This is a genomic window from Persicirhabdus sediminis (assembly GCF_016595495.1).
In the GTDB taxonomy this organism is placed as follows: domain Bacteria; phylum Verrucomicrobiota; class Verrucomicrobiia; order Verrucomicrobiales; family Akkermansiaceae; genus Persicirhabdus; species Persicirhabdus sediminis.
The window spans coordinates 57,672-173,014 of record NZ_JAENIM010000009.1; the positions used below are offsets into that span (position 1 = coordinate 57,672).

A 115,343-nucleotide genomic window follows, 5' to 3' on the forward strand; every position below is an offset into this window, starting at 1 on the left:
CTACGATCTGTGCCTCGCCCGCAAATGCCTTTTCAAAATCAGGCACCTCAGCCGCTGAAGCTGCAAGCATCAGTGAACAATAGGCAAAATCATAGCGAGTTTTTTCATCATTAGATGAACCTATCCACAGTCATTTCACAACACAAGAAATAGTTAGAAACAAACGCAACAGCCGGCACCTCTTCTCCTGCTAATGAAATATGCCAAGCAATGACTATTGGCGTGAGCGAAAAGCTGTGCTAGGAAACACTTATGAGAACTCTGATCAAAAATGCGCTGAAAAGCGAAACCGCTAGCGATAGCCTCACCATAAAAGGATGGGTGCGCACTCGCCGTGATTCCAAAGCATTTTCATTTTTAGAAATCAACGACGGCAGCTGCATGGCTAACATGCAAGTCGTCGCCGACGCCGGCATCCCCGGCTATGATCAAGTCAGCCAAATGACCACTGGCGCAGCAGTGGGCGTCACTGGTCAGCTGATAGAGTCTCCAGGCAAAGGTCAAAAATGGGAACTACACGCCAGCTCCATCCAGCTGATAGGTGAAGCACCCGCTGATTTCCCACTGCAGAAAAAAGGCCACAGCCCTGAGTTCCTACGCTCTATCGCCCACTTGCGCCCGCGCACCAACCTCTACGGCGCCACCTTCAGAATGCGTAGCCGACTCGCTCGCGCCATCCATAGATTCTTCGACGAGCGCGACTTTACCTACGTGCACACACCTATCATCACAGCCTCAGATTGCGAGGGAGCTGGCGAGATGTTCCGCGTCACCACACTGGATCCAGCCAAAGCCGAAGCGCAAAAATTTGAAAACGACTTCTTCCAGAAATCTAGCTACCTCACCGTGAGCGGCCAGCTAGAAGGTGAAACATTCGCCACCGCTCTCTCCAACATCTACACTTTTGGCCCAACCTTCAGAGCGGAAAACTCAAACACATCGCGCCACGCCGCTGAGTTCTGGATGGTGGAACCCGAGATCGCGTTTGCCGACCTCAATGATGATATGGACCTAGCTGAAGAATTTGTCCAATACCTCGTTAAAGACGCGTTAGAAAATAACGAAGGCGACCTCGAGATCTTTGCCAAGTTTGTCGACAAAGGACTCATCGAACGACTTGAATTTGTCGCCAACAAACCATTTGTCCGCTGCAGCTACACCGAGGCTGTGGACATCTTGTTAGCCAGCGAAGAAAAATTCGACTACCCAGTAGAATGGGGCGTCAACCTGCAGAGCGAACACGAACGCTACCTCACAGAAGTTCATTTCAAATCTCCGGTCACCGTGTACAACTATCCAAAAGACGTGAAGCCATTTTACATGCGCCTCAACGACGACGGCAAAACAGTAACCGCCATGGACCTGCTCGTCCCAGGCATTGGAGAGATCATCGGCGGTGCCCAGCGTGAAGAACGCTACGACCAACTGCTAGCTAACATGAAAGCGCACGATCTCAACATCGACGACTACAACTGGTACCTCGAGCTGAGAAAATATGGCAGCTGCCCACACGCTGGATTTGGCCTCGGATTCGAGCGCATGCTCATGTTTATCACCGGCATGAAAAACATCCGCGACGTCATTCCATTTGCTAGAACACCCGGGAACTGCGAGTTCTAGACCAACAAGCAATCAGCTCACCACGTCCACATCCTAGGTTGGTTGATTTTGAACAACTTGCCATCGCGCATCTCTAACTTATAGCTAGAATATTCAATCTCATCAGGCGAAATGGTCGACATGGGATCATAGGGCGGGAATACCACTTCATTGCCGCGCAGTTCGTACTTATCTCCAAAGACGGACTTAAGGTCAGCTAAGGTCATCTCTGGATGGAACCAGCCAAGACGATGCTTGTGACCTACTTCTTCTACCAAAAACTTGCGCCAGCTAGATTCTTCACGCTGCGATGGCTGCTGCAGGTTCAGTGACATGCCCAGTTGGCGGTAGCTTTCGTATGGCAAGAGCCCATAGACGAAGGCTTTGATAGATAGGCGGGCTTCATCGTTAAAGCTCATAAACCCACGTAGCTGGGCCGCAGAAGAATGAATGCCATAAACCTTCAGTTGATGATCAGCAAATAGGTACACCTGCCGCCAAATCCCTCCGCAGCAAAAACCATCATTCTCATATAAGCTAAAGCCCTTACTGTACACCACCTCGGCTAACACATGGCGCCCCCCGTAAACAATATAATAGGTTTCGCTAGGCTCTAACTTCTCGTGATTACTGCAAGAATAATAATCCTCCCACCCCCTGCCATCAAGATCACTATCCTCTTGGTAGAGCCCAAATGGATCTTCAGCCAAAACTAACTCTCCCTTCTGCACCTCCAACAATGGATGATCAGGTACAGAGAACGATACCAAATCGTCAGTATATTTTTTCCAAGGCCCAAGGTGGAATTTTTGAATTGTCGATATATCAGAGTCGTTGAGTTTCATCTCCTCTCTCAATCGCTCTAGTCTGCACATGATACTATTAGACACGTCTAACGTGTTAAAATCCATGGAACGCAAGTGCATATCTACTCTTGCCGTAAGGTCCTTCTGATACTCTGTACTTGTGGAATCATAGCTTTTGTTAGCTGGCGCACTATTCTCCCCACTCACAGCTTCAGCCACGGAGATCTGAGCGAAAGTAAAATACGCCATAGCACTTACAAAGACATATCGGCACAGGAAATTCATAACTGGCAAGTTAGCAAACCCCTGTTTCAAACCAAGAACTAAAGTAAGCTTCACCTTGCATTACGCGACTCCCCTACCTCAAAAGCATCAGCTCAAGATAGGCGAAAAAATAGCGCTCACACATCAACCTACCAGAACATAAGTGCTAGGTAGTAAACTAGATGAGAAATCAATGATGCAAGATCATCACTTTTGCACCCATGCCCGTCGACAATTAGCCAAATTTGCAAAAATCGAAAATGTGACACAAAAACACTAACGAAATCACCCGAAAAAACGAACGACCAACATTCAAACAATCTTGTAACGCCTCCACTCAACTGAGGAAAAACAAACCAAACGCTATTGATGAACAGACAAACAACCTAATACACTCATCGATAGATCATTAGAAACCAACACTAACGGTAAATCATTAGATTATTATAACGATCAATTAAATATAGTTCAAATCAATACTCAAAAGCTAATCAATACGTCATACAAACGACGTTTTCACAGCTGTCCGGCTTATAGAATTTTGATGCTTGCTTGGCCTCGAACTAATTGATGAATATCGATCATCAACTTGCAAAAAACCGGTTTACCGAACGGTTTACCAGCTACCTCCTCACCCCCATTTTAGAGAGAAATCTAAACCATTCTCACTAAATACACACAGCCCCAACAAAGCAATCCAATGAAGTCTAACTCATCAATGGCTCCGCCAAACGCCAGTCCAAATATATCCGCGCCGAAAGAGAATAAATACAGTAAGCTCATTCTAGGCATTGGCTCGTTCATTGTCATCATGACAGCGGTTTTAATCGCTAACATCATTCTTTCCAACAAGTTAGTAGAATACTCAGCCGACGTTAACCTTGCTGGTCGCCAGCGGATGTTGACACAGCGAACAGCTAAACTGGTGAACATGATTCAAGCCAGCACGCAGACACAAAATGACACTGCCACTCTTGCTGCCCAGAACGAGTTAAGACTGACTTATAAACTTTTTGACCAAACTCTATCAGCATTTACAAACGGTGGTGACACCATCGGTGCTGATGGCGAATCCGTCATCACACTGAGACAGGTGAGCACGCCAGAACTCGCCGCACAGCTAAAAGAAGCCAATGACATTTGGGGTCGATTTGGACGCAACGTGCAGAACCTTGCATTCACTCCACCAAGCAGACTCGACCCGATAGACATCGACGAGTCGGTGGAGATGGCTGCAAGCTACAACTTGCAGCTGCTAGCATTGATGAACAAGCTCACACAGGGATTGGATGATCAAGCTCAGGAGACAGCTGGTACCCTAAAAATGCTCCAGGCCGGCGCGCTTGCGGCAATTCTAGCTAACTTTGTTTGGATTATTACTTCAGCCTTCGGCTCACTTCGTCGTACAGATGCTCAGCTCATCCAGTACTCCGAAACACTAAAGACACACAACGAAAGCTTGGAAGCGACTAACACCGACCTCGCAGCCACCCAAACAGAGCTTAACAACTCAAACGAAAACCTTCAGTCAGCATACGATTCACTTAAGAAATACTCAAGTGAGGCGGAACAACGAGCCAACGAGTTAGAAAAACTCAGCCGCGACTTGAACCGACTCAAGGAAGAGTCTGACACCATTTTCACCTCAGTTGACCACGGTCTATTCCTCATCGATAAGAAGGCCATCATTGGTCGCCAAGTAAGTTCATCAACCTACGACATTTTTGAAACTGAAAACCTATCAGACCGTTCATTAATCGACTTGCTTCGCCCACTGATCACAGAGAAAGATACGCGTACTCTGGAGAGCTTCCTACAGTTGCAGTTCAATCCAAAGACCAGCTCCAAGCAGCTGATCAAATTCAATCCATTGAAGAAGATTGAGATTACCCTTAACTGGGACGGTCAAGGGTTCATCAATAAGCACCTCGGTTTCAACTTTGAGCGTATTGTTGATAACGGTGAAATCGTTGCCATTCTCGTAACTGTTACTGACGTTACCGAAACCGTAGCTCTAGAAAACCAGCTGAAGCAGGCTAACCAAGATCAAGAGCGCAAGACAGGTCTCATCCTTGATATCATTCGTTCTGATAGCCAAGAGTTAGAAATCTTCCTCGCCCAGACAGATAAAGCGCTGAATAAGATCAATGATACCCTTAAGGAAGAAGGTGTCGGCGATAAAGCCACTGACGAGGTCAACAATAACAGCCACCTCATTGAGACCATTTACCGCACAGTTCACAACATTAAGGGCAACGCATCCATGCTCAAACTTAACAGCATTGTGGAAACCGCTCACCAAGTTGAAGACAAGCTCAGCATGCTGCGCAAGAAACAACATGTTACCGGCGACGAGTTCCTTGGCGCCCTGGTAGAACTCGCCTACATGCGCGAGCTTCTCAATGATTACGAAGAGCTCACCCAGTCACTGCTTCGCGACTTTGTACAACCAGCACCTAGCGCGTCAGCCGCCCCTCTAACTACCTCAGAAAAACTCAACAATGAGTTAGTGAAGTTCACTAACGATATTTCTGCTGAACTCGCTAAGCCAGTACAGCTGCAAGCAGATCTGAATGTAGATTCATTAGGTGATAACGAGCTCGCAGTGAACAAGGACATCATCATCCAGCTGATTAGAAACTCACTAAGCCACGGCTTCGAAGATGCTGATACTCGTAAGCAGCTAGGAAAATGGGAACGTGGATCTATCTTGCTCTCAAACTCTATCGATAACAGCAGCGACAATGCACTTGGCCAGCCGGCTCACGTATTCAAATACCGTGACGATGGCGCCGGTCTTGATCCAGCTAAGCTTGCAGAATCAGCTGTTGCCAAAGGTCTCATCACAGCTGAACAAGCAGCAAGCCTGAAAGACAATGAAACTATCAGCCTGATCTTCCAGCCAGGTTTCTCCACTGCCTCATCCGCAGACCAACATGCTGGTAGAGGTGTTGGTATGGACATCATTAGAAACCATATCGTGAAGCAACTCGGCGGCAAACTGCGCATGAGCTACAAAACTGGCCAGTACCTAGAACTCAGCTGGTATTACCCTGTAGCAAAAAATAGCCCGTCAGTGCCTGCTCCGCAAATGGCTCAAGCATAATTTAACCTCCAACTAACAAACTATCATGAAACTGCTTATTGTAGATGACTCCGCGATGATTCGCAGAGCTATTGCCTCAGCCTACCAAGGGACAACATTCACGGACATTCAAACCGCATCTGACGGATTACTAGCTGTTACTATCTTCAAGACCTTCCTGCCTGACGTTGTCACGCTGGATATCACCATGCCTCACATGGATGGTTTAGCTGCGCTCACACAGATGCTTGAAATCAAACCAAATACTAATGTGTTGGTGATTTCAGCCCTAGCAGATCACCACACCGCCATTGAGTCCCTCTCCAGAGGTGCCAATCAGTTTATTTGTAAACCGTTCACACCTGAAGACCTCAAAGAGGCCCTAGACGACCTCACCTTGGGATCTCCAAATAAGCTGAATAACTCAACCAGCCGCCAAGAAGAACAAAGCATCAAGCTACAAACTTCTGCGATCCTAGAAAAAAAAATGCCAACGCCACCCGAGGGACTAACTGATAGCGCAACTCCAAAAGCCGACGATTACCCGTCTGGTTATGTTACTCCACCAAATGTGAAACCACAGGTTAGTCTCACAGAACACGAAAAATCAGTTAAACCCTAATACCCAAATATCAGTATAATATGAGCGAAAACGATAATAATGTTGGCAAGATCGATGAAGATATTGTCCGCTTTTTCATCTGGGCTGTGTGGAATTTTTTCCAAAAGCAGTCGCCGATAGAGCCAACGGTTGATCCACCTTACCTGTTTGATCGTTTCAAGCACGACGAGTATACAGGCATCATTGGGGTATCCGGCTCTCAGAAGGGCGCTGTTTACTTCACCATGGGGAAAGACATGCTAGATCATATTATTAATACCAACTACGGTAAAAATATTGATCCTAACACGACCGAAGAGGATCGCGAACACCTACGTACCGACTTTGCTGGTGAAATGGCTAACACAGTTTCAGGTAACGTCAGAAACTATCTTGGGGAAGATTTCCTAATTAGTGTTCCTGTTGTAGTGAAAGCAGGCAAGACACCTCTCATCCTACCCAATAAAGTGACAGGTATTGTATTCCCAATCGAATGGGACGGTCACCGCAGCCACCTCGTCGTTGCCTTAGAAAACAGCCAACTGCCAGATAATGATGAGTTCATTATGAGCTAAATAAGCATAAACCTCACCCCCAAACCTAAAATCAAACAATGAATGACTCCGATCTACCAGTAATTTTCAAACGCTACCAAACAGCTGTAGACCTCGAGAATGGAAATCATCAACTACCTCCCATCATTTGGAAGGTACTGAAGCTGTTGGCCCAACCAATGGACAGATTTTGTCTGTCCAAAAAGCTATCCACAAGTTCCTCGGAAACACTTGAATTGATCGAGTTTGCTCTGAAAAACGAACTGATCGAAGTCATCGAGGCCAATACAGTTAGCTACGAAGAATACCTGAGCACATACTCACAGGCATCCCTGCCAGCTGCTGTGGATTACAATATCGAAGAACCATTTGTTATCTTGCCGTCAGAGAATACTCCTAACGCATCGAACAATCAACCAGCCGCTAAACAAAATGGCTCAGTGCAATGCGCATCTATCGCTAGTGCGGCTGGTCACGTTAGCCAAGACATCGACCTAGATTCAGGCAATGACCTGCCAACAATCAAACAAGTCAGTCTTGCGGACCTACGTGATGATGACTCTGTGATCGTTAGCAATAATGACCATGACGCAGCCAAAGATCAGGCGGTCACATTAGAGATCGCCACCTAGCGGGTTTTCCTAATAATTGCGAGATGACTTGTCTCGCCTAAATAAAATTGGCTGCACAGAGTGATCTGTGCAGCCAATTCGTTTAAACTAATCGCTAAATTGCCTTTAGCTTAACGAAGCGCTAAGGCACCTTGAGTCTGAGCAATGCGAATATCGAGCTGGCTCACTGAATCTAATTTCTCAACTTCGAGAATAGCTGGATGGAAGCCAGCTAGAGAAAGGTCGGTATTATTTTCCAAGATTTCAGCCAGAGCATCCTGCTGCACTTCACCGTCAACAGTGATAGCCTCCAGTTGCTCAGGAGTCAGCTGGGCGGTTCGCCCCTTAGGCAAATAAATCGCCCCTGTGCTGAAATCCACAGCAAAAGCAACAACGCCTGGAATGAAAAAGAACAATAGTCCTACGGCGTCGAGAGCGACGACGGCAGGATCCAGCTGACCAGATTTCTGGCCTCGGCGTTCTGGGTGAATAATAGTACCGCAGGAAACCGCTTGGAGTGCGACTGCAGCTGTGAGAATGGGGGCCAGATGACGGGTCAATCGGCTTTGGTTTAACATAACGTAGCCTATACACCAGAGCCCCCAGCTGATGACAAGGCCTTATCAATCATTTAAAACCAACGATTTACACAAACCTAACGTTGCACCACATATATGCAGTAAGCCAGATAGCCAGCTAACAAAAATGCCCCCTCCAGACGAGACAAATGGCGGCGTGTCACCATAAACGGTAAAATCAACACACTAACGCCGACCATCGTAGCCATATCCGCCCAGTTGATTTCGTGAGCCTTAATGGCACTGATAGAACCTGTGATGCCAACTACTGCCAATAAGTTGAAAATACATGAACCAATCGCGTTACCCGTGATCAGATCACCTTGGTTGCGAATGGATGCGACAACGGAAGTTGCCAGCTCAGGTAACGAAGTACCAAAAGCGATCATCGTGAGAGCAATCACAGAAGCTGGCACACCTAATACGATGGCAATCTTCTGGCCGTTTTCAACCAATAAGTTAGCGCCAAAAACCAGCGCAACGAGCCCCATGACAATGAAAATAACATTACGTTTAAGGCGCCCCTTTTCACCAGCATGTTTTACAGCCTCAGCCAGCTCGTCAATATCCTCAGTATCCGAACTCTCAGGCTCGTGTCTAGCAAAGTAGATGCTAGCAACTACATAAATAACAATCATGGCCGCTAGGATAAAACCTTCCCAACGCTGAAGCACACCATCCCACAGCATCGCCGCAAAAATCAAACTACTAACAATAAGGATAGGCATCTCACGGCGGATGATTTGTAACTTAATCGTGATTGGTTTGATCAAGGCGCCCACGCCAAGTATCAGCGCAATGTTACAAATGTTGGAGCCAATCACATTGCCTAGTGCCATATCTGGCTGGCCAGCTCGGTTAGCATTTACGCTTACTAATAACTCAGGAGCACTAGTACCAAAGGCCACAACAGTAAGGCCTACTACCAGAGGTGAAATCCCTAACCTTAAGGCAATTTCTGAGCTACCGGCGACTAACCACTCAGCTCCGTAGTAAAGCAAGGCCAAGCCGACGATTAAAAGCAATACGCTAACGAACATTTCCATAACGCAAACTGCACTTGGCAAGCCGGAAAAGTAAAGCGAGATCTCGGCGATTCTGGCCCATTTGGACCAGTCAGATCCTTGCTATCTTTGTGCAAATCTTATGTGTGCATATTTTGCGGATTTTCTAATTCAATTCCTTTACTCTTGTTCCTCCCAGCAACACCAACTAAAACGCCACACAAGCCTAAACCCTGAAGGATAGACAGTTACACCAACAACCCATTGATAGAGTCAAATTTAAACCGATGCAATTACGCATATTTTGCTCTAAAATCGCGCAAAATGCGCACGACTCACAGTAAGAAATGCACAGCACGAAATTGACATTTAATCTATAAATTTTTAGACAAATCCAGCAACCCGCTGCTCACCCTATGCTCGTCCTCGCCCTAACTATTTTAATCAGCACTCTGCTTGCAGGCATATTTGTCGCCTGCTTTTTCATGGAGTGGAAAAACGTGCGCGAGAGAAGTATCGAGCAAGATTCCTTGCTCCCCTTGGACGACGACACCCCACCAGCATCACCCATTTCTAGAAAATAAACTATGAAGACACAAACCGGTAATACCGTAACCATTGAGTACGACGATTCCATCGTGCGGCTATTCCTACTCGCTTCTCTAATCACCTCTGTGGTGGCTATGTTAGTAGGCGTGATTATTTCATCTCAGCTGCATACCTGGCAGATGAATGGATTGGGCACAGCTGGACTAGAATGGATCACTTTTGGTCGCTTGCGCCCACTTCACACAAATGCTGCCATCTTTGCCTTTGTTGGTAATATGATGTTTGCTGGTGTGTATTATTCCACCCAGCGCTTGTGCAAAGCCCGTATGGCTAACGATGTGCTTTCGCGGATTAACTTCTGGGGCTGGCAGACCGTCATTCTCGGTGCCATTATCACACTCCCTCTCGGTCTAACTCGTGGCAAAGAATACGCTGAGCTGATTTGGCCTATCAACATCCTCGTGGTTTTGGTTTGGGTTGTATTTGCCGTCAACTTCTTCTGGACACTTCATAAACGAAATGAACCGCACCTCTATGTGGCGCTGTGGTTCTACATCGCTACCATTATTACCGTGGCGATGCTTTACATCGTTAACCACCTATCACTCCCTACCAGCCTAACTCACTCCTACCCAATCTTTGGCGGGGTACAAGATGCGCTAGTTCAATGGTGGTATGGTCACAACGCCGTGGCCTTCTTCCTAACGACGCCGATCCTCGGCATCATGTACTATTTCATGCCTAAGGCAGCTGGACGTCCAGTCTACTCCTACCGTCTTTCTATCATCCACTTCTGGGCGCTAGTATTTATCTACATCTGGGCAGGTCCTCACCACCTTCTCAACACAGCTCTGCCACAGTGGTTGCAGATGCTCGGCATGCTTTTCTCACTCATGCTTTGGGCTCCATCATGGGGCGGCATGCTCAACGGCCTGCTCACTCTGCGCGGTGCCTGGGACAAACTACGTACCGACCCGGTCATTAAGTTCTTTGCCGCAGGTGTTACCTTCTACGGCATGGCGACATTCGAAGGCCCGCTGATGGCTATCAGAAGCGTTAACGAAATCTCACACTATACTGACTGGACAATTGGACACGTTCACTCAGGTACACTCGGCTGGAACGGATTCATGGCTGCCGGCATGTTCTACTGGATGGCTCCGCGCCTCTGGGGCAAAAAAGACGGCTCTCCTAGCAAACTGTGGAGCACAGCCATGGCCAATACTCACTTCTGGCTCGGCACCGTAGGCATCCTACTTTACATCGGCTCAATGTGGGCATCTGGTATTCTCCAGGCTCTCATGCTCAGCGCGACTAACGAAGCTGGCACACAGCTGAAATACACTGATTTCCTCGAAACCGTGCAGTCCATTCTACCAATGCTGTGGTTCCGTACAGCTGGCGGCCTGCTCTACCTAACTGGATTCATTCTCTGCGCCATCAACATCTTCATGACCATCAAAAATGGTAAAGCTGTGAATGGCACCAAAGAAGTGGTGCTTCCTGAAGCTGACGAGATGGATACTAAAGCTGGCTGGAAAGCTGTCTTCCGTAACGACCCAGTTACTTATTCATTCTGGGTGATCGTATTCCTAACTCTATGGATCTTCTTACCATCCTACGCTGACGTAGCCGCTCTCGCGATCGCACTTGGCCTCGCAGCTCAGGCATGCTGGTTATTTAAAAAGCGTCACCAAGAGTGGAGCAACCTCTACGAAACTCTGGAGAAAAACTGGGTTCCATTCACCCTGCTCGTTGTTGTTGCAGCTGGTCTTGGAGGGGCGATTCAGATCATCCCAACAGTGCTTGCTAACAAAGGCGCTACCGTAGAAGAGCGTGTGCAGAAACTATACACACCTCTGGAGCTAGCTGGTCGTGATATCTACATCACGGAAGGTTGTTATAACTGTCACTCACAAATGATTCGTACGCTGGAGACAGACGTGCGCCGCTACGGTGACTGGAGCCGCATTGGTGAATCTATCTACAACCACCCATTCCAGTGGGGATCTAAGCGTACTGGTCCAGATCTCGCTCGTGAAGGTGGCCTACGTCCTGACAAATGGCACTACGATCACATGTTAGATCCACGTGCAATTTCCGAAGGATCTATCATGCCAGCATACCCATGGTTGCTTAAAAAGGAGACTGACATCGACGCACTTCCTAGCAAAATCGGTGCTCTAAGAGACTTAGGTGTTCCATACCCAGCTCTTAACAAACACGAAATCCTTGATAGCGCTCAGCACCAAGCACTGAAGATCGCTAAAGGTCTCGTAGCAAGCAACATCACCCTTCCTGAGGACCTAGACGAGTCATTCACAGCTGGATCTATCAGCGAGAACGAACTCGTTCAAAAACTCGCCCAGCGTGAAATCATTGCGCTGATCGCTTACTTGCAGAAAATCGGTGCGCACATCGACCTCGAAGTCGACGAATCAGCTGCTCCGAAATTGCTTAACCCTGACACCAAGCAGCAACCACGTGTAGCTAACCAATAGAACCAACAACGACTATGTTCAAAAGAATCATCATCGAAGATTGGAATCAGATCGGAGGACTCATCTCCTTCATCCTGACATTTGGCATCTTTGCCAGCATCATGCTGCGCGCTTGGAGAATGAAACCTAGCGAAGCCGAGCACATGGCCTCACTCGCCCTAGAAGAAGACCTCAAACAAAAAGAATCTAACCAGTAGACCCATGACTGATCCACGTACAAACAAAGACATCAATAAAGGTCCAGTTCTGCGCGAGCATACATTCGACGGCATTGAAGAGTACGACCAGAAATTACCTAACTGGTGGTTATTCACCTTCTACATCGCCATCGTTCTCTACATCGTCTACTGGCTGCTGATGTACAGCACAGGGCTCATCAAACCTGATTCTCAGGTCATTGATGAGCACATGGCTAAAATTGAGCAGGTGCAAAAAGCCGAACTCGAAGCCATGTTAGCTAACCTTGATGACCAAACACTCATCACCTGGAGCCAAAATGGCGGCATCCTAGCTGAAGGCGAAGAGATCTACAAAGCTAACTGCCTCGCCTGCCACGGAGCAGGCTTGGAAGGTGGCATCGGTCGCCCACTCAATGCTGACAAACTCCACTACGGTAATAAACCTATGGAGCTTTTCAACATCGTGCTCAACGGTTCACCGGCTGACGCAGTTGGCTATAATGGCCAAAAAATGCAGGCATGGAAGCAGCTTGGCCCAGACAAGGTCGCCAAGGTCGTTGCTTTCGTAGCTAGCAAAAACGACAATATCAAAGAGTAAATTACTCTCTATCAAGCTGGGCTGAACGCTCCCTCAGCCCAGCTTATCTCCCCCGCCCCTATCACCCTAGCTTAGCCTAGCAGCTAAGTTAATTTCTCCAAAACAGACACATCATGTCCACGGGCAGCAAAAAACCTAACCTGGCCTCCGTCACCACGGTCAACAAAGACGGATCTCACTATCGGCTCCACCCAGCTGATGTCAAAGGGCGCTTCACACTCGCCCGCAGGCTCGTTGCCGCACTTTGCCTCATTGTATACGTAGCCCTGCCATGGATCAAAATTAACGGCTATCCAGCTGTCTTTTTAGATACCGCCATGCGCCGCTTCCACATCTTTGGCGTCACCCTCGCCATTCAGGATATGTGGGTTCTCTTTTTTGTCATTACGGGTTTAGGCTTCACGCTGTTCTTCATCACCTCTCTAATGGGCCGCATCTGGTGTGGCTGGACATGCCCATACACCGTATTTCTTGAGCACGTGTATCGCCGCATTGAGCGCTGGATAGACGGTGATGCCACCGCGCGCAGAAAACTCGACGCAGAACCGTGGTCGGGCACAAAGATCGCCAAAAGAATTCTCAAACACGGGCTTTTTCTAATCATTAGCTGTCTCATTGCTCATGTGTTAGTTTCGTACTTCATGTCATTAGAGGGTTTGTACGCAGCCATTCAAACAGGCCCAGGCGACCATATCTTCTCATTTGGCGTCATTATCTTTTTCACCGTCGTTTTGTACGGCTGCTTCGCCTTTTTCCGCGAACAATTTTGCATCATGATGTGCCCATACGGTCGTCTACAATCTGCGCTCAGTGATGATGACACCATGATCATTGGTTACGACTTCCAGCGCGGTGACCCTCCCGGCAAACCTAAAGATCCTGATGCAGGTGATTGTATTGATTGTCGCCGTTGTGTGCAGGTTTGCCCAACTGGCATCGACATCAGAAATGGCCTCCAGCTAGAGTGCATCGGCTGCGCTAACTGTATTGATGCCTGTGATGACATCATGAAAAAACTGCAGCGCCCAACAGGACTGGTCCGCTATGACTCATACAACGGTCTGCATGGTAAAAGGAATCGCATTCTGCGCCCACGGCTATTCATGTATTTTGCCCTCATGCTAGTTGGCCTATCAGTGCTCACCTTCACCGTTTCGAAAAAAGCTAGACCATTTACAGCACAGATCACCAAGATGAAAGGCATCGCCTATCAGCAGGATGATACTGGCATCCGCAACGTGCTGAGAATCTACCTATTTAATAAGCGAGCAGTGGATGCTAGCTATAGCTTTAGAGTAGAAAATGCTCCTGAATGGCTCAAAGTAAGCGGCTCGACCGACGACTTAAAACTAAAGCCACTTGGTGAAACAACCTACACACTCGTCGTCATTGCACCTGAAGAAAACTACGATGGCCCATTTGATTTCACTCTAATCGTCGAAGATCAGGGAGGCGCGACCGTTCAGCAACAGGTTAACTTCCTGGGACCTAACCCAAGACTCTATCGCAAGCGATTAGATGAAGCCAAAGCAACAGGGACCAACAACTAATCCCTAATTTACCATCTCAATGATAGAACTTCCTAAAAAATACGCCTGGATGCTGATCATCCTACTATTTGCACTCAGTCTCTCAGCTTGGATAATCTTTTACAAGGTAGCCGATAAGCTCGAGGTGAAACGCATCGATACTGATTTACCAACTGAAGAACAAGTAGACGTAGCTGACAGGCCCAACAACTAACCTAATCAAACATGCTAGAAACCGTCAACACTCCAGCTATCGCCTTTTTATTTGGCTTAGTAACTAGCCTACACTGCGTTGGTATGTGTGGGCCAATCGCCTGCTCGCTTAGCACACTCAAAGGCGGTGAAACTCAGCAAATGACTTCAGCTGTTTGTTACCATGGCGGTCGTCTATTGTCCTACTCCCTCATTGGGGCAACCTTTGGCGCCATAGGCATGAAACCTCTACAGTGGTTTTTCAACTCTCCCGCTGTCTTACTGCCATGGGCTCTGGTGATCATGTTCTTTCTCATCGCTCTCGGGCTGGAGAAAAAAATTCCTCGACCAGCATTCTTCAATCGCTTTGTTGCTAGAGCTAGATTTAAAGCTGCAAAAACCAGCGTCACCCGCGGATCACTAGCTATGGGCCTATTTACCCCGTTGTTGCCATGCGGCCCGCTGTACATGCTATTTGGCTTTTCCTTACTAACTGGCTCAGCCATTCGCGGTGCAGAATTCGCTCTAGCATTTGGCCTCGGAACTGTCCCTCTGCTCTGGTTAGCGCAGCACGCATTCCACAAGATTCAGGCGCAGGTAAAAGCCGCCACCATGCCGCTCATTCGTCGCGGGCTAGCACTTGTGACTGCCATTCTTATGTCTATGCGCCTGGCTGACACACTTCCGTGGAACCAAGCTCAGGCTGAAAATGCACCTAGCAGCCAGCTAGAAAATGCCTTACCGCCAGCTGAAAATGATCAGTCTAATGGCGAAAATTCTGCGGCTGAAAAAGCTGAAGAAGTTAAACAAGCACTACCATCTTGCTGCCACTAACTATTTTTCTTTTTCCATCTCGCCAAGGCGCGATCATAGCTGCGGGTATCCAACCATTTTGGTTTCCCCTGCACCACATAAGATCCAGTCAATCTATCGTGGATCGTACGACGTCGCGCTGAATACATAGACAGCCCATCTATAAGCACCAGCACGGGAATAGCTGGGAATAAACACATTCTCAGGAATTCACGCAAAATAGACTTTCTGCGAGACAAGAGCTCACCACTTCGCTGGACGATGCGAATATTCATCGCCCGCTTTCCAATAGAAATGCCCGAATCAACAAGCATAAACCAGTTGAAAACGAGGTAACAAATAAATGCGGCTATAACAAATAATGCGTGATCAAGCCATTCTTGCTGAGTAGATAAATTGACATCATTTGCCTCAGCTAACATGAGAACAAGATGAGCAGGTAGAGACGCTACCAGCACATCTATAAAGTAAGCTGCACCACGCTCGAGTATCCCAGCCTTGAGATCGATGATTCCAACTGGCCCCTGTTTCCTATCGGCGTCTTCACGGACCGGTGTTTGATATGGGTTCACTTCCTCACTCACGTACTAACATTAACACTAACGAAGGTAAGATGCGAAAACAAAAAAATGCGCCGTGAAACCCACGGCGCATTAAGAATTAATTAAGCTGGCTGATTATTCTGCAGCTTTACGTTCATTAATGTGGCCGCCTTTGAGCTTATCAATCAAAGCCTGAAGGATGTAGTAGAGCATTGGTACCACAATCAAACTTAGTGCGGTAGCTGCACACATGCCGCCAAATACCACGGTGCCAAGAACCTTACGTGATTCTGACCCGGCGCCAGTAGCTACCAGCAACGGTAACACACCCAAGATAAACGAGAACGCAGTCATCAATACCGCACGGAAACGCAACTTGAGCGCATCCAAAGCTGCGTCAAATGGGCTCGCTCCAGCTTCGTATTTTTCTTTAGCGAACTCGACGATCAAAATCGCACTCTTCGTTGCTAGACCGATCAACAAAACAACACCAACCTGAGTATACACGTTGTTATCCATGCCACGCGCAATCACTGCTAGAACCGCCCCCAAGAGAGCTGTAGGCACTGACATACAAACTGAAACAGGAACTGACCAGCTCTCGTACTGAGCAGCTAGAATCAGATAGACGAGAACAATAGCCAACATGAAGATCACCGTCGTTGAGCCCGATGCCTGCTTTTCCTGATAGGACAAGTCGGTCCAAGCCAATGAGGCAAAGTTAGGTAACTTTTCAGCCGCCATATTTTCCACAATGGCCATCGCTTGACCTGAGCTGAAGCCCGGTGCTGCACCGCCGCGGACCGTAACCGATGGATACATGTTGAAGCGGGTGATCTGCTGTGGACCATAACTATTCTCTACGGAAGCAACCGCTCCCAGAGGAACCATTTTGCCGTCATCAGCACGAATCTCCAAGTGGTTAATATCCACTGGCTGGGCACGTGCATCGGATCTAGCCTGAGCCTTCACCTTAAAGTTACGGTTCATGTACACGAAGTCGTTAATGTATGCTGAACCTAGGAAATTCTGCATCGCTTCAAAAACTGACGCTAGCGACAGTCCACGAGTTAGAACTTGGTCACGGTCAATGTCCACGTAGAGCTGAGGCACATTGGCCCGGAAGGTACTATTCACACCAGCTAGGCCAGTCTGAGTATTTCCTTCTTCAACAAAACCGTCCGCGACTTGAGCAAGAGACCCAATGCCTGCACCGCCGGTATCTTGAACCATCGCAGTAAAACCACCAGTTAGACCGACACCTGGAAGTGAAGGAACAGGGAAGCTCATACACAAACCTTCTTGCAGCTGAGCGAACTGAGCATTCATTTTCTGGATCAATACATTCTGATGCTGCTCGGGAGGTCTCTCAGACCAGTCTTTGAATACTGCAATTGCGAAACCTGAGTTAGAAGCAGCTACGCCATCTAGCAATGAATAACCAGTAACAGATAGGTAGTTATCTACCCCCTCAGTACCAGCGATAATATCATTTACCTGACCGATGAAATCCACCGTTCTCTCCTGAGAAGAACCATCTGGCAGCTGAATGTTGATCATGCAATAACCTTCATCCTCTTGCGGCACAAAACCTGATGGCAATCCAGAGAAGCCGTATAGAGCTAGCGCAGTCATGCCAACAAACAAGAGAAGACCAAGTGCTGCCTTGCGCATCACGGCTCTGGTTAGCCCAGAGTATACGTTGATGGTCTTATCCAAACCTGAGTTGAAGAGCTTAAATGGCTTCGCCAACTTATCTTCATCAACGCGTTTGAGCAACATTCCGCAGAGAGCGGGACTGAGAGTCAGAGCATTGATAGAACTGAAAATCGTTGCCACGGAAATGGTAATCGCAAACTGTTGGAAAAGCGTGCCTGTGATACCTGGCATGAAAGCAACTGGTACGAATACTGATAACAACACCAGAGTCGTGGCAATAACAGGTCCAGTGATTTCGTTCATCGCCCGCTTAGTCGCTTCCTTGGAAGAGATCGTTTTATCCTGCTGAAGGTGACGAGTAACGTTCTCGACAACCACAATGGCGTCATCAACTACAATACCAATAACCAGCACCAAACCAAACAAGGTGAACTGGTTGATAGTGAAGCCAATCGCAGCCATCACAGCGAAGGTACCAATCAAAGAAACTGGAATCGATGCAGAAGGCACCAGTGTTGCGCGGAAGTTCTGTAGGAAAACAAAAACCGTAATAACAACAAGGATCAGCGTCGCAAACAAGGTGACAACCACCTCATTCATAGATGCTTTAATAATGTCGGTATTATCGTAAGCAATTTTGTAATCGACACCTTGAGGAAAGCGCTTTTTCAGCTCCTCTAACTTAGCACTTACCCCTTCAGAAACCTCAATAGCATTTGCCCCAGGAATCTGATAGACAGCCATGGTGGCTGATTCTTGCCCCATGAAAGTAGAAGTAAATCCATAGTTTTCAGATCCCAACTCCACATCGGCAACATCTCTAACGCGCACGACGCGACCATCGTCACCAGTCTTAACAACAATATCACCGAACTCTTGGGCGTTCACTAGACGACCTTTCAAGTTAACGGTGTATTCGTACATCTGACCAGCTCTGGCGGGAGGCTCACCAATTTTACCACCAGCTACCTGAACACTCTGGTTAGATACGGCATTGATAACATCAGCCGAAGTTAGGCGACGAGCGTGCAAACGATCTGGATCTAACCACAAGCGCATACTGTAGTCACCAGTACCGTAGGTATTAACCTTACCGACACCGTTAACTCGAGCAATCTCATCCTTGAGATTCAGCTTCATGTAGTTAGACAAGAATAGACCGTCTTTACTTTGATCTGGTGAAAACAGAGCAATGAACAAGTTAGTATCCTGACTCTGTTTGTCAGTCTTCACGCCCATTCGTTGGACTTCCTGAGGCAAGTTAGACATCGCCGCAGAAACACGGTTCTGCGTCATCACGTTAGCCATATCCAGATCGGTGCCCGGCGCGAAGGTAATGGTGATATTTAGCGAACCATCATTACCACAAACACTACGCATATAGAGCATGTGCTCTACACCGTTGATTTGCTCCTCTAGCGGGCCAGCAACTGTATCAGATACAGTCTGGGCATCAGCACCAGGATAGCTCGCACTTACCGTCACGGATGGTGGTGCAATTGTTGGATACCTCTCAATGGGCAAATCCAACATAGCAACACCGCCCATAATGATAATGACAATGGAAATCACCATCGCCAAAACTGGGCGGTTAATAAATGTATGGGTGAACATAATTCAAGTTAGGTTAGCGCTAGATTACTTATCAGCTTTATCAGCGGCCTCATTTTCAGCAGCTGGTTTTTGCTCAGCGGCTTTATCAGTTGGCTCGGCTTTAGAGTCTTCAGGACCACGCTCATCAAGAGTTTCTGTGCTTTCGATTAGCTCAGGAGCCACTGTAGCTCCAGGACGTGCGCGCTGGAGACCTTTTGTGATCACCTTGTCGTCAACAGTAAGTCCCTCGAAAACGATACGTCTAAGACCAGAGATCTCGCCGGGCTTAACCATCTTGCGCACAACTTCATTTTTCTCATTCACGGTCATCACATAATACCCTTCCATATCACGCTGAATCGCATGAGTAGGCACGGTGATTACATTCTCGTAGACGTGAGGAATAAGCATTCTAGCAAACTGGCCTGGACGCAAAAGGCGTTCTTTATTTTCAAATAAAGCACGCACTCGCAGGGTACCTGTAGATTTATCAATGGTATTTTCGATGTAATCGAATTTACCTGTCTCATTAAAAATAGATCCATCAGTTAGCTTGAGCTGTAGATCAAGATCAGTGGGCTTCTTATTTTCTTCTTTTTCCAATTTCTGGAAAGAGAGCATGACACGCTCATCGATATTGAAATAGACGTGTAGTGGTTGTAGAGAAACAACAGAGGTTAGATCAGCTGCACCACTTACACCTACCATATTACCTGTACTCACCAATCGGTCAGCAACCACACCATCAATTGGAGAGATCACTTCAGTATAGGATAATTGCAGTTCTGCGGATTTCAGCTGGGCCTCGGCTGATAGTAAGGTCGCCTTGGCGCCTTGCTGCTGAGCTTCTGACTCAAGCACAGCAATTTCTGAAACCGATTGGTTAGCAAACGCCTCCTGCATTCGTTTATAGGAAGCATTAGCTAGATCGAGTTCAGCTTTGGCTTTCGCCACCATAGCGTCTGCATTATCGCGAGCGGCGATGTATTCGCCCTGCTCTATCAAAAACAATCGCTGGCCAGCTTTCACATCTTGACCATCTCTGAACTCAATTTTTTCAAGGAAACCAGGCACACGTGCCTGAATAACAACATCCTCAATCGCCTGCACCTGTGCAGGGAACTTGGCAAATACAGTAACGTCATTTGTCGTCGGGTTCTGCACACTCACCTTGGGTGCAGGCGGAGCGACATAATTGTTTGTTTCCTTACAGGAGTTTAGTGTTAGAAGGCTACCGCCAGCCGCAATGAGAGCCACGGCTGGAAGTTTCGTAATCTTGATAGAGGACTTCATGGTTTGCGTTTTTTAATGTTTAAAATTATTTCTGAGCGTTTGACTGCCAGCCACCGCCCATAGCTCTGTAGAGTTGGACGTGAGCAATTGACACAGCCCCTTGGCTTTGCGCCAATTCATCTTGCTGAACCGTAAGTGAACGCTCCATATCGAGAACGTTCTGGAAGTTCGTTAGACCGGTAGTGTAGAGAGTTTTCACTTGCTCAACAGAAGCCTCAGCAGCAACAACCGCACGCTTGAGAGCGAGGACACGTTTGCTTTGCTCGCGGATTTCAACCAGAGCATTTTCAACGTCTTCCAAACCACCTAACACAGTATTTTTATATGTCAGCTCAGCTCTTTCAGCACGAACTTCTTCTGCGTAGATTTCAGCTCTAACGCGGCCACCAGTAAATAGGTTCCAAGTGAACTGAGGTCCGATTCCGTAGGTGAGTCCGCTACCGAGGTTACCACCGTCAAGAGCTTGCAGGGAGATTGTACCAGGCAGAGTGAATGTTGGGTAAAGCTCAGCTTCTTTAACACCAATGAGGGCAGTTTGCGCAGCGAGGCGTCTTTCAGCAGCACGAATATCTGGGCGCTGACGCATGATGTCTGCAGGAATCCCCATTGAGGCTTTCTTGCTAGCGTTAGGAATAGACTTACGCGTTTTTAAGCTGGCTGCTAGTGAGTTAGGTGACTTACCGGAAAGAACACCCAAGCGGTGAATTGACTGCATCAGCGCGCTGCGCAGTACTGGTAGAGCGGCTTCGGTAGAGGCTAAGTTAAGCTCGGCCTGTCTAACGTCTAGGTCGGGAGCAAGTCCGGTCTCCTTGCGGTTTTCGGTAAGCTTGAGCGTTTCGCGCTGGGTTTCAATGTTATCCTCAGCATATGAGATTCGCTGCTGAATGGAACGCAGGTTGATATAGTTGCTGGCAATTTCAGAATAGAGAAGAACCAAAGTATCGCGGTAATCTTCCTCACTCGCTAAGAGTTCGGCATCAGAAGCTTCAACGCTGCGGCGCACACGCCCCCATACGTCTAACTCCCAACCTGCACCAACACCAAGGTCGTAGAGCTGGCGATCGTCGCCGCCTCCAACTGATGACTCAGAACTGTTGCGGAATGCTGTGGCTGAACCAAACCCCTGTACCGTTGGGTAAAGCGCAGATGTGGTCGCTCCACGCAGGGCTCTCGCTTCTTCGATGCGCGTAACGGCAATTTTCAAATCTAAGTTATCGCGACCAGCGTCGTCGATGAGCTTGTTCAGCGTAGAATCATTAAATACGCTCCACCAACCCGCTAACTGAGGTGTCGCCTTGCTGAAGTCTTTATTTAATTCAGCACTCCAGGTATCGGGAACACGCACCTCGGGACGCTGATAATCAGGTCCCACCATGCACGATGAAAGCATTACTGTTGTGGTTAATAAACAGGCTCCTGCTAACTTCACTTTCGTTGGTGATTTCATACAATGTTTCTCAATAAAAAATTTAGCTAAATGCAAGCAGATGAATGATCCACCCGCCCTAGACATAGAATCATAAGAACACCATATGTCGAGACATTATACCCGCATACATGAGGCTAACACGCTCTAGCTATACGAGCGTGTGTAGCACTACTTTCAGGCAACTTTTTGTTACTGCGGCTCAGTTAGCTGAAATCAACGACATGCTGATTAGAAAACTCTAACTTTGAAGAAGTCCCACAAAACCTGGCGATAGACTTTGCGTTTAAATTCAGGTAATGATTTGATAGGAAAGTCTTTGGGTTTGATCCACTTATAATCGCTAAATTCTGGTGGCGATTGGTTCACATCGATTTCTACCTGATTGGACTTCTTAAGTTTGCAGAGAAAATAAACCTGCTCTTGGCCATCATAGAGCACCCCCTTTTTGATCACAGGTTTAGAATAATGATAGCGGTAGCCCATTTTCAAATCCTTCACTTTGTATGATGACTTAGGCAAACCAATCTCCTCTTTGATCTCTCGAACTAATGCAGTTAGGAAGGTTTCTCCGTGATCTACGCCTCCTTGAGGAAACTGCCACGCACCAGCGTTGCCGAAGCGCTCACAGATGAGCAACTTCCCTTTGCGGTTCATGATTAATGCTGCAACATTAGGGCGATAGTGAGGCATAGATAGATTATTGCCAGCATCATCAGCCAAACGCAATACGACTTTTTATGAAACTTTTCCCCCGTTCAAAGGTATCATCTGGAGCCTGACTAGCGTGTGAAATATCGGCTCGCCATACTCGCATACGCTTATCCATTAGACATTAGCCTAAAAAGCAGCTAATGACTGTGACTACAAATTTTAGAATACGACATAATGAAAAGACTAACTACGATACTACTCAGTTCACTGGCTTTCACATTGCTAGCCACAGCTCAGGACAAACCTAGCGCCGAAGAAAGTAGCGGCAACCGTCGACTCTGGCAGGCCAATATCAACGACGGATCATACGTCGTAGTGCTCGATCGCATCTCATCTATCAGCAAACACGAGTATATCCTAGAAGGCACTCCTCTGAAGGTCACCGAGGTAAACATCGAAACCATGGGCTCAGCCCTAGCGCGCTTTTATTACATTGCACCGGTGACTGATGACGCGGGTTCTAACGTTGGCAGTCATCTATCAGAGCGCAGTCGCGAACTACTCAGTGAAGCAGGATCACGCGCAGGTGCCGATACAGAAACCATCGTCGCCAAACAATATCCAACAACTACACACGCAAAAACCATCGAATACCGCATTGCCGACATCGATGATTTAGACAAACTTTTTGAAAGCCTGCGCAAAGCGGTAAGCACTGGCCGCGGCAGCAAGTTCACTATCCAATAGTAGCGACAGCCAACGGACATTCGTTGCTCATCATTTTCGCAAGCCAGCTAGCTACATCTAGCTGGCTTTCTTTTTTGTATTGAATACAGAAAAACCCCTGAATCACAGCTACAAAAAAGCTAGCTAGCTAACATTGCCGCTAGATTCTTTAGCTTTAAGCTCTCCCCTAACTAACTGAGTGCCGACAACGGAAGTATCCCCCTGCATTTGCTCTATCAATAGCTCAGCAGCTCTTGCCCCTAACTGCTCAAGTGGCTGGACAACAGAGGTCAAAGCTGGCGTCACTTCTCCAGCCATGTAGGAACCATCCACACCAGCCACACTAATATCTTTTCCTGGCACCAAGCCCAGCTCCTTAATCATGTCCATGGCGCCGAGGGCGCTGAGATCATTCGCCGCAATCAAAGCTGTCGGCCTATCATCTAACGACAGAATTTGTTTCGCCGCCAATCGCCCGATAGAGTAATGAAACCCACCGTTAGCGATATACTCTGGTGGCAGCTCCAGCCCATGTTTTTTGATTGCGTCTATAAATGCGCGCCCACGAGTCACCGCGTCACTGACCTGCTCTGGGCCAGCAATATAAGCAATTTTCTGATGTCCTAGTGAGACCATATGATCAACCAGGCATTCTATCGCATGCACGTTATCCATATCCGCCCAGCTGATAGATGAATGACTTGGCTGAGCGCCCACCACCACCATAGGAGCCTCTTCGAATGTCTGATTCACAATCAACTCATCTTGCTCAAGGGGAGCTAAAATCATCACCCCATCGACACGCCGCTGGGCGACTAAAGACATTAAATTTTCACCATTTTGGTATTCCCGCGATGAGGTATCTAAGGGAATCAATCGCAGATCTTCCTTAGCTAGCCGGTTTTGCGCCCCACGATAGATACCGGCAAAATACTCACTGCCCAACAATCCATCAAAGCGCACACCAAAACCAATCAGCTGAGTTTTACCACGAGAGAAATTTCCAGCCAGCGCATTGTAAACATAACCAAGGCGGTCAGCTTCTTCGATGACACGCTCGCGTGTTTCTTTACGAACGGATCCAGTTCCTGAAAAAACACGCGAAATTGTCATCTTGGACAAGCCAGTCGCTGCCGCAATGTCCTCCATCGTTGCGCCTTCTGTTCCTCGCTTTCGTTTTATTTTTTCCATGGTTTTAGGGTTACTGGGAATTAGAGAAAATCCTCATCTGCGCAACTGGCCATTTTAGCGGGGTCACGAAGATTCGTTTTTCTTGATTCTGCTTACTAAAAACCAGAAATGTGCTCGGTAACAAGCATAAACGAATTGCGCCTAATGAAATGCCAATTTGAACAGAGCACAATCGCGCTCAGTGAGGCCAATGACAAATAAGCTCAGAGAAAAAATGGAAGTAAATAATCGCTAAGGCCGACAATACCAGCCCACTAAACAACACTAGCTGAGAACCTTATGGCATAAGGAAAATTGAGACGCCAATTTTTACCAAACCATCACAATTGTGAAATTTTACGGCTTTTCCCCACCTCATGAGACATCAAATTGGTGCAGAAAACCAATTTTAAACTGTAGTTTCAAACTAAATAGATTAAGTTAATCTAATGCCACAATTTCTGCAGCTGCCCGAAAATCCAAGCCATTAAAAAAATCATGAACATTATGCGCCTTATTTTAGTACTGACATGCCTACTTCCATTAGCAGGCCTGGCTAAACGCCAACCACCCAACATTATTCTTATCTGCGCAGATGATCTAGGTTACGGAGATGTCAGTTACCACCACGGTCACGCTGAAGACATCATTACACCAAATATCGAGCGCTTAGCCCGCAATGGCGTATGGTTCTCACAAGCCTACAGTGCCTCCACACTTGGCGCCCCAGCCCGCTCCGGCATGATGACCGGACGCTATCCCCAGCGCTATGGATACGAAGACAATCCTGGGCCATTTCGACAGTCTGAAGACGTCACCATCGGCACACCTGATAGCGAAACCACTCTAGCTGAAAAATTTGGCGAACTCGGCTACACCACAGCACTGATAGGTAAATACGAAGATAGCTACAACCAGCTGAAGCACCCAAATCGACGTGGCTACGACTACTTTTACGGCTTCACCGGATCTATCATCGACTACTACGTCAAAGCGCGTTCAAAAAGGCAGATCTACAGAAATAACAAACTCGTGATCGAACAACGCTATCTCACAGACGTTTTTGGAGAAGAAGCTGAGAAGTTCATCATTGAAAATAAAGACGATCCTTTTTTCCTCCACCTTTCCTTTAATGCTGTCTCAGGACCTATCGTAGCGCCACCTGAGGTGGTGGAAAAGTTCGCACACATTCAAGGCGAGCGCAGACGCAAATTTGTCACCATGCTCTACATCATGGATAAAAATATTGGCAACCTATTGAATACCTTGAACAAGCATGGGCTGAAGGAAAATACCATGGTGATCCTGACTAGCGACACAGGCAGCAAACCTAGAGCAACTCATGCGAGCAACGGCAATCTCAATGGCGAGCGCGGCACTTTTTTCGAAGGCGGCATCCGCGTCCCCTTAATCATCTCGTGGCCAAGCAAATTGCCAAAAGACTTTGAGCACACACAAATGGTCAGCACCTTGGATATCTACCCAACCATCTTTAGCGCCTGCAAAGCGAGAAAACCATGGTCGGAAAATGAGCTCGATGGCAAAGACATCTACAGCCAGATCAGCGGCATGGAAGACGCCAGCTCTCACGAGTATTTATACTGGAGAGCCAATGCCAAGTGGGCAGTCAGGGACAATCATTGGAAGTTAGTCTTCGCCGATAATAAATCTCCCGTTGCTTTGTATAAAATTATTAATGACGAGAGAGAGCAGAAAAACGTCATCAATGATTATCCAGCTGAGGTGGAGCGCCTCAACAATGCCTTTGTTAACTGGTCAAAGACATTGAAAGCACCACAATGGGGGTGGCAGCCACAGTACTGCGGGGAAACTAAAATGGATTTTAAAAACCCAAACCCGCAAGCACTGAGCATCGCTGATTAACTTAGCGCGCTTGGCTGCATGCCGCTTCAGCGCACTTTAATCCATCCAGCGCGGCGGACACAATGCCACCAGCGTAACCAGCTCCTTCAGCACATGGATAGAGCGATTTTACTTCTGGGTGCTGCAGTGAATTTTCATCACGAGGAATCCTAACTGGGCTACTGGTTCTCGTTTCAAATCCTATCAGATTAGCTTCTTCAGTGATGTAGCCGTGCATGCCTTTGCCAAACTTTCGCAAACCAGTTTGCATGCGTTTGACGATGAATGACGGCATCACTTCATCCAGCCGCGAGCTGGTGATACCAGGGAAGTAACTTGTCTTTGGCAAGCTAGCGGAAAGTTTTCCAGCTAGGAAATCTGGCACTCGCTGAGCTGGTGCTTTTTGCATACCACCGCCAAATTGAGACGCGGCAATTTCTAGCTGCTTTTGGAAAGCGATGCCAGCTAACACGCCGTGTTGTTGCTGAAATTTCTGCGTATCCTCAGGTTCAACGGTGACCACCATGCCGCTGTTAGCAAATGGTGAATCGCGCCTTGCTAGAGACATGCCATTGACTACGACCTCGTCATTTTCCGTGGCAGCTGGCACGATGAAGCCACCTGGGCACATGCAAAATGAATGCACGCCACGACCGTCGATCTTACATGCTAACGAATACGATGCCGCTGGCAGCTTTTGGTGTCTCGGCTCACCTGGTTTTTGATGGTACTGGATAGAATCAATCAGCGGTTGCGGGTGCTCGATACGCACGCCTACAGCAAATGCCTTTTGCTCTAGCCGCACACCATCGCGGTGAAGCAGTTCGTAAATATCACGCGCCGAATGGCCTGTAGCAAGAATCACAGACTCACCAGAAAACTCACGTCCATCAGCCGTGCGCACGGCTTTCATTTCTCCTCCAGCGATAACAAACTCGTTCACCTTGGCATTGAAATGCACTTCCCCGCCAGCTGATAGAATGCTCTCACGCATCGCCATCACAACTTTCGGCAGCAAGTTAGATCCAATGTGTGGATGGGCGTCAGTGAGAATTCTAGCTGGCGCGCCGTGGGCCACGAAGGTTTCATAAACGGTGCGAACTGGTCCACGCTTGGTGGCACGAGTATAAAGTTTGCCGTCAGAGAAAGTACCTGCACCACCTTCGCCAAAGCAGTAGTTAGAATCTTCTATCACCGTTCCCTTACGCATGATAGGCGCGAGGTCATAACGGCGAGCTGAGGCGTCTTTACCGCGCTCAAGAACGATTGGTTTCACGCCGAGCTCGATACAGCGCAAGGCCGCAAACATACCAGCAGGCCCGCAGCCAACAATGACTACTTGTTTTGCGCCAGCTGGAACTTGCGAGTAATCAGCATGCGGAAGTGGTACCTCTGGAAGTTTCCCGCCAAGAGCCACTTCGAGACGCAGCTGGACTTTCACTGGAGCGCGGCGCGCGTCATATGACTGCTTAACCAGCCGGATATCAGAAATCTGTTTGGGATGAACTTTGAGCTTTCTAGCTGCTGATTTTTTCCAAGCCTCTGGCTGATCACTGCGATCTACGGAAGTAATTATGTCGACGACAACTGGCTGACTCATGGGTATAGTTAGTTTGTAATTGGCTGCTTCACTCCGTCTTCATCCACGTTTACATAGCTTACCATCGTGGTAAAAATCGGCTCACTAGCTGGTTGTTTTCCACGGCAAACCTCTACTCGATAGCTGACTGAGGTAGCGCCAACACGCACTTGATTGCACCGAATGGTCAAGATAATTCCCTCCCGCACAGAGTGGCGAAAACTCACCTCGTCCATGCCTACGGTAACAAACCGGCAATCGGCAAAATCTAGGCTAGCGGCAATCCAGCTGGCTTCGTCAACCCACTGGAGCAAGCGCCCACCAAAAAGAAATCCATATTGGTTCAAATCCTCAGGCAATACTAAGCGGTGGGTTTCCATAATGAAAATCGTTAGCTGCGCTGAATGATGACTCTTTTATATCTAGCGGCTCCGTCAGGTGAGCTGGTCTTCACCTTCTCATCTTCCACCAAAGCATTGTGCACAAGTCGACGGTAGAAGGCATTCAGCGGCTTCATTTTTCTGGCTTTGCCATCTTCGTGAACTTTTTGTGCTAGCTCGCGCGCCGTCTGGATAATTTTTTCCTCATAGCGATCACGGTAGTGGTCGCAGTCAACACGGATGCGTTTGGCGTCTGGGAAATGTTTGCTGAGGATGCGGTTTACCAAATATTGAAAATCTTCCAATCGGTCACCATTGGCACCGATCAGATACTTGCCTTCCTCAGTACGAATTTGCAAACACACAGATCCATCGTGCTCTAGCTCATCGATTCTCGCCTCAAAGCCAAGGTGATCGAGCATCGTCTGCAATATCTTTTTGGCTGCCTCCACTTCTGTCATAAGCAAATGCTAAATAAACCAATCCAAAAGGTCAACTTTTCAGAGTTATCAGAGACGAATTAAATCTCCCGCTGGATAACTCCGCCGGCAAATGCCATAGATAAAAAAATGCACCCACAGCCAGCTGGCGGTGAGTGCATCAGAAATATATCTTTGGTGAAAATTACACCACACTAAGCGGAGAAGGAACCGTGATCACTTCCATCCCTGCAGCTAGCGCCGCTTCTATGCCAGCTGGTGCATCTTCAAAAACCAAACAACGCTCAGGTTTCACCCCAAGGCGCTCCGCCACATCAAAATAGATATCTGGATTTGGTTTCCCTTTTTTCACGTCATTTGCAGTGACCACTTCATCAAACAGATCGCTGATATTCACTTGCTTGAGTGTTTTTTCAGCCACATTACGAGATCCACCAGTAGCTACCGCCATTGGCAGCTTGCCGCGAACGTGTTTGGCAAACTCAATCACCTCAGTAATTGGCTTGATTCTGTCCAAATTTCCCATGAATGCCTTGCGTTTTGCGGCTCCCACAGCTTCGGCGTCTAGGTGAACATCACACTCACCATTGAGATCTCTAACGATATCGCGAGTTGGGCGTCCACCCATCGCGTAAAAGACATCTTCAGCAAATACGTTGTACGCGCCAAAGCTATCCAGCGCGACACACCATGCCTCAAAATGAGCTGGCATGGAATCTACCAGAGTTCCATCCAAATCGAAAATGACGGCATCATAATCCGCCAAGGAAATGTCGAACAAGTTTTCCTTAAACATACGCGCACTGATATGAACAATCCCAAGACATATTCAAGCTGCCATTTTCAACAAAATCGACAGATTGAAATGAATATTTCATTAGCCTAATTCAACCGCTTCATCGCAATAAGCGCCAGCGGCAACCCATTGTGGTTCGGTGGATTTGTTGACAAAACTAACGGTTCCCTCAATCACCACACCATCACAGAATCTTACTGGACCTTCGATGCTCAGCTTATCGGCTTTCACCAATGACGGAACGCCCAGCCCTTGCAGGCTGTCTACCAGTTTATATTCATCAGAAAGTGAGATCACTGGTGGCTTACCATCGCGTTCGGCAGCCAGAGCAATGCGACCATCAACTGAGCGCACGTAAGCATCTGAACGCAGAGCAAATAAATCCGCAGTGGATTTCACCGGAGCAAAACGTGAGCGCGGCACACAAACCGCACCAGATCCTTTGAAGCATTCGATCGCCGCACCCATTGCCGTTTCCAGCTGATACACTGGAGTTGATTCTTTATCGCGCGGGTCTACCGTCTTGCGGTTTTGAATCATTGGCAGCGGAAGAATTCCGTTCTGCGCTTTCAGTTCGTCACGTAGTGATTGCAGATCAAGCCACAGGTTATTGGTATTAAAGTAGCGGTGAATGTTGATGTCCTGGAACATGTGAAGATCTTCATCCGGACACTGGGCTACTTCGCGCAGAAGCAGCTGGCCGTCAGATTTTCTCAGCGCCAGATGGCCACCTTTTTTATCCGCTTCCGTCCGGCGAGTCGCCTCCATCATGAATGGCATGCCAGAAGTTGCAAAATGTTTGAGCAAACATGGATCCAGCACAGCACCTAGGTTGTCCGAGTTAGAAACAAAGGCGTAACGTACACCATCAGCTAACAATTTATCCAACCAACCACTGCCAACCAGCGCTGGGTAGAGATCACCGTGTCCTGGAGGACACCATTCTAACTCTGGATTTGCCGGCCAGCTCACTGGGCCGAGCACATCTTCATCACTAGCATCTACCTTAGGTGATGAGTTTTGCATCATCTCAATGTCTTTGCCAGTCTCGGCAAATCCATCAACGATGTAGCTATCCAAATGCTCAAGTGTATCCGCAGAAGTGCTGAAGCTATTCATCAGCAAGAACTTCACCGGCGCGCCAGTAGACTCGCGTAAATATTCAATCTGCTCGATAATGATATCCAAAAACGTCAGCTCGTCCTTCACCGGAAGCAAGCTTTTGGCTTTCTGCAATCCCATGCTGGTTCCTAACCCGCCGTTGAGTTTGATCACTACTGTTTTGGACAGCAGATCTTGGTCGAATTCTTGGCAGGTAAAACCGAGATCAGCTAAATTAGCAAAACCATCTGCTCGATCGATGTCTCGCTCAGCTAGATGGCCAGAGCTCTCCTCAAGCAGCTTTTTATAATTATGCTGAAAAGCCAAAATGGCCGACTCATTGACGCCTGCACTTTCCATCTTTTCACGGAAAGCTGCAAATTTTTGTAATGGATCCATAGTTACCACAAAAAACGTGGTAGAACATTTATCCGCACATGGCCATGCGAAATCTCAAAAAAATGCCCGCTGACCTAGCAAATCATGACACTAGTCCATTTCTGTTACTAAACCGAAAACAATAAGTAAGACACAAGCGTTTAATCAGAAGACCTGTAATACCTTCTGTAAACAGAAGGAGTCATGTGCATGATTCGTTCAAATGAACGCGTGAAGCTCGCATGTTCCTGAAAGCCAGTTTGTAGTGAAATTTCGCCAATATTCAGCTGACTGTTAGCCAATAAATCACAGGCCGCAGCAATGCGAGCTTGTTGGATAAAACCTCTCGGCGTCGTGCCGAGGTGCTTATGAAATCTCCGCTCTAGAGTACTGATAGACATACCGCTATGTGCAGCTAGAGAAGAGACGGATAGAGACTCGCCCACATTCTGGTGAATGTATTCCACGAGCTGGCCAATCGCGCGGTAATCTGACGGCAGCGGATGCACTTGGTCAATCTTGCGAGAAATGCCCGCCGTGCCCATAATCTTATCATCGCGATCATAGATGGGAATCTTGGTCGTACTGCGCCATTCGATCGCTCCCGTGCGCATGGTCACAAGCTCCATTTTATGCCGAATCGACTCGCCAGTTTCTACAATTTTCTTTTCATCGGCGCGATAAACCTTCGCCAATTCCGGGGTATGTATATCTTCGTCAGTCATGCCAATTTCCGCACCACGACTGAATGCCTCATAATAGGCATGATTAAGAAAAACAAATCGTCCATCACGGTCTTTGATCCAAAAACCTATATCTGGGATCTCATTCAGTAGCTCCAACGCAACCTGACCCGGCTTCATATTCTGCGTAAACTCATCGACAGTTAAACCACCATTGAATTTCTTCATGTCTATACAACTATTCATATTCCTAATACTGGTCAAATACTTTCACTCTCTCAAATGACGAAAAATGACAAATCTATGATGACTCCAATCATTGTATTTTTACAGATTTAATATATTCTCAATACATCTACCCCCGACGCAACTATTAAACTTTAAACTCATGTCTAACCATTTCCCAACGATCAATAAAATCCAGTACGAAGGACCAAAAACTCGCAATCCACTCGCATTTCGTCACTACAATCCAGATGAAGTTGTTGGAGAAAAAACCATGCGTGAACACCTCCGCTTTGGCGCCGCATACTGGCACGTGATGCGCAACGAACTATCAGATCCATTTGGCGCAGGCACTTCAGTCACTCCATGGGATGACAAAAGCGAATCTCTGAAAAATGCACTCAATCGCATTCCCGTTTTCTTTGAGTTCCTCGAAAAATGCCAGATCGACTACTACTGTTTCCACGACCGTGACATCTCACCTGAAGGTGCCACCCTGCAGGAAACTCACGATAACCTAGCCTGCATCACCGACGAGCTCGCCAAATATCAAAATCAGACAGGTAAAAAACTCCTCTGGGGCACAGCCTGCCTATTCAGCCATCCACGTTACGCACAGGGCGCAGCTACTTCACCTAACGCTGATGTTTTTGCCTACAGCGCAAGCATGATCAAACACGCGCTGGAAGCCACTCACAAACTCGGTGGTGAAGGATACACATTCTGGGGGGGCCGCGAAGGCTACGGCAGCCTGATCAATACCGATATGAAGCGCGAACTCGACCACCTCGCTGCCATGCTTCACCTCGCCGTGGATCATGCTAAAAAAATCGGCTTCACTGGACAATTCTACATCGAACCAAAACCACGTGAACCGTCTACTCACCAGTACGACTCAGATGCCGCAGCTTGCCTCAACTTCCTGCGTGAATACAAGCTGCTAGACCACTTTAAGCTCAACCTAGAAACCAACCACGCAACACTGGCTGGCCATACGATGGAGCACGAAATGGAAGTTGCGATCAATTCTAACGCGCTAGGATCTATCGACGCTAACCGCGGTGACGAACTCCTCGGCTGGGACACCGACCAATTCCCGACTAACATCTACGGTTGTACTCAAGTCATGCTTCGCCTGCTGAAAATGGGCGGATTCACCACTGGCGGACTGAACTTCGATGCCAAGCGTCGTCGTGAATCACACCAACCAGATGACCTATTCCACGCCCACGTCGGCGGCATGGACGCCTTCGCTCGCGCACTCAAGATTTCCCACGCGATCATCGCAGACGGCCGCATGGATGAATTTGTTTCATCCCGCTACAGCAGCTTCGATCAGGGTATTGGTTCAGATATCGAATCTGGCAAAGTCGACTTGGAAAAACTCAATGACTACGCGCTCGGCATTGATGCGCCAATTCTTAACAGCGGTCGCCAAGAGATGCTAGAAAACTTGCTCAACGATTACATCGTCTAATTTTAGACCATTACCAAGCCTACTTATCCAGCTGGATGGGTAGGCTTTTTTGTAAATTTAATAACAATACCATCAGCCATGATCACACTAGGATTAGACGCCTCCACTCAGAGCCTATCAGCTCTCATCATCGACACCTCAAAGGGAACTATTATAGCTGATCACAGCGTGTCATTTGGCCGCGATCTAGCAAAATACAAATCCCCAGCTGGTTTCATCCCCGGCGGCAAAGATGGCGAGATCCACGCCGACCCACGCATGTGGTTAGATGCCCTCGACATGCTCATGGCTAAACTCCAATCCTCAGGCATTGATGTCAGCACCATCGATGCCGTTAGTGGCTCAGGCCAACAACACGCAACCGTCTATCTCGCTGAAAAATTCCACCAAACAATCAGCCAGCTAGATAGCTCACAAAACCTATCCAGCCAACTGGACGACTGCTTCTCCCGCCAAACATCCCCTATCTGGATGGACAACTCGACCGCCAAAGAGTGCGCCGAGATGGCCGACGCTATCGGTAGCCAACAAGAAGTGTGCAAACGCACCGGCTCTATCATGATCGAGCGATTTTCAGCGGCTCAGATTCGCCGCTTTGCCAAGCTCGACCCCGCTGGCTGGCAAAATACCAACACCGTGCACCTTTGTAGTTCATTCCTAGCTTCCGTGATTAGCGGAAAATCAGTTGCCATTGACCACGGCGACGGCGCAGGAATGAACCTGATGAACCTGCAATCACTCAGCTGGGATGACAAAGTTGTTAGCGCCTGTGCTCCCGAGCTAGCAGAGAAGCTGCCATCACTAGCACCGTCAGCTACAGTGGCTGGCAACATCGCCCCGTACTTTGTTGAAAAGTATGGTTTCAAGGCGGAATGCAAAAGTATCTTATGGACTGGCGATAACCCTAGCAGCCTCGTCGGCATGGGCGCGGCTGGTGCTGGAAAAATGGTCATCTCGCTAGGCACTAGCGATACCCTATTCGCAGCTATGCCCGAGCCAGTCACCGATCCAGATGGCTATGGTCACGTATTTGGTAACCCGCTCGGTGGCTACATGAGCCTGATCTGCTTCCGCAATGGATCACTTGCTAGAGAGGCGCTCAAAGAGCTACTCGCCGCCAGCTGGGAAGATTTTGCAGCCGCAGGAAAAGCTGAACGCATGGGCCCAGATGGATTCTCTGCGCCATTTTTCATGGAGGAAATCACCCCGCTAACACGCGCTCCACACACTCAATGTTACGGCAATGTGGATGAGGAAAAACTAAGTAAGTTAGAAAAAATACGCTTCCTGCTCGACGGCCAGTTCATAAATATGAAATATCGAGCAGCTTGGCTCGGTATTGATCCGGATGAAATCTATCTTACAGGTGGCGCCGCACAAAACGACGGCATCGCCCAAACTGTAGCGGACATCTTCCAAATCCAATCCAGCCGACTACAGGTAAATAACTCAGCCGCGCTGGGAGCTAGCCTCAGAGCAGCTCACGCCTGTGGGATTTCTATCCAATCATTAGAAAGTGATTTCTGTAAATCCTCAGCTGGCAGCGAACGCTCACCGCAAACAATTTCACCTGAGTCACAGCTAAAATCAAAACAACTCTACCAATCCCTAATCAACAACATCAAACAAGACTAACTCATGGCAAGAAAACTAACACTATTCACTGGGCAATGGGCAGACCTGCCAATTGCTGAGCTGCTCCCAAAAATTAAAGAAATGGGTTACGACGGTGTCGAACTCGCCTGTTGGGGCGACCACTTCGATGTCCAACGCGCACTTACAGAAGACGACTACTGCAGTAATCTCTGGCAACTCATCGAGCAAAATGGCCTCGATTGTTTTGCCATCTCAGCACACCTCGTTGGCCAAGCCGTGTGCGACCTCATTGACGAAAGGCATCAAGCAATTTTGCCTGACCACGTATGGGGTGATGGTGAGCCTGAAGGTGTTCGCCAGCGCGCCGCCGAAGAAATTAAAGATACCGCCAGAGCTGCTAGAAAGTTTTTTGATGCCGCCCCGTTCACCCCAAAAGGAGGTCGCCCGCCAGCGGTTGTCAATGGTTTCACTGGTTCATCTATCTGGCACGCTCTCTACGCGTTCCCACCTACCAGCCAGGAATTTTTGCAAAAGGGATTTGATGATTTTGCCGCCCGCTTCCTGCCTATCCTCGATGTTTTCGAAGAACTGGATGTCAACTTTGCCTTAGAAGTTCACCCAACAGAAATCGCTTTCGACATCGCTTCAGCTCAACGATCGTTAGAAGCTGTTAACTTCCACAAACGCTTCGGCTTCAACTACGACCCGAGCCACCTCGGCTACCAAGGCGTCGACTACGTGAAGTTCATCCACCAATTCTCAGATCGACTCTATCACGCTCACATGAAAGATGCGTGGTGGGGCCACGGAGACGGCACCGTTGGTGTCTTTGGTGGACATACCGACTTTGCTGATAGCCGCCGTTTCTGGGATTTCCGCTCAGTTGGACGTGGTGACGTCAACTTTGAAGAAATCATCGTCGCCCTCAATGACGTCGGCTACGAAGGCCCTCTATCAGTCGAATGGGAAGACGCACGCATGGACCGTGTACACGGCGCTACCGAGAGTGCTGCATTCGTCAGAAAGTTAGACTTTCCGCGCAATACTGACGCCAGCTTCGACGCAGCCTTTGACAACGACAATCAATAATAACATGAGCTCAAATAGAAAAATTCGCATGGGCATGGTTGGCGGTGGCCAAGGTGCATTCATCGGTGCCGTCCACCGAATCGCTGCAGCCATCGACCAACAGATTGAACTTGTCTGCGGTGCTTTCAGCTCAGACGCTGAGCGCTCGCTAGCTTCAGGCCTTGAGTTCTTCCTGCCAGCTGAACGTTGCTACGCCAGCTACCAGGAAATGATGGAAAAAGAAGCCGCGCTACCAGCTGACCAGCGCATGGACTTTGTAGCTATCGTCACACCTAACCACGTTCATTTTCCAGCTGCCAAATCCGCCCTCGAAGCTGGTTTTCATGTGCTATCAGACAAGCCTGCAACCCTCGATCTAGCGGAAGCAAAAGAGCTCAGTAAGATAGTAGAAAAAACCGGTCTACTCTACGGGCTAACACATAATTACACCGGCTACCCGATGGTCAAACAGGCCAAAGAAATGGTCGCGGCTGGTGAGTTAGGCAAAATCCGCAAGATCGTTGTTGAATACCCACAGGGGTGGTTAGCGACTAAGTTAGAAGACAGCGGACAAAAACAAGCCGCCTGGCGAACCGACCCGAAACGCTCAGGTGCAGCTGGCTGTATTGGAGACATTGGCACTCATGCCGAGAACCTAGCAGAATACATCTCAGGACTGAAAATCTCCGAACTAGCAGCTGACCTAAGCTCATTTGTTGACGGCCGCTTACTTGATGACGACGGCAATATTTTGCTTCGTTTTGACAATGGAGCCAAGGGAGTACTGCATGCTTCACAGATCTCAGTAGGCGAGGAAAACAACCTCAACATCAGAGTTTACGGTGAAAAAGGCGGGCTCGAATGGCACCAATACGAGCCCAATACATTGCTCGTCAAATGGCTCGATCAGCCGACGCAGGTATACCGCACAGGTAATGCTTATCTCGGCGAAGCCGCCCAACTTAACAGCCGCACACCATCCTCACATCCAGAGGGCTACCTCGAAGCATTTGCTAATGTGTATCGTAACTTTGCCGATCACATCCGCTGTCTGCTAGATGGCTCGCAGCCTAGCGCTCATGTGCTAGACTACCCTAGCATCGCCGACGGCGTGCGCGGCATGGCATTTATCGAAGCCACTGTAGCTAGCTCAAAAAATAACGCAGCCTGGACTGAGCTGGACATCTAGCAAAATATAAACAGCCGTATCTATCGAAAACACCTTTCTGTAGAACTGCATTTTGATCTTAATTCACACTGTGCTAGTATGCTTTTGATAAGTAACTAGCACAGTTTTTTTTATGCCTACAGAGAAAGAGAAGATGATTGCAGGTGAGCTCTATCATGGGTTCACAGACGAGCTAAATGCTGACCGTCTACGTGCTCGCGAACTGATGCACGACTACAATACCAGCCCCTACGGTGACACCACTCGCAAACAAGAAATTCTCAGCGACCTGCTAGCTAGCAGTAACAATGCTCATGTCGAAGCGCCGTTCCGTTGTGATTACGGCTATAACATTGAGCTCGGAAAAAATGTCTACATGAACTTCAACTGCGTCATTCTAGACGTCTGCAAAGTTACCATTGGCGACAATGTCATGTTTGCCCCCAATGTGCAGATTTACACTGCAGCCCATCCATTAGATGCAGAAACTCGTATCAGCGGGCTCGAATTTGGCACCCCTATCAGCATTGGTGATGATACATGGATTGGCGGCAACTCCGTTGTTTGTCCAGGCGTCAATATCGGCAAACGCTGCGTCATTGGAGCTGGCAGCGTGGTTACCAAAGACATTCCAGACGACTCACTTGCCGTTGGTAATCCAGCTCGTGTGATTCGCCAAATCGATAATTCAGAAAGGCTACGGAAAATTAACGCATGCATGGATCCGCTGCATTAGAACTTGAAAGCGAGGGCCATTAATCGCATCTTTGCCTCATGCGCAAAGCCTTGCTTATTTTTTCACTCATTCCATCACTAGCATTTTCTAGTGGTCAGAAGGCGCCACCGGCGTCGATTTCCTTCCACCTCGAATCCGGCGAAGGTGCCGGAGCTAAGATGGTGCGCGAGGTTGAGACCGTTGTCGGCAAAAAGTGGTTCAGCAACTCACCATTTGTCAGCAATGGTAACGTCGCTTCGTTTGCCCCATTTCCAGCCAAAGATGGTACCAGCTTTGGTGTTGTCTTTCAGGTGGATGGCCTCACTGCCAAACGATTAGAAGCGCTTACCGGCACCAATATCAACAAGTTGGTCATGCCTGTTGTCAACGGTCAGCCAACTCACGTTTTCCGTATTGATGAAAGCATCAAGGACGGTCAACTCGTCGTCTGGAGCGGGGTGACTGAGCGGGAAATCAAAGCCTACGACTTCCATTTCCCTCGCATTGGCCAGTCCAAAGAAGAATGGGAAAAGAACGTCAAAAAGCTCAAAAAAGAACTCAAGGAAGCCGAAAAACAACGCAAAAGGCTTGAAAAAGACTAACCATTAAGGCTCATGAAATCTCTCACCCTATTGGCTGCAGCAGCACTGCTCGCCCTAACTCCAACTAGCCAAGCTGGCCCATCTCAGCTGCAACTCCCTACAGCTAACGACGCCATCTTCAGCAGCAATCCTGAGGACTTCTACATGTACTGCGATCGCTCATTCGAGGGCGTGCAGTCAAAACCCTGGACAGCGGGCAAATATGGGTTCGTTAGAAACATGCGCCGCACCGCAGAAGGTGTGATCGGCACACGCTTTCACGAAGGCATTGATATCAAACCTCTCAAGCGAGATAGCAATGGCGTTCCGCTAGATATTATCCACCCAATAGACAGCGGCAAAGTCGTGCACGTCAATGCCGTTTCCAGCCGCAGCAACTACGGAAAATATATTGTTGTAGAACACCGCTGGCCGTCTGGCACCTACTACAGCCTCTACGCCCACCTTAATCGCATCGACTGTCAGGTCGGCCAAAAAGTAGACCACAAGTCATCCTTAGGAACATTGGGCTACACTGGCGTGGGCATTAACAAAACTCGCGCTCACCTGCACCTCGAGCTTTGTGTCATGAGTTCACCTCGCTTTGAGACATGGTACGGGCGTCATTACACTAGCCCTAACCACCACAGCATTTATAGCGGGCTCAACTTAGTTGGCATGGACATTGCCGAGCTATACAAACTTCAGCGTAAGCACAGCCAGATAAGCATCCCAGATCTAGTCAGCCGCGAGACGATTTACTATAAAATTACCGTCCCTCGTAAAGGTCAGCTAGATATCGTCAAACGCTACCCGTGGTTAGTTAGAGGAAATCATCGCTCCGCTTCAGCCTCATGGGAAATCTCATTTACTGACTCTGGATTCCCGCTAGCAGTCGAGCCATCTAGCAAGAAAGTCGGAGGCCCTGTGGTGAGCTATGTGCGCCCATCCAAAACTCACCATTCATACCAGACCAAAAAATACCTAAGCGGATCAGGTTCATCTGCATCAGTTAGCTCGTCTGGCTCACGCTACATCCAGCTGATTACTGGAGCATTCTAGCAGCGAGAAAGAATTCACCTATCCCAGCTGGAAATATTCAGCTGGGATTTTTTGTGCCATGCTAAAGACCAAAGGATCTCTACTGAGCTGCTGACTTCCGCATCTCTCTCAATTCTCTAGCATTGCGTAGCCGCCGCTTTTGAATCACATATTTAGACCGTCCATTAGTGACAATGGCTTCTTGAGCGGCGATCAATTCTTTACGCCGTCTATTGGCCTCTTCCTGCGTCTTGGAGGAACCATTATAATGAGTCGCTTGCAGCGTTTTGTAATCAGCTAGATAATTCCTAGCTAGCCCTTTATAGATGACTAACTGGCGGCTATCACTTAAATCAGACTGAACTACCTTCCGCATCAACTTAGCAGACTCATCTAGCAAACCTTGCTCCCAGTATTTCAGCCCCAAGGTGAAATTTGATAGAACCTGCACGGTCATATCAGAACTATCAGCTAGCTTGACCGGCGGTAGAACGGTCAAGGCCTTGACCAGATTCTCAAGCTCAGGTGAATGAGCGCCACCGTCGATTTCCCAGAGTGACTGCAGCTTGTATGCACTTGCTTCGGCATCTGCTGATCGACCATCTAAATAAGCCGATAGACAGGCACCAATTCCAGCCCAACTGCGGCTCGGCTCCATCACTGCCTCATCCGCAAGCAACTGATTAAAAGCTGCCTCGGCATTAGCAAAATGTCGGTTTTTTAAGCTAGAATAGGCTTTCTGATAGGCTGCTACAATTCTCTTCGCCTCCTCTTCAGTATTCCCCTCGCCTTCCAGCGCGTTTTCTAACTCGTCAAAGTCAATGGCTTCTTCTACTGCCTCAGCATCACTTGCGTCATCGTCACTATCGACTAATTGTGAAATGACAAATACAAGCGCCGCTGCACCTAACAAAGCTCCTCCAGCCAGCTGGATTTTTGGCTGCTTCCACCAGCTATTCGCTTGCCGTCTTCGTCCGCGACCGCGCTTGCGTTTGGGCTTTGAACTAGCAGCGTCTCTGTCGTCAGCAAAGGCTTCAGCTAACAACTCCTCCATCTCTGCGTAACTAGCAAATCGATCATTAGGATCCATTTCCATAGCTGTATCAATCAGCTCACAGCATGGTTCACTGAGCCAAGGTGCCACTTCAGCAATTGGCTTGATCGTTTTCTTTGCTTCTAAAACTTCTCTTGTCGATTGCGAGTTTGTGCTGATAGGTGGATCACCGGTCAGCGCATGATACAAGCTGGCTCCCAGCGCGTAGATGTCGCTACGAAAATCTTCCTCGCCTTTGACGAGCGCTTCTGGAGGCACGTAATATGGAGTCGCCCAGATTTCCTCGGCAGTTGCCTTGCCGCCTTGGGTGACCAATGCCAAACCAAAATCCACGATCTTGACCTGATCGTTAGCGTCAAAGAGTATATTACCCGGCTTAATATCTCGGTGAATCAACCCCGACTCACGTGCAGCTCGCAGACCCGCAATGGTCTCGCCAGCGACCTGCAGCACCTCGTGCTCAGGCAGTGCGCCATGCGCAGTCATGCGCTGTTCTAAGCTACCGTTAGGCACCAGCTCCATAGCGATGTAAAAATGCCGCCACGCCATGCCCACGGTGTAAACACGAACCACGTTAGGATGGCTAATCGCAGCCGTAATCAAAGCCTCGCGCTCAAACTCCTCCATGCGCTTCTCGTCTTTAGAGAGCTCTAGATTGAGCAACTTAATCGCCACCTCACGCTCCAGCTTGGTATCCCAGGCAGAAAACACCTCGCTCATCCCGCCAATGCCCGAGCGCTTGGTCAGCTCGTAGTGGCCCAGCTGGCATTTCACCCGTGTATGCTCCGAGCAATGCGGACAAATTACATTGGTAAATGGCACCATTTCGGTGACATCCATTTCTGCTCCACAGCCAATACAGTTATCAATGTCGCGCTCAGAATCACTCATCTTTACCTATTTCATAAGCAGCTCAGCCAGCCGATGCAACGCATAAAAGAAAATGCTTAGATATCCATACTATAAGTCAATGCTATGTTTTTCATCCTAGGCCCCCTATAGCCTACACGAATATCGCTGGTAATTTCATCAAAACGTGCTACCAGATCCGCGTGAGCAGCACCGTCAAACCATCACTTCTGGCCCAAACTAAGCAAGATCTCGAGACTATCATCGATGAGCTCGGCGAACGCCCGTATCGCGTCAAACAAATCCTCGACTGGATTTACACAAAACGCGTCGACAAAATTGAAAACATGTCAGACGTGCCAGCAAAGCTCCGTGAAAAGCTCGCTGAAGAATATACTCTGCACACACTGGAACACATCAGTGTCAACGGCGCCAAAGACACCACTCAGAAATTCCTTCTTAAGTTAGACGACGGACGCTACGTGGAAACGGTGCTCATTCCAGCTAACATTGGCGACGGCGGCATTCAGGCTGAACGCCGCACACTTTGTGTATCCTCACAAGTTGGCTGCGCCTACGGCTGTAAATTCTGTGCCTCTGGACTCGCTGGATTCACCCGCAACCTACGCCCCGAAGAAATCATTGGCCAAATCCTAACGGTGGAAAAAATTTCCGGCGAAAAGATCAACAACATCGTCTTTATGGGCATGGGTGAGCCAATGGCCAATTACAAGAATCTCGATAAAGCACTCGATATCATCACCGGCCAATGGGGCGTGAACATCGGTGCTCGCCGTATCAATGTCTCCACTTCTGGCCTCGCGCCGCAAATCAAACTTCTAGCTGATAGAGGTCAACAAATCCGTCTAGCCATTTCGCTTCACGGAGCTACTGATGAAGTGCGTGAGCGCATCATGCCGGTGAACAAAAAGTACCCGCTCAAAGAACTCATCGACGCACTGCGTTACTGGAAAACCCACAGCAAACAGAAATTTACTTTTGAGTTCATTCTCATCAAAGGAGTCAATGATTCCTTCGACCAAGCGCGCCAGCTGGCAAAACTAGCCAAATCGCTACACGCCAAAGTCAACCTAATCCCATACAACACGGTTGAAGGTTTAGAGTGGGAGCGACCAGCTCTGCAGCACTGCAAAGACTTCGCCGCCATCGTTCATAAAGCGGGAGTAACCACCACGCTACGTAACGAAAAAGGCCACGACATCGCCGCCGCATGTGGTCAGTTGCGCCTCAAACAAGAAACTGCTGAAGGCATCATCGAAGCCCCAGTGAAAACTAAGAAGTAGCGCCGCTGCCCTATCAGCTAGATCATTCCTTGCTCTAGCTATTTATCCCGTCACTCACGGGATAGCCTCTGACTTGTTATGCAATTTAGACTAGCTTTCTATGCTTTCTTAACCGGCATCAATAATTAGTCGGACATATAGTTCAATCAAAACCTAATAGCGCTAATTGAGTTCATTTACTTGGAGCGCATTGATTGCTAATCGATTTGATTCCAGCTATTTCCCGCAGCTGCCGATGCAGCAAGATGCTCAAAACGAGCTATCACTCTAATCAGCAGAATTAGTGATTTTTGATACATTAGATGAGACAAATGATATCTAGATCAACTAGCTGAAAATGATTAACACTTAAAGACAACCCAACAACTTATTCATGATGAGCAACTTAGATTAAACCTTTTAAAGGCATGAAACGCTCGATTAAATCAATGGATTAGTTTAACGTGGCGACCACCTGAATCATCAGTTAGATTACACAGGCAAACAATAATTCCAATGATGAATCTACAAAAAATCTCTCTAATGGCTGCAGCCATACTAGCTGTGACTACAGCCTCCCAGGCATCTACAGTAATTGTTAGCTATACAACAGGCGCTGGATCTAACGTAAACGAAATCATCACTGCTGATAAAGCGTTCAACTCATCCACTGCTATTATAAACAATGGTGATTCAGGATATAGCGGTCCTAATACTTACGGTGGCTTCTATCTGCATGGATACACCAATGCAGATAGCCAAGTTAAGGTAGCTGACCACAATGCCAACGGCTGGACTGTTAGAAATAAGGTTGTTGGTGAAACTGTCACTGGCATCATCGGGTTTAGCACTGGCGGAGTCGATGCTGGAGCTAATGCCTCCCTATCTTCCACTGCTAGCCTCAGTACCCCTGGCTTATTTAACTTCCATTACTTCATCGAAAACGATGGCAACTTCTACATCAGTGATGCGGTAAACAGTAACAACGAGGGTGGAACTTTTAATTACACCTTGGGTGATCTCAGTTGGAATAACTACGACCCTGAGTCTTCGGCTGCTGGAATCGCTTTTGCTGGAGATCCTGTGGCGGATCCTGATTTTGCCAACATTGGATTTGTAGGTGTTGTCATGAGTGGTAACAGGACCGTTGATAGTAGTAGCAGTTCCTTCGACATGCGTTTGCCAGAATTTCAATTTGCCATCGTACCTGAGCCTAGCTCAACCACATTGCTAGCTCTAGCTATGGGTCTAGGCATCACTCGTAGACGCCGATAGATCAAACTCTATATTCCATCCGCCACGTAGCACTCCTACGTGGCGGATTTTTTTGTTAATTTGATATAGCTGCCCCGCTCATACTAGAGGACAGTCAAAATAAACAAACTAAACGAGCTGGCGATAGAACCGGAAACCAGTGAATGCCAAGATACCAAACGTGGCGAAAAATATCCACACCATCATAGTCTCAGAATTACCAACCAAACGCGAAGATCCTTTTTCTCCGACTAAGTATTCAACCTTAACGTTTTTACCTTTGAATGGCCAGTCGGTAGCTACCGTATCGCTCTCACTGTGGGGATATCCTTCCTCATCGTAAAAGACATAGTTCACTTTCAACTTCGTGCTTTTCATAAACCTGCGCCTTGAAGACGTGGTCTTGTAAATATCACTGATCCGCGCATCCACAGTCTCGCCACTGGTTTTATACTTCAGCTCCTTACATGAACTAAAGGCCGACACGACGAATAACAGAAAGACAATGAGTAACCATTTGTATTGTTTTAGCTCTTCCATAAATATATTTGTTAGTTTTGGCAAATGCTGGCCGAAAATAACTAACACCTGCGAGAAGTGCGCAATATTTGCAAAACTAACGTATGTCAAGGCGGTGTCTGTCAAACTAACTAGATAATTGATTAGAAGCATTTCCATATCAAAAACCACAAGCTAGCTAACTGATATTAAACCACTTGAAACTAATTACAGCCTGAAAAACAGATCACACAAACCGAAAGCAAAAGACTGATAGGTAACACCTAAGATCCTATCAGCAATCGTCCAAAGGACATTATACGCCGGCAAATCGGTAAATAGACCAATTTAAACAATTAAAATACTGCTAGATTGAAACACACTGAGCAATCTGTACGTTGTCTATTGCGTATGAAGCTTTTCAGTCCAAAGATCATTTTACCACTGGCTATCACAGCCATCAGCTCAGCGGCACTTGCCCAAAGACCTAATATTGTGCTCATCTTCGCTGATGACATGGGGCACGGTGATATCAGTTGCCAAAACCCAAACGGCAAAATTCCAACACCTAACCTCGACAAACTAGCGAGCCAAGGCATGCGCTTCACCGATGGCCACAGTTCATCAGGTATCTGTACTCCTAGCCGCTTCGCTCTTCTAACTGGCCAGCACCATTGGCGTAAATTCCACGGTATCGTTGGATCATTTGGCGAATCTGTTTTTGAACCCGATGATTTCACCATCGCTAAAATGCTCAGTGAGAGCGGCTATAATACCGCCGCCATTGGTAAGTGGCACCTCGGCTGGAACTGGAAGAGCCTAGAGACTGGCAAAAATGATGCCCCTGAAGGAGCCAAGAATGCCCAAGGACCAGCAGCTTACGACTGGAGCAAACCTATCCCAATGGGTCCGCTAGACCAAGGCTTCGACTATTACTTTGGTGACGGCACTATCAACTTCCCACCGTATTGTTGGATCGAAAACGATAAAGTGGTTGAGCCTCCAACAGTGATGATGGACACAGATACCTTCAAACCAATCCCTGAAGGTCGTTGGGAATTCCGCCCAGGACCAATGCTCGACGGTTGGGATCCATATAAAGTCCTTCCAACACTAACTGATAAAGCAGTCGAGTGGATCGGCAAACAAACTGCCGAAAAACCATTCTTCCTCTACTTTGCACTACCGTCACCACACGCGCCAATCATCCCTAACGATGAATACGTCGGCAAGTCACAGGCTGGCCCTTACGGTGATTTTGTTTATGAATCTGACGCCATGGCTGGACGTATCATCAAAGCCATCGAAGACAAAGGCTTTGCTGATAATACCATCGTTATCTTCTCTGCCGACAATGGCCCCGAAGGTTACGCATACGACCGCCTTAAAAAGACTAACCACAATAGTTCAGGTGAACTGCGTGGCCTCAAACGTGATCTCTATGAAGGTGGCCACCGCGTGCCATTCATCATCAGTTGGCCAGGAAAAACGAAAGCTGGTAGTGTGAGCAACCAAACAATCAGTCAGGTTGACCTCGCAGCAACATTTGCAGCCGCCGCTGGCACCACGATACCTAACGATAAAGCAATCGACTCACACGATCTGACTCCACTGCTTGCTGGTGAAGACAAACCAATTCGCAAGTCTACAGTACAAAATACCAAACCTAAAGCATTTGCTCTACGATCAGGTGACTGGCTTTATATGAATACCAATTCAGGTTTCACACGTCGTCCCGATGCGACAAAAAACGGTGAAGACTACAAAACCAAAGGGCTGTTATTTAACCTTAAAGACGACCTCGGTCAGCAAAACAACCTGTTCGATAGCGAGCCTGAGCGCGTTGAAAGAATGGACAAAGAGCTCAACGAATACATCGACGGAAAGCGCACTGCGCCAACTCGTCCATAACAAATCTAATTAAGAATTCTATTCTCAGGCCGAAGCTAACGCTTCGGCCTGTTTTGTTATATAGGAAAAGATACGCCACAAAATAGAAGTTGCAGCTAGCACTCAGAAAGCGCATGCTTAACTTATGGATAACATCCGCGCGAGCATCATTGAGATTCTTAAAGAGCCTAATTATCGTGGGCTGAATAAAATCGACCTATCGAAAAAACTCGAACTCGGACCGCGCGATCGATCTAACTTTCGTACCCAACTCGCCAAGCTCGAGCGAGCAGGCATCATCATCCGCGCGAGCAAAGGCAAATACTACCTGCGTGGTGGCGACGACAAACCAATACTCATCGGCCAAATTCGCTTTTCACAGAAAGGTCACGGTACCTTTTTCCCCGACCTCAACGACAAACAGAATCTTTCATTAGATATCGAACTGGAAAAATGCCGCCGCATTCACATCCCCCATACCAAGGGAGGTGTGGCTCTAGATGGAGACATTGTCACCGTACAGATAGACCGCTGGGGAGAAGAACGCAAAGCCCGTGGAGGCAAACAACGACGAGGCGCTGAAAAAGGACGCCGGCGTGGTGATAAACGCCAGCCAAAGCCAGTAGAACTTTCCAACAACGATCCTGTTGGTCGTGTCGTCGACATTATCAAAAGACGTAACAAGTATGTTGTTGGCACCTATTTCCAGCGCGGTAAATTCAGCTATTTTCAGCCAGAAGATCATACCTTGCCCGAAAGCTTCGACATCATCGAGCCTAGCAAAGCCAAATCCGGTCAGATGGTAGCGGTGGAAATTGTAAAATGGACAAGTCCGTTTGAGATTCCACAAGCACGCGTCAACGAAATCCTCGGCTGGCCAGGAGATGTTGGCATCGACATGCTCAGCATCGTTTTCAAAAATGGCATCAAAACCGACTTTCCACCGCAGGTAAGCGCAGATGCGGATGCGGTGCCTCATACCATCGATGAGGACGAAGTGGCGCGGCGCGACGATTGGCGCGAGCGCCTGATCATCACCATCGACCCTGCTGACGCCAAAGACTACGACGATGCTATTGCGGTAGAAAAGGCTGACAACGGCAACTGGCTATTAGCCGTTCACATTGCTGATGTTTCTCACTATGTAAAGCCTGGCAGCCCGCTAGACGAAGAAGCTAGATACCGCGGCAACAGCACTTATCTAGCTGACAGAGTTATCCCTATGCTGCCTCCAGTACTATCAGATAACATGTGCAGCCTGCGCGGTGGTGTTGACCGCCTAACCAAGTGCTGCGTGATGGAAATCTCACCAACTGGAGACTTACTGAAATCAACCTTCAGCGATGCCATTATTCACAGCAAAGCACGCATGAGCTACGAAGAAGCTCAGGTGATGCTAGAGGGCGATACTGGCGAAGAAATTGGCGACATGGTTCGCGATGCCTGGCAGTTAGCTTCCATGCTGCGTAAAAATCGATTCGTCAAAGGTGCTCTGGACTTAGACTTCCCGGAAGTTAGGGTGAAGTTAGACGAAAAAGGTGTCCCCGTCGACATCATCAAAAGTGAGCACAATGAAAGCCACAAGCTGATTGAGGAGTTCATGCTGCTAGCTAATGAGGCGACCGCTAGACTTCTTAAAGGTAGAGCCACAGGAACCATTTACCGCATTCACGAAGATCCAGATGCCGACAAACTGATGGAGTTTAGCCAAACGGCAGCAACACTCGGGTTTAGGTCTGGAGACCTCACTAACCGCAAGCACATCCAAAGCCTGCTCAAGCAAGCTAAAGGAACTATGGAAGAGCACGCCATCAAACTCGGCCTGCTGAAAAGCCTCAAACGCGCTGCCTACGGCAAAGAACCACTGGGCCACTACGGACTCAATAAAGGCGATTACTGTCATTTTACCAGCCCTATCAGACGCTACGCTGACCTCATTGTGCATCGATCATTAGAACGCCATCTGAGCAACCCACCTGCTCAGATAGATCCAATTCTAAAGTCAGCTGAGCTCGACAAGATAGGCGAGCACATTTCTAACACCGAGCGTACTAGTGCGGCAGCTGAAAACGAAAGTCAGAAGCTCAAGATGATGGAATACCTCTATCTCTGCACACAAAAAGAAGAGCCTCCGATCTTCAAATGCGTGGTGATAGAAGCACGCCGCATGGGCATCTTTGTTGAAGCTATCGACATCATGACTAAAGGACTCATCCGCGTCGACCACTTCCCCGCTGGTGATTGGTTGTTTGATTCCGAGCTACAAAAATACACTAACCACGACGGCATGAAGGGCAGCTTGAAAGAAATCAAAGTTGGCCAAAAAATCGACGCTCACGTCGCTAGAGTGGATATTGAAGCCAAGATGATCGACTTCAAATTCGTGCAAGCTGCAGCAAAAAGATCACGCAAAAAGTAGATTCATACGTTCTATTCTTGTCGATAATCAAACCAGTGCTAACTTTATAATTAGCCTGCAAGGTTCACATTATCATGGAATTAGAACTCAACCGCATTTGGACGATCGTCGTTGCCCTCGCTTGTATCGAGCTGGGCAAGCGACTTAACAGAAAGTTCAGCTGGCTAGAAAAAGGCAACATCCCGCCATCTGTCTCAGCTGGCCTCGTCGTCTCCCTTTTGCTCGCGCTGGTACGTGAATTTGGCTGGCTGGATGTTAGCCTAGATCCAGTACCGCGAGACTCTCTCTTGTTAGTCTTTTTCGCCTCATTAGGTTTTGGCGCCCATCTTGGCAAACTCGCATCAGCAGGCAAAGGCACGCTGATGGTTTGCATCGCCATCGTTGTTCTCATCTTCACCCAGAACATCATCGGCATGGGCGTGGCAAAAGCTTTTGGCCAGCCGGCTGAACTGGGGCTCTTTTGTGGTAGTATCGCCTTTCTCGGTGGCCACGGAACCGCAGTAGCTTGGTCAAATACAGAGATGGCGCACTCTATCAACGGCGCATTCGAGTTAGGCGTAGGCAGTGCCACTTTGGGCTTAGTTTTGGGTGGCTTAGTTGCCGGCCCCGTAGCCATGTTTTTATCGCGGCGAAATACTGAGGAAATCAAACACTCTACCTTGTTTGAGAAAGACGTTGTTGTCGAAGTTGAACGCGATCACGTATTCTCATCAGATCGCTGGATCATCTCTCTGTTATTTATCTTAGCCTGTGTCGCCATCGGTATCCCCATGCGTGAGTGGCTGGTAAGCCAAGGCAAATCTATCCCGCCATTTCTGGCCGTAATGTTAGTCGCAGTGGCTCTCACTAACATTGCTGACCTGGTTAACAAACCAATGGACAAGGAAGTCTCAGATCTGGTTGGTACAGTATCACTACGCATCTTTCTAGCAATGGCGATGCTCTCATTAGATTGGGGCGAGCTGGCAGAATACCTACCGCTGTTGATCACGGCGTCTATCTTGCAGGTTGTTGGCATACTCATTATCACCTATTTCCTCGTCTATCTATCATTCGGAAAAGGTAATGAAGGATCCAGCGCAGCTGGTGGGTTCATTGGTTTTGGCTTAGGAGCCATGCCTGTTGGCTTAGCCGTGATTCGTCGACTAACTGATACTTTTGGCGACTGCCCTCGAGCCATCCTATCCCTAACTCTAGCAGCTTCATTATTCTGTGACACAGCCAATGCCGTGCTCATTTCTGCACTTTTCAAATGGCTTGGATAGCCAGCACATTTACAAACAACCATTTTAATCTGGACTTAAATCATTCATAACGATTAGTTTAGCAGATGCATATTGCTCAGAAATGCTAACTAACAATGAAAAGTCTAATCACCACCATAGGAATAGGCATTGGCCTATCAATAAGCCTAGCAGCCGACGAACTGCCAACTAAGGAAGCGTTAAAAAAAGCTGCTGAAGAAGCGCACGCGAAATTCAAAGACGAGAAAGAAGGCAAAAATGCCGACTACATTCCCGCTCTAGCAAAAGTCCCTAGCGAACTTTTTGGTATCGCCATCGTCACCGCTGACGGCGAGGTCATAGAAGTTGGCGACGTCGACTACAGCTTCTCAATGCAGTCCTGTTCTAAGGTTTTCACGATGTGCATGGTGATGGAAGAATCTGGAGCTGAGGCTATTTTTGAAAAAATCAACGTCGAGCCCACAGGCATGCCATTTAACTCTATCAAAGCGATAGAACATGGCGACGGGCGAGCTGACAACCCACTGGTTAATGCGGGCGCCATTGCCACGGTGAGCATGATTAAAGCCGACTCACCCGAGCAGCGATGGAAAAAAATCAGCGATTATTATAACCTGCTAGCGGGCGAGGAACTCAAGGTGCTAGAGGACGTCTACGTCTCTGAAGCTGAGACAAACTTCCGCAACCGTGGCATCGCCAACGTTCTATTTAATTCCGGCAACTTATTCTGCGACCCGCTAGAAGCCACTGACGTTTACACCCGCCAGTGCTCTGTCGGAGTGACTACCGCGCAGCTGGCGATGATGGCGAGCCCACTGGCTAACGATGGTGTCCATCCAGTTAGCAAAAAAACATTTCTCAAAGAAGACGAGGTGCCAAAAGTGCTCTCTATCATGACCATGGCAGGCTTCTACGACGGCGCAGGACAATGGGCATGGAAGACTGGCTTACCTGCTAAGACGGGTGTGGGCGGAGGTATCTTTGCCATCGTGCCAGGCAAAATGGTTATCGTCGCCTTCTCACCACCAGTCGACCAATACGGCAATAGCGTGCGCGCGCAAAAAGCCATCCAGTACATTGCCGATAAGTTTGAGTATAACATCTTTGACGAAGACTAACATTAAGCAGCTGAAATTATGAATACGATACCGCAACTTAGAAAAGGCCTATGCCTGCTAACGATAGGATTACTCGCCTACCCTCAGCTGGCTGCAGCGGCAACCACTGAGGAAGAGCTTGCTGAGCTGAAAGCCACCGCGGCTGAGATGCAAAAAACTATCCAGCTGATGAATGCTCGCATCCAGGATCTAGAGAAAAAAAATGCAGCGATGGCAAGTAGCAAGCCAGCACCAGCACCAGCTAGAGCGAGCCAGCCAGCGGCGCCTAAACAAAGCACTCCACAGCTAGCTAACAAAACAGAGGATCTCGACCTCTATCAACGGTCACCATCGTACCTCAGCTTAGAGACGATAGCCGATGGTGGTGAGCTAGGGCACAAAAGTCCCGTGCGCTATCGTCATACCATGAACGATAGGCAAATAGCCGCATCTCGACCAGAAGACTATACTCTTGATCCCAAGTACCGTGGATTCATCCCCGTGCCTAACACACCAGTTCTGATCAAGTTTAATGCCAAGCCAAGGTTAGACTTTACCTACGATAACAATCTAGCTGGCAGCAATACACGTTTTGTTCCTTCTAAATTTCCGCTAGAAGGAAGTGCTGATTACGGTGGTAATGGACAAGCAAACCTCAATGCTAACGGCACCCAGCTGAGTGTCGACGTGCGAGCTCCTGAGCGCCCCGGCAATGTTCGCTTTTACTACCAGAACGACTTCTTTGGCGATGAGAATGCTAACATGCGCTACCGTCTGCAGCACCTTTACGGCCAGTATTACGGGCTGAAAGTTGGCTTCACCTACAGTGCTTGGGAAAACCCGGACGTCTGGCCAGATACGGTCGACTACGAAGGCCCTAACTCGGTGATTTTTGCCCGCCGACCACTAGTGCAATATACCCACGCATTCAACGAATGTTGGAACTCCACCATTGGCATGGAGCAGCCAGACTTTTACGTCGATGCGCCTAAGAAGTTAGCGCGCATGCCCGACTTCGCCGTCAATACCCGCTGGGAAAATGAGAACTTTGGCCACGTCCAGCTCAGCGGCATCATCCGCGATATCGGTGCGCGTGACGTCAACGGAGACGACTTCCACGAGCTCGGCTGGGGCATTAACCTCGGTACTAACATCAACCTCACAGAGTGCGACTCCTTGCAGTTCCTCGGCGTCTATGGTGAAGGCATTGGCGGCATGGGCAATGATACCAGCTTCCTCAATAGTGATGCTGGATTCACCGCTGACGGTGACCTCGAAGCGCTAGCCTACTGGAGTGTGATGGCTGGCCTAACACACCGTTGGAGCGATCGCTTCCGCTCAACGGTGACCTACGGTTACGCCCATCTCGACCCAGCCTCCGGCCAGGACGAGCAGTTCTATAACTTCAGCCACTACGCATCCGCTAACTTGATCTGGCAGATCAAACCACGTTGGTCGCTCGGCGCAGAAGGCCTCTACGGTTATAAAGAAGCTCAGAACGGCGATAGCAGTGACGACCACTTCCGCTTCCAGCTCGGCATGGTCTATTCCCTATTTGATTAATTCCATTGAGATAGCACAGTAATAGCACGAGGTGATGGGGAAACCCATCACCTCTTTTGTTACACCACACAGCTCACTGAATTACAAAAAGGTTGTCAGTGACGGTCAGCATTTTCATCGTCAAGCTAGCTGGCATTTGCTAGAAGACGATATTCGCCATATGAAACGTCGTCACGAACTGTCACTAATTCTGGGCTGTATAGCTATCCTAGCACTTATATTTGCCAGCTGGATATTCACAGCTTCGTCTAGCCCTGACTCTGACAATCTGGATTCAGCTAATATAGACATTTCAGCTAGATTAAAATCTATCTACAAACAGCATCCAAATCTTCGCCCAGCAGATATTGAAAGAAACAGCAAACAAGAGCACCAGCTGAATGAACTGCTAACAGGCGAAAATCTCATAAAGCTGAAGATGCAGATAGAACCATTTGAACAAGCTATCCAAAGCAATAAAAAAATCACCCTAGAGCAAGCCGAGACTTATTTAGCCGAACACGAAGTTCTGATCCAACAACTCATCGAACTAGGCCCAATAAATGCCCCCCTGCTGCAGACCGATGCTGGAGGAAACGATGCACAGCTTCATGGGCTAGCCAATTTCAACCTGCACAAAACTCTCACCGATATGCTTGGCGTTAGCCTTGTCTGCTATGCAAAAACTCAGCAGCTCGAGCGAGCCGAATTAGTCGCCGATGCCTTGCACAGCCACGCCCTGATGAAATCGCAAAACCTACAGGAGGCAACTGTGATCAGCCTAATAAGGAGCATGACACTTGATTATTATCTATATGCAGCTGGAATCAATTCACTAACAACAGACTTCAGCTCGCAGCTAAGATATCCAGATATCAAATTAAGCGACCTCCTCAGGGGCGAAAGCCAATACGCGATGACTATGCTCTATTCAGAAACCAAAATCACAGCTGATGGAAAACTCATCATTCCAGCTAACGTTTTTCAGGAAGAATCATTTGAGTTAGAGCCAGACAACAAAAATCTTATCCAAGAGCTTACTAATAACGTCAAAAAGAACCTCAACAAGAACGAGCCACAACATATCGAGCTAGACGAGTTAGAAGCTGGCTTCCTTCAAATGCTGAACAAACTTCAATCAGATATTAGAGCCCACGAAAGCCGCTCTGACAAAGCTCTTGATAAACCTTTCTTCAAAGCTCAGCAGAGCCATCTAGCTGGATTGAGTCCCGTAGCAAATGAGCTCTGTACATTCTATTTCATTGGCTTGGAGGAATACAGTAAAGGTTTACAATACGCAAAAATCTCAGATGAAATGAAGCAAACAGCCCTCGAGATTTGCCACGCACGCCAGCACGATTTCCCCTATACTAAGAAACTACCAAGCAATCCGGAGACTGGCGCGTCTATCCTCTGGGATAAACAAGCAATGCTGCTGGTAACAGAGATCTTTGATGAGAAAATTGAAGTCCAGATTCCCATTTCCAACTAGCTAACATGTGAAACAAACAAAAAACCTGTCAGGGTGACCTGACAGGTTTGAGATTTTCTAGCTGGGCATGTTAGCTTTGGCTGAACTATTCAGCCAGCTGGCTAACAAGCTATGCTTAGCTTCTGTTTTTCAGCTGTGGGAAGAGGACAACGTCGCGGATAGTAGGTGCGCCGGTGAGCATCATGACGAGGCGGTCGATGCCGATGCCGATGCCGCCAGCAGGAGGCATGCCGCTTTCCAGAGTTTCCACGAAGTCGTGGTCGATGAGCTGAGTTTCTTCACCTGCTTGGTCAGCAAATCGCTGAGCCTGCTCTTGTGAATCGTTAAGCTCTGAGTAACCCGGTGAGATTTCTTGGCCGTTGATGATGAGCTCGTAGACGTCTACCACATTGCCATTTTCTTTGTTCACTTTGGCTAGAGGAACGAGCTCCTTAGATACGTGAGTAACAAAACATGGATCGAATGTGTGCTCTTCTACCAGTTTCTCAAATACCTGCTGAGTCACCTCGTAGTCTTCCATGGCTGGTGAGATTTCTACGCCCAGCTCGCCACATTTTTCACGGCGCTGCTCAGGTGTGAGGTCAAACCAATCGTCGCCAGCGACACCTTTGATGAGGTCGTGGTACGGCAGACGCTTCCATGGGCGCTGCAGGTTGATAGTGCGGATGACTTCGCCTTCTTCGTTTTTGTGTTCGATGTTGAGTCCGCCGCAGTATTTCTCTGCTAGATGGCAGGTCATTTCTTCTACCAGGTCAGCCATTTGCTCGAAGTCTGAGAATGCCCAGTAGGCTTCTAGCATGGTGAACTCTGGGTTGTGACGACGGGAGATCCCCTCGTTACGGAAGTTGCGGTTGAGTTCGAAAATTTTGGTAAATCCACCTACTAACAAGCGCTTGAGGTGGAGCTCAGGAGCGATGCGCATGGTGAGCGGCATGTCGAGAGCATTGTGGTGAGTCTCGAATGGACGGGCAGCGGCGCCGCCAGCAACACCGTGCAGCATTGGAGTTTCCACTTCGAGGAATCCACGGTCGTGAAGGAACGAGCGGATTTCAGCAATCATCTGTGAGCGCTTGATGAAAATATCAGCGCTAGACTGGTTGCTCATGAGGTCGAGGTGACGCTTGCGGTATTTGGTCTCGCGGTCAGAAACGCCGTGCCATTTGTCAGGCATTGGGCGCAGTGCTTTAGACAGCACCGTTAGGCTGTTCACCTTTACAGATGGCTCGCCTTTGCCGGTGGTGAATGTTTCACCATCGATGCCAATCCAGTCACCCATGTCGAGCAGCTTGTAGGCAGCCCAATCGGTTTCTGAAACTCCTTTTTTGTTGAGATATCCTTGAATGCGGCCGTGTACATCGCCGATAGAGAAGAATACGCTCTTGCCCATATCGCGGATGGCGAGAAGACGCCCAGCCAGCTTGACCTGTTTCTCGTCAGAAAAATCGGCCTTCAGCTCACCTGGAGTGGTGGTGGTTTCAAACTTACTGCCGTAGGGGTCGATGCCTAGCTCACGGAGCTTGGCTAACTTCTCCTTACGCACGGCGATCAATTCTGCTTCTGTAGATTGTGGCTGTTCGCTCATTACGAGGCAGGGCATAGACGGCGAGCCAGCAGAATTCAAGCCTAGAGTTATGCCCAGCTAGAAAAGAAAATCAGCCAGCTAGAAAATCCAGCTGGCTGACCATTAAAATAAAATATTCTGAGCTCCTCTAGCCTTTATCTTTAGCGGCGTCGGACTTGTATGAGGCGCTGCGGTAGTCTGTTTCATAGAACCCGCTACCTTTGAAAATCACCCCGCCGCCAGCACCCAGCAGGCGCTTGACTTCACCATCACAATCCGGCTGCGGACAAGCGGTGAGCTTATCGTCGCTCATCTTCTGAAATACCTCAAAGACGTGGTCACACTGCTGGCATTTGTAGTCGTAGTTTGGCATAAATTGATAAAGAATTTTGACTTCGCCGCACTCAGTAGCGCATCAAACGTAAAAATCAACCACGGAAATAAGCCTCGACCATCCTTGACTCGACACCAAACTAAGTTGATAGTCTCTGCGCCCCTGATAATTCAGAGTCACTTATGAAGTTCCTTTCTCTCATCACCATCTCCTCGCTCGCAGTCGTTCTATGTCAATGCACACCCTATGCAGATGACTCTAGCTACTCGTGGGAATCCGGCACCCGTTATCTAGCCGGCTATGGTCCAGTCGGTGGTGATAGCTTTGGAAATAAGAAACCAGCTCGCGATGGTCAGAACCCTAACGACGGTGGTTATTGGGACGGCGACAGCGCCTCTGGCCCAGCCAAGATCCGCATCAACCGCGCCGAACAAAAAGCCTACTTTTATAAAGGCTCACAGCTCGTTGGCGTGACCCCTATTTCTTCAGGCGACTACAAACACACCACGCCAGCTGGCAGCTACAAAATCAGCCAGAAAAGCATCGACCACAAATCCTCACTCTATGGATCTATCGTCAATGCTAGCAATGGCTCCGTAGTTAATGGCAATGCAGACGTGCGTAAAGATCGCCCAGGACCAGGTGAAATCTACAAACCGGCACCAATGCCGTATTTCCTCAGATTCAACAGCGCCATTGGCATGCACGCTGGTTACCTGCCAGGCTACGCTGCCTCACACGGCTGCGTTAGAATGCCCGAGCACATGGCGGAAAAATTCTTCCATCACGCCAGCATCGGCACGCCGGTGATTGTGGAATAATTAGTAGAAAGTTTTCAGTTTTCAGTTTTCAGACTGGCTAGGTCAGTGACCTTAGCAGTTCTGGCGAAGCCTTTTGGAGTGCGGAGATCCTTCTCCGCTTTGCTAGCGAGATGACATCGCCACAGACCTAAGCTTCAGCCAATCAGCTCACATTCACAGGCGCCATCTACCAGCTAGAAATCACCCACTCTAGCCCCAAGCCCACACCAGCTAGAAACACCCAATCTAGCGACTAGCCCACACAAGCTAGTCCAGCTACGTTAGCAGTTCTGGCGAAGCCTTTTGGAGTGCGGAGATCCTTCTCCGCTTTGCTAGCGAGATGGCATCGCCACAGACCTAAGCTCCAGCCAATCAGCTCACATTCACAGGCTCCATCTACCAGCTAGAAATCACCCACTCTAGCCCCAAGCTCACACCAGCTAGAAATTTACCCACTCTAGCCACTAGCTAACGCTAGCTAGTCCAGCGGCGTTAGCAGTTCTGGCGAAGCCTTTTGGAGTGCGGAGATCCTTCTCCGCTTTGCTAGCGAGATGACATCGCCACAGACCTAAGCTCCAGCCAATCAGCTCACATTCACAGGCTCCATCTACCAGCTAGAAATCACCCAATCTATCGACTAGCCCACACCAGCTAGAAATTTACCCACTCTAGCGACTAACTATCGCTAGCTAGTCCAGCGGCGTTAGCAGTTCTGGCGAAGCCTTTTGGAGTGCGGAGATCCTTCTCCGCTTTGCTAGCGAGATGACATCGCCACAGACCTAAGCTCCAGCCAATCAGCTCACATTCACAGGCGCCATCTACCAGCTAGAAATCACCCAATCTAGCCACTAGCTCTCGATAGCTAAACCAGCTAGAAATCACCCACTCTAGCCCCAAGCCCACACCAGCTAGAAGTTTACCCATTCCCCCATACGCAAAAAAGCCAGCTGGGTGGACCAGCTGGCTTTGATTAGAAATCGTTATTTCCCAACAGAATAAGGTGGCTGATGTGGCCACGGGCGCACCTGCTTGAGGATATGGCCACCGCGCATGTACCAGCTGCCGTCGTCGCGCATCATCTGCACCATCCACAAGTCGTAGTTATCAGAAACCTGCCAGCGGCTGATTTTACGTCTACCCAGCTGCAGGCTGTTGGAAATCCCCTGGTCACCAGCAAAGTGCAAGCGCTCAGCATCAAAACCTAACTTCGCCAAAATATCAGCTGGTTCGTCATCTGGAAATTCTTCGCAGAGCGGGTGGATTTTCTCATCCGCAGCTAGAGCTTCATCATCGGTATACAGTTTGATATCCGTGCGCGGCTCAGGCAGCAGATCATCACGTCGCTGACCTTCTGGAATCCATCGTTTCTCCCACTCAGCTTCTAGGCCAGCTAGACGCAGTGCTGGCTCATGGCCAGTTAGTCGGTCACGGCTAACATCAAAGAAGTTGCTATCGCCCCAGATCATCCATGCTTCTTTACTGCGGTTGAAGGCGACGTGGTTCACACACTCAAATGAGATATTGCCATCCACATCGTAGGCTTTACTGCCCTCATCAAAAAACACAGCTCTAGCAGCTGGCCAGTGATGAGTTGGCGCTTTGTGAATAGAATGCAGCACATTGTTATGAATCACAGTGCCGCGCTGGTAACCGAGCGTATAAATGGCGCCGCCGTCTTGCACTTCGCGCTGACCATCGTAAATATGGTTAGCGATCACGCGGAAATTTTCAATGCCTGTTGGAGTATCATCCCATCTCCAGCCGATGCTGATGCCGCTGTAGGGCATGTGAGCGATGGTATTGTGCTCGATGGTAGTATCTTTAGCAAAGATGCCATAAACACCAACTGCACCAAAGAACGTCACGCCACAGTCGTGGATGTAGCAGTTAGCCACGCGGTTGCCCACTGGCATTAGATCATTATCTTTTCTAATTCCAACAGTCACAGCATTGCCGCCAACGTCATGGAAATGGCTACCAACCACTTCGTTATCATTACTACCTTCTAGCACGTCTAAGGCACTTGCTCCCAGCTGGGAGAATTCACACCCTAACACACGGCTATTTTTCACATGGCGAAACTCCATAGCCGCTGGATAGCGAACGCGATCAAATCCTTTGCCATCAGATTCTCTTTTAATAATCAGCACATTACATGCCTGGCCACCTTCATAACCTTCAGGGTCGTAGGTGAATTTAGAATGGGCAAAACGAATATTTTCAAACCCCAAACCTACTACAGGAGCCTCCTCAGTACCGTCCAACCTAACGAGCTGCGGCAACATTGGAATCACCACATCAGCCTCAGCCATATTGACTCCTTCGTGCGGCCAGACTGTTAGCGTGCCAGTAGCTGGATCATAAAACCACTCACCTGCTTCATCTAAGAAACCGAGATCATTTTCAAAAAAGTAAACATCCCCCGGACGCATCTGTAAGTGACGCGTCACTGGCGCGTGTGGAGGTTTCAAAGTAACCACACTAGTCTCTGCATCCACCGAGGAAATCTGCTTGTGGCTCGTCGACCACACTTTAGAAGCACGCACACGGACGTGGTCTAAGTTTTCTAACTTCAACAGCGGAGCCACATCTTCTAGGGTCACCGTGTAAGTTTCAAAATCAGGTGATAGACCGCCCGCTTTGATATCGCGGTAGCGTTTATCCCCTTCTGATAAATTCGGCCAGCGCGCAATCGTCTGACGTTTACCATCCACCCACAGCGCGTTGCATTGGCCGTCAAGTGTCTCACGAATATCTTCTGGCAAAGTAGCCTGCCATGTTGGTGAATTCTCTACCTGCTTCCAGCCAGTAACCTGATAACCACCGCTCCACTCAGCCAGTCCACCAGCTGGGCCAGCGAAGCTCACACGGACATTTTCTCCACCGCTGTCTTGCGCATCAAAACTCAGTACCTCATCGAGCTGGTAGCGACCTTCGGCAAAATTGACCCGCAAGTGCAGATGTTCGTCTGCGCCAGCTTCGGCGACCAATGCACGAACGCGTTTGCGAGCTTCTGCCACACTGGCTAGTGGTGACGCTTGGCTGCCGTCAGCGGCATCGTTGCCAGTTGGCGATAGATAAATCGCCTGCTTCTGGTCCGCGGCTATCGCCATGCCGGCATAACCCATCGCACTGATTATAAATAAACTCGTGACTCGTTTCATAGTTGTATGGTGGAAACCCAAAGCTGTAACATAAACCCATTTACCGCTAGCGCAAAAATCCAACAACTTGCAGGAAAAATGAACGCTCAGAAGAAACGATCAACTAACGCCATTCGTGGCGTGGGTAGCGTCCAGCGAGGTCTTTTTTCATCTGCGGGTAGCCGGTTTTCCAGAAACCAGCTAGGTCTTTGGTGATCTGCCACGGTCGCTGGTTTGGCGCTAAAATATGCACCAATAAATCAACATTGCCGCCGGCAATCTGCGGCAAGCTGTCCACATCGTAGAGGTGCTGAAGGCGCAGCGCAATCCACGGTTCTTTACCCTCGGCATAATAAACTTTAGCTTTGCGGCCATTGGCTAGAACAACTTGCTCAGGAGCATAGGCAGCTAACACCTCGTGCTGAGCTGGCGACAGCCATTGGCGCAAAACCGGCATCACCTTGCGGCTCTTGATTTCTTTGTACGACTTAGCTCCCAAACAAAGCTCGGTAAATAGCACCTCTCTATCAGCTGAGGAAAACCCGGGCATTTCTAACTCAGGCATCCACTCACTCAAGTTCACCACACGCGCAATCCAGCGGTCGACGTCGCGATCCCAAAACTTGAGCACAAGTTCACCAGAAGCCACGCGCTCAGCTAACAACTCAGCAGCACGCTCAGCATCAGGTTCCCCGCCCACCTTTGAATCAATCACAATATCTCGCCAGCGCAGCTCATGGCGCTGCACCACGCGGCGCACTTGTTCATCGTAAATAGCTTCATTTAGCTCGCTGAGATGCACCTGATCAGCCCTGCCTATCAGCTCTTGTTTGTCTATCACCGTACAGCGTTTGAGATGTACCGTGATATCTTTGCCGCCAACTTCGGTTACTTCGGCAGCCACAAATAACTCACCGCCGCGAGCCACACTTTGTTTGTCTAGCTGGCCACGGCGCCCGCCTACCAATCGGCAAGCCAATGTTGAGCTGCCCATTTTTTGTCCCAGCCTATCAGCAAAGGGAACAAACATCGCGCTGGCTAGAGAGAATTGGTTCTCGTCAAAATTCACCTTCTTCCACGGCAAATTCAGCCGTCTGCACATCTGCTCAAGCTGGCGGAACGATTGGCCTAACTCACGTGCGCCACGAGCTGATAGACCTTTATTTCTGCAAGCTGATGGGTTCAGTCGGTTTTGGTTTTGCGTCCACTGGAAGGCGCGCCAGTAGGCGGCAAAATCACTAACATCACCGTCGTAAGTAAAGCTCTCCAAGGCATCGCCCTGCGGTAAAAATAAGCTCTCAGCTTGCTCAGCGGCAGCAACAAATGCAGCCTCTGCCACACAGCCATGCTGCGCGGCTGATAGAATCAGACAAGCATAACGTGGATGAATCGGCATGCGCATCATCCAGCTACCATCTTCGGTGAGCATTTCTAGCTCGTCGATGGCCCCTAGCTGGTGCAGCAGAGCCAATGACTTGCTGACAGTTTCCTCCTTCGGCGCGTCTAACCATCGGTAATCTGCAATTTCATCCACCCCCTGAGATTTCAGCCCAAGCAGAGCCTCGGTGATGTCCATGCGCTGGACTTCTGGGCTATCAAAATCGTCGCGCTTGGCATGTTCAGCTTGCGACCACAAACGCACACACAAACCTGGAGCGGTTCGCCCAGCGCGACCAGCACGTTGGTCAGCAGACGCTTTGGAAATCTTCCTAATTAACAAACTATCGAGTCCACGCGTCGAATCGTAAACGGCAATGCGCGCGAGCCCAGAATCTATCACCGCCGTAATGCCCTCGATGGTCAGTGAAGTCTCCGCCACGTTGGTTGAAACAATGATCTTTTTGCCGCTACCGTGAATCGCCAATTCTTGTTGGTCGATGGGTAAGTTAGAATACAGCGGGTAAACATGATAGCCTTTCGCCCAGCTAGCATTTTCTAGCAAGGTGATGGTTTTGCGAATCTCATAACCACCGGGCATAAATACCAACAAGTGGCCGTCAGTTTGCGCCACCAGCTCTTTGGCTGCATCGGCAGCTTGCTCCCAGACGGGTTTATTTCTGGCCACCTCGCGGGCGCCGCCAGCTGGCTGATAGGCAGCGCTGCGGTAGTGAATATCCACTGGGTAGCTACGCCCCATTGCCTCTAGCGATGCACATGGTGATAGATATTGCGCCAGCCCAGATTGCTCCAGCGTCGCCGACATCACTACCAGCTTCAGATGATTATTGCCGCCATCTTGTAAATCTAAACAACGCGCCAAACAAAGGTCGCTAGCCAGCCGACGTTCATGAAATTCATCAAATACCACACAGGCCACTCCAGCTAGATCTGGGTCGTCTTGAAGCATACGCTGCAGCAGACCATCAGTTAGAAATAATATCTTTGTCTGTTTATTGTACTTGGAATCAAAGCGCACCGCGTAGCCAACTTCCTCGCCAAGTTTGACACCTCGCAGTTTGGCCACCCAGGTGGCTAACATGCGCGCTGCAATCCGTCGTGGCTGGACAACCAAAATCATGCCCTCAGCCAGCTGGCTATCGAGAATCATCTGCGGCACACAGGTCGACTTACCCGAGCCCGTTGGGGCCTTGAGCAAGACACGGTTGCCACTGCGCAACGAGCTTTCCAGCTCAGATTTGATTTCTAGTACCGGTAAATCCACCGCCACATCACATCTGGCGCAGCTCACAACTGCAAGCCAATCTTTGCACGACGAACTAACACACCATGCAAATTTCTCCTAGCTGGAGAAATAATGTTCTAATGACTCGATGGCGCCACGGCTAGCTGGCTGGCTGGCAGTGTACCCCCCTAGTTTGTCGACCACTTGTTTGATTTCCTCAGCGGCATTGCTAGGGCATGCTAACATGCCGGCGACATTGAGATCCATCATGCCAAAATCATTATGGCCATCGCCAATGGTGAAGCGGTTTTGCGCCTCCACGCCTAACATCCCGCCCACCTCAGCTAGCGAGCTGCCTTTATTATAATGTTTATGGCTAAATCTCAGGTAGATGGAATTGCGTTCGTAGCTGAGATTCGGGTGGCGGTTAGCCTGGCGCGCGATCTGCTCGACGATGCGATCCATTTCCTCATGTGAGCTAGCCACCACTCCGGCTGGTTCTTCTTTGTCGGCAGCCCACTCGGCCTCGGTATTCTCTTTGACCCAGCGCTGCATTTCTTTGAGCAATCGGCGCGATCGCCAGAATAACCAGCGGTGATCGCGGTCGCATTTGCGGTTCCATTTCTTAGCTGGCTGCCAGCGACCAATGCCAGCTGGCATGAAAATCTCGCGCTCGCGGGCGATGACAAAATCGGGCAGAAATGGGAATTTGCCTTCATTAAACCCCTGCACCATCTGAAAAAGTGACCGCCCAGTATTGATTCCCCACAGTGCTCCGCGCTCGCTACGCAGCGACTCTATCAGCTCAAAAAATGCGGGTTCCACGGCGGGATTACTAGCTGGATCATGCAGCGTGCCGTCAAAATCAAAAGAAAGGAGGTAGCGTGCTTGTCCTGGCTGCGGTAATGAATTTCTCATAGTCTGCGAAAATCTAATGGCTGACGCGACGAGACTAGCCCAGCTCAGCGGTCACGCAAGGATCGATACAGCCAGCTGGCAAGATGGCTAAAAAATTGCTGTTCATCTCGCCAAGATGGTCTATTTTGCCGCCAAATGAGCGAAAAATCGACAAAGCAACAAGAGAACCCATTGGCCAACATCATGTGGAATGTGCTCATTCCCGTCGTCGCGCTAAGTTTTCTAAGCAAAGGCGACAATAACCCGCTCGAGCAAGCCGCCAACGAGAAGCTGTGGCACATTGGTCCCGTATGGGGCATGATCCTCGCCGTCAGCCTACCAGTGATCTACGGCATCCACTTTTTCATCAAAAACAAAAAGGCCAACTTCTTCTCCATCCTCGGCATCATCAGCATCCTGCTCACTGGTGGCATCGCCCTGATGACTTTCCAGAAAGATGGCACCGTGCAGGATCACGCACCATTCTGGTTTGCCCTCAAGGAGGCCGCCGTGCCAATGATCTTTGGCATCACCATTCTGGTTTCGCATTGGACCAAAACACCGCTAGTTCGAGTCTTCCTCTACAACCCTGATTTTTTCAACATCCCGAAGATCGAAAAAACCGTGCGCGCTAAAGGAGCTGACAGCGAATATAACAAACTCATCTTCACTGGCACCCTGCTGCTTTCCGGCTCATTTTTCATCAGCTCAGCGATGAACTACTTCCTCGCCATGTACCTGCTCAACGGCAATACCGGCAGCCAGGAAGTCTTCAACGAAGCCGTTGGCAAACTCACCGCTTGGGGATTTGCCGTGATTGGTCTGCCAATGATGGTCATCCTCATGATCACCATGTGGAAGCTCGTTTCTGGCCTGCAGCGTATGACTGGCATGGATAACGAAGAAATCCTCCTGCCACGCTAATTCACACCCGTGAATTCATTTTCAAGCACTTAAAATCTGCCCGTCAGCTCGTATTTCTAGCTGGCCAGATGCCAACAGGCGGCAGAGTTTTAGCAGAAATATATGATTGCCCCAGCAGCCTCGCCGGCTAGTGTGAGCTAATCTTTATTTATCTTTATGAAAATAAACGCATACACACCATCAAAGTCGGCACGCGGATTCACCCTCATGGAGATCATGGTTGTCATCGCCATCATCTTAGCTCTAGCAGCCCTCGGCGTCGGTGGCTTCACCGCCGTGAATGAAAAAGTTCGCCGCGATAGCGCAAAGCTGCAGATCCGCTCCATGTCAGCAGCTCTAGAAACCTACAAAAATGAACAAGGTGACTACCCAATAGGCAACGGCAACGCCGGCAGCTCCAGCGAAGTCTACTCCGCTCTATTTGGTGACTACAACTTCGACGGTACCACCGACGATGGCGAAGTCGTTTACCTCGCCACTCTCGACCCTAACGCCGCGCTGAAAAGCCGTATCGCATTCTCATCTAGCAACTCATACATCCTCGTCGATCCATGGAGAGACGTTTCTGAGCCTAGTAAAAACGAATACCGCTACTACCGCAGCGAGCAAGAAAGCGATCCTAGCCAAATGAACCCAGACTTCGACCTCTGGTCAAATGGCCCTGACGGTGAAGGTGGCCCTAACGGCACCGAAGCACAGCGCCGCGACGATATCACTAACTGGGACTACTAATACTCAGCTTACCCATTTTCCCAACCTGCTCCAGCTCACTGGCGCAGGTTTTTTTATGCCTGCGAAATGCCAGCTAGCTGGAGGTCTGCATCTAGCAGTCTATCGAAAAATGCTTTTTAAGTTTCTTCACCGTGTGAGCCCAGCGTGCCGCAGTCGGTTTACACACTGTGTTTTGGTTGCCAAAAAATCCAGTTTCTCGGTAAGCTTCATGGTTAGGAACCGTCATTAGCCAGTTCACCGCCACAAAGTACTCAGCCTTTTTGGCGTCATCGTCATATTCGCGGTGATAGTCACCTTTGCTCAGAAAACTACGCTGTCCAAACTCGCTAGCGACGACTGCGGGTGCTGTCACCTCGCCCACGCCAACAAATCCACATTTAGGAATATTCACCCAGATGCGATCCCCTGCTGCGAGTTGTTTCAAAGTTTTTGAATACCAATCACCGCCGCCAGCGCTGACAAATCCATATTCAACTGCCTCCGCCCAGCTGCGTCGATCACTCTCGCCAAAGGAAACATAATATTCCCCATTCCATGGTTCACGCGCCCCACTAGTTGCATTTTTGGCGTTGATGCTTGTTTCCACAGGATCAGCCAGCCAAGTACGACTGAGCAGTCGCTCATTCCGGTGCTGGAATACCTCAAAAAATAAGACGTTGATGGCGACGTCCAGCTCGTTGAGGTAATTGACTATTCGCTCGGTACTAGCATCGAGCTTCGAGGCAACGACTACTATCTGATGGCTACTATTCAGATCTTCTTCATTCAGCTTGCCGCCAAAGAAATTCTCGAAGCAGAGGTCGAGGCTCTCAGCTGAGTGATTCAGCCTTTCTCTACAGTGATCATAAATCTCGGCAATGTCATTAGATTCAAGTGTCTTGATCCATGACGCGTAGTCCAATGCCTGAGCAACGACATCGCGTGGTGTCTTGTCCTTTTTTAGCTCAATCACCACAAGATTGCCCTCAGCATCAATCGCCAGCAGATCGATAAATCCCCCATGTGTCGTTTGCACTTGCTGACCAATCAGCAACCAGTGATCAGAGAGAATCGACGGCTCCTGCACAATCATTCCCTCCAGCTGCGCCTCTGAATCCAGCGCTGTTGATTGAAGACGCTTGGGCTGCTCAGAGACATTCCAGAGAGTATTGGTGATAGGCATATGATCGTTAATTAGCTAGAAGTTATCAGTAGCTGCTTGGAGCGTTAAGAAAGGTATTAAGAAAACGAAATATAAATAATCCTGTTTACAATTCGGGGTTTTGGGTACAAGTTCCTATTAATGCCGCAAGGCAGATCTTCCTAGCCTTATGGCTCAGGATTCGGTTTTTTCCTCGTTCGCCCGATAAGTAACGGGGATTTTTTGTGCCTATAAGTAATGGTGCCATCACGTATTTGACCAAATTTTCTTTGCATTTTTGAGATAATGCGAGAGCTGCTGCCGGCTGACGCAGTAAGCGGTGGAAAATTTGAACCCTCCACTTCTTAAAGGTTCCAGCCAAATAATATAGCCTTGCGCCCATGATACATATGCTCGCTTCCCGGGAAAAGGGCGACTGCCTTCTTCGGGCACGCGGAGAGGAACTTCCCAGCATTCGGTTTTCAGCCCTCTGCCCTCTATAATAATTTTGATCCAATCGATTCGCTCGACACGCTTGCGGTCGACTTTATTTTTACTGAATTCAGAACGCTTTCTATCCTTTGATGTATTGAAGGCATGATGGTACCGATCTTCAAAAAAACGCACGGATAAGCCGTCATGAGAAGTAATGTCACCTGACCGCCGGCCTGACTCAAGGTAATCTTCTTTATAGATCCGCAGCCCCTCATCATAGACCTGCTCATCAGAGTAAGCTGAAAAGTCGAAGATTCCATGAGCTTTCAAAGATACGCTGCCTTGCTTCATCTCAACTGGATCTTGAAAAGATTTAATTTTGAAAGCGCTGGTGAGCTATCAGTACTAGTGAGGCTGTAGCCACGTTTCTCTTCGATGTATTGAATTAGGTCAGCTTTGGGTGAGTCTGACTGGACGCCTGACCATTTGGCAGCCGTTGCCCCAGTAAGAAGGTCTGCAATTTGGGCTAGCGGGCTGTCCTGCGAGTTAATTACATTCAGGCTTTTGAGCTTAGATCCATGTGCAAGTTTGGCGTCGATACAGCGCTTCAGAACCTTGTATCGATCAAACACCTTGTTTTTTTTGAAATCCAGTAACACGGAATGCTCGCCAGGCAGCTCCAACCACTTGATCAACATCTCGTAATAGAATTTATAAAAACCAAGCTCATCATCGCCACCTTGAAACTCGTCGTATTTGATTTGCTTCTTATCGATAATGATGCAACGAAAATGGATTGGATTTTCGAAGTAGTAATCGATCAATGCCTTATAAGAGCCTAGCATCAACCTACTGGTCTTTGACCATTTAACCTCCGCCCCTATTGAATGTTCAGAGTAGAGGGCTCTGAGGCCTTTTAGGAGTTTACTTTTCTGGGCTGTAGGTACCCAGATACCGCCGATTGTCATATAACCATCAGATGAACCGCTGTCATGACGGCTCTCATCGCAGTAGATAGTGTAGTTCAAAGGTGTGGCCATGATAGATCAGATGGTAGCTTTCTCGACGATGGTGTCGGTGAGGGTTCCTTGGGTGGTTTGGGCGGATTGCAGTTTGGCTTTGAGGCTGTCGCAGAGAGTAATAGGCTAGTCACCTTGTCTAAACGCTGCACTATTGGCGCTCAGAGGATTTAATTACCATTCGGTTACGTGTTGTAAATGTGACTTCACGGCGAATTTGCGTCATCTCATCCCAAGCAGCGTCGAGAATTGCAGGGGTGATAAATTTAGCGTCAATGTCTGACTCACTGAGTTCTAACTTATCTTTCTTGTCCATTATTGAGAGTTTCTGGGAGTTCACTGTTTTCAGCTAACACCGATAAAGCATTACTAATGAAAATCGATAGTAAAATAAGGAAATCTAATGAAATCACAGAGCTAGCAGGCTAACTAGCTAGACACAAAAAATGGCAGCCCACACACACGGGCTGCCATTTTATAATCTTCATGAAGGCTTCGGTTTATAACATACACACATACATACCGATCGTTACCAGTCGCCTTCATGAAAGAAATCAACTTTCAACGAGCTAAGCGGATCACGATCCGAGGCTCTTGAGCGCGTATTTGAATACGTCGCGCACATCGGCGTGGAGTTTTTCTAACTCGCTGGTAGAAACATTGCCGTCGCTCTTGGCGCCTTTTTCTTTGCCTTCTAATGAATCGAGCTTGCGACGTAGGCTAGATGACTGTCCTGCGCTGAGCTTGTTGGTATCAACGCCAAGGCGGTTGAGCTCTTCTAGGCGTGATTGCATTCTGTTGAGACGTGGTGTTAGCATCTCGGCGGCGACGTCATTTTTACGAGCCTTTTTGATTTTCCCTCTGAGGTCTGAGATATTGCCGCTAACGGTATCTACTTGGTCTGCGCTGAGAGCAGCGGCGCCACCACGCATTTCTTTGGCATTTTCGCCGATAGCTAACAACTCGGCTACAAACTCGCGACCTTCTTCCTCGGTAATGCGATCGTCAGCTAGTGATCGCTGAATGCTCTCGTAGGTTTCTTTGTGCTGGAATCTGATGTTTTTGTTAGCATCGACATAGTAGCGCATGCCGCCAGCAGTCTGTTTTTGATAAGCGGCAAATTGATCACGCAGGGCGCCTAGCTCATCAGGGTTCATGCCAGCAATGCTTTTGCCTGGTCCATCGCCGCGGCCTTTAGGTCCGTGAGGTCCGCGCTTGCCTTTGGCATCAAGATCGCCAATTCCAACAACAGCCACTGCGACTGCTAGTGAAAGGTTACGAGTGAGTTGTATCCATGGTTTTGTATTTTTCATTGTTTGCATATTGTTTGATTTTGTACATTGGATGCAACACGGCGAGTTTGCATGAGTTGTAAAAAATCTCTCCGCAATAGCCAATCCAGCTAACAAACTGGCATACAGATTCGGCTGCAAATCCCTGCAAATAAAACGATCGCGGCGGTTGACGAAAATTGAAAAATAATTTCGAAAAAACTCATCAGCGAGCATTCTAGCAGGCAAAAAAACACATGCATGAGGCGGCTGAAAAATGCTGATATCAAGTTGCCATGCAGTGAGATCTGACTATCTTGCAGCCAGTATATTTATTATGGCCAAAGAATACGCCGTTGAGATCCGCAATTTGATCAAAGAATTTCCATCGCCCTTCCGCCGCAAGAAACATCGCGCTGTGGACCAGGTCTCGCTGACTATTGAGCCGGGAGAAGTCTATGGGCTGATTGGTCCCAATGGATCGGGTAAGTCGACGACGATGAAGGCATTGCTTGGCCTGCTCGCACCTACTGAGGGTGAATGTTTCATCTACGGGCGCAATTCGCTGAAGGTTGATTCCCGGCAAAACATCGGGTTTCTACCAGAAAATCCATATTTCTACAAACACCTCAGCGGTGAGGAAACGCTAGATTTCTATGGCAAACTGTGTGGCATGAGAGGAAAAATGCTGCGCAATCGTGTCGCTGAGTTGCTAGAACTAGTCTCACTAACCGACGCCAAAGACCGCCAGCTAGGCGGCTACTCCAAGGGCATGCTACAGCGCATTGGTCTGGCACAAGCGATGATCCAGCATCCAAAACTGCTCGTGCTCGATGAACCAACAGCTGGCGTGGATCCGATTGGTTCACGGCAAATCCGCGACTTAATTCTCCAGCTCAAACAACAAGGCATCACGGTATTTCTTTGCTCACACTTGCTAGAGCAGGTGCAAGATGTCTGTGATAAGGTGGGCATTATTTTCCAAGGGAAAATGATCCGCGATGGTAGGCTGGACGAGCTGATCAGCATGAAAGGGCAAAAAGAACTCATCATGTCTGGCGTGTCTGATGAACTGCTAGAACGCATAGAAAAAATGATAGCTGATGACCCACAAGCCAAGCTGCTGCAAGCTGGCAGCCCACGCACCACTCTCGAAAGACTATTCCTCAGTGAAGTAGAAAAAGCGACTGACTAAGATGTTTACTAACTATTTTTTCTCCTCAGCTAGAATTGGCATCATCGCCAAGCATACGTTCACGCAGCTCTCGCGCATGAAGGTATTTTATTTTCTAGTAGCCTTTGCCCTGCTTATTGTTGGGGCTAGTTTTTTTGAAATGCCGGGTGGCCGCATCGCCTCAGATTCAGCCGAGCAAGACTTGCGCATGGTGAAGAGCACGGCGATGGGAGCTATGAGTTTGTTCTCGGTGATCTTTGCCATCGCGGCTACGGCTCTGCTGCTGCCTAAAGACGTCGAAGACCGCACGCTGTATACTATTCTTTGCAAACCAGTACCGCGCATCGACTACCTGCTAGGAAAACTGCTAGGTGTGCTGGCGCTGATTTTTCTCTCCATTGCGCTGATGGATATTTTGCTCACGGGGATTTTGTATTTCCGCACCGAGTCTATCATCAGCTCGGAGCTCGCTAATGCGGCGGCAGCTGGATTTTCTAGCGAACAAGTTGCCTATTACGAAAGCATCATCCGCCAGCAAGGTCCGACTTGGGATTTGCAATTTGGCGTTCTAGCTATCTTTCTGAAAGCAGCTGTGATTGCTTCTATCGCCTTGTTAGTATCCTCCTTTTCCACCTCCACACTATTCACCATCGCCATCTCGGTACTGGTTTACTTTATTGGCCACTTCACCGCTGATGCTCGGGATTACTGGCTGTACATGATGGGTGATGATTTCAGCATGATGAGCAAGTGGATGAGCCAGCTAGCGGTGCTCATTTTTCCAGACTTCCAGCTATACAACATCATCGACCACAGCATTGAGGGGAAAAATATCCCCGCTAATGTGATTGGTAGACTGTCATTGCTCACGGTATTTTATTGCGGTATCTACAGCATCTTAGCGTGGTTCTGCTTCCGCAAAAAAGAATTCTAAGGCTCAGAGCATGCTTAAAAACTTCATCATCTGCCTAACGATCCTGTTGCTCTTTGGTTTTGCCAGAGTGCCATTTGAGGCGTCCCTAACTGAGGATATGCGTGAGCAGAATATCCTCCCCGAAAAAGTGGACCAGCTAACACGCGAGAAACTTGGCCAAACTGGCGCCGCCGTCACTCTGGGTGGCATGCGTTCGTTAGTAGCCAGCTTGCTCAACCTGCGTGCCTTTGTGGAAGGTGAAAAAGCTGAGTGGCAAAAGCTAGAAGACACCTACGAGCTGGTGACCACCTTGCAGCCACATACGATCATTTACTGGGACCTCGGCGGCTGGCAACTCGCCTACAATGCTGCGGCCAATGTGTCGCTGAATGCCGAGCTACCAGAATTTGAGAGAGAGAGACAAGCAAACCTCTACATCGAAAAAGGAGACGCCTTTTTGCGAAAAGGCTCCAAGCTCAACCCCGATGACTGGAAACTCGATAGAGAACTCGCTCGTCTTTGGTCGAACCCGTACAAAAAACCTGACCCTCGCCGAGCAATAAAACATTTAGACGACGCAATCGACTCTCCGGAGATCATTAAAAACGATAGAGACATCCTGCGACGGGCAAAATTTCGCGAATTGGCCAAGCAACCACTGCAGGCCAGAGCGGCATTTGATTTTGGCCGCGAGCTGTTTGAGGAATCCGCACACCACCGCACTCCTGCCCTGTGCGCCACATTGTTCGCTCTGCAAAATGAACTGAGTCTAAACGAGTCAGAACAAATCCCATTTGCTGTTTTGTTCTCCAGCCCGGTCACCGCATGGCAGCATTTGAGTAACTATTTCAACTCACAAGTCCCGCAGAAATTACCCGCTGCTGGCGTGGTTAACAAAATTCGCCAGCTAGAAAATCAGCTAGAAATTCCGCGCAATCAGAGCATGATCAACCCGTAGTTTTTCATGTAATAAAATAAAAATTGATCGATTTTGTAAGATTGAACACTTTTTTTGCTTTTACTTTATAAGACATCACGGCATGTCTTTTTACCAACAACTTTACCTCGTACTTACTCTCCAATGAGAATCGCAATTTTCGGTGACATCCACGCAAACTTAGAAGGCCTTGAAGCCGTTTTGGCTGACGCCAAAGAACAGGGCTGCGACAGCCACATCTGCATGGGTGACGTCGTTGGCTACAACGCAAACCCAGCTGAGTGTCTTGAGATCGTTCGTGACTTGAACTGCCCAGTGGTAAAAGGCAACCACGACCTCGACTGCGGATTTGATACCTCACTTGAGATGATGAACCCAGTGGCCGCTGAAGCACTTCAGTGGACTCGTGAGCAGCTCGCCCCAGACCAACGTCAGTGGCTAGCGCGCCTGCGCATGGTTCGCCAAGTGCACGATTTCACTATCGTTCACTCAACTCTGGATCAGCCAAATTCTTGGAACTACGTCACCAACCGCTTTGACGCGATGGCGAACTTTTTCTACCAAGTCACGCCAGTTTGCTTCTACGGTCACACCCACGTCCCACGTGTATTCGCCCGTACTAACAACGTGCTCGAAGTTCCAGCTGAGGAAGTGGAGATCGAGCCTAATGTAAAATATTTCATCAATACCGGATCAGTGGGTCAGCCACGTGACGGTGACTGGCGTGCGTCCTACTGCATCTATGACATGGACGCCAAGCGCGTGATCTTCCGCCGACTCGAGTACGATCTCGAAGCCGCGCAGAAGAAAATCATCGCCGCCGGCCTGCCAGAGATGCTCGCCGAGCGTCTAGCATTTGGTCGTTAATCAGCCAAAGCTAACCATTTCCGCTGAGCTAGTTATCTAGCTCAGCATTTTTTTGTGTAAAAATCCAGTCATAGGTGAATTGATGATCGCCATGGCCGCAGAAATTTTCTAATCCTTGGGCATGCTTAAAACTATCGTATCCATGATAGCGACCGCCGCCACCTGCGCGGTGCTCATTCCATCATGCGCGCCTACCAATGCCAGCTCGCCCCAAGCAGCTTATGCCGACGCCGATAAATACCCACTCGCGGTGAAATACGGTGACCCGAAAAAGCAACAAGTCATCAGCCCATTCCGTCCTCATAACTTAGTTGACGTTAGCGGCATGAAAAGTGGCCAGCTCGCCCGCGACCCAGCCACCGCCAGCGTGGATGCAAAAACCGGCAAGCCGGATATCAATACGGCAAAAATCTTCCGTATCCCATAATATCCAGCTAGATTTTTCACGAGTTCAGTCAATGACCGCCGATGCGGTCATTTTTTTTCATTTCGCTATTTTCAAATCGACCAGCTCATCTAGATTCCTTGTCTATGAGCTATCAGGTTTTTGCCAGAAAATATCGGCCACGCACATTCAAAGACGTTCTTGGTCAAGATCACGTCGTGCAGACGCTGCGCAATGCGATCGAAAAGCAGCGCCTTGCTCATGCCTATTTGTTTGTTGGCCCGCGTGGCACCGGCAAAACAACCACTGCGCGAATTCTAGCCAAAGCACTCAACTGCCCAGATGGCCCGAGTGTTGACTTTGACCCTGACGCCATCATCTGTGAGGAAATTGCTAACGGCACATCGCTCGACGTGCTAGAAATTGATGGTGCCTCCAACAATGGCGTCGAACAAGTGCGCGAATTGCGTGACGATGTGCGCTTTGCTCCGTCACAGGGGAAATTCAAAATTTACTACATCGATGAGGTGCACATGCTTTCAACAGCGGCATTCAATGCCCTGCTGAAAACTTTGGAAGAACCGCCAGAATACGTCAAATTCATCTTTGCCACCACTGAGCCTAACAAGATCCTACCAACTATCATTTCGCGCTGTCAGCGATTTGACCTGCGCCCAATCCCCACCGACATCATCGCCAACCATCTCAGCTACATCGCTACTGAAGAAGGGGTGAAACTAGATCAAGCTGCGGCCTGGGCCATCGCTAAGGGAGCAGACGGCGGCATGCGCGACGCGCAATCCATGCTCGACCAGTTAGTAGCCTTCTGTGGGGAGCAAATCACCGAGACTAACGTGCTCGATATCTTTGGTTTTACCTCACGCGAGACAGTGGCTGCCATTTCCACCGCCATTCTCAAAAAAGATACCGCCAAAGCGCTAGAGCTCGTTCACCAGCAATCACGCGGAGGCAAAGACCTCAGCCAGTTGCTAGCCGAGCTCATCAACTGCTTGCGAGCATTGCTGGTTGGCAAACTCGACCCATCAGCTAACAACGATGGATTTTCCGTCGAACTCTGGCAACAACTCACCGAGAGCGCTGGGCCACTCACCCCTGACCGCCTACTATCATTGATAGATATTCTCGCGGATACAGAAGGGAAAATGAAATGGGCGAGTAACAAACGCCTACACTTCGAGCTCGGTCTAATCAAAGCTATCCAATCACTCAGCGAGCTCAGCATCTCAGATGTAGTCAAAGCGCTCGGTGGTGCGGGGCCGCTAGATAACATTAACGAGCTCACCGCACAAGCAGCGCCAGTAGCTAACACTAGCCAGCCAGCAGCAGCTCCAGCTAGCCAGCCAGCAGCTCAACAAGTTCAAACACCAGCTGCAGAACCAACTGCAGCCAGCCAAGCACCAGCTGAAACACCAGCTGAAACACCGGCCCCAACAGCCGCAGCAACACAGCCAGCACCTGCTCCGCAAGCGCCAGCAGAACCGACTCCAGAACCAGAACCTTCATTTGATTCAGCGGCCACTCTGACTAACACTGAGACAACGCCGCCAGAAGTCACCCCAGCTCCTCCAGTAACAGAAACGCCAGCTGAGCCTGTTGTGGAAACTCCCGCAGCACCAACAGCTGAACCAGCCGTAACAGCCGAGGCCCCTCTCTTCTCAGATGCTCAAGACGGTGATGCTGATTCATTAGGCCTGCGGATCGAAGAACCACCTGCCGCCGCTCCTGCTAGAAGACCAGCTAGCCAGCCAACCGCTGATTTCACCGACATGCTCAGTGGCCTCATCGAAGATGCGCCAGAAGAACCTGAACGTCCACCTGAGCCGGAAAAACCAAAAGCGCCACCAAAACAAGAAGTCGCCGCTGAGCCAGAACCGGAAACCAATGACAAAAACCCGCAGCTGGACGAAAGCTTTTACGATGACCCGCTAGTGAAAAAAGCACTAGAAATCTTCGAAGCCAAATTTGTTGAAACTCAAAACTAACTAATCACATATGGACCTACAAAAACTCATGGCACAAGCCCAGCAAATGCAAGCTGGTGTGCAACAAGCGCAAGAAGAACTCGCCCAGAAAACCGTTGAAACATCGGTAGGCGGCGGCAAAGTTACTGTCACCGCTACTGGTGCAGGTGACGTTCAGTCTATCAAAATTGACCCTAGCATCGTCGACGCTGAAGATGTTGATTTCCTAGAAGGCCTGGTACTCAAAGGTGTTCAAGAAGCCATCGCCAAAGGCAAAGACATGGCCGCTCAGGAAATGCAGAAGCTCACTGGAGGATTAAATATCCCAGGGCTATAAGCTCGCGATACAAACCTAACTTTATCAAAGCCCATCGCTCATTGCGGTGGGCTTTTTTATTTCAAAATATCTAGCAACTGATCGACTCGATCAATTTCGATGAACTTGTCAAACGCACCCGCGCCGTCGACTCGTTCGTGCGCCCAGCTCGTTTCATTTGGCAGATAGACAGCATGGCCGCCGAGTTGCAAAACTGGCAGGACATCTGATTTTAACGAGTTCCCCACCATCAACAACTCAGCTGGCTGAATATCTAGGTGCTGGATCAGCTTACAATATTCGTGCTCGTTTTTATCCGATACAATCTCGATGTGGTGGAAGTATTTCTCTAATCCCGAATCAGCCAGCTTGCGCTCTTGATCTTGTAAATCACCCTTGGTGACCACCACCAAACGATACGATTTTTGTAACTCTGCTAGAACGATTTCAATCTCACCAATCAACTCAACTGGATGCTCTAGCATCCATCTACCATAACTCAAAATTTCGCTGATAGACTCGTTATCAATCTGGCCAGCAGTCAGCTCTATCGCCGCTTCTACCATGGACAAGATGTAACTTTTCACCCCATATCCATAAAGCGGAATATTGCCAACTTCGATCTCAAACAGCCGCTTTTTCACGACTTCGTCAGCAAGCGGCAATCCTAGCAAATCACAGAATCGTTGTTCCACAGCATGGAAATACGGTTCATTCACCCACAAGGTATCGTCGGCATCAAAGGCGATGACTTTCAGACCATCAATCATGGTGCAAATACAAACACAGGCAGGTGGATTAGACAGCTAAAATCTAGCTGGCGCTAACTCAAACACACAAGGTCGAGCGCCCACCATCCACAGCAAAACATTGTCCTGTAATCCAGCTAGAGTCTTGACTGATCAGGTAGGCCACCATCTTAGCAATGTCATCACTAGTTCCCAGACGCTTCATCGGGTGCATCTTAGCTAGAGACTCAGCCATTTTTTCATTAGTGAGCAATGGTTCAGCTAGAGGCGTCGCCGTCAGTGATGGAGCAATCGCATTCACCCTAACGACAGGTGCTAATTCAGCGGCGAGAGATAACATCAAGCCATTCACCGCAGATTTAGCCATACCTATCGAGCTATGCATATTGAATCCACTGCTGGCTGCCACGCTGGAAAATAGAACTACCGAAGCCGTACCCGTCGCCATTTTCAAAGAAGGCAAACTCGCTTGCACCGCGAGCGCAGCTCCCAGAGCATTGAGGGAAAAATCATCTAGCATCTGCTGACGAGTCAATCTAGCTAGCGGTGCTAGCCGAATCGACCCGACTGAATAAACTAAGCCTGCTAGCTGGCCGCTGGTTTCATCCGCCACTCTAGCAAATGTCTCATCGTCCATCACATCACCAACAGTGTAGCTAGCCCCGATCTCAGCAGCCTTAGCCTGTAGTCTAGCCTCGTCTCTAGCAACTAGATGGAGCTGGTAACCTTGCTGGTGTAACAACTGCGCACTTGCCCAGCCAATGCCGCTGGAGCCACCGTAAATCAATACTTTACTAAGCATCCCCCAATATAGGACTGATGATTAGATTCGCAAGTTTACTGTGATTTCAGCGACAGTTAGTTGCTCGTTAGTCGCGCACGCGCAGACGGAAAAATAGCTCCGCACAATTATCTAAAGAACAACTAAGCTTCATGCCTGAGCTGTCACGTGTGCAGCCGATGCCCATATCGCCACCGTCCTCTTCAGCATCATACCAATCCGCTAGATTCTCGGAAAACTCGATGCGTAGCGAGCTGGTATCCACAGCCGCATTTAACGGCACATCCATACTCACTGCGCCAGAGGCGTTAACCACGACACTTGGAAGTTCGTTAGGCTGACTCTTATCAAAGCCCAACATATCTTCGATCACGTTAGGAATTAAATCACCATCAGAATCATCTAGGTCATCCACACCGCTGGCACTCACGGTCAATGTCATTGGTTCCACAATAATATCTGTCTGGCCACCGTCATAAGTCACAAAAGCCCCCAAAGTATGCTCACCTTCAGCCAGATCAGTCAGGCTCGTTAGGTGGATATCTTGACCAGTCAATTCACTCGCTAGACTCGCACCAGTCACGGTATTTAAATCCGTATCTTCATGAATCACCGTCCACTTATCTTTCGACGAGTTGTAGCTAGATACGGTAATTTTCTCCACCTCACTATGCAGGCGTTTTGGCAGAATCCAATAAACATCAACTTTATCAACACTCGCTGTGGCTTCAAGAAACGCAGGAAACGCTAACATCCTAGGACGAATCATGAACTCCGTGCGAGTGAACCCGTAGGGATCACCTAGCAGTTCTGATTGCTCGTTAGCTTTCCACCAACCATCATAGTTACCATTCCAGCCGTAATTCATGTGGTAATACCAAACACCATCAACCTTCTTCAGACCATCAGCGACAATTTTATGCCCAGGAACTGAGACAGCACAAGGCAAGCCCGCTTTCAAACTAGTACGTACTTGGGAGGCAACTTGATTTTGGGTACCGCCAAAACCAGTTATGTCCTCATAAAAAAAGTGATTTTCTAACGCACGCGCAGAATCGTATCCATTCCCGCCAGTTGAACCATATTTGTAGATCACCTCAGAGGCAATACCGACGTCAGACAACAACTGCCCAACAGAGTGCTCTTGCTCAGCTGGGAAATTTGAAAATGGATCATAATGCAAAAGCATATTCGCCCAGTCATAACGATGTTCGTAGTTTGCTGACAATGATAGAGGAATCGCCTTATCGCCACCTGGGTTAGAATAACTACTCTCACCGTGTCCCCTAACCGGCCAGCGGTGGTAATACATAATCTGGGCAAATGCCAAGGGTACACAACCTACAGCCGCATGGCCACGATATTGCTCTTCTGACAAAGTTATCTTATTATGCGTGGGCGTATACAAGTTATACGGATGAGCCTGGTTCCACGTTGTCTCCATCATGGGCTCAACAACAATATTTTCCGCTAGTGTGCCGATTTCTGGCACCTCCGCCGCTAAGCTCAGCGTGGCCACGGAGGGAGCCAAGTCTAATTGAGCTAGATGGCTATCAAGCATGGCAAAAGCTGGTGATTCTGGCTGGCTGGTATCGTACATGCCTTGCTCGCTGAATGCCACCACCAGGCCAGTTGCATCATCACGGTTCAATACCATGTACCCAGCTGGGGAAAAGTTGATGATATAAACTGCCTTTTCTGCATCATCGTTAGGGTAAATTGATAGAGTGTCGACTTCACGATCCGCATCGTTCATAAGCGAATGTTTTTCCATCCATTCATAAGCACGAGCGACAGCAATGTCAGAGCTTAGTAGTTCCGCTGAAACAGACAAATAGGGGGTTAATAATAGTGTGAGCGCTAGATATCTTTTCATACTAAATTTCACCCCTACCGAGCAAACCCTTCAGCTACAAGCACTAAAAGCATAATCAAACAGATAATTCAGGCTAAAACGAGCAAGCTGAGTGGATTCATTTAGAAGTCCATTTCCAAGGCAAAAAAATACCCACAACATAGGCTGAAGCAAATTCAGTCCCAGTTGTGGGTAATCAAGGGATGACACGGAAGCTAACAATTAGCTAAACCACTAGTCTATCCCCCTGTTAAAATTTGAATAAATATTCTGCTAGTTGCAGAGATTTACCAGCAACTAGTTAGCTGGAAGTTCTTGAATGCGCAGGTTGCGGAATTTCACACCAGCACCGTGGCCGAGCAAGCCAAGACGGCCATTTTCATTCCAAACACTTTTGTGCTTAGGTTCCAATGTTGGTTTGATCTCAGCTAGGTTAACATCAAGAATCACTGTACCGTTCAGAGTCACTTTCAAGTCGTCTCCATTAACAGCAATTTCCTGAGAGTTCCACTCACCCGTTGGCTTGAGGTATCCTTGTTTTGCACCAGCCCAACCATAAGCACTACCGTGGTACTGATATGGTTTCAGCTTTTTCTCTTGATAGGCAGGGTTATCCAAAATCTGGATCTCCATCATGTTTTTTGGATTCACCTTAAGTGGCGCGCGCAGCGCAATGCCATTATTTCCTTTTGCGGGAACGATGAAGTCAAAACGCAAAACGAAGTTTTTGTACTCCTTCTCCGTCATGAGGTTCTTTTTGCCATCACATGAAAGTACGCCACCTTCGATGGAATACCCTTCTCCATTGCCGTGCCAGCCAGAAAAATCTTTCCCATTAAACAGGGCCACAAATCCATCCTCTACCACAACGTTATCAGCTGATAGAGAAAGCGTGCCTAGCAGTGAGAACAACAATACAGACTTTTTGAATAATTTTTTCATAATTGAACAATCCGCAAAACTTAATACAAAAAACATATTTGCGGCACAACCACTAATACCTACAGGAAAACGAAAACTATCATCAAGTCCCCAATTTGGCACCTAAGGTCTAATTATCTGATAAAACCTAGCCATAATTGATAAATTCACGGCGATATGCTGAGCCACAGCTTACCGCTTAGGGGTGAAATAAACTGGCTCGTTACCAGTCTTCCACTTGATATTACATCCACTACTGAAGGAATTTTTGATTCCATCGATGCGCCCAGCTAACATCAAATCAACAGCTGCCCGCAACGATGAAGCAGTGACATCCACTCCATTCGTGGGCCGCGCAGGACAGAACTCACCGGCATAAGCCAGCTGGCCATCGCCATCAAAAAGATAGAAATCTGGCGTGCAGGCAGCGGCGTAGGCGTGGGCCACGTTTTGGCTTTCGTCGTAGAGATAGGGAAAATTCCAGCCATTTTGCACGGCAAATTCTACCATCTTCGCAGGTGAGTCCTGCGGGTAATTCGCCACATCATTAGAGTTGATAGCAATCGTACTGACCCCCAACTCAGCGAGCTCTTGGGCATACTCGCCCAGCTCTTTAGCTAACATAATAACAAATGGGCAATGGTTACAGGCAAATACCACAAGCGTGCCATTGTCGCCAAACAGCTCAGCAGATTGGTAATTTTTTCCCTCTGCGTCAGCCAGCTGGAACGCTGGCGCTTGCTGTCCTTTTTCTAATGTAAATGTGGATTTAACTTCAGCCATAATCAAAGTACTAAGCATGAACTTAGCTAGGTCAAGTGAGATTCCCAAGCAGCTGCCGCGCCGCTCGTCACCTTCTAAGCTGATATGACTTGGCATTTTAGAAGAATTGCCTAAGTTGCCCGTATGCGTTTTCACAAGCTAGCCATTACAACCACATGTCTGACGCTACTAGCCTCATGCAGTAGCGACCTCCCTCCAGCCGCTGGGTCCGTTACGAGCGCCACCATGGCAGCTGGTGAAGCCTTGTACCAAGAGGGCCGCAGCTATGAAGCCGCCGGCAATGACAAAAAGGCGATCTCTCGATATAAGGAGGTTTACAAAAAATACCGATACGCCGACTCCGCTCCAGAAGCAAAATTTCACGAAGCCGAATTGCTCTACAAACAGGGCAAGTTAGTGAACTCATTTGACGCCTATCAGGAGCTGATTGAAAATTTCCAAGGCAGCCGACACTATCAAACTGCCTTCGATAGACAGATCAAAATTGCCCATCAAGCTGCTGACGGCATCATCAAAAATAACTTCCTCGGTCTGAAATCTAAGATTGGACCCGAGCGTGTAGAGAAGATGATGAGCAAAGTGCGCGACAACGCACCCAAAGCACCAAGTGCCTCCGCTGCGCAGTTTGCCATTGGAGCCAGCTGGCAGGAATCGAAGATTCCAGACAAGGCCATCGGCGCGTACCGCCAAGTTTCTCTCAACTATCCCGAGAGCAAAGAAGCTCCAGAAGCACTCTATCGTGTGGGTGAGTTGCTCATGATGAAGTCTGAAAAAGGCAACCAAAACCTAGCTAACTTGGACAGCGCACGCAACGTCTTTGAAGATGTGATTCTGCAATACCCGAATCACAAACGCGCCAAAGATTCACGCGCTAACATAAAGATGATCCGTAGTCAGGACATCACTCGTAGCTTCGAAATTGGTAAATTTTACGAAAGTAAAAAAGAATACCAATCAGCCAAGTTTTATTACAACGACGTCTTGAAGAAAGCGAAAAAAGGCAGTGATCTTGAAAAAGAAACCCGCCAGCGACTCGCTAACTTAGGTCAATAATTCATCTAGCTTCCGTGGCCATGCGCTATCTGCTCACCGCGCTCATCGCGCTCGTTCTCTCCGCCTGCCAAGGCTATCACATCAATGGCACCAAACCTGATTATCTCAGCGAGATCAAAACGGTGGCGGTGCCGCAGTTTGATAATGATACGCTAGAAGTGCGTCTAGGCTCTCTAGCAACGAACTCAGCTGTCGACTCTCTAACTCGCGATGCCACTTTCACTATTGGCAATGCCGAGGACGCAGATGCCGTGCTCGTTGGTAGAGTAACTAACGTCAACTACGGCCAGGTGAGTTCATCACGCATTGACTCACTGCGCTCAGAGGAACTCAGCGCCACCGTGATCATCCACTGGAAGCTGATAGACAATACGACCCAGCGCGTTCTTGATCAGGGATCATCCCGCGGAACCACCAGATTTATCGCTGACGGCAACCTGCAAACAGCCAGACGCAATGGCATGCCTGACGCCACCAAACGAGCTACCGATAGCATGGTGCTCACTCTAGCTAACGGATTCTAGCCACTAGCAAATTACCAGCATGATCACCTTTGTACCTACGCCTATTGGCAACCTATCAGACATCACTCTGCGCGCACTCGACTCACTGCGTGAGGCGGACATGATCTGCTGTGAAGATACCCGTCACTCGCGGCCACTGCTCAAGCACTTTGAAATTGATAAAACTTTGATTTCTCTGCACGACCACAACGAGGCTCAGCGTGTCGACGAGCTGATAGACAAAGCAACTAATGGAGCTAACATCGCCGTCATCTCAGACGCCGGCATGCCAATGGTCTCAGACCCCGGCTACCGATTGATGCAAGCTGCGCTCAAACATGGCATTGCCGCCACCGTGCTGCCTGGTCCATCAGCAGTGCTCACCGCGCTCGCTGGCTCAGGATTCCCAACCCATGCATTTTTCTTTGGTGGCTTCCTTTCAGTAAAAAAAGGCAAACGTCGCACGGCGCTAGAAATTGCCTCACAGGCAGATTTTACCAGTCTATTTTTTGAGTCACCACATCGCATTGGCTCCACTTTAGAAATCATCGCTGACATCAATCCTGAATTGCCTGTATGTGTCGCCCGCGAGCTGAGCAAAAAATTTGAAACCTACCACCGCGGCACAGCTGCTGAGGTGCATGCCTATTTCCAACAACGCAAAGCCAAAGGGGAAATTGTTCTGGTGATCAACAAAGAAGCCGAAGTCTTTCCAGCGGCCTCAGTCAATCCACCCGCTGTCTAGCTAATCACCAGCTAGGTGTTAGCTCAGTGGCTCAGTTTTCACCGGCGTGAGCCCACCGTCCTGCAGTACTTCCTCCACAATCTTAGCGTCCGCCGCTGACCAATCGAGCCCGCTGAGTTGCTCAATTTCTAACCACTTCAGTTGTGCGTGTTCTAGCGCTTGCGGCTGGCTAGCTAGCTGACGACAATAATACGGCCACAGGCGGATTTTTATGTGTGGGTAGCTGTGAGTGACCGGCTGTAGTGGGCGGAAAATCGCCATATCACAGTCCAGTTCTTCAGCGATTTCTCTTTCCAGAGCAACTTGCTGGCTCTCGCCGTCATCAATTTTCCCACCGGGAAACTCCCAAGTACCCGCATTGCTTTGATGGCTAGCACGTTGGCACGCTAGATATTGATTTTTTTCATTTACGATGATGGCACAAACAACCTCAACCATAAGCACAGTAACTACTGGCCAGCATTGCTAGACAAGGGAATTATCTTTCGGCAGCTGAAACTAGCCAAATCACCCAAATATAGGTATAGTATAAGTATCTCACCTACAACGACCATGATTTTAGAAGACGATCCACAGGACAGTTTGGCCAAAGCGATGCGCGGTCTCGCGCTCACGCCGGAGAGTTTATCGCAGCGCTCACACCTGTCGCTGGCTGACATCGAGCTGGCGCTAGCAGGCCAGGCACCGCTTGAGCTCATCAAGTCAGTCGCCGCTGCGCTACAGCTAAATACCACAGCATTTGACCGCCTAGCCCACCCCTATCCAGTGCCAGAGCTGCCTGATGCGGTGAAATGTTTCACCTCAGAATTTGGCCACCAAGGCGTCAATGCCTTCCTCATCCAGCTGGCGGACAAGGCGATATTGGTAGATACAGGCACCAGCGCCAGCGAGATTGCTAAATTCATGCGCGACCACAAGCTGGAGCTGCAAAACATCTTCATCACCCACCAACACCACGACCACATCGGCGGGCTCAAAGACCTGCCGCACGTGAATATTCAGTTCCCCGAGCACCTCAATGTTGGAGAGACGATTCCGCTAGATGATGACCATTCATTAGAAATCCTCGACGTGACAGGCCACGAAACATCTGGCCAGCTGGTCATTGCCCGCGCCTATCGCCTGCTAGGATTTGAAAAAGATATCTGCATTGTTGGCGACAGCCTGTTTGCTGGCTCAATGGGCGGCACGAGGAAAAATGAATTCTATCAAATGGCGGTGAAATCGCTCAATGACATGCTAGAAACCCTGCCCGCTGAGACTATTTTGTGCCCGGGTCACGGTCCACTAACAACGGTATTTGCCGAGCGCGAACGCAACCCATTTTATCGAGCAAAAGCCGTGTTATTCTAGCCCAATAGCAATCAGCTAACTTGAACCTTGAATCCTCATGGCCGCCACCTAGCATGCCACTGCCAATCGCGCGCCATTACCATGCCATTACTTGAGGTCAACCAGCTGAGTACCCGCTTCCATACCCGCAACGGAATTGTCCACGCGGTGGAAAACCTGTCCATGCAAGTCGGCCACGGTCAGACGCTAGGCATCGTCGGCGAATCTGGCTCGGGCAAATCAGTCTCCTGTTATTCGCTACTCGGGCTGATCCCCCAGCCTCCGGGAAAAATCCACTCAGGTAGCGCGATGTTTGATGGCACCGACCTGCTAAAAGCGAGCGAGCCCGAACTACAAAAAATCCGCGGCAAAAGGATCTCGATGATTTTTCAAGATCCCATGACATCGCTCAATCCCTACCTGAAGATTTCTACCCAGCTGATAGAGCCGCTAGAAATTCACCTAGGAATCACCGGCAAACCAGCACTAGAAGCCGCCATTGAATCTCTAGCTGAAGTTGGCATTCCCGAGCCAGAAAAACGCATCCACAGCTACCCACATGAATTTTCCGGTGGTATGCGTCAGCGTGTTATGATCGCCATGGCGCTGATCACCCGCCCCGAGCTGCTCATCTGTGACGAGCCAACCACCGCGTTAGATGTCACCGTTCAAAAACAAGTGCTAGACCTCATCAAGGCGCGGCAGAAAGAGCTCGGTACCGCTGTCATTCTCATCACCCACGATCTCGCAGTCGTTAGCGAGTACTGCGATCACGTCAATGTCATGTACGCTGGCCGAGTCGTCGAAAGCGCGCCAGCTGACCTGCTTTTCAGCCACCCACGCCACGCGTATACGCGCGCGCTGCTCAAGAGCATTCCAGCTAACCATAAGAAAGGTGAATCGCTCTACACCATCCCCGGCATGCCGCCTAACCTCAGTAACCCGCCAGCTGGATGTTCATTCCAGCCACGCAATACCTTAGGCAATGCCAAGCTCTGTGAAACATCTAGCCAGCCAGAATTGGTAGAAATTTCCCCACAACATTGGGTGCAAAACTGCCCAGGATGCCTCGCCTAACAAACCGATAGACTTTTACTTTCTAGCTTTTTAGCTGGCACCATGATAGATGCTGGCGCTAAATTGCTATCATGTACAAGCAACTACTGTGCGGCTTGATCAGCTGTACGATTCTAACTCATGCTTCTGCAGAATACAGAACATGGACTAATAGCGATGGAACCAAGACCTTCAAAGGTGAGTTCCAATCACAGGAAGGTGACAAAATCACCGTAAAAATGCATGGCGGTAAGAAGGTGACCTTCTCCGCTGACATGCTCAGCGAAGCCGATCTAGAATGGATCAAGCTAGCTAAAGAACAACAAGAGCTCAATGCCAAGCAAGATGCTGAGGTGGCCAAATACGCCAACTCAAAAATGGGCACCGCGCTGAGCAAAAAGAAACTCAAAATCCTTGAAAGCAAGCGCTTTGCCTCCTACGAGATGACAAAATCTCCAGAGTACTTTCTACTCTACTTTTCTGCTAGTTGGTGAGGACCTTGCAAAACTTCAGCTCCACAGTTGGTGGAGAAATACAAAGAGTCTATCCAAAATAACAGTCAGGTTGAAATGATTCACATCAGCCGCGACAGAGATAAATCAGCAGCCCTCGATTGGGCAAAACAAGAATCTTTCCCGTGGCCAACTTACCTTCCGGGCGATACGCCAGATGACATCTGGAATCTCAAAGCCACTTTTGTCCCATTTTATTGTTTGGTTGATAGAGACGGAAATAAATTAGCTGAAGGGTCAGCTGCCTGTTTCAAAAAAATCAAAGAACTCAGCGGCAACTAACAAATGAGTTACTCTCTAGCCAGCTGGAAATTTCTAGCTGGCTAGCAATCCATTATTCTATCAGCTCGCATACTCCTGAGCTCACCCGATAGCGTGGTGCCTCAGTATAGGTGCCGTCTAACCAGTCTAGATTGGTAGTGGTGATCAACTTCTGCGCCTGCTCAGGAAGTCTAGCAAACACAGCATTGCGCCGCTGAGTATCTAGCTCACCAAAGATGTCATCCAGCAGATAGACTGGCAATTTCCCCCGCGCCTGCTGCAGCAGCTCACCTTGGGCTAACTTGAGAGCCAGCGCAATTGTGCGCTGTTGCCCTTCGCTAGCAAAATCACCCGCCGGCATACCATTGATCGTTAGCTTCAGCTCATCACGGTGCGGGCCCACCACCGTCTGCCCAAGCCGCCGTTCGCGCTGTTCTGTCATTTGTAAATTCTCCGCTAGATCATCACCAGATCCAGATTGATAGCTCAGCGCCAATGTCTCATTGCCCGCGCTGATGCTGCGCTGCACATCGCCAGCTAGCTCGCTGAGCCGCTCAACCATTTCGCTGCGTTGCTGGCTGATCAGCTGGCCATTTTCTATCAATATCTGCGCGTAAGCATCCAACTCAGCCTGCGAGCTTCGCTGATCTTTGAGCAAGTGGTTGCGAGATTTCAGCGCACGCTGGTAGCGCACCAGCGCCACTCGGTATTCCAGGCTCAGCTGGCTGCCGATGAAGTCGAGGTAGCGACGACGCACGCTGCCACTGCCGCGGATCAGCTCGATGTCTTCATTGCCCATCCACACGATCAGCCCGCCAGCGGCTAGATACTCAGCTTGGCGATCTACCGGCTCACCTTCCACCTGCAATTTCATGCCCGCATGCGACGAGTAGCGAATTTGCAGCTCAGAATCCCAACACGAGCCAGCCACTCCCAGCTCGTTATTTTCAAATTTCACCATGTGGGAATTTCGCCCCGCACGAGGTGAATGCAGCCGCACCAGCATGCAAACTGCCTCCAGAATCGACGTTTTCCCCTGCGCATTATCCCCTACAAATAAGGCGCCAGACGCGTTCATTTCGAGCGACAAAGACTCAAAACAACGGAAGTTCATCAGGCGCAGTTGCGAAATCATGCCCGAAGCTAGCCAGCTGGGAAAAAATTTACAGTCATGATTTCAAAAGATTCGAGCAACTTCTGCGTTGCCACGGTGTTCTTTCTAAATCATAAGATGAGTGTAAGTTTAGCAAATACCCGTACGATAACTCAACCCATGATGTCCGCTCTCTCAGAATCTTCCAGCTCAAGCCCACGAGATCAGGAAAATGAGATAGACGTGGCATTGATGTTGCGTGTCAAAGACGGCGATGAAAATGCCTTTGCTCAGCTCATCGAGCGCCACCAGCACGCCGTGGTAGGCACCGTGGCCAAGATGCTCGGTAATAGCTCAGAATCCGAAGACATTGCCCAGCAGGTATTCATCCGCCTGTGGAAAAGCGCCAGCCGGTACAAGGTGAAAGCAAAATTCACCACCTACCTGTACACCATCGCGCGCAACCTCGTCTTCAACGAAAGCCGGCGCAAAAGCCGCAAAAAAGAATTCTCCATCGAAGAACGCGAAGACGAACACCACCTGCAAGCTGCCGACGAATCCAGCCTCGACCCCAAACAACAAGCTCTGCAAAACGAGCTGCAATCAGCCGTCGACAAAGCCATTCAGAATTTGCCAGAAAAACAACGCCTCGCCGTTGTCCTGCGCCGCTACGAAAATATGCCCTACGAGGAAATTGCCGACATCCTCGAGCTCAGTATCTCCGCCGTCAAAAGCCAGCTGTTCCGCGCCCGCACCACCCTGCGCGACGAACTCGCCAAATATCTCGACCAATAAGCTAGCTGGTTAGATAAATTTACCAGCCTAGCTCTCTCTCGCCCCTTCAGGGCTTATTGCTTATTTTTGGGCAATCCCCCCAGACCTGCGGCTAGGCCTTCAGCCTTACCTTGCTCTGGGCTGCAATCTCTCGGTCCTTCGGACCTTTTCCCAGCAATCTAAACATCGTGATCGTTAGCAAAATCTAGCAGAAGAAGGGCCCTTCACTCCCATTATCTATCCAGCTACTTCCTTCTAGCTCCTTGCTCACCACTGGGCCGAAGGTCCATAAATCTCTCCAGCTACTTCCTCCAGCTACTTCCTCCAGCTACTTACTCCAGCTACTTACTCCAGCTACTTACTCCAGCTACTTACTCCAGCTACTTGCTTACCACTGGGCCGAAGGTCCATAAGAACAAAGCCCAGGGCTTCAGCCCTGGGAACCGCCCACCAGAAAATCAGCCTGCTGAAAGTAGGCCAGAAGCGCCGAATCTGAACCTCTTCTATCTAGCTAAGATCACTTGGGCTCCCCGCGAGTCCACTAGATAGGTAACCTGAGCTAGTAGCTAATCACTGCATGGATTTTTACTACCCTTGTTATCCCTATCAATGGTGACATCGTTTACATGATCATAAATAACATTTGCGTCTTTGAAGTCTATCTCAAACTCGTTAGAATTCACTACAGCTTCTACAGTTAGACTTTGCAACTTTGTGCTTCGATTAACGGTTAACTCATCCCCCATATAGGCCTGATATTTAATACTCTTTGGCAATTTAATCCCCCCCTCAACAGCTGGCACCTCATCCCAATCAGCATACTCGAATATTTGTGTAGAATCATCAGACTCATAATGCTTCTTCATTTTAGAAATACTGAATGGGTCAAAAGTTCCAGTGAAATCATACCTAACTATTTTACCATTTGAATCTTTGCGTATTACATAAAAACCACTTTCAGTCCTGACTATTTCAGGTGACTCAAATGACTCATTTTGTAAGCTGATACTAAACAGGTCAGGACTTGCATAAGTATAAAAGGCTTCTACAGCAGCATCTGGTAATAGGAATTCATACACAGACAGGGGATTACTGATCACCTCAAACTCAGGCTTTTTAAACAACGTTTTATCAGTGATTGCGCCCCATGCATATCCGTCGTCCTCCCTATAAAAATAATAATTCTCACCGTTAAACGTTGCCTTACGATAACCTGAGCTGATCTTTGTATCTTCAAAATACACTTTGATAGAAAACTTATCTCCAGAAAATATATGTTCACCAATTACATTGTACGAATCTGGTAGATGAGGAGAATTAATCAAATCTTTCATGTACGGCGACAATCTAACATCAGTAATAACCGTATACTTTAATGGTTTTATATTAGATAGATTTTTTAGCATCGACCTAGCTGATCCCTCATCTACTAGATCAGCATTACAGCTAATATTCCCCACTAGCAGGCCCAATACAGAAATGCACCATTGTTTTGTCATAATAATACATGCTGTCATACAGAACCAAGATTAGCCTAGCAAGTAAAACAAAATAATCCTACGCTAATTCGTTAGTAGTACTCACAGCAAGTTAACAACACATGTAGCTAACATTCCAGCTAGCTTGCTTTCTTTTCGTTGAGCTAGAGCAAGTAGCTCAGTAAACTTAGCAAAAAAAGTCCTCTCCCTGCTTCAACAAACAAAACCTAACACAAACGCTAAACTTCCAGCCACTGTCATCCGCGCCAAAGCTTTGTTATCCCTGAATCACAATACTAGCCGACGTTACCTCTACGAACGCGTGGGCCTAGACGTCTCGCCGAATCCAATCAGCGCCCGCGGCAACAACAAAGTACCATGCTCAGGCATCTTCATTGGTGCCGATATCGATCCTGAAGAAATCCTCAGCATCACACGGGAATACCTCCACCCAGAGTGCTATTTGGCAGTAAAATGAACTATCCCCCGATCTATCTCTTCAAGCGGCAGATCAGTTAGGCATCCTAACTTCATTTCACTGCGAGCCATGTCCAGATATAACAATACGCCGAAGGCGTGAAACAGCCTAGCCTATGGTAAGGCAGCCCCAAAGGGGCAACGCAACCATAGGGTATCGCAGGCCATGGCATAGGAGCTCTGCAAGAGCGAGACAGCGTTGCAATGATTTGTTAGCATCTTGGATACAGCTTGATCATTATCGCAAATTTACCTGTCTATTTTCCTCAACACTAAAATTAGGATATCATCTATCAGCAAACAGATGAAGTCACACAGCTGGGACTATTTGGCCAAGCTTTAGAGACGAGCATCGTGTGCATGGGTTTTGCTCAAACATGGGCTTAACTGAGATGGAAAGCATGCTTAGCGTTAGGCTTTGCGCTGCGAGTTGTCTCGCTCTTTCAGAGCTGGCTGTTTGGTGTCGCTACCTAGGGGGGCGTTGTACCTGCGGCACGGCCTCCCCCTAGGCTAGGCTGTTGCACGCCTTTGGCGTAGGGCCATCTAGCAAACCAATGAGTTCATCAAATTCTTGCATGTAGTTTTTGAGTTATGATATACACGTTACTTCCATTCTAAGAATCCCCGACCTGAGATGGAAAGTAGGTTTAGTGTTAGGCCTTGCGCTGCGACTTGTCTCGCTCTTTCAGAGCTGCTGTTTGGTGGTGTCGCTTCCTAGGGGTGCGTTGTACCTGCGGCACGGCCTCCCCCTAGGCTAGGCTGTTGCACGCCTTTGGCGTAGGCCATCTAGCAAACCAATAAGTTCATCAATTTCTTGCATGTAGTTTTTGAGTTATGATATACACGTTACTTCCATTCTAAGAATCCCCGACCTGAGATGGAAAGTAGGTTTAGCGTTAGGCTTAGCGCTGCGACTTGTGTCGCTCTTGCAGAGCTGGCTGTTTGGTGGTGTCGCTTCCTAGGGGTGCGTTGTACCTGCGGCACGGCCTCCCCCTAGGCTAGGCTGTTGTACGCCTTTGGCGTATTATCATCAGCTAAACTAAATGTAGCTCAGCTAGAAAACTAACATCACTTTACAGCTGGCACTTGACCTTCAAATGAAATTCGGAATGCGTGTGCGTAGTCGCTGGCTGGTGCGGCTGGCAGGGAGATTTCTAGCCCTCTATCAGTCTGTTGCCATTGCAGCTCGCCGTCGCCGCCTAGCATCTCAATACGGGTGATCTTGTCAGCGTCAAATTTTCCCGCCTTGAAGCTCTCTATCACCAGCTTTTCATCTGGCCAATCAAGCACGGTGGCATAGAGCAGCGTATTAGCCTTATTGCGTGTGAAGCGTATATCTTTGGTGGTGCCGGTGATCATTTCTTTGTAGTTCTCCACTTTGATAGACTTGGTCGGACCTTCGCCGAAGATGACATAAGGACGAGTGGCATAGATCGCCTCGCCGTTTACTTTCAGCCACTTACCTAACTCTAGCAGGCGCGTGCGGTATTCATCCGGAATGGTGCCATCGGCCTTCGGCCCGAATGCCAGCTGCAAGCAGTAGTTTTTACTAACGAGATCTACAAAGGCATCCACTAGGAAATTGGGTGTCTTATAGTTATCGATTGTGGAATAACTCCACGACTTGATGCTGATTGCATCATCCAGCTGAGCGACGTGCGGGCTGATCTGCCATGCGCCACCACGCTCCTGATCTGGCACGCCAATGACTTCGGGATGGAATTCTTTCCAACTCTTGTAGTTGATAACCACATTTGGGTCACCATAAGTTCCACTGCCCCAATCGATTGCCTTGTTATAATAATAAGCAAAAAAATCGCGGCGGGCATTCACAAATGCATCGCCAGCTGACGGATGTGTCCAGCCCCAATCAAAATAATAAAGATCCGGCTGGTATTTGTCGACCAGCTCCGTGGTGCGCTTCCACCACATGTCGACAAACTCAGGCGTGGCTCCCCGCCCATCGGTATAGAGCCCATGGGTAGCTGGGTCACTTGCATCAAAACCGTTAGCATGGTTGTGGTTGTAGAAATGGAAGTTGAAAGCAAGATGGTTAGAGATGCCAAATTTCATGCCGCGCTTACGCACTGCTTCGGCTAGCTCGCCAGTCACATCTCGCTTCGGCCCCATGTTTTTCGAATTCCATTTGGTGTGGCTAGAATCGTACATCGCAAATCCATCGTGGAATTCTGAGAGTACGGTGAAATATTTAGCGCCGGCATCTTCCGCCAGCTGCACCCAATCATCCGGATCCCATTTCTCGGCTTTGAAAAGCGGAATCAGATCCTTGAAACCAAAATCCTTCTGGTCGCCGAAGTTTTTTTATGGTGCTCGAAGTGCCAGTTAGCATTACTAGTATCATACATGTGCCACGCATACCACTCAGCCGCGTGGGTGCCGGCGTAACAAGGAACCGAATAAACACCCCAGATCGGCCAGACGCCCAGCTTGGCATCCTGATACCATTCCGGCGCCTGATAGTTGGCTAACGACTCATAGTCCGATTCATATTTCTGCTCAGCCTCTACCGTTAGAGCTGATGCAAACGCGACGCCCAGCGCGGCTGGTAGACAAAAGGTTCCCTTGGCTTGTTTCATCATCATCTTGATCCCTGATATTTATTCCTCCATTCAAAAAAATGCAGTGATGTGCACTTAATCATGCTCCTTTTAACCCGCAGCTAATCGTACGACAAGATGGATTTAATAATCTAGAATATATGACAAAATGGACATGCCTATCTCTGTACAGCGGCCACTAACAAACCTACAATCTCCCGCCTCTCCCTCTGAAACCGAATCTAGCGGCAGAACTAACAAACCATCATAATTTATAAGCTATGATATTAATGAACGATTCCAGCTGGCTAGGATTCTGGCGTTTGCATCCAGCCAGCTCGCTAACAATCTAGCTAGATTTTCTACTAGAGCTTGCATGCTAGAGCTGGGGCAAGTAAACCCTTTGGCGATGGACGCGGTAGGTGAAGCATTTCTTAGTGATGACCAATGGCGAGGTCTGGCTGCTAGACACCTGCAGCGGGCGCGAGAGATCACCGCGGGTGCACGCAAACGGCGCGACTCACGCCAGCCGCATCCGATATTGGATTTTCTCTTTATTTACTACCCGTTTCCCTTTGCCAAGATAGAGAAATGGCACCCGCAGCTAGGGCAGGTCTTGCAGCTGACAGATGGAGGTGAGAATCCATTCACCAGGAAACACTACCAGCTGGAAAATGGGCTCATTAGGCTCCAGCCAGCGGCACTGGACGAGGCGGCTCGCGGGCGGTTGCAGTCGATTCTCGACCTGCAGCGGGCGATTTCCCAACGACCGGGGAAATTTGCCTGTGGCTTGATCCACGAATGGGCGATGGTTTACCGCGGCAACCGCATCAGCTATCAGCTGGATACGCCGCTGCGGCTGAGCCAGGCGGAGATTGACCGCCATGTGGAATCGCAGCGCTGTGTGTGCACGCATTTTGATGCTTATCGGTTTTTTGCCGAGGAAGCCAAGCCGCTGAATGCGCACCAGATGACTACGGCATCGCGCCACCAGCTAGAACAGCCAGGCTGCTTGCATAGCAATATGGATTTGTACAAGTGGATCAGCAAGTGCATGCCGTGGATGGGATCTGAGCTGCACTGGCAAAGTTTCCAGCTGGCGATGAAGGCACGTGAGCTGGACATGCGGGCAAGCCCGTACGATGTTTCAGCTTACGGCTATGAGCCGATCTGCGTGGAAACTTCCGCAGGTCGAGCAGAATTCGAGCTTGAACAACGCGCGCTCAGCCATCATGCACAGGAGATCAGAAACTCATTCATCCACTCACTTAGCCAGCTCATCGCCACCAGCTGAGTGAGTACCACGCGTATGGAAAAACAAGATATCGTTAAGCAGCTCATTGATCAACTTGAAGAAAAGCTCATGGTCATGGCGCAGGCAGCTCAGGAAACTCACGAGGCATCTACCGGCTCAGAAAATGCTGCTGAGGGGAAATATGATACACGCGGGCTAGAGGCATCGTATTTGGCCAATGCGCAGGCTGAGCAGGTGAAAGTGATGCAAAGCCAGCTGGACTCGCTGAAATCTGTGACGCTGGAGAAATTTGAGCTGGGTGAGCCGATTGACATCGGTGCGCTGGTCGAGCTAGATCGCGAGGAAGAGCTGGAGTATTTCCTGCTGCTGCCATCTGCTGGTGGCCTCACCTTGCCGTTTCGAGATTCTACGCTAACAACGATTGCGCCTGAGTCGGCATTGTTCCAGCAGCTATTCCACCGCGGGCTGGGCGATATGATCGAGCCGGGTGAAATGCTCATCCTCGGCATCAGTTGATTTTTTCCCAGCTGGAAAACTTGCTAGCTGGCTAGCTGGCTAGCTGAACCTGCGAGCTGGATGCGGTAGGCAAAAAGAAACCCCAAGCCTCCCGCGAGAGACCTGAGGTTGATGATCTGTAAATCAAATCAGCACTAAAAGCTATTTTAGCGGCCACCTAGTAGCTGCATGCCACGTCCGGAGATGTCCATCTGTTCGATGAGCTCGCGCACGTCGTCTGGCACAGCGGCTTTGTCGATGTCGCTATTGTAGGGACCTTCGAAGACCACTTCGCCTGAGGCATCACGCACACAAACGTCACGCCCGTCGTCGTTGACATTGATTTCTACTGATTTGCCATCTGGCCCTTGAAAGCGGATTTTGGCTTTGCCTGACTGGATGCCTAGGCGCATGCCTTTGTCGGCGCCACCGGGTGCAGCTTGTGCATCGGGCATGAACTCAAGTGCCTGGTCGAACTGCTGATGCAGCTGGGCTAGGTCCCCTTGAAGCATGCGCTGGATGTGCTGGCGGTCAGCTTCGGGCAATCTTTCGAGAAAGCGATCAAACTGCGGCATTTCATGCACACCACGCTCAGCGACCTGAGGCATGGCACGAGCGCCTAATTTCAGCTTGAGCTGGCTAGCTTCGCCGCCGCGGATGATGTCCAGAGTGACCTCATTGTCTGGCTGGAATCCACTCACCGCTCGGCTCAGGTCATGCTGGCTGGAGACTTCTTGATCAGAAAATTTAAGCAAGACGTCGTGAACTTGCAGACCAGCGGCTTCGGCTGGGCTATTTGGGGCGACGTAGCGAATGACTAATCCTTGATTCGGATTCAATTTCAGCTGGGCGGCTAAGACCTGGGTCACAGGGCTGCCTGATACTCCCATCCACGCTCGCTGGTTTTGGATTTCCACAGCTGGAGCGGGTTCAGCGGCTTGGGCCAGATCGGCAGCTGGGGCCTGCTGTTGTGCTGCTTGAGCTTGCTGCTGCGCGATGGCATTGGCCTGCGCGGCGATAGCTGGAGGAGCAGCCTGTTTAGTTGGGCTCTCAATATCTGATAATGTTGAGGGTCGTTCTATTGCGGGAGCGGGCACTGCTAGCCACACGGAAGACAGGCCAATTAGCAATGATTTATTTTTCATAGACGATAGTTGATTAGAGTTTTACTTACTAACTATGAGCGCAGTTCGCCAGCTAGTTTGTTTAATTATTAAGAAAATAATTCACCCCGCTACCAACTAAAACCATTAACTGGCATGTGCTAAAAAAAACTCTCTAGCTGAAATCGTTCAGCTAGAGAGTGATAAATTTTCCCATCCAATGATGAGCCTGTGATGTATTTACTGAGAAACTATTCAGTTTCTACAGGCAGCATGATGTAGCGTACGCCTGGTCGCTCGACATCGTAAACTCTGCCGTTGCCGTCTTTGAGCTGGATGCGGTCGAGCACGTCAATTTTGAAGAATCGATGAGGCACTTTGCCATCTTCGGTGACGATGCCAGCATCGCTAGCGCGGACCACGTTCTGCTGAACAGAATCAGGTACAACTACGGTAGTCGCTGGAGTTGTCATTGCGCCATTGATCACTGTCTGTGGCGGGCTGGCTACTTCAGGTACTGGAGGCAAAGCGGCATTCTTCTGTGCCATGCTAGCTGACGGGTCAGTATCACCAGTAAACATCAGAGCGGAAACGGCTCCCATGATTGCCACAGCGGCGGCGGCGGCGGACATGCCCATGCCCCATTTGAATTCTTGCTTGGTTGGGGTGTCCTGCGGGAAAGCAATTACTTTCTCCTCTTCTGCAGGAACATGATCTTGCCAACGGCACATCGCTTGCTCCATTCGGGCCAGCATGTCAGAGGGCATTTCCTCTGGTTTGAGCTGCTCGAGTTGTGATTCGAGTTTGCTGAGATCGTCCATAATATCTAGTTGCTTGAATGCTTGTTAAAGATCACCACGTTTTCTTGCGGCGTCCAGATGTTTTTTCAGATGCTCCAGACCGTATCGGTATCTGGAAGCAGCTGTATTGAGTGTAATTCCAAGCGATTGCCCAATCTCTGCAAATGTCTGTTCCCCCCAAATTTTCATGGTGAGGACTTCTGCAAATTTCTCAGGTAGGTTCTTGAGTCCGTCTTGAAGAATCGCACTGGTTTCTTCGTTGACTTCATCACTATTGAACCACGGTTGCTCGGCACCTCCCGTCATTACCTGACGGTCAGCTTCGACTTTTTCTTCTCGCAAGCGACGACGATCGTTTTTACGTCCGTAGTCGATGGCGAGCCGACGGATGGCGGTATAGACGTATGGCAGCCATGCTTCTTGGCCACCTTCGAATGTTCCTTCATCCACTTTACGCGCTAGCTTGACCAGCGCGTCCTGCAGAATGTCTTCTGCATCTTGAGTCGACCTCGTCTGCTGCCGCGCAAACAATAACAACTTGGACCCGTGTTCGCTGAGCCAAGGTCTCCACTTAGTGGTGACTGATGCGTTATTTGCGTTGTTCGCAGAATCTGTCTCTTCTTCTATCATAGCGTCGCCTTATGCTTATTTTTTGCTTATTTATTCACAAAAAGTAAAACATCATTTCGTTCTATTCTGGACCATTGCCTTGAGGGCGCGCGAAGCTAGCATCTTTGACAATTTTGTCACTTACTGAATACAACGAACTCACTGTGGCGCTAAACCATAATTTCAGCAAATCTTAATTACAAATCTTTCAGCCAAGGACCGGTAATGGATTGGGGCTCATTTACGATGACATTTGGCGCCCCTTGAGCGACGACATTTCCGCCATGCACGCCCCCGCCAGGGCCCATATCGATGATCCAGTCGGCGGCCTTGAGCACGTCGCATTGGTGCTCGATAATGAGCATGGAATGCCCGGCATCAACGATGCGGTTGAGCACAGCTAACAACACCTCCACATCTTGGTAATGCAGACCTCGAGTGGGCTCATCCAGCAAGTAGAGCGTGTGGCCATTGGGTGGTTTGGCCAGCTCGAGGGCGAGTTTGATGCGCTGCGCCTCACCGCCAGACAGCGTATTGGCTGCCTGTCCGAGTTTCAAGTAGCCGAGACCGACGTCGCAGAGTGCCTGCAGGATGGCATTTAGCTTGGGCACATTTTGGAAAAACTCTTGGGCGAACTGGCAGCTCATATCGAGCACATCGGCCATATTTCTACCTTTAAAGGTTACCTCTAAAGTCTCGCGGTTGTAGCGTTTCCCTTGGCAGGCGTCGCAGGTGACAAAAACATCACTGAGGAAATGCATGTCGATGCGGATAGCACCGTCGCCCGCGCACTTTTCACAGCGGCCACCTTTGTTATTAAAACTGAACCTACCAGCTAGATAACCACGTTGTTTGGATAATGGCAGCTGGGCAAACAAGCTGCGCACCAAATCCAGCGCGCCAGTGTAAGTTGCCGCATTTGACCGTGGACTTTTGCCCAGTGGTTTTTGATTTACCACCACTAGTTTGTCGATCTGCTCGGCACCTTCGATGGCATCGTGAGCGCCCGGCTGAGCGGTCGCGCGGTGCAGCTGGCGCGCCAGAGCACGGCGCAGAATGCCGTCGATCAAGGTGGATTTTCCAGAGCCACTCGGGCCCGCCACACACACCATCAGGCCGAGAGGAATGGCCACGTCGATACCTTGCAAGTTGTGCTCACGAGCATTTTTGATGACCAGCTGGCGACCATCTGGCTGGCGTCGCGGTGGTTCTAGCTGGCGACCACCGTGGGCAAACCACTTACCGGTTGGCGAATCCATTTTGGCAATCTCAGCGGGTTTCCCTTGGGCGAGGATTTCGCCGCCAAAACGTCCCGCCGCAGGCCCCATATCAATCACCCAGTCGGCAGCTTTGATGGTGGCCTCGTCGTGCTCAACTACCACTACCGAGTTGCCCAAATCACGCAACCTGAGCATCGCTTGAATGAGCCGCTCGTTGTCCGCCGCATGCAGGCCAATGCTCGGTTCGTCGAGCACGTAAATCACCCCAGACAGGCCTGCTCCCAGCTGGCTGGCTAGCCGGATCCGCTGGCTCTCGCCGCCAGATAAGGTATGGCTAGCGCGGTCTAAACTCAGGTAGGAAAGGCCCACGGCATCGAGAAAACTAATGCGCTGACGGGCTTCGCCCAGCACCCCGGCGAGCGCTTCGTTAGCCGCGCCTTGCAGCTGGAAATCATCCAGCCACTGACGCGCCTGCTCGACTGGCAGCGCACACAGTTCATCGATGCTCAAGCCCTCATCAGCGTCGCACATGAGCTTCACAGCGAGAATTTCTGGTTTCAGCCGGCGACCACCGCAGGCCGAGCACGACCGCTTGGTCATGAAGCGCGCCACGCTTTTCTTCACGCTATCGCTTTTACTTTCGCGGTAATGTCTTTCGGCAGCCACACAGAGCCCTTCGTAGGGTTTGAGCATGGGCACCTGCACACCATCTTTCTCCCAGTGCATGGGAACTTTTTCCTCACCCGTGCCGTAAAATAGCTGGCTCATGAATGACTTCGGCAGCTGGCTGACCGGCACGTCCATGGCCACACCATTAAACATCGCCAAGGCCTCAATCTGACGACCATTCCAGCTAGGCTTTTTGGCTGAGTTGGGCCAAATTTTCACCGCCCCATCAGCTAGGCTCACGCTGGTATCTGGGATGACTAATGCGGGGTCGCAGAACTGCTCGATGCCCAGACCGTGACAGCACGGGCAAGCGGCAAGGTGTGAGTTAAATGAAAAATGTTTGGGGGAAATCTCGCCAATTTCAAACCCCGTCGTCGGGTTGCGATAGCTGGTTTGGAATGCCAGCTCGCTCCAGTCGTCGTCATCTGGCTGCATCACCAGCGCGCGCACCTCGGTGCCACATAGGCGCATGGCGAGCTCAACGGAATCCGCCAGCCGGCTTTCTATCCCATCGCGTATCACCACGCGGTCGGCGACAATTTCCAGCTGATCGAGTTGCTCAGGCCATTGCTCCACGGCTTCATCGAGCTCTTGCAGCTGGCCATTGACACGGATGCGCACAAAGCCTTGGCGCTGCAGATTCATCACCATGGCGGTGAGATCTTCCGCTTCACTCAGCGGAATGGGCGCCAGCAAAATGACTTTGCTGCGCTCTGGTTTGCCAGCTAGCGAGTTGATGATATCTGCTGAGCTCATGCGCTGCAGCCGCTCGCCAGTAGCTGGATCGTGCGGCACGCCTGCGGCGGCGTAGAGGATGCGCAGGTAGTCGTAAATTTCCGTCGATGTCGCCACCGTCGACCGCGGGTTGCTCGCCGAGGTTTTCTGCTCGATAGAAATCGCTGGGCTCAGGCCTTCGATCGAGTCGACTTGTGGTTTCTCCAGCTGCTCGAGAAACTGGCGTGCGTAGGCGCTCAGGCTTTCCACATAGCGCCTTTGCCCTTCAGCGTACAAGGTATGAAATGCCAGCGACGATTTGCCACAGCCGCTGGGTCCGGTGATCACAACCAGCTGGGATTTTGGCAAGTCGACGTCTAGGTTTTTCAAATTGTGCTGACGCGCACCACGAATTTTAATCACATCCACAGGCCAGTTATTGTGCAGAATCCCCCGCTTGTCCACTCTGGGCTAACTAATTTCCCGCCACTACGGTGATAGATAAATGCGGTCTTTGCTAGTATTTTTAGGTTGTCGCTGAGGCAAATTCTAGCTCATGTTGATGAATCCCAAAGAATCATGGTTTAAGCTTATGTTTATTTTGCTCACTGTTTAAATTATAGAGTTCCTCCTATCCCAGCCACATCCATGCCCACTACGCTCGAAGCACAGTTTCAGACTCACAAGATCCCGCTGTATGCGTTTATCCGCAAATCGGGCATTTCCCCTAGTGAGGCCGACGACATCGTGCAGGATACCTTCCTCCATATCGTGCAACATCAAGACGAGCTCGCGCAGATTGAAAATTTTCGCGCCTGGATGTTCAAAATCGCGCGCTTCAAGATACTGTCGTACTTCCGCGACCACCAGCGCTCCAAGGTCAGCCACCTGAGTGATGAGAACCTGCAGATGGTGCTCGATGAAGCGGAGTTTCAGAACGACCAGCAAATCTCCGACCGCGTCGACCAGCTGAAAAATTGCCTCAAAAAACTACCACACAAATCAAAAGTCATTCTCGACCAACATTACTATAAAGGATTTGCGCTGCATGAAATCGCCGCCAAAGCCGGTAAAAGCAATGGTGCCATCTACAATGCCGTGAGCCGGATTCGCCAGATGTTAAAACAATGTCTCGAATCAAATCTTTTTTGATAACTTTTACCAAAGAAGTGGAACTACCCAGTATCCCCACCTCTCATCACCATGAGCCATCAACAGAATCAACAGCTCACAGCAGAGTCCAAGCAGTTGCTTGACCTCGCCATTCTCGGATCTCTAGACGAAGAATACGAAGAGCAATTTAACCAGCTGATTAAAAATCCACATGCCCGTGCCTACTACCACGAGCAGATGGAAATGCAGGCGGTGATGGAAAGCCATTACGTGGCTACTCGAGCTAGCACTGCGGAAAATGTCACGCTGTTCCAGCACTACAAACCAGCCATCTATTCCGCCGCGGCGGTTGTGGCCATCGGTCTGGTCAGCCTGTCGGTCTTTAAATTTGTCACCTCAGCTGACGCGCCTGCCGCCCAGCAAAGTCTGGCCAGCTATTCCATTATCAGCCAGCAATCACCACAGTGGCTCAGCGAGCAGCCAGCGGAAAATGCGCTTGTTGTTGGCCAAAGTTACCAGCTGGAAAAAGGCTCCGTGGTTGTCAAATCACCTGCTGGCGCCACCGTCACTATTTACCAAGATACCAGCTTCACGCTGAACACAGAAAATAGCCTGTCGCTCGAGCAAGGGAAAGTTTTTGCCCACACCAATGGTGCTAAGTTTGCCATCAAAACTGGCCAGCTAGATATTCAAAATATGGGCACCAGCTACGGCGTGCACTGCGCAGACGGACTCGTCAACATCGCTGTGGCCAGCGGACAAGTCAGCGCGTCTCCAGCTGGAGCTACTGGCAACCAGCAAATCATCAAAGCCAACGAGAGCCTAAACTATCACATTGACGACGGCTCATTTGAAAATGTCATTTTCGACGAAAATGCCTACCCAGCCATCACTCCGGCAAAAGCGCTGGCGGTGAATTTCGACAATACTCGGCTGTCCAAAGGAATGCAGGGAGCTGAGCTCTACGGCGCTAGCTGGGTAGATACTTACAGCAAAAGTGGCACCATCATGCTGGACCCCAGCCCAGTGCGCTTTTCCTGGTTATCGTCGCTGCGCTACGTGCAAACAGCGGTCGACCTAAATACCGCTGAAGATCAAATGTACGGCACTCACATTCGCGCCAATGACATCATTTACCGCGATATTGAGGACGAGGAAGCCGCTACCATGTACCACCCAAACGACGGCTACGGAGTGAGCTTCAAGCTGCAAAACATGCAGCCGTGGCTCAAGCGCGTTGGCGCCAGCTCGTATACGATCACCCTGTACATGAGCAGCTATACCAATACCACTCCATTTGAAGATGTGGATGTTTTTTCATCATGGAATGGTGAAGAATCTCTGCTGCACACCATCAGCGCAGCGACTCAACCATTTTCCTCACCTGGGCTCGACAACCCGCGTGGCCAGCACGCTCGCTTCCAGAGTGAGAACCTCACCGAAGACGAAGTGGTTGTGCGCCTCAAAGCAATTCGCCCAGGCGAAGAGAACTACAACAACCTGTCAGGAGTGATGATTACACCACACTTCTAAACACCTGTTTCATTTCTCTTTTGTAGTTTTTGTGAGGATTTAGCCGCCCAGTGGAATACCCTTTATGTCAGCAAGGTGACGGCAGCGTTACCTTGATCTGGCCACCAATAATGATCACGCTAGGCTGTGAAACATTGGCGGAGAAGTAAGCTGCTTAAACGCACATATCAGCAACTTACCTCAGCCGCTAGCCTGCGCTGACCCGTAGGGAGTCAGCGCAGGCTGGGACCCACCCAAATACCATTCCTACCAAATATCACCACAAGAGCTAAATCGATACTTCAAACCAGCACTACAACTTCACATATCCCTGCTGGTTTGGATCATTGATTAAACAGCCCTATTCCCATGATTACAAATGGCCACCATGCACAAATTAGGTGGCTACGAAAATGCTCTGCATCGCAGAGCATTTTCTGTGTCTAGCTGGCTGAGCGGCAAAGAAGACATGCCGCCAAATGTATTAAAACTCTGCCCAGCTAGCTGGAAACTCCTAGCTGGAAACTCCTAGCTGGAAACTCCTAGCTGGAAACTCCTAGCTGGAAAACCCTAGCTGGAAAACCCTAGCTGGAAACTCCTAGCTGGAAACTCCTAGCTGGAAACTCCTAGCTGGAAAACCCTAGCTGGAAAACCCTAGCTGGAAATGGCTAGTTACAGCCCTTTGAATACGCCGTAGTCGCGGTAGGTGCCGATAGGCATCGGGTATTTGCGCCATTCTCTGGGCAGCACACGGTGCTCGTAGATAAACTGCGTTGGATCAGCCCAGTTGGCAATGGTTGCAGGCACCGAGCTGCGATGCATGCCAATCGTCAAGTTGTGGCGCATTTCAAAATGCAGATGAGCTGAGTACATGCCACGGTTATTGCCGATGGTACCAATTTTCTCACCGCGTTTGACGACTTGGCCATTTTTCACGGACATGTCACGCAGGTGACCGTAAAGGGCATCGATAAATTTCACCTCGCCGCTGTCTTTATCGCGATAGCCATAGCGGATGATGGCTACTTTCCCCCAACCACGGCGCAAGTCGTGAGCAAAGGTCACCACACCATCGGCGATGGAATAAACGGGATCTCCGAGGTCGCTATCACCGCCACCGCGGCCGTTCCAGTCTTCGCCAAAATGGCTAGGCGCACGCAACCTCAACCCTCGCGCTTTGTAATAGCCAGTCGCATCCGGTTTCCCTACGGGAAAATCAAAGCCATCCGCTAAGCGCACTTTGATTTCTTCGGCTGAAACAAGCGGGCTAAAAAGCGACAAAAATAGACCAACGAGGAGGATCAGAGGTTTCACGTGCAGGGGTTTAACGCATTTTTACGCGTTCATCGAGAAATAAATGATGCCAGAAATGCCAGCTGCGTAACAATAATATGAGAAATACTCGAGACGCCCGCGCTTCACTGCTTGCAGCACAACGTAGATGGCAAATAAGCCCACGACAGCTGATGTCACCGCGCCAGCCATGTAGGCAGGATTCACGCATGACAGGCACGCTTCGATGAAGGCATCTTTAGTTTCCATGCCCTCAGCTGCATATTCTTTGGTACGATCTTTCAGCGCCATCACCAAACCACCAGCAATCGCCGGAATGGACATCAGGAAGGAAAACTCAGCTGCGCGCTCAGGTTTCACACCAGAAACCAAACCCGCTGCGATGGTAGAACCAGAGCGTGAGATACCAGGCAGGATCGCACACGCTTGGCCGATGCCCATGATCAGCGAAGATCCAAGACCTTCTTTGCGCTCGCGACCTTTCAGCACACGTGGGGCAAATAGCACCGTGCCTGTCACCAGCAGCAAGCTAGAAACCATCACTGGGTTGTTGTACGCTGCCTTAAACCAATCGCCAAATAACAAGGCCGCAATCACTGCAGGAACGGTAGCAATGCCCAGCCACATGATGCGCATGCGGTCGTCGCGCAGGCTCTCGTCGCGGAATGTCAGCAAAGATTGTGTCATGCGCCACAGCTGGGCGCGGAAGTAAATCAATACTGAGACCAGAGTACCAACATGCAAAATCACCTCAAAAGCAACATCTTCAATGTGCTCACCACCCTGCTCGCGGATGCCTAAAAGAAACTGCGTCAGCACGATATGTCCCGATGAAGAGATCGGTAAAAATTCTGCTAGTCCCTGAACGATACCGACGATGATTGCTTGCCAAATTTCCATAAAATCAATCCCTATAACAGGGTGGCGCAAAAACTAGGCAGCAATCTCATCTGCAGCAAGAGATTTCCCCTTCAAATTATACAACGCTAGTACCAATAAAATCAGTAATACCAGCACGTTGAGACCAATGTGTAAGGGGTAATTTGTCGGTTCGTCGCTAGCGCCAAAACAGCCACAGTTGATGTTCAATCCTCGCGCCCACGCGCTGGCTATCATGCCAATAAATCCAGCAAACATCACCGCCGTCACCAGCAGCGCGCCAGCGTAAAAACGACGGAAAATCAGACACACGCCAAGCAAAATTTCCAGACTCACGGTGAAATACGCCGCCAGCGCATCCCACGGCGGCGCATCAAATGGCGCCAGCCGGTAGTTCATGATCGACTGCGAAAACGCCTTGATATCCAGCAATTTCACCCCAGCAAAATAAATCAAATACACACCCAAGCTGACGCGCAGCGCCAAACATAGCCATTGAAATTTGTCCAATTTCTCTTCCATCACCAGTGACATTATTTTCCAAATTTTCTATCCAACTCAGTCAGCGAAATCTGCACCAAAGTAGGGCGCCCGTCTGGCGTGCAATACGGCAAGTCGCAGGCAAATAGCTGGCTCAACAATGGCTCCACCAGCTCGAGACGACAGGTTTCTAAACGACCCGCGCGCCGCGCCAAACGCGCCGCAAAAATCTCGTAGGTCATCGCCTTGGCTCGCCGTTGGCCCACCGCCGCGTGTAGCTCGTCGATCAACTCAGTGAGAAATGCGCGGCTGTCTTTCACTTCAAAAATAGCCGGCAGCGAGCTCACCTGCATGGTATTGCCACCAAAAGAATCTAGCTGGATGCCCGCCTCCAGAAAATGGTCGCGGTAGCGCATCACCAGCTCAGCATCCAGTGCGTCCAGCTCGAGCAACTCAGGCACCAGCAATCCCTGCGATGGCACGTGATCTTTGTCGTCGGCATTCACCAGCGCCTCGTAAACGACCCGCTCTCTGGCCGCTTTGGGGTCGAGCAAAACCAGCCCATCGTCGCCCTGTAGCATCACGTAGCGATCGTGCAATGCAGACAAAACCACAAAGTCAGGTTTCTGGATCATGCTGCGTCCAGCCACCTCTTCCATCTCTTGTTGATGTTCGGTTTGCGCGGGGAAATTTTTCCCGCCAGCTGGTGATGGCGCGCTAGTTGGGTTTTTCTTTGCCGCAGGGATTACCTTGTCATCCAGCTCTGGCTGGCTGGATGACGATTTATTGGTCGCAGATTTTTCTGTCTGGCTCGCCGACCGCGCTTTACTAGCTGGTTTCTCCAAAACACCAGTACCTCCACCGGCGGGACCATCTGCTTTTTCATGCGCACTGGATTTTCCAGCTGGACTCGGAGCGGATGATTGTGGCGCCAGCACCTCATCGGCATCATTTCCCAGCCGCTGGCTGGCAGCTCCATCCGCTGGTTTTTTCACCACCACATCGGGCTCAGCCGCTGGCGGTCGCAGTCCAGCCTCCACCGCTTTGGTGATGGTATCGCGCACTTCGTGAGGTCGGTGAAACCTCACCTCACGCTTAGCTGGGTGCACATTCACATCTACCAGCTGCGGGTTCATCACCAGCCACAGCCAGGCCGTTGGGTAAAGACCATCAGCCACCGCACCGCGGAAACCATCTTTCAGCGCACGAGAAATCGCCGCGTCTTCCACTGGCCGACCATTCAAAAAGACATACTGAGATTTCCTTCCCTTGCGGGCAAACTCAGCGGGCAAAACGTAGCCGTAAACTTCCAGCCCACGCAGCTCACTGCGCGGCACTTCAATCAGCTTGCGGCTCATGTCATTGCCAAATAATCCCGCAATGCGCACACGCGCATCATGGGTAGCGGGCAAATCAAAAACCACCCGACCATCTTTGCGGAAGGTAAACCTCACCGCAGGAGTGGCCAAAGCATGCAGCTTGATCTGGTGCTCAACATGCGCCGACTCCGTGGTCTCAGTGCGTAAAAATTTCCGCCGCGCTGGGATATTAAAAAATAACTCGCGCGCCTCCATGCAGGTTCCCGCAGCAATGCCCGCTTCACGCACGTCTTTCACCGTGCCGCCAACCACAAGCGCTTCCACCCCCTGCACCGCATCGTGCTCGCGCGAGCTGATCTTAAACCGCGACACACTGGCAATACTCGGCACCGCCTCACCGCGGAACCCCAAGGTGGCAATCGCCGCCAAATCTTCCGTCGTGCGCAGCTTACTCGTGGCATGGCGCTCCAGCGAGAGCAGCGCATCTTCACGGCTCATGCCGCAGCCGTCGTCCTGTACTTTGATCAATGCCGTGCCGCCGCGCTGGATCTCCACTTCTACATGGGTCGCCCCAGCATCCAGCGAGTTTTCCACCAGCTCTTTGACCACACTAGCTGGGCGCTCGACCACCTCACCCGCCGCCACTTGGCTGGCGAGTGTATCAGAAAGTACTTGAATTTTTGCCATCTTGAGAAATTTGGATGGTACTGCGAATTTTCCCATCGTAGGGTTCGCGCACCGCTGCCACCTTTGGCTAATTGAATCTAATCTGCAAGACTCGCTTTGCAATCCGAACCCAAGAAATCCTGGCTGGAAGAATATCTAGACCGCAGACCACCATATTATTGGTGGTTTCTGGGGCTTGTCCTCGCCTCATGTTTTACCCTCATCAGCTGGTCCATTTGCCTAGAAGTTTTCCATAAACCCGAAAACCCACGCTATTATAGGTGGCTTGGAAATATCAACCGCAGCCCAATCCTGCAAGAATACAGCCCGCAAAATGCGCCCAAAATCGCCGTCCAAGACGTCGAGCAAATGCGCAAAAGCTTCCTCCTGCTCAACCACTACGACCGCGAGGTGCTCAACCGCCGGCTGCTCCACTACTACCTGATCAACTACAACGAAAATACCCTCGCATCCTACCTGCGTGGAGAATTTCGCATCACCAAAGTGCGCCAGCTAGGCGACAACGATTTCATCACCCACGGCATTGTCATCGAAGCCCAAGCCTACCACCAGTTCGACGACGATACTCCAGCCGCCCCATACCCGCTCACCGCCACTCTCTACCTACCCACCCCCCTTGCCGATGCAGACGACGAAGAGGCCACCCCGCCTGAGCCACCAGCCAAACAAGTCAACAAATTCAAAGTGGGAGATAAACTCAACATCAACAAATTCCCCCACTTCTTCTCGCTGCTCAACGTTCACACCATCCCGCGCGAAGGTGATGATACCATCTATCACATCAGCGCAGTCTCACTAGCCCAGTCATTCAATCCCCCACACGGTAAACGATTCAACCTCGCACCTCCCAAAAAACTCAATCTCAAATATCTTGGTAGGTAGAGAAGGGGGAAAAGAGTAGAGGGAAGTTTTCAGTTTTCAGTTTTCAGTCCTTTGCATTGAAACTAGCTGCGCCACGCGTGTCCGCGCCCCGACCTAACACTGCCAGCTAGAGCAGGTTTGTAACCAGCTAGGTATTAGAAGTTAGAAACTCGCTCTCACCCCCGAGGGCTAGACTGCTTGAATAGATTTAAAACTAGCTGGGCTTCATCAGTTAGAAACTCACTCTTCTCACTTCACCATTCACTCTTCCCCGCAGTGGCTCCAGCCCGTAGGGCTAACCAGACTTTAGCCGCGGGTGAGCGAGCCCAGCGAGCGCAACCCGTGGAGCGCCAGCTAGATGAATCGTTCCCCGGAGGGGAAATGGAATGTCGACTCCACTAAGCCTCCGAGTGGCGGGTGGGCTGTGAGTTTAGGCAATAAATAACTGCTGGTGAAAGCAGTGGTATAGAGTATAATAGCCACATGAGCATCTCTGAAATTACCCATCTTCCCTTGCGCGAGAAGTTTCAGATAATGGAGCTTTTGTGGGATGATATGCGCTCAAGCGTTGACTCCGCAGGAACCCCCAAAGAGCACCAAGAGCTACTTGACTCCAGACGGAGCCGTGTTGCTAGAGGTGAAGCTTCATTGATGGATTGGGATCGTGTTAAGAATACAATCGGCCAAGTATGATTCGTATTAGAGTTTCCGAGGATGCCTTGGAGGATTTGAATAACGGTTTTTGGTTCTACGACTCTCAGGAGGCAGGTTTAGGTGATTATTTTGCCACCAATCTAAAGGCAGATATCGAGGGTTTGAAGATTACTGGTGGGATTCATCGCCAAGCGTATAAGGATTTCTACAGATTACTGAGCAGAGTTTTTCCCTACGCTGTGTATTATACGATGGATGATGAGGGTGTCATTGTATGGGCAGTTGTCGATTGTAGACGGCATCCTGAATGGATACGCCAGCATCTAGAAAATAAATAAACCTAATCGGCTAGCAGCTAAATTTTAACCTGATCCCCCCTACCGCCAATCGTACGGATCGCATAAGTGGCGGTTCAGAATAAACCACCTAGCTCTGAGCTTTGCGATTCGCTATCGCTACTATTCCAGCTCAGGCTATCAAACAGCGGCCCAACTTCTAACACACAGGAACAGCTACCAATTCCTAACACACAGGAACAGCTGCCAATTCCTAACACACCGGGGCACCTACCTCCACCACCCAGCCACGGAGTGGCGACCTTTCGAAGCCTTGGGCATCGCCCAAGGTCCAGCCCATCTCGAATGCAGAGCCACGGAGTGGCGGCCACCCGCCAGCTAACACCCCCGCATCCTAACTAAATCATTGACTCATTAGAGATTTCTAAGGGGATCTCGACCTCGTCCAGCTGCCTGACTCAGTGCTCCGTTCTCTTTACGAAGATCTGCGAATCGAATTGGGTGATAGTGATCTCGTCGTTGTCGCCATTAGCGAAACTATAGAGAAACGGCAACGATTTCGATCCTCCCTGCCCGAGCGAACTCTACTGTGCGCTCTACTGTGCGCTCTACTGCGTGGCAGCCCCCGAACGGAGCGAGAGGCTAAATGCGGTGGAAAACTCTATGCATCATCAGTCTACCAGTGGGCTAGCCGCCAGCACGCTGTTCACTATCTACAGTGGCTAATCGAAGATATGTTCGAGCCGTTTGATAGATTGTGAGATCTCCCAACAGAAACCTGATCATCCGTGGATGCCTACCGGCTGATCGAATCAGCCTAGAACAGCTTGGGCCTAACACGAAAACATAGTTAGACCTGATACAGCCCCGATTACATTGACTTCACGGCTTCGTAAACCTAACCTGCAAACAAGAGACCGCGACTAGAGAAGACCGCCTGGTCATAGTCCTTTATGATCAATCACCAGTGCTCTGTAACACTCTAAGCTATTGAAATATGTCACCTAAAAACACTGCATTACTGTCTATAGCGTGGATTATTCTATGTCTTATACGTATTGGCTCAAGGTGGGATGACCTCTATTGGTTCTTTGTGACTATCAGCAGCTCAGACCCTAGAAGTTTAGGCGTGATCAAAGGCGACCTCGTCTGGAGCGCCAGTGATGCCTCATTGTGGTTTATCGGACTCATTATATGGTCAATTTCCCTAAGCTATGCACTCTTTAAGCTAACTAGTAAACATGCTGACTAGCTACATAGACATGAATAAATTCCGCATCCGCAAGCTGTTATTCCTATCTGGCTTAAGTGCCTTGGCGCTCATTATTGTTAGTATTCTAGCAATAGTGTGGGACGGGCTGAATGATCATGTTGATCACGCCGACGTCTGCTTAGTGTTAGAAAATACAGTCCACCCAGATGGAACACCTTCAGACCGCTTGGTGGCTCGCCTAGACCGGGCAGTTGAACTGTATGAAAAGGGCTTGTATAAGTATGTTATTGTCAGTGGCGCTTTAGGCAAAGAGGGCCACGATGAGGCTGTGGTAATGCAGAGCTATATGATTTCTCGTGGCCTCCCCCCAGAGCGAGTGATTGCCGATAGCTTAGGCTACACTACCTACGACTCGGCTGCCAATACGATGGCGTTTATGCGCGATCATGATTTGGAAAAAGCTTTGGTCGTGACCCAATATTTTCATATTCCACGAGCAAGGCTTGCGTTGAAGAAGTTTGGAGTAAAGCAGGTATTCACAGCTCACGCCTATCACTTTGAATGGAGAGATCTATATTCTGCTCCTCGCGAGATTCTAGGAATTGCGAAATACACCTTCCGTTCATATGATACACAATAAATTTGCCCGACGAGGCACATCACCCAACCGCTTCCCCTCGACTAACTAACTTAACCAACAATGTTGCTGGTAGAGTAGTTAGTAATTAGAAGTTAAAATTAAAAAACAATGGAAACCCAGACCGCGCCATTCACAAAAAAGCAGCTGAAGGAACTTGAAGGGTACGTTGCGCTATCAACTAGTATCACTCGATCCATTGGATTTCTAATTACTCTCATTTTAGTTGGAGGCATTCTTAATGCAATTCAGCGTAACTTCCCCCCCACACTTCCCCCGCTTTGGCTCATTCTAACGATCGCCATTGGTATCATCATTTACGTTAAGGCAGGCAAGTGGACAGGAGGAAGAAAGTTAAGGAACAAAATCAGACAAGACCTGAAAAATGGAAGCTGCAACTATCTAATCATCGAGCCAACTGATGTTATTGAATATGCTGAACTAGAGGATGAAGGTCCTTCCTACCTAATCAAAACCATTGATAAGGAAACGATTTTTTTGTCAGGTCAGTTCCTAGAGCGCCACAAACGTAGAAAATTCCCATGGGAGAAATTTGCACTCCAAGAAGCCCCTGCATCAAAGATCTCATTTGGCATCCAGAAAATGGGTGATCCCATTTCTGTTACAGAACAGCGCCCCCCTTTGGAATACTGTGTTTTGAAGCAAATTGGAGCATTCAACGGTGACTATGTTGTATTAAGCTCCCAAGAACTGGAACTACTAAGCTAGCGAAAGACGGTCTATACGAAGAAACATCCCTAGACTAAACTTAGGCACAATCACATTATGATCTTCCCCTCAAAGCCTACATATATTGATACACTAGAAAATATTATCGCTTTACCAGACTAACGCTAAACAAATCAAATGAACTCCGAATCACACGAACTCTCTCTGCTTAAGGCATACAGCTCATTATTCGAGAAACCTCAACAGCATCAAAAAAAGGTGAAGCTATGGTCGTCCGTGATCATCCTAACTTCTTTCATCGGCTTTGCTGTGGTTTGGTCACTAGCTGGAAAAGAACAAATCACCACGCAGAACGCATCAGCTGTCTCGTTAGTGATAGGTATCATCATCGGCGGAGCTGCATTTTACCGATATTCGGTAGATCAGATCTCCATCCTAACAAAATACTTTGAACCTAAAAAAGAACTCATTGAATCAAGAATGCGCGAACTCAGTGAGGAATCCGACTCAGCCAAACATCAAAACCCAAGCAGTCAGTGAATGGCGGCTCCAAGTAGCGCAGGCAAACGTATTCCTATCATCAGCCAAGTCACGCCCCACTAGCACTGAGCACAAAAAATCGCTAACAACATGAAGATACGAACTTCTAGATTTATCAATACATCAAGTGAGCGACTGTGGCCATTGTTGACAAATTCTCGCATGGACGTTCCTGGCTGGTTTTGTCTCGGAGTCCCACAACCAAAATCGTGTGAACTACCTAACACCAACGGCGAGGTTGGAGCTGAACGCCGATGTATTTCAGACCGAGGCACGGTAATTCAGAAAATAACAGAATGGGATCCCCCTGTCAGATTGCGCTTCAAGATGCTTACTACTGATCATACTTGGGGGCCATGTGTGGAATCACTAGAAGAGGACTTTCATCTGGAGGTCCATGGCAGCGGAACACGTATCACAAGAACAACAACCATCACAGCTAGCGGCATATTTCCATGGCTCAAGGAGTTAGGGTTTTATTCAGGATTGAAACGAGTCCATCTGTACGTATTCCACAACTGGAAAAAACACTCCGAAGAAGGTCTCAACCCAAATAGCTAATCACCTGCACAACTTACAATAGCTCCAGATTGCAGCAAAGGTTGATGTTGCTAAAAATCTAAACCGAACAAGACCTATCTAAACGAAGGGCCGCTAACCTTGTAGATCTGGTATTCGATATTTCTCGCAGAGCTATATTATATTACTCTGGTCCGCAAAAATATGTATTGGGCCTCTACCGTAGCAGTTATTATTATAGTGATTGGCATACGGGCAGCCTTAACTGAAGCCATTGTTAGGGCAACTGTAACAAACAAGTGAACCCTGTCGATTTAACCGACAAGCTTGTAGAAAAGGGTGCATAAAATCGATAGACACAAGTCAAAAAACTAAACCCATCAAGCTGTTTGCCGTGCGCCTGACTCAACAAACGAACGTACCACCCACTACTGCAATACAATGACATTTCCTCTCAGCTAGGTTCGTAATAAGTATCATTGCTAGACTAACAATGAGAAAATTTCACCATGGAACAAAGAGAGAGAATTGATTATTTAGACACCCTTCGTGTCATTGCTTGTTTCCTAGTTGTGCTCTGTCACGCAGGAGACAACTACGCAGCCAGCGGACCTAACGGCACCTTCGGAGAAGCATGGAGCCAGCTCATCACCCTAACTAGGCCCTGTGTTCCCCTATTCATTTTGCTCTCGGGCACCTTATTGCTCCCATTAAAAAACGATACTGGAACTTTCCTCAAAAGGCGATTCACCAGAGTTGTCATCCCCGTACTCATCTGGTCTATCCTCTATGTAGTTATGCCAATTCCAGCCGAAGTCGTTTTTGGTGGCCCACCTAACGCCTTTACCGGCGAGATGGATCCTCTTGTCTATAATGCCATGATGATACCAATAAACTTCACAGCAAGTAATGTTCATTTTTGGTTCATTTACTCTATCATTGGCATCTATCTGTTCATGCCCATTATTTCACCGTGGGTAGAAAAGGCATCCAAAAATGAGATACTAGGATTTCTAGCTATTTGGGGTGTCACTCTATTTTTTCCCTACATTCGCCTCTGGTTCCCACAGATTCATGGTGAATGCACGTGGAATTCTTTTGGCATGTTAGTCTACTTCAGTGGCTATTTAGGCTACATCATACTGGGCATCTACCTGCACCGTTACAATAAGCTAAAACCAATGGGCTCGTGTGCCCTTGGCGCCGCATTATTCGTCATTGGGGGTTACCTAACCTATGAAGGTCTATGGTTTGATATTGGTCGCCTAAACTCACAAGTCGTCTCTGAGGTCAATTCAGCTGGCTGGGTCGACATTGAGTCATCTATCAACTTCCTAACCATCAATGTTGCCATGATGACAGCTGGCGTCTTCATCTTCTTCCAGAAACTGCAGCTCCCTGAGGGCATGAACAAAATCATGAGTGAACTCTCGAAACTAAGCTTTGGCATCTTCCTCGTTCATTACATCCTTTGTTTGTGGATTAGCGACCAACTCGTTAGCCGATTGACATTTAGCCCAGGTGTCTCTGAGGTGCTAGTCGCCATCATTATATTTGTCGCCTCATATATCGTCGTCAAGCTGCTCTCATTGTTGCCAAAATCAAAATACTTGATTGGCTAACAATCTGAATCGTCGCATCAGCGTGGTGCGACAATCCCCCTTAAATAAGACAGGCAAATAAAAAACCCACAAAAACAAGCTCAGACCTTTCTATGTAATACACTTGCAGCATTAACTATAGATTGACCCCAGCGCCCACTTCGCCGTATATTCATACGGATATGAATCTCAAAAAAGCACTTTTGCTAGTATCCTTTGCTACCATCTCGGTAATTGCCTTGATCTATGGAGTCTCGCCAGCATGGTTCAGCAAAACCTTCTTGCTAGAAGCTAACACACCAAGCGTCGATCAGTCGCATATTCTCAGAGCGGTGATGATGCTCTACATCGCGCTTGGTGGCTTCTGGCTCTACTCAGCCTTCTCTGACAAATTCCGTGATGCGGGCATCATCGTGCTCGCACTGTTTTGCGGTGGACTCGTTTCTGGCCGCCTGATGAGCATCATGCTCGACGGATGGCCATCTCCACTGCTCTTGCTCTACGTGGCGATGGAACTCGCTATTGTGCCCATTTGTATATGGCTACTAAAATCAGATAAGCACTAACAGACTCGCGACAAACTCCATCCAAACTAGTAATGACCGTAGAAGAACTAACTGAATACATCAATGAGCACATTCCTGTAACTGCTCATCTGGGAGCTAAAGTCACATTTTATGATGGTGAAAAATTAGAAATTCATGCGCCGCTGGAGCCAAACTTAAATCACCGAAATACAGCCTTTGGTGGCAGCCTCTCCGCTCTGGCCATTCTCTCAGCTTGGGCATTGTTATTTATAAAAATGAAAGAACACAAGCTGCAAGCTCAGCTAGTGATTCAAAAGAGCTCATTTGATTTTACCGAACCCATCGAGGATGATTTCACAGCTAGCTGCCTAGCCCCTAACGAAGCTGACTGGAATAAGTTTTTAACCACGCTAAACAAAAGAGGCAAAGCAAGGATCCAGCTAGATTCATCAATCGTCACAGCTCACAATGAAGGCGGTAATCACAGCGGCAGCTATGTCGCTATCCTGCAGCCACAGAGTGATGAATCATCCTAAAGCAAAAACTAGGCTTCCATGATCTTCGAACAGATGTACGAATACATTGTCTGATATTATGCACCTATGAGCCAGCCACCTTCAGCCCCACCAGCTAGACGATTCAGCCGACGTAAATTTCTCGGTCTTTCTGCGCTCACCGGTGTAGGCAGTATAGCTGGAGTTTCAGCCTACGCCCACTTGCTAGAACCAGAGCAGCTATCTATCACCGAAAAAGACATCCAGCTGCCTAACTTGCCTGATGATCTCGACGGCATTCGCATTGCCCAGCTGACCGATTTCCACTACAAACCCGAAGACCACAAAGTGCTCGCCGACGCCGTGGCGTCTATCAACCAAATCACGCCAGACATCATTTTTCTCACTGGCGATTACGTCGACGAGCCTAGCAATCTAGCTGAGCTAGTTAGCCACTTTGAAAAACTCCACGCGCCCTATGGCATCTACGCGTGCATCGGCAACCACGACCACTGGAAAGGTGCGCCGAGAGTTCTCGGCAAAGCATTACGCTCAGTGGG

At 49.1% G+C, this 115,343-nt stretch carries 113 protein-coding genes (2 of these 113 cut by a window edge); 67 read left to right on the forward strand and 46 right to left on the reverse strand.

The genetic code is table 11. The annotated features are described in order from the left end of the window. On the reverse strand, positions 1 to 70 hold the 5' portion of the coding sequence (locus tag JIN82_RS01405) for a hypothetical protein (protein ID WP_200309845.1). The gene continues 395 nt to the left of window position 1, outside the view; the window shows 70 of its 465 coding nt (coding positions 1-70); its start codon is at positions 68 to 70; its stop codon lies beyond the left edge, outside the window. Positions 71 to 252: 182 nt separating this feature from the next. On the opposite strand from JIN82_RS01405, the gene asnS reads away from it, so the two are divergent. After that, positions 253 to 1,620: an asparagine--tRNA ligase gene (asnS, locus tag JIN82_RS01410; protein WP_200309846.1), complete on the forward strand. Its 1,368-nt coding sequence runs from the start codon at positions 253 to 255 to the stop codon at positions 1,618 to 1,620. Between the two features lie 17 nt (positions 1,621 to 1,637). On the opposite strand, the gene JIN82_RS01415 is transcribed toward asnS, so the two are convergent. Then, entirely contained in the window at positions 1,638 to 2,690 is a 1,053-nt protein-coding gene (locus JIN82_RS01415; protein ID WP_200309847.1) for a hypothetical protein, read from the reverse strand. 679 nt (positions 2,691 to 3,369) lie between these two features. Here JIN82_RS01415 and JIN82_RS01420 point away from each other — a divergent pair. The 4 genes from JIN82_RS01420 to JIN82_RS01435 all read left to right on the forward strand — a co-directional run bounded on the left by JIN82_RS01420 (position 3,370) and on the right by JIN82_RS01435 (position 7,541). Then, entirely contained in the window at positions 3,370 to 5,775 is a 2,406-nt protein-coding gene (locus JIN82_RS01420) for a type IV pili methyl-accepting chemotaxis transducer N-terminal domain-containing protein (RefSeq protein WP_234041694.1), read from the forward strand. A 25-nt stretch (positions 5,776 to 5,800) separates the two neighbouring features. Next, entirely contained in the window at positions 5,801 to 6,376 is a 576-nt protein-coding gene (locus JIN82_RS01425; RefSeq protein ID WP_200309849.1) for a response regulator, read from the forward strand. A gap of 20 nt (positions 6,377 to 6,396) precedes the next feature. Continuing rightward, entirely contained in the window at positions 6,397 to 6,930 is a 534-nt protein-coding gene (locus JIN82_RS01430) for a chemotaxis protein CheX (protein ID WP_200309850.1), read from the forward strand. Positions 6,931 to 7,145: 215 nt separating this feature from the next. Next, entirely contained in the window at positions 7,146 to 7,541 is a 396-nt protein-coding gene (locus JIN82_RS01435) for a hypothetical protein (RefSeq protein ID WP_234041695.1), read from the forward strand. A gap of 110 nt (positions 7,542 to 7,651) precedes the next feature. On the opposite strand, the gene JIN82_RS01440 is transcribed toward JIN82_RS01435, so the two are convergent. After that, a complete protein-coding gene (locus tag JIN82_RS01440) occupies positions 7,652 to 8,098 on the reverse strand; it encodes a polyribonucleotide nucleotidyltransferase (protein WP_200309852.1) in 447 nt (148 codons plus the stop codon). Between the two features lie 77 nt (positions 8,099 to 8,175). Continuing rightward, positions 8,176 to 9,144, reverse strand: a complete 969-nt coding sequence (locus tag JIN82_RS01445) for a calcium/sodium antiporter (protein ID WP_200309853.1) — start codon at positions 9,142 to 9,144, stop codon at positions 8,176 to 8,178. 374 nt (positions 9,145 to 9,518) lie between these two features. On the opposite strand from JIN82_RS01445, the gene JIN82_RS01450 reads away from it, so the two are divergent. The 7 genes from JIN82_RS01450 (at position 9,519) to JIN82_RS01480 (ending at position 15,484) form a co-directional block, all read left to right on the forward strand. Further along, positions 9,519 to 9,686, forward strand: a complete 168-nt coding sequence (locus JIN82_RS01450; protein ID WP_200309854.1) for a hypothetical protein — start codon at positions 9,519 to 9,521, stop codon at positions 9,684 to 9,686. A 3-nt stretch (positions 9,687 to 9,689) separates the two neighbouring features. Then, entirely contained in the window at positions 9,690 to 12,152 is a 2,463-nt protein-coding gene (ccoN, locus tag JIN82_RS01455; protein WP_200309855.1) for a cytochrome-c oxidase, cbb3-type subunit I, read from the forward strand. 14 nt (positions 12,153 to 12,166) lie between these two features. After that, positions 12,167 to 12,349 (forward strand): hypothetical protein, encoded by a 183-nt coding sequence (locus tag JIN82_RS01460; protein WP_200309856.1) that lies wholly within the window; start codon positions 12,167 to 12,169, stop codon positions 12,347 to 12,349. A 4-nt stretch (positions 12,350 to 12,353) separates the two neighbouring features. Next, complete coding sequence (locus tag JIN82_RS01465) at positions 12,354 to 12,929, forward strand: cbb3-type cytochrome c oxidase N-terminal domain-containing protein (RefSeq protein WP_200309857.1); 576 nt, start codon at positions 12,354 to 12,356, stop codon at positions 12,927 to 12,929. Between the two features lie 113 nt (positions 12,930 to 13,042). Then, entirely contained in the window at positions 13,043 to 14,479 is a 1,437-nt protein-coding gene (gene ccoG, locus JIN82_RS01470) for a cytochrome c oxidase accessory protein CcoG (protein WP_200309858.1), read from the forward strand. A 19-nt stretch (positions 14,480 to 14,498) separates the two neighbouring features. Continuing rightward, positions 14,499 to 14,672: a hypothetical protein gene (locus JIN82_RS01475; protein WP_200309859.1), complete on the forward strand. Its 174-nt coding sequence runs from the start codon at positions 14,499 to 14,501 to the stop codon at positions 14,670 to 14,672. Between the two features lie 11 nt (positions 14,673 to 14,683). Next, positions 14,684 to 15,484, forward strand: coding sequence for a sulfite exporter TauE/SafE family protein (locus tag JIN82_RS01480; RefSeq protein ID WP_200309860.1), 801 nt, complete (start codon positions 14,684 to 14,686; stop codon positions 15,482 to 15,484). On the opposite strand, the gene JIN82_RS01485 is transcribed toward JIN82_RS01480, so the two are convergent. From JIN82_RS01485 to JIN82_RS01505, 5 genes are all read right to left on the reverse strand, one after another. Then, positions 15,481 to 16,035, reverse strand: coding sequence for an RDD family protein (locus tag JIN82_RS01485; RefSeq protein ID WP_325099455.1), 555 nt, complete (start codon positions 16,033 to 16,035; stop codon positions 15,481 to 15,483). The genes JIN82_RS01480 and JIN82_RS01485 overlap by 4 nt on opposite strands. A gap of 105 nt (positions 16,036 to 16,140) precedes the next feature. Then, positions 16,141 to 19,278, reverse strand: a complete 3,138-nt coding sequence (locus JIN82_RS01490; protein ID WP_200309862.1) for an efflux RND transporter permease subunit — start codon at positions 19,276 to 19,278, stop codon at positions 16,141 to 16,143. A 24-nt stretch (positions 19,279 to 19,302) separates the two neighbouring features. Next, the gene (locus tag JIN82_RS01495; protein WP_200309863.1) at positions 19,303 to 20,550 is read right to left on the reverse strand and encodes an efflux RND transporter periplasmic adaptor subunit; all 1,248 of its coding nucleotides are present in this window, start codon (positions 20,548 to 20,550) and stop codon (positions 19,303 to 19,305) included. 25 nt (positions 20,551 to 20,575) lie between these two features. Continuing rightward, on the reverse strand, positions 20,576 to 21,997 hold the full coding sequence (locus tag JIN82_RS01500) for an efflux transporter outer membrane subunit (RefSeq protein ID WP_200309864.1): 1,422 nt from the start codon (positions 21,995 to 21,997) through the stop codon (positions 20,576 to 20,578). Between the two features lie 210 nt (positions 21,998 to 22,207). After that, entirely contained in the window at positions 22,208 to 22,669 is a 462-nt protein-coding gene (locus JIN82_RS01505; protein ID WP_200309865.1) for an RNA pyrophosphohydrolase, read from the reverse strand. Positions 22,670 to 22,864: 195 nt separating this feature from the next. Between JIN82_RS01505 and JIN82_RS01510 the strand changes: the two genes are divergently transcribed. Next, complete coding sequence (locus JIN82_RS01510; RefSeq protein ID WP_200309866.1) at positions 22,865 to 23,377, forward strand: hypothetical protein; 513 nt, start codon at positions 22,865 to 22,867, stop codon at positions 23,375 to 23,377. A gap of 123 nt (positions 23,378 to 23,500) precedes the next feature. Here JIN82_RS01510 and JIN82_RS01515 read toward each other — a convergent pair whose 3' ends face one another. Beyond that, a complete protein-coding gene (locus tag JIN82_RS01515; protein ID WP_200309867.1) occupies positions 23,501 to 24,547 on the reverse strand; it encodes a LacI family DNA-binding transcriptional regulator in 1,047 nt (348 codons plus the stop codon). Between the two features lie 486 nt (positions 24,548 to 25,033). Here JIN82_RS01515 and JIN82_RS01520 point away from each other — a divergent pair, with 486 nt between their 5' ends. After that, on the forward strand, positions 25,034 to 26,410 hold the full coding sequence (locus tag JIN82_RS01520; RefSeq protein WP_200309868.1) for a sulfatase family protein: 1,377 nt from the start codon (positions 25,034 to 25,036) through the stop codon (positions 26,408 to 26,410). Between the two features lies 1 nt (position 26,411). Here JIN82_RS01520 and JIN82_RS01525 read toward each other — a convergent pair whose 3' ends face one another. From JIN82_RS01525 to JIN82_RS01550, 6 genes are all read right to left on the reverse strand, one after another. Further along, positions 26,412 to 27,989 carry an NAD(P)/FAD-dependent oxidoreductase gene (locus JIN82_RS01525; RefSeq protein ID WP_200309869.1) on the reverse strand — a complete coding sequence of 526 codons (1,578 nt, stop codon included), beginning with the start codon at positions 27,987 to 27,989 and terminating at the stop codon, positions 26,412 to 26,414. A gap of 8 nt (positions 27,990 to 27,997) precedes the next feature. Next, positions 27,998 to 28,348, reverse strand: coding sequence for an acyl-CoA thioesterase (locus tag JIN82_RS01530; protein WP_200309870.1), 351 nt, complete (start codon positions 28,346 to 28,348; stop codon positions 27,998 to 28,000). Positions 28,349 to 28,359: 11 nt separating this feature from the next. Continuing rightward, positions 28,360 to 28,809 carry a Jag family protein gene (locus JIN82_RS01535; protein WP_200309871.1) on the reverse strand — a complete coding sequence of 150 codons (450 nt, stop codon included), beginning with the start codon at positions 28,807 to 28,809 and terminating at the stop codon, positions 28,360 to 28,362. Between the two features lie 163 nt (positions 28,810 to 28,972). Beyond that, positions 28,973 to 29,584 carry an HAD family hydrolase gene (locus tag JIN82_RS01540; protein WP_200309872.1) on the reverse strand — a complete coding sequence of 204 codons (612 nt, stop codon included), beginning with the start codon at positions 29,582 to 29,584 and terminating at the stop codon, positions 28,973 to 28,975. Positions 29,585 to 29,665: 81 nt separating this feature from the next. Further along, on the reverse strand, positions 29,666 to 31,084 hold the full coding sequence (locus JIN82_RS01545; protein ID WP_200309873.1) for a UTP--glucose-1-phosphate uridylyltransferase: 1,419 nt from the start codon (positions 31,082 to 31,084) through the stop codon (positions 29,666 to 29,668). Positions 31,085 to 31,224: 140 nt separating this feature from the next. Next, a complete protein-coding gene (locus JIN82_RS01550) occupies positions 31,225 to 31,974 on the reverse strand; it encodes an AraC family transcriptional regulator (RefSeq protein ID WP_200309874.1) in 750 nt (249 codons plus the stop codon). A 160-nt stretch (positions 31,975 to 32,134) separates the two neighbouring features. Here JIN82_RS01550 and xylA point away from each other — a divergent pair, with 160 nt between their 5' ends. From xylA to JIN82_RS01585, 7 genes are all read left to right on the forward strand, one after another. After that, positions 32,135 to 33,448, forward strand: coding sequence for a xylose isomerase (gene xylA / locus JIN82_RS01555; protein ID WP_200309875.1), 1,314 nt, complete (start codon positions 32,135 to 32,137; stop codon positions 33,446 to 33,448). 78 nt (positions 33,449 to 33,526) lie between these two features. Then, positions 33,527 to 35,083, forward strand: coding sequence for a xylulokinase (locus tag JIN82_RS01560; protein WP_200309876.1), 1,557 nt, complete (start codon positions 33,527 to 33,529; stop codon positions 35,081 to 35,083). A 3-nt stretch (positions 35,084 to 35,086) separates the two neighbouring features. Further along, the gene (locus tag JIN82_RS01565; RefSeq protein WP_200309877.1) at positions 35,087 to 36,133 is read left to right on the forward strand and encodes a sugar phosphate isomerase/epimerase family protein; all 1,047 of its coding nucleotides are present in this window, start codon (positions 35,087 to 35,089) and stop codon (positions 36,131 to 36,133) included. 4 nt (positions 36,134 to 36,137) lie between these two features. Then, positions 36,138 to 37,301: a Gfo/Idh/MocA family protein gene (locus tag JIN82_RS01570; RefSeq protein WP_200309878.1), complete on the forward strand. Its 1,164-nt coding sequence runs from the start codon at positions 36,138 to 36,140 to the stop codon at positions 37,299 to 37,301. Between the two features lie 112 nt (positions 37,302 to 37,413). Beyond that, complete coding sequence (locus JIN82_RS01575; protein ID WP_200309879.1) at positions 37,414 to 38,016, forward strand: sugar O-acetyltransferase; 603 nt, start codon at positions 37,414 to 37,416, stop codon at positions 38,014 to 38,016. Between the two features lie 38 nt (positions 38,017 to 38,054). Beyond that, on the forward strand, positions 38,055 to 38,597 hold the full coding sequence (locus JIN82_RS01580) for a hypothetical protein (protein WP_200309880.1): 543 nt from the start codon (positions 38,055 to 38,057) through the stop codon (positions 38,595 to 38,597). A 12-nt stretch (positions 38,598 to 38,609) separates the two neighbouring features. Then, positions 38,610 to 39,638 (forward strand): M23 family metallopeptidase, encoded by a 1,029-nt coding sequence (locus tag JIN82_RS01585; protein WP_200309881.1) that lies wholly within the window; start codon positions 38,610 to 38,612, stop codon positions 39,636 to 39,638. 79 nt (positions 39,639 to 39,717) lie between these two features. Here JIN82_RS01585 and JIN82_RS01590 read toward each other — a convergent pair whose 3' ends face one another. Then, on the reverse strand, positions 39,718 to 41,562 hold the full coding sequence (locus JIN82_RS01590; RefSeq protein ID WP_200309882.1) for a serine/threonine-protein kinase: 1,845 nt from the start codon (positions 41,560 to 41,562) through the stop codon (positions 39,718 to 39,720). A gap of 161 nt (positions 41,563 to 41,723) precedes the next feature. Between JIN82_RS01590 and rlmN the strand changes: the two genes are divergently transcribed. Further along, positions 41,724 to 42,824 (forward strand): dual-specificity RNA methyltransferase RlmN, encoded by a 1,101-nt coding sequence (gene rlmN, locus JIN82_RS01595; RefSeq protein WP_325099456.1) that lies wholly within the window; start codon positions 41,724 to 41,726, stop codon positions 42,822 to 42,824. Positions 42,825 to 43,319: 495 nt separating this feature from the next. Continuing rightward, a complete protein-coding gene (locus JIN82_RS01600) occupies positions 43,320 to 44,078 on the forward strand; it encodes a PEP-CTERM sorting domain-containing protein (protein WP_200309883.1) in 759 nt (252 codons plus the stop codon). Positions 44,079 to 44,186: 108 nt separating this feature from the next. Here JIN82_RS01600 and JIN82_RS01605 read toward each other — a convergent pair whose 3' ends face one another. Continuing rightward, positions 44,187 to 44,735 carry a hypothetical protein gene (locus JIN82_RS01605; RefSeq protein ID WP_234041696.1) on the reverse strand — a complete coding sequence of 183 codons (549 nt, stop codon included), beginning with the start codon at positions 44,733 to 44,735 and terminating at the stop codon, positions 44,187 to 44,189. A 231-nt stretch (positions 44,736 to 44,966) separates the two neighbouring features. On the opposite strand from JIN82_RS01605, the gene JIN82_RS01610 reads away from it, so the two are divergent. From JIN82_RS01610 to JIN82_RS01635, 6 genes are all read left to right on the forward strand, one after another. Beyond that, positions 44,967 to 46,466 carry a sulfatase family protein gene (locus JIN82_RS01610; protein ID WP_200309885.1) on the forward strand — a complete coding sequence of 500 codons (1,500 nt, stop codon included), beginning with the start codon at positions 44,967 to 44,969 and terminating at the stop codon, positions 46,464 to 46,466. Positions 46,467 to 46,590: 124 nt separating this feature from the next. Further along, complete coding sequence (rnr, locus tag JIN82_RS01615) at positions 46,591 to 48,864, forward strand: ribonuclease R (protein WP_200309886.1); 2,274 nt, start codon at positions 46,591 to 46,593, stop codon at positions 48,862 to 48,864. A 74-nt stretch (positions 48,865 to 48,938) separates the two neighbouring features. Then, positions 48,939 to 50,129, forward strand: coding sequence for a sodium/glutamate symporter (locus JIN82_RS01620; protein ID WP_200309887.1), 1,191 nt, complete (start codon positions 48,939 to 48,941; stop codon positions 50,127 to 50,129). A gap of 95 nt (positions 50,130 to 50,224) precedes the next feature. Then, positions 50,225 to 51,226 (forward strand): glutaminase A, encoded by a 1,002-nt coding sequence (gene glsA, locus JIN82_RS01625; RefSeq protein WP_200309888.1) that lies wholly within the window; start codon positions 50,225 to 50,227, stop codon positions 51,224 to 51,226. An 18-nt stretch (positions 51,227 to 51,244) separates the two neighbouring features. Further along, positions 51,245 to 52,768 (forward strand): DcaP family trimeric outer membrane transporter, encoded by a 1,524-nt coding sequence (locus JIN82_RS01630; protein ID WP_200309889.1) that lies wholly within the window; start codon positions 51,245 to 51,247, stop codon positions 52,766 to 52,768. Between the two features lie 34 nt (positions 52,769 to 52,802). Then, complete coding sequence (locus tag JIN82_RS01635) at positions 52,803 to 54,239, forward strand: hypothetical protein (protein WP_200309890.1); 1,437 nt, start codon at positions 52,803 to 52,805, stop codon at positions 54,237 to 54,239. Between the two features lie 115 nt (positions 54,240 to 54,354). Here JIN82_RS01635 and lysS read toward each other — a convergent pair whose 3' ends face one another. Both lysS and JIN82_RS01645 read right to left on the reverse strand, forming a co-directional pair. Further along, a complete protein-coding gene (lysS, locus tag JIN82_RS01640; protein ID WP_200310017.1) occupies positions 54,355 to 55,821 on the reverse strand; it encodes a lysine--tRNA ligase in 1,467 nt (488 codons plus the stop codon). Between the two features lie 127 nt (positions 55,822 to 55,948). Next, entirely contained in the window at positions 55,949 to 56,173 is a 225-nt protein-coding gene (locus JIN82_RS01645; protein WP_200309891.1) for an FmdB family zinc ribbon protein, read from the reverse strand. A 143-nt stretch (positions 56,174 to 56,316) separates the two neighbouring features. Between JIN82_RS01645 and JIN82_RS01650 the strand changes: the two genes are divergently transcribed. Further along, the gene (locus JIN82_RS01650; protein WP_200309892.1) at positions 56,317 to 56,955 is read left to right on the forward strand and encodes a L,D-transpeptidase family protein; all 639 of its coding nucleotides are present in this window, start codon (positions 56,317 to 56,319) and stop codon (positions 56,953 to 56,955) included. Between the two features lie 959 nt (positions 56,956 to 57,914). Here the strand turns inward: JIN82_RS01650 and JIN82_RS01655 are convergent. From JIN82_RS01655 to JIN82_RS01665, 3 genes are all read right to left on the reverse strand, one after another. Then, positions 57,915 to 60,047 (reverse strand): right-handed parallel beta-helix repeat-containing protein, encoded by a 2,133-nt coding sequence (locus tag JIN82_RS01655; protein ID WP_234041697.1) that lies wholly within the window; start codon positions 60,045 to 60,047, stop codon positions 57,915 to 57,917. Positions 60,048 to 60,201: 154 nt separating this feature from the next. Then, positions 60,202 to 62,739, reverse strand: a complete 2,538-nt coding sequence (gene hrpB / locus JIN82_RS01660; RefSeq protein ID WP_325099457.1) for an ATP-dependent helicase HrpB — start codon at positions 62,737 to 62,739, stop codon at positions 60,202 to 60,204. Positions 62,740 to 62,817: 78 nt separating this feature from the next. After that, on the reverse strand, positions 62,818 to 63,618 hold the full coding sequence (locus JIN82_RS01665; RefSeq protein ID WP_200309895.1) for an HAD family hydrolase: 801 nt from the start codon (positions 63,616 to 63,618) through the stop codon (positions 62,818 to 62,820). Between the two features lie 135 nt (positions 63,619 to 63,753). Here JIN82_RS01665 and JIN82_RS01670 point away from each other — a divergent pair, with 135 nt between their 5' ends. Together JIN82_RS01670 and JIN82_RS01675 are read left to right on the forward strand one after the other, a co-directional pair. Beyond that, positions 63,754 to 64,521 carry a VC0807 family protein gene (locus JIN82_RS01670; protein ID WP_200309896.1) on the forward strand — a complete coding sequence of 256 codons (768 nt, stop codon included), beginning with the start codon at positions 63,754 to 63,756 and terminating at the stop codon, positions 64,519 to 64,521. A 156-nt stretch (positions 64,522 to 64,677) separates the two neighbouring features. Continuing rightward, on the forward strand, positions 64,678 to 65,253 hold the full coding sequence (locus JIN82_RS01675; RefSeq protein ID WP_200309897.1) for a prepilin-type N-terminal cleavage/methylation domain-containing protein: 576 nt from the start codon (positions 64,678 to 64,680) through the stop codon (positions 65,251 to 65,253). 91 nt (positions 65,254 to 65,344) lie between these two features. On the opposite strand, the gene JIN82_RS01680 is transcribed toward JIN82_RS01675, so the two are convergent. The 5 genes from JIN82_RS01680 to JIN82_RS01700 form a co-directional block, all read right to left on the reverse strand. Beyond that, positions 65,345 to 66,415, reverse strand: a complete 1,071-nt coding sequence (locus JIN82_RS01680; protein WP_200309898.1) for an endonuclease NucS domain-containing protein — start codon at positions 66,413 to 66,415, stop codon at positions 65,345 to 65,347. Between the two features lie 225 nt (positions 66,416 to 66,640). Next, the gene (locus tag JIN82_RS01685) at positions 66,641 to 67,159 is read right to left on the reverse strand and encodes a hypothetical protein (protein WP_200309899.1); all 519 of its coding nucleotides are present in this window, start codon (positions 67,157 to 67,159) and stop codon (positions 66,641 to 66,643) included. Beyond that, on the reverse strand, positions 67,156 to 67,848 hold the full coding sequence (locus tag JIN82_RS01690; RefSeq protein WP_200309900.1) for a DUF3800 domain-containing protein: 693 nt from the start codon (positions 67,846 to 67,848) through the stop codon (positions 67,156 to 67,158). The genes JIN82_RS01685 and JIN82_RS01690 overlap by 4 nt, the downstream gene beginning before the upstream one ends. Positions 67,849 to 67,978: 130 nt before the next feature. Next, positions 67,979 to 68,143, reverse strand: a complete 165-nt coding sequence (locus tag JIN82_RS01695; RefSeq protein WP_200309901.1) for a hypothetical protein — start codon at positions 68,141 to 68,143, stop codon at positions 67,979 to 67,981. 262 nt (positions 68,144 to 68,405) lie between these two features. After that, complete coding sequence (locus JIN82_RS01700) at positions 68,406 to 69,140, reverse strand: hypothetical protein (protein ID WP_234041698.1); 735 nt, start codon at positions 69,138 to 69,140, stop codon at positions 68,406 to 68,408. A 295-nt stretch (positions 69,141 to 69,435) separates the two neighbouring features. Here JIN82_RS01700 and JIN82_RS01705 point away from each other — a divergent pair, with 295 nt between their 5' ends. The 7 genes from JIN82_RS01705 to JIN82_RS01735 all read left to right on the forward strand — a co-directional run bounded on the left by JIN82_RS01705 (position 69,436) and on the right by JIN82_RS01735 (position 75,693). Then, positions 69,436 to 70,293: an ABC transporter ATP-binding protein gene (locus tag JIN82_RS01705; RefSeq protein ID WP_200309903.1), complete on the forward strand. Its 858-nt coding sequence runs from the start codon at positions 69,436 to 69,438 to the stop codon at positions 70,291 to 70,293. A 1-nt stretch (position 70,294) separates the two neighbouring features. Beyond that, positions 70,295 to 71,206 carry an ABC transporter permease gene (locus JIN82_RS01710; protein WP_200309904.1) on the forward strand — a complete coding sequence of 304 codons (912 nt, stop codon included), beginning with the start codon at positions 70,295 to 70,297 and terminating at the stop codon, positions 71,204 to 71,206. A 10-nt stretch (positions 71,207 to 71,216) separates the two neighbouring features. Beyond that, on the forward strand, positions 71,217 to 72,143 hold the full coding sequence (locus JIN82_RS01715) for a hypothetical protein (RefSeq protein ID WP_200309905.1): 927 nt from the start codon (positions 71,217 to 71,219) through the stop codon (positions 72,141 to 72,143). Between the two features lie 123 nt (positions 72,144 to 72,266). Continuing rightward, positions 72,267 to 72,989 carry a metallophosphoesterase family protein gene (locus JIN82_RS01720; RefSeq protein WP_200309906.1) on the forward strand — a complete coding sequence of 241 codons (723 nt, stop codon included), beginning with the start codon at positions 72,267 to 72,269 and terminating at the stop codon, positions 72,987 to 72,989. Positions 72,990 to 73,110: 121 nt separating this feature from the next. Further along, the gene (locus tag JIN82_RS01725; RefSeq protein ID WP_200309907.1) at positions 73,111 to 73,416 is read left to right on the forward strand and encodes a hypothetical protein; all 306 of its coding nucleotides are present in this window, start codon (positions 73,111 to 73,113) and stop codon (positions 73,414 to 73,416) included. Between the two features lie 104 nt (positions 73,417 to 73,520). Further along, positions 73,521 to 75,377 (forward strand): DNA polymerase III subunit gamma/tau, encoded by a 1,857-nt coding sequence (dnaX, locus tag JIN82_RS01730; protein ID WP_200309908.1) that lies wholly within the window; start codon positions 73,521 to 73,523, stop codon positions 75,375 to 75,377. Positions 75,378 to 75,387: 10 nt separating this feature from the next. Beyond that, positions 75,388 to 75,693 carry a YbaB/EbfC family nucleoid-associated protein gene (locus tag JIN82_RS01735; RefSeq protein WP_200309909.1) on the forward strand — a complete coding sequence of 102 codons (306 nt, stop codon included), beginning with the start codon at positions 75,388 to 75,390 and terminating at the stop codon, positions 75,691 to 75,693. 56 nt (positions 75,694 to 75,749) lie between these two features. On the opposite strand, the gene JIN82_RS01740 is transcribed toward JIN82_RS01735, so the two are convergent. From JIN82_RS01740 to JIN82_RS01750, 3 genes are all read right to left on the reverse strand, one after another. Beyond that, a complete protein-coding gene (locus JIN82_RS01740) occupies positions 75,750 to 76,442 on the reverse strand; it encodes an HAD family hydrolase (RefSeq protein ID WP_200309910.1) in 693 nt (230 codons plus the stop codon). A 58-nt stretch (positions 76,443 to 76,500) separates the two neighbouring features. Further along, on the reverse strand, positions 76,501 to 77,223 hold the full coding sequence (locus tag JIN82_RS01745) for an SDR family NAD(P)-dependent oxidoreductase (protein ID WP_200309911.1): 723 nt from the start codon (positions 77,221 to 77,223) through the stop codon (positions 76,501 to 76,503). A gap of 67 nt (positions 77,224 to 77,290) precedes the next feature. Continuing rightward, positions 77,291 to 79,078 carry a C10 family peptidase gene (locus JIN82_RS01750; protein ID WP_200309912.1) on the reverse strand — a complete coding sequence of 596 codons (1,788 nt, stop codon included), beginning with the start codon at positions 79,076 to 79,078 and terminating at the stop codon, positions 77,291 to 77,293. On the opposite strand from JIN82_RS01750, the gene JIN82_RS17685 reads away from it, so the two are divergent. Further along, the gene (locus tag JIN82_RS17685) at positions 79,056 to 79,133 is read left to right on the forward strand and encodes a Beta-galactosidase C-terminal domain (RefSeq protein ID WP_200310018.1); all 78 of its coding nucleotides are present in this window, start codon (positions 79,056 to 79,058) and stop codon (positions 79,131 to 79,133) included. The two genes, JIN82_RS01750 and JIN82_RS17685, sit on opposite strands and share 23 nt — an antisense overlap. Positions 79,134 to 79,354: 221 nt before the next feature. Here JIN82_RS17685 and JIN82_RS01760 read toward each other — a convergent pair whose 3' ends face one another. Both JIN82_RS01760 and JIN82_RS01765 read right to left on the reverse strand, forming a co-directional pair. Beyond that, positions 79,355 to 79,999, reverse strand: coding sequence for a 3-keto-disaccharide hydrolase (locus tag JIN82_RS01760; RefSeq protein ID WP_200309913.1), 645 nt, complete (start codon positions 79,997 to 79,999; stop codon positions 79,355 to 79,357). A 171-nt stretch (positions 80,000 to 80,170) separates the two neighbouring features. Beyond that, positions 80,171 to 80,896 carry a thioredoxin family protein gene (locus tag JIN82_RS01765; protein ID WP_325099458.1) on the reverse strand — a complete coding sequence of 242 codons (726 nt, stop codon included), beginning with the start codon at positions 80,894 to 80,896 and terminating at the stop codon, positions 80,171 to 80,173. Here JIN82_RS01765 and JIN82_RS01770 point away from each other — a divergent pair. Genes JIN82_RS01770 through rsmI form a run of 3 tightly spaced genes read left to right on the forward strand, consistent with a single transcriptional unit; the run spans position 80,885 to position 83,062 of the window. Next, entirely contained in the window at positions 80,885 to 81,814 is a 930-nt protein-coding gene (locus JIN82_RS01770; RefSeq protein WP_234041700.1) for an outer membrane protein assembly factor BamD, read from the forward strand. The two genes, JIN82_RS01765 and JIN82_RS01770, sit on opposite strands and share 12 nt — an antisense overlap. A gap of 20 nt (positions 81,815 to 81,834) precedes the next feature. Then, entirely contained in the window at positions 81,835 to 82,338 is a 504-nt protein-coding gene (gene lptE / locus JIN82_RS01775) for an LPS assembly lipoprotein LptE (RefSeq protein ID WP_200309915.1), read from the forward strand. Between the two features lie 19 nt (positions 82,339 to 82,357). Further along, positions 82,358 to 83,062 carry a 16S rRNA (cytidine(1402)-2'-O)-methyltransferase gene (gene rsmI, locus JIN82_RS01780; protein WP_200309916.1) on the forward strand — a complete coding sequence of 235 codons (705 nt, stop codon included), beginning with the start codon at positions 82,358 to 82,360 and terminating at the stop codon, positions 83,060 to 83,062. 18 nt (positions 83,063 to 83,080) lie between these two features. Here rsmI and JIN82_RS01785 read toward each other — a convergent pair whose 3' ends face one another. Beyond that, positions 83,081 to 83,500, reverse strand: a complete 420-nt coding sequence (locus JIN82_RS01785) for a (deoxy)nucleoside triphosphate pyrophosphohydrolase (RefSeq protein ID WP_234041701.1) — start codon at positions 83,498 to 83,500, stop codon at positions 83,081 to 83,083. A gap of 114 nt (positions 83,501 to 83,614) precedes the next feature. On the opposite strand from JIN82_RS01785, the gene JIN82_RS01790 reads away from it, so the two are divergent. The 4 genes from JIN82_RS01790 to JIN82_RS01805 all read left to right on the forward strand — a co-directional run bounded on the left by JIN82_RS01790 (position 83,615) and on the right by JIN82_RS01805 (position 86,244). Next, on the forward strand, positions 83,615 to 84,415 hold the full coding sequence (locus JIN82_RS01790; protein WP_200309918.1) for an MBL fold metallo-hydrolase: 801 nt from the start codon (positions 83,615 to 83,617) through the stop codon (positions 84,413 to 84,415). 81 nt (positions 84,416 to 84,496) lie between these two features. Beyond that, positions 84,497 to 85,471, forward strand: coding sequence for an ABC transporter ATP-binding protein (locus JIN82_RS01795; protein WP_200309919.1), 975 nt, complete (start codon positions 84,497 to 84,499; stop codon positions 85,469 to 85,471). A 71-nt stretch (positions 85,472 to 85,542) separates the two neighbouring features. After that, a complete protein-coding gene (locus tag JIN82_RS01800; protein WP_200309920.1) occupies positions 85,543 to 85,944 on the forward strand; it encodes a hypothetical protein in 402 nt (133 codons plus the stop codon). Between the two features lie 30 nt (positions 85,945 to 85,974). Continuing rightward, positions 85,975 to 86,244 (forward strand): TlpA family protein disulfide reductase, encoded by a 270-nt coding sequence (locus JIN82_RS01805; protein ID WP_200309921.1) that lies wholly within the window; start codon positions 85,975 to 85,977, stop codon positions 86,242 to 86,244. 52 nt (positions 86,245 to 86,296) lie between these two features. Here the strand turns inward: JIN82_RS01805 and recF are convergent, their stop codons facing one another. Further along, entirely contained in the window at positions 86,297 to 87,358 is a 1,062-nt protein-coding gene (gene recF, locus JIN82_RS01810) for a DNA replication/repair protein RecF (protein ID WP_200309922.1), read from the reverse strand. A 138-nt stretch (positions 87,359 to 87,496) separates the two neighbouring features. On the opposite strand from recF, the gene JIN82_RS01815 reads away from it, so the two are divergent. Further along, on the forward strand, positions 87,497 to 88,111 hold the full coding sequence (locus tag JIN82_RS01815; protein ID WP_200309923.1) for an RNA polymerase sigma factor: 615 nt from the start codon (positions 87,497 to 87,499) through the stop codon (positions 88,109 to 88,111). A gap of 242 nt (positions 88,112 to 88,353) precedes the next feature. Further along, complete coding sequence (locus JIN82_RS17060) at positions 88,354 to 88,503, forward strand: hypothetical protein (RefSeq protein ID WP_234041702.1); 150 nt, start codon at positions 88,354 to 88,356, stop codon at positions 88,501 to 88,503. 153 nt (positions 88,504 to 88,656) lie between these two features. Here the strand turns inward: JIN82_RS17060 and JIN82_RS01820 are convergent, their stop codons facing one another. Then, positions 88,657 to 89,424: a hypothetical protein gene (locus JIN82_RS01820; protein ID WP_234041703.1), complete on the reverse strand. Its 768-nt coding sequence runs from the start codon at positions 89,422 to 89,424 to the stop codon at positions 88,657 to 88,659. A 418-nt stretch (positions 89,425 to 89,842) separates the two neighbouring features. Here JIN82_RS01820 and JIN82_RS01825 point away from each other — a divergent pair, with 418 nt between their 5' ends. Beyond that, a complete protein-coding gene (locus JIN82_RS01825) occupies positions 89,843 to 90,046 on the forward strand; it encodes a hypothetical protein (protein ID WP_200309925.1) in 204 nt (67 codons plus the stop codon). Between the two features lie 1,067 nt (positions 90,047 to 91,113). Here the strand turns inward: JIN82_RS01825 and JIN82_RS01830 are convergent. Further along, positions 91,114 to 92,328 carry an alpha-L-fucosidase gene (locus JIN82_RS01830; protein ID WP_234041714.1) on the reverse strand — a complete coding sequence of 405 codons (1,215 nt, stop codon included), beginning with the start codon at positions 92,326 to 92,328 and terminating at the stop codon, positions 91,114 to 91,116. Continuing rightward, positions 92,325 to 92,648, reverse strand: coding sequence for an alpha-L-fucosidase (locus JIN82_RS01835; RefSeq protein ID WP_200309927.1), 324 nt, complete (start codon positions 92,646 to 92,648; stop codon positions 92,325 to 92,327). The genes JIN82_RS01830 and JIN82_RS01835 overlap by 4 nt, the downstream gene beginning before the upstream one ends. Positions 92,649 to 92,979: 331 nt before the next feature. Here JIN82_RS01835 and JIN82_RS01840 point away from each other — a divergent pair, with 331 nt between their 5' ends. Further along, a complete protein-coding gene (locus JIN82_RS01840; protein ID WP_200309928.1) occupies positions 92,980 to 93,897 on the forward strand; it encodes a hypothetical protein in 918 nt (305 codons plus the stop codon). A gap of 15 nt (positions 93,898 to 93,912) precedes the next feature. Then, on the forward strand, positions 93,913 to 94,374 hold the full coding sequence (locus tag JIN82_RS01845) for a hypothetical protein (RefSeq protein ID WP_200309929.1): 462 nt from the start codon (positions 93,913 to 93,915) through the stop codon (positions 94,372 to 94,374). 146 nt (positions 94,375 to 94,520) lie between these two features. Here the strand turns inward: JIN82_RS01845 and JIN82_RS01850 are convergent, their stop codons facing one another. The 4 genes from JIN82_RS01850 to uvrA form a co-directional block, all read right to left on the reverse strand. After that, positions 94,521 to 95,498: a S1C family serine protease gene (locus JIN82_RS01850; protein WP_200309930.1), complete on the reverse strand. Its 978-nt coding sequence runs from the start codon at positions 95,496 to 95,498 to the stop codon at positions 94,521 to 94,523. 209 nt (positions 95,499 to 95,707) lie between these two features. Then, complete coding sequence (locus tag JIN82_RS01855; protein WP_200309931.1) at positions 95,708 to 96,277, reverse strand: hypothetical protein; 570 nt, start codon at positions 96,275 to 96,277, stop codon at positions 95,708 to 95,710. Positions 96,278 to 96,301: 24 nt separating this feature from the next. After that, complete coding sequence (locus JIN82_RS01860) at positions 96,302 to 96,886, reverse strand: RNA polymerase sigma factor (protein ID WP_200309932.1); 585 nt, start codon at positions 96,884 to 96,886, stop codon at positions 96,302 to 96,304. Between the two features lie 176 nt (positions 96,887 to 97,062). Continuing rightward, positions 97,063 to 99,891: an excinuclease ABC subunit UvrA gene (gene uvrA / locus JIN82_RS01865; protein WP_325099459.1), complete on the reverse strand. Its 2,829-nt coding sequence runs from the start codon at positions 99,889 to 99,891 to the stop codon at positions 97,063 to 97,065. 225 nt (positions 99,892 to 100,116) lie between these two features. Between uvrA and JIN82_RS01870 the strand changes: the two genes are divergently transcribed. The 3 genes from JIN82_RS01870 (at position 100,117) to JIN82_RS01880 (ending at position 102,625) form a co-directional block, all read left to right on the forward strand. Next, a complete protein-coding gene (locus tag JIN82_RS01870; protein ID WP_200309933.1) occupies positions 100,117 to 100,620 on the forward strand; it encodes a sigma-70 family RNA polymerase sigma factor in 504 nt (167 codons plus the stop codon). A 51-nt stretch (positions 100,621 to 100,671) separates the two neighbouring features. Next, positions 100,672 to 102,114 carry a FecR domain-containing protein gene (locus tag JIN82_RS01875; RefSeq protein ID WP_200309934.1) on the forward strand — a complete coding sequence of 481 codons (1,443 nt, stop codon included), beginning with the start codon at positions 100,672 to 100,674 and terminating at the stop codon, positions 102,112 to 102,114. Between the two features lie 367 nt (positions 102,115 to 102,481). Then, the gene (locus JIN82_RS01880; RefSeq protein WP_200309935.1) at positions 102,482 to 102,625 is read left to right on the forward strand and encodes a hypothetical protein; all 144 of its coding nucleotides are present in this window, start codon (positions 102,482 to 102,484) and stop codon (positions 102,623 to 102,625) included. Positions 102,626 to 102,765: 140 nt separating this feature from the next. Here JIN82_RS01880 and JIN82_RS01885 read toward each other — a convergent pair whose 3' ends face one another. Genes JIN82_RS01885 through mutL form a run of 4 tightly spaced genes read right to left on the reverse strand, consistent with a single transcriptional unit; the run spans position 102,766 to position 106,787 of the window. Then, positions 102,766 to 103,407 (reverse strand): murein hydrolase activator EnvC family protein, encoded by a 642-nt coding sequence (locus JIN82_RS01885; protein WP_325099460.1) that lies wholly within the window; start codon positions 103,405 to 103,407, stop codon positions 102,766 to 102,768. A 21-nt stretch (positions 103,408 to 103,428) separates the two neighbouring features. Next, positions 103,429 to 104,286: an undecaprenyl-diphosphate phosphatase gene (locus JIN82_RS01890; RefSeq protein ID WP_200309936.1), complete on the reverse strand. Its 858-nt coding sequence runs from the start codon at positions 104,284 to 104,286 to the stop codon at positions 103,429 to 103,431. A 33-nt stretch (positions 104,287 to 104,319) separates the two neighbouring features. Further along, complete coding sequence (locus JIN82_RS01895; RefSeq protein WP_200309937.1) at positions 104,320 to 104,787, reverse strand: MauE/DoxX family redox-associated membrane protein; 468 nt, start codon at positions 104,785 to 104,787, stop codon at positions 104,320 to 104,322. Between the two features lie 11 nt (positions 104,788 to 104,798). Then, positions 104,799 to 106,787, reverse strand: a complete 1,989-nt coding sequence (gene mutL, locus JIN82_RS01900) for a DNA mismatch repair endonuclease MutL (RefSeq protein WP_234041704.1) — start codon at positions 106,785 to 106,787, stop codon at positions 104,799 to 104,801. 60 nt (positions 106,788 to 106,847) lie between these two features. Between mutL and JIN82_RS01905 the strand changes: the two genes are divergently transcribed. The 12 genes from JIN82_RS01905 to JIN82_RS01960 form a co-directional block, all read left to right on the forward strand. After that, positions 106,848 to 107,633, forward strand: a complete 786-nt coding sequence (locus JIN82_RS01905; protein ID WP_200309939.1) for a hypothetical protein — start codon at positions 106,848 to 106,850, stop codon at positions 107,631 to 107,633. A 462-nt stretch (positions 107,634 to 108,095) separates the two neighbouring features. Then, entirely contained in the window at positions 108,096 to 108,305 is a 210-nt protein-coding gene (locus tag JIN82_RS01910; RefSeq protein WP_200309940.1) for an addiction module protein, read from the forward strand. Beyond that, positions 108,302 to 108,604 (forward strand): hypothetical protein, encoded by a 303-nt coding sequence (locus JIN82_RS01915; RefSeq protein WP_200309941.1) that lies wholly within the window; start codon positions 108,302 to 108,304, stop codon positions 108,602 to 108,604. The genes JIN82_RS01910 and JIN82_RS01915 overlap by 4 nt, the downstream gene beginning before the upstream one ends. A gap of 955 nt (positions 108,605 to 109,559) precedes the next feature. After that, positions 109,560 to 109,814 carry a hypothetical protein gene (locus tag JIN82_RS01920; protein WP_200309942.1) on the forward strand — a complete coding sequence of 85 codons (255 nt, stop codon included), beginning with the start codon at positions 109,560 to 109,562 and terminating at the stop codon, positions 109,812 to 109,814. 10 nt (positions 109,815 to 109,824) lie between these two features. Continuing rightward, positions 109,825 to 110,415 carry a SanA/YdcF family protein gene (locus JIN82_RS01925; RefSeq protein ID WP_200309943.1) on the forward strand — a complete coding sequence of 197 codons (591 nt, stop codon included), beginning with the start codon at positions 109,825 to 109,827 and terminating at the stop codon, positions 110,413 to 110,415. A gap of 108 nt (positions 110,416 to 110,523) precedes the next feature. Beyond that, positions 110,524 to 111,141, forward strand: a complete 618-nt coding sequence (locus JIN82_RS01930) for a hypothetical protein (protein WP_200309944.1) — start codon at positions 110,524 to 110,526, stop codon at positions 111,139 to 111,141. A 138-nt stretch (positions 111,142 to 111,279) separates the two neighbouring features. Continuing rightward, positions 111,280 to 111,642: a hypothetical protein gene (locus JIN82_RS01935; protein WP_200309945.1), complete on the forward strand. Its 363-nt coding sequence runs from the start codon at positions 111,280 to 111,282 to the stop codon at positions 111,640 to 111,642. A 90-nt stretch (positions 111,643 to 111,732) separates the two neighbouring features. Beyond that, the gene (locus JIN82_RS01940) at positions 111,733 to 112,203 is read left to right on the forward strand and encodes an SRPBCC family protein (protein ID WP_200309946.1); all 471 of its coding nucleotides are present in this window, start codon (positions 111,733 to 111,735) and stop codon (positions 112,201 to 112,203) included. A 467-nt stretch (positions 112,204 to 112,670) separates the two neighbouring features. Next, positions 112,671 to 113,783, forward strand: a complete 1,113-nt coding sequence (locus JIN82_RS01945) for an acyltransferase (RefSeq protein ID WP_200309947.1) — start codon at positions 112,671 to 112,673, stop codon at positions 113,781 to 113,783. Positions 113,784 to 113,944: 161 nt separating this feature from the next. Continuing rightward, entirely contained in the window at positions 113,945 to 114,328 is a 384-nt protein-coding gene (locus JIN82_RS01950; protein ID WP_200309948.1) for a DUF4345 domain-containing protein, read from the forward strand. A gap of 32 nt (positions 114,329 to 114,360) precedes the next feature. Next, a complete protein-coding gene (locus JIN82_RS01955; protein ID WP_200309949.1) occupies positions 114,361 to 114,825 on the forward strand; it encodes a YiiD C-terminal domain-containing protein in 465 nt (154 codons plus the stop codon). A gap of 66 nt (positions 114,826 to 114,891) precedes the next feature. After that, on the forward strand, positions 114,892 to 115,343 hold the 5' portion of the coding sequence (locus tag JIN82_RS01960) for a metallophosphoesterase (RefSeq protein ID WP_200309950.1). The gene runs 421 nt beyond the window's last position; only the first 452 of its 873 coding nucleotides appear in the window; it begins with the start codon at positions 114,892 to 114,894; its stop codon lies off the right edge, out of view.

Bases quoted from the DNA above. Each gene is read 5' to 3' on its own strand.
- JIN82_RS01710 (WP_200309904.1), top strand. From the start codon at position 70,295: ATGTTTACTAACTATTTTTTCTCCTCAGCTAGAATTGGCATCATCGCC.
- JIN82_RS01610 (WP_200309885.1), top strand. From the start codon at position 44,967: ATGAAGCTTTTCAGTCCAAAGATCATTTTACCACTGGCTATCACAGCC.
- JIN82_RS01560 (WP_200309876.1), top strand. From the start codon at position 33,527: ATGATCACACTAGGATTAGACGCCTCCACTCAGAGCCTATCAGCTCTC.
- JIN82_RS01875 (WP_200309934.1), top strand. From the start codon at position 100,672: ATGAGCCATCAACAGAATCAACAGCTCACAGCAGAGTCCAAGCAGTTG.
- JIN82_RS01745 (WP_200309911.1), bottom strand. From the start codon at position 77,223: ATGCTTAGTAAAGTATTGATTTACGGTGGCTCCAGCGGCATTGGCTGG.
- JIN82_RS01820 (WP_234041703.1), bottom strand. From the start codon at position 89,424: ATGAAAGATTTGATTAATTCTCCTCATCTACCAGATTCGTACAATGTA.
- JIN82_RS01480 (WP_200309860.1), top strand. From the start codon at position 14,684: ATGCTAGAAACCGTCAACACTCCAGCTATCGCCTTTTTATTTGGCTTA.
- JIN82_RS01675 (WP_200309897.1), top strand. From the start codon at position 64,678: ATGAAAATAAACGCATACACACCATCAAAGTCGGCACGCGGATTCACC.
- JIN82_RS01835 (WP_200309927.1), bottom strand. From the start codon at position 92,648: ATGATGATGAAACAAGCCAAGGGAACCTTTTGTCTACCAGCCGCGCTG.
- lysS (WP_200310017.1), bottom strand. From the start codon at position 55,821: ATGAGCGAACAGCCACAATCTACAGAAGCAGAATTGATCGCCGTGCGT.
- JIN82_RS01915 (WP_200309941.1), top strand. From the start codon at position 108,302: ATGATTCGTATTAGAGTTTCCGAGGATGCCTTGGAGGATTTGAATAAC.
- rsmI (WP_200309916.1), top strand. From the start codon at position 82,358: ATGATCACCTTTGTACCTACGCCTATTGGCAACCTATCAGACATCACT.
- JIN82_RS01795 (WP_200309919.1), top strand. From the start codon at position 84,497: ATGCCATTACTTGAGGTCAACCAGCTGAGTACCCGCTTCCATACCCGC.
- JIN82_RS01925 (WP_200309943.1), top strand. From the start codon at position 109,825: ATGAATAAATTCCGCATCCGCAAGCTGTTATTCCTATCTGGCTTAAGT.
- JIN82_RS01420 (WP_234041694.1), top strand. From the start codon at position 3,370: ATGAAGTCTAACTCATCAATGGCTCCGCCAAACGCCAGTCCAAATATA.
- JIN82_RS01680 (WP_200309898.1), bottom strand. From the start codon at position 66,415: ATGCCTATCACCAATACTCTCTGGAATGTCTCTGAGCAGCCCAAGCGT.
- rnr (WP_200309886.1), top strand. From the start codon at position 46,591: ATGGATAACATCCGCGCGAGCATCATTGAGATTCTTAAAGAGCCTAAT.
- JIN82_RS01670 (WP_200309896.1), top strand. From the start codon at position 63,754: ATGAGCGAAAAATCGACAAAGCAACAAGAGAACCCATTGGCCAACATC.
- JIN82_RS01855 (WP_200309931.1), bottom strand. From the start codon at position 96,277: ATGGACGATCTCAGCAAACTCGAATCACAACTCGAGCAGCTCAAACCA.
- recF (WP_200309922.1), bottom strand. From the start codon at position 87,358: ATGATTTCGCAACTGCGCCTGATGAACTTCCGTTGTTTTGAGTCTTTG.
- JIN82_RS01650 (WP_200309892.1), top strand. From the start codon at position 56,317: ATGAAGTTCCTTTCTCTCATCACCATCTCCTCGCTCGCAGTCGTTCTA.
- JIN82_RS01790 (WP_200309918.1), top strand. From the start codon at position 83,615: ATGATTTTAGAAGACGATCCACAGGACAGTTTGGCCAAAGCGATGCGC.
- JIN82_RS01465 (WP_200309857.1), top strand. From the start codon at position 12,354: ATGACTGATCCACGTACAAACAAAGACATCAATAAAGGTCCAGTTCTG.
- JIN82_RS01740 (WP_200309910.1), bottom strand. From the start codon at position 76,442: ATGATTGATGGTCTGAAAGTCATCGCCTTTGATGCCGACGATACCTTG.
- JIN82_RS01500 (WP_200309864.1), bottom strand. From the start codon at position 21,997: ATGAAATCACCAACGAAAGTGAAGTTAGCAGGAGCCTGTTTATTAACC.
- JIN82_RS01840 (WP_200309928.1), top strand. From the start codon at position 92,980: ATGCTAGAGCTGGGGCAAGTAAACCCTTTGGCGATGGACGCGGTAGGT.
- JIN82_RS01760 (WP_200309913.1), bottom strand. From the start codon at position 79,999: ATGAAAAAATTATTCAAAAAGTCTGTATTGTTGTTCTCACTGCTAGGC.
- JIN82_RS01890 (WP_200309936.1), bottom strand. From the start codon at position 104,286: ATGGAAATTTGGCAAGCAATCATCGTCGGTATCGTTCAGGGACTAGCA.
- ccoN (WP_200309855.1), top strand. From the start codon at position 9,690: ATGAAGACACAAACCGGTAATACCGTAACCATTGAGTACGACGATTCC.
- JIN82_RS01950 (WP_200309948.1), top strand. From the start codon at position 113,945: ATGAATCTCAAAAAAGCACTTTTGCTAGTATCCTTTGCTACCATCTCG.
- JIN82_RS01695 (WP_200309901.1), bottom strand. From the start codon at position 68,143: ATGGACAAGAAAGATAAGTTAGAACTCAGTGAGTCAGACATTGACGCT.
- JIN82_RS01735 (WP_200309909.1), top strand. From the start codon at position 75,388: ATGGACCTACAAAAACTCATGGCACAAGCCCAGCAAATGCAAGCTGGT.
- JIN82_RS01495 (WP_200309863.1), bottom strand. From the start codon at position 20,550: ATGAAGTCCTCTATCAAGATTACGAAACTTCCAGCCGTGGCTCTCATT.
- JIN82_RS01630 (WP_200309889.1), top strand. From the start codon at position 51,245: ATGAATACGATACCGCAACTTAGAAAAGGCCTATGCCTGCTAACGATA.
- JIN82_RS01895 (WP_200309937.1), bottom strand. From the start codon at position 104,787: ATGGAAGAGAAATTGGACAAATTTCAATGGCTATGTTTGGCGCTGCGC.
- JIN82_RS01665 (WP_200309895.1), bottom strand. From the start codon at position 63,618: ATGAGAAATTCATTACCGCAGCCAGGACAAGCACGCTACCTCCTTTCT.
- JIN82_RS01505 (WP_200309865.1), bottom strand. From the start codon at position 22,669: ATGCCTCACTATCGCCCTAATGTTGCAGCATTAATCATGAACCGCAAA.
- JIN82_RS01525 (WP_200309869.1), bottom strand. From the start codon at position 27,989: ATGAGTCAGCCAGTTGTCGTCGACATAATTACTTCCGTAGATCGCAGT.
- JIN82_RS01945 (WP_200309947.1), top strand. From the start codon at position 112,671: ATGGAACAAAGAGAGAGAATTGATTATTTAGACACCCTTCGTGTCATT.
- mutL (WP_234041704.1), bottom strand. From the start codon at position 106,787: ATGGGAAAATTCGCAGTACCATCCAAATTTCTCAAGATGGCAAAAATT.
- JIN82_RS01930 (WP_200309944.1), top strand. From the start codon at position 110,524: ATGGAAACCCAGACCGCGCCATTCACAAAAAAGCAGCTGAAGGAACTT.
- JIN82_RS01425 (WP_200309849.1), top strand. From the start codon at position 5,801: ATGAAACTGCTTATTGTAGATGACTCCGCGATGATTCGCAGAGCTATT.
- JIN82_RS01705 (WP_200309903.1), top strand. From the start codon at position 69,436: ATGGCCAAAGAATACGCCGTTGAGATCCGCAATTTGATCAAAGAATTT.
- lptE (WP_200309915.1), top strand. From the start codon at position 81,835: ATGCGCTATCTGCTCACCGCGCTCATCGCGCTCGTTCTCTCCGCCTGC.
- JIN82_RS01585 (WP_200309881.1), top strand. From the start codon at position 38,610: ATGAAATCTCTCACCCTATTGGCTGCAGCAGCACTGCTCGCCCTAACT.
- JIN82_RS01785 (WP_234041701.1), bottom strand. From the start codon at position 83,500: ATGGTTGAGGTTGTTTGTGCCATCATCGTAAATGAAAAAAATCAATAT.
- JIN82_RS01600 (WP_200309883.1), top strand. From the start codon at position 43,320: ATGATGAATCTACAAAAAATCTCTCTAATGGCTGCAGCCATACTAGCT.
- JIN82_RS01510 (WP_200309866.1), top strand. From the start codon at position 22,865: ATGAAAAGACTAACTACGATACTACTCAGTTCACTGGCTTTCACATTG.
- JIN82_RS01655 (WP_234041697.1), bottom strand. From the start codon at position 60,047: ATGGCGATAGCCGCGGACCAGAAGCAGGCGATTTATCTATCGCCAACT.
- JIN82_RS01685 (WP_200309899.1), bottom strand. From the start codon at position 67,159: ATGAAGCAAGGCAGCGTATCTTTGAAAGCTCATGGAATCTTCGACTTT.
- JIN82_RS01440 (WP_200309852.1), bottom strand. From the start codon at position 8,098: ATGTTAAACCAAAGCCGATTGACCCGTCATCTGGCCCCCATTCTCACA.
- JIN82_RS01415 (WP_200309847.1), bottom strand. From the start codon at position 2,690: ATGAATTTCCTGTGCCGATATGTCTTTGTAAGTGCTATGGCGTATTTT.
- JIN82_RS01635 (WP_200309890.1), top strand. From the start codon at position 52,803: ATGGGGAAACCCATCACCTCTTTTGTTACACCACACAGCTCACTGAAT.
- JIN82_RS01800 (WP_200309920.1), top strand. From the start codon at position 85,543: ATGTACAAGCAACTACTGTGCGGCTTGATCAGCTGTACGATTCTAACT.
- asnS (WP_200309846.1), top strand. From the start codon at position 253: ATGAGAACTCTGATCAAAAATGCGCTGAAAAGCGAAACCGCTAGCGAT.
- JIN82_RS01700 (WP_234041698.1), bottom strand. From the start codon at position 69,140: ATGAAAAATACAAAACCATGGATACAACTCACTCGTAACCTTTCACTA.
- ccoG (WP_200309858.1), top strand. From the start codon at position 13,043: ATGTCCACGGGCAGCAAAAAACCTAACCTGGCCTCCGTCACCACGGTC.
- JIN82_RS01955 (WP_200309949.1), top strand. From the start codon at position 114,361: ATGACCGTAGAAGAACTAACTGAATACATCAATGAGCACATTCCTGTA.
- JIN82_RS01910 (WP_200309940.1), top strand. From the start codon at position 108,096: ATGAGCATCTCTGAAATTACCCATCTTCCCTTGCGCGAGAAGTTTCAG.
- JIN82_RS01750 (WP_200309912.1), bottom strand. From the start codon at position 79,078: ATGAAAAGATATCTAGCGCTCACACTATTATTAACCCCCTATTTGTCT.
- JIN82_RS01580 (WP_200309880.1), top strand. From the start codon at position 38,055: ATGCGCAAAGCCTTGCTTATTTTTTCACTCATTCCATCACTAGCATTT.
- JIN82_RS01770 (WP_234041700.1), top strand. From the start codon at position 80,885: ATGCGTTTTCACAAGCTAGCCATTACAACCACATGTCTGACGCTACTA.
- JIN82_RS01880 (WP_200309935.1), top strand. From the start codon at position 102,482: ATGCACAAATTAGGTGGCTACGAAAATGCTCTGCATCGCAGAGCATTT.
- JIN82_RS01530 (WP_200309870.1), bottom strand. From the start codon at position 28,348: ATGGAAACCCACCGCTTAGTATTGCCTGAGGATTTGAACCAATATGGA.
- JIN82_RS01940 (WP_200309946.1), top strand. From the start codon at position 111,733: ATGAAGATACGAACTTCTAGATTTATCAATACATCAAGTGAGCGACTG.
- JIN82_RS01645 (WP_200309891.1), bottom strand. From the start codon at position 56,173: ATGCCAAACTACGACTACAAATGCCAGCAGTGTGACCACGTCTTTGAG.
- JIN82_RS01450 (WP_200309854.1), top strand. From the start codon at position 9,519: ATGCTCGTCCTCGCCCTAACTATTTTAATCAGCACTCTGCTTGCAGGC.
- JIN82_RS01815 (WP_200309923.1), top strand. From the start codon at position 87,497: ATGATGTCCGCTCTCTCAGAATCTTCCAGCTCAAGCCCACGAGATCAG.
- JIN82_RS01935 (WP_200309945.1), top strand. From the start codon at position 111,280: ATGAACTCCGAATCACACGAACTCTCTCTGCTTAAGGCATACAGCTCA.
- glsA (WP_200309888.1), top strand. From the start codon at position 50,225: ATGAAAAGTCTAATCACCACCATAGGAATAGGCATTGGCCTATCAATA.
- JIN82_RS01920 (WP_200309942.1), top strand. From the start codon at position 109,560: ATGTCACCTAAAAACACTGCATTACTGTCTATAGCGTGGATTATTCTA.
- JIN82_RS01445 (WP_200309853.1), bottom strand. From the start codon at position 9,144: ATGGAAATGTTCGTTAGCGTATTGCTTTTAATCGTCGGCTTGGCCTTG.
- JIN82_RS01605 (WP_234041696.1), bottom strand. From the start codon at position 44,735: ATGGAAATGCTTCTAATCAATTATCTAGTTAGTTTGACAGACACCGCC.
- JIN82_RS01565 (WP_200309877.1), top strand. From the start codon at position 35,087: ATGGCAAGAAAACTAACACTATTCACTGGGCAATGGGCAGACCTGCCA.
- JIN82_RS01725 (WP_200309907.1), top strand. From the start codon at position 73,111: ATGCTTAAAACTATCGTATCCATGATAGCGACCGCCGCCACCTGCGCG.
- JIN82_RS01550 (WP_200309874.1), bottom strand. From the start codon at position 31,974: ATGAAGAAATTCAATGGTGGTTTAACTGTCGATGAGTTTACGCAGAAT.
- JIN82_RS01715 (WP_200309905.1), top strand. From the start codon at position 71,217: ATGCTTAAAAACTTCATCATCTGCCTAACGATCCTGTTGCTCTTTGGT.
- JIN82_RS01460 (WP_200309856.1), top strand. From the start codon at position 12,167: ATGTTCAAAAGAATCATCATCGAAGATTGGAATCAGATCGGAGGACTC.
- JIN82_RS01490 (WP_200309862.1), bottom strand. From the start codon at position 19,278: ATGTTCACCCATACATTTATTAACCGCCCAGTTTTGGCGATGGTGATT.
- JIN82_RS01520 (WP_200309868.1), top strand. From the start codon at position 25,034: ATGCGCCTTATTTTAGTACTGACATGCCTACTTCCATTAGCAGGCCTG.
- JIN82_RS01690 (WP_200309900.1), bottom strand. From the start codon at position 67,848: ATGGCCACACCTTTGAACTACACTATCTACTGCGATGAGAGCCGTCAT.
- JIN82_RS01575 (WP_200309879.1), top strand. From the start codon at position 37,414: ATGCCTACAGAGAAAGAGAAGATGATTGCAGGTGAGCTCTATCATGGG.
- JIN82_RS01620 (WP_200309887.1), top strand. From the start codon at position 48,939: ATGGAATTAGAACTCAACCGCATTTGGACGATCGTCGTTGCCCTCGCT.
- JIN82_RS01590 (WP_200309882.1), bottom strand. From the start codon at position 41,562: ATGAGTGATTCTGAGCGCGACATTGATAACTGTATTGGCTGTGGAGCA.
- JIN82_RS01475 (WP_200309859.1), top strand. From the start codon at position 14,499: ATGATAGAACTTCCTAAAAAATACGCCTGGATGCTGATCATCCTACTA.
- JIN82_RS01720 (WP_200309906.1), top strand. From the start codon at position 72,267: ATGAGAATCGCAATTTTCGGTGACATCCACGCAAACTTAGAAGGCCTT.
- dnaX (WP_200309908.1), top strand. From the start codon at position 73,521: ATGAGCTATCAGGTTTTTGCCAGAAAATATCGGCCACGCACATTCAAA.
- JIN82_RS01850 (WP_200309930.1), bottom strand. From the start codon at position 95,498: ATGAAAAATAAATCATTGCTAATTGGCCTGTCTTCCGTGTGGCTAGCA.
- JIN82_RS01540 (WP_200309872.1), bottom strand. From the start codon at position 29,584: ATGTTTAAGGAAAACTTGTTCGACATTTCCTTGGCGGATTATGATGCC.
- JIN82_RS01545 (WP_200309873.1), bottom strand. From the start codon at position 31,084: ATGGATCCATTACAAAAATTTGCAGCTTTCCGTGAAAAGATGGAAAGT.
- JIN82_RS01845 (WP_200309929.1), top strand. From the start codon at position 93,913: ATGGAAAAACAAGATATCGTTAAGCAGCTCATTGATCAACTTGAAGAA.
- JIN82_RS01535 (WP_200309871.1), bottom strand. From the start codon at position 28,809: ATGACAGAAGTGGAGGCAGCCAAAAAGATATTGCAGACGATGCTCGAT.
- xylA (WP_200309875.1), top strand. From the start codon at position 32,135: ATGTCTAACCATTTCCCAACGATCAATAAAATCCAGTACGAAGGACCA.
- JIN82_RS01870 (WP_200309933.1), top strand. From the start codon at position 100,117: ATGCCCACTACGCTCGAAGCACAGTTTCAGACTCACAAGATCCCGCTG.
- JIN82_RS01570 (WP_200309878.1), top strand. From the start codon at position 36,138: ATGAGCTCAAATAGAAAAATTCGCATGGGCATGGTTGGCGGTGGCCAA.
- JIN82_RS01860 (WP_200309932.1), bottom strand. From the start codon at position 96,886: ATGATAGAAGAAGAGACAGATTCTGCGAACAACGCAAATAACGCATCA.
- JIN82_RS01515 (WP_200309867.1), bottom strand. From the start codon at position 24,547: ATGGAAAAAATAAAACGAAAGCGAGGAACAGAAGGCGCAACGATGGAG.
- JIN82_RS01430 (WP_200309850.1), top strand. From the start codon at position 6,397: ATGAGCGAAAACGATAATAATGTTGGCAAGATCGATGAAGATATTGTC.